Consider the following 115343-nt stretch of genomic DNA (forward strand, 5'->3'; position numbering starts at 1 on the left):
TCGCATCCCAGGCCCTGGTTGCGGGCGTTCTTGATGGCGCCGATGGCCTGAGTCGCCGCCTTGGCAAGGCGGCCGGCAAGCGCATAGGTCTCCGCCTCCAGCTGGTCATCCGGCACGATCTTCGTCAGGAGACCGAGCCGGTCGGCCTGGGGCGCATCGATCATCTCGCCGAGCAGCAGAAGCTCGGTCGCCTTGCCGAAGCCGACATAGCGCGGCAGCAGGTAGGAGCAGCCCCCGCCGAGCCCCCGCTTCACGAAGATCGCCGCCATCTTCAGGTCGGGCGCCGCGATGCGGAAGTCGCAGGCCAGCGCGATGTCGAAGCCCGCGCCGACGGCGTAGCCACGCAGCATCGCGATCACCGGCTTGCGCATCTGAAGAATGTCGTTGACGAGGCGCGGGTAGCCCATCTTGAGCCGGGTATGCATGTCCGGCGGGCCGTATTTGAAGCGGTCCTCCGGGTTCAGGTCGTCGCCGGCGCAGAAGGCCCGCCCCTCCCCGCGCAGCACCACGCAGCGCACCGCGTTGTCGCGCCGCGCCCGCTCCAGAAGGTCGCTGAACTCAAGGATCATGTCCGGCAGAAGCGCGTTCAGCTTGCCCGGACGGTTGATCGTGATCGTCGCGATCCCGCCTTCAGTCGAGTAGAGAAAACGATCGTCCATCTTCGCCCTCACGCGGCTTCTGCGAGATGCCGGGCAACCGTCTCGCCGACGGCCGTGACCACCGGCACGACGATGGCGCCGGCATCGGCGAGCGCCTTCATCTTGGCCATCGCCGTGGTGTCTCCGGCACCGCTCACGGCGCCGGCATGGCCCATGCGCTTCTCGGCCGGTGCGTACTGGCCGGTGATGTAGGCGAAGACCGGCTTGCCCAGCGTGCGAACGATCTCGGCGGCGCGATACTCCATGCTGCCGCCCGGCTCGCCGACCAGTACGATGGCGTCCGTGTCCGGATCGGCGTCGTAGAGCGGCAGGATGTCGGCATAGGTGGTGCCGACCACCGGGTCGCCGCCGAGGCAGGCGACGCTGCTCTCGCCGAATCCGAAGGCGTGCAGGCTGTCCATTACCTCATAGGTGAGCGTGCCGCTCTTCGAGACGATGCCGATGCGGCCAGGCCGGGTGCGGCTGTCGGTGATGTCCGCAAGGTTGGCCTTGCCGGGCGAGATGATGCCTGCCGAATTCGGGCCCATCAGGAAGCAGCCCTTCGCGCGGGCATAGGCCACCATCTTCATCGCGTCGTGCACCGGCACGTTCTCGGTATAGAGCACGATGAGCCTTGCCCCCGCCTCGACGACTTCACAGACGGCGTCGAGGGCGGCGGAATTGCGCACCGAACTGAGCACGCAGTCCGCGCCGGTCGCCGCGACGGCGGCGGCAGCGGTGTCGAACACCGGCACGCCGGCCACCGTCTGGCCGGCCTTTCCGGGTGTGATGCCGCCGACGAGCGGTGTGCCGTTGGCGATCATCCGCTCGGCATAGGCGCGGCCGGTGGCCCCGGTGATGCCCTGGATGAGGATGCGGGACTTCTCGGAGAGCAGGATGGACATGCTCAGTTTTCCTTCGCGGCCTTGCTGAGCGCGATCGCCTTCTCGCAGGCGGTCGCGAAATCATCGGTGACGAAGCAGTCCACCTTTTCGAGGATCGCGCGGGCTTCGGGTTCGCGCACGCCGCGCATGCGCACCACCACGGGCGGCATGTCGCCACCGGCCTGCCCGATCGCGAGCGCGATGCCCTCGGCGATCGTGTCGAGGCTGCGGAACTGGAAATAGACGTTGAACAGCAGAACCCTGGGCTTCAGCGTTCGCATGAGGTCGATGACCTTGGCGATGTGCTCCGCACCACGCCACATCACGCCGTGGAGCTCGACAAGGCCGCGCACCGAGCCGCCCATGGCGGTGATCTGGTCGAGCGTCGCCATGGTCATGCCGGCGCCGTTCATCATCGCGGCGATGTCGCCGTCGAGCTCGATGCCGATGACCTCCAACTCGCGCGCCTGCATCTCGAACGGCGTGCCGTCCGGCACCGCCTTGCGATCCCGATGGCGGAAGGCCGCGTCCTCGTCGAGGATCACCTTCGCGTCCGCCGCGACCACATTGCCCGCACCGTCGACGATCAGCGGGTTGATCTCGACGAGCTCGGCATCCTCGGCCACCAGCGTCGCATAGAGCCGGCGCACGGCGGCCGCGAGCGCGGGAGCGAGAGATGCGTCCGCGCCCAGTCCACGCACGACCGCGTTCACCGTGTAGTCGCGCAGGCCCACCAGCGGATCGACGGTGCATTCGACTATCTTGTCGCGAGGCACGGATTCGATGTCCATGCCTCCCTCGGCACAGGCGAGGATCACCGGCCTGCCGCGATCGCGGTCGACCATCGCCGCGAGATAGAACTCCCGCTGCACCTCGACGCGCTGCTCGACATAGATCTCCTGCACGCGAAGACCATTGATGGTGAGCCCGGCGATCGCCGCCGCATGGGCCTCGATCTGGTCCGGCGTATCGGCGAAGCGGATGCCGCCGGCCTTGCCGCGTCCGCCGGTAAGCACCTGCGCCTTGACCACCCACGGCCCGGCGCCCACCGGCGCACCGACGCCATGGAGCGCGCCGGGCGGGACGGCGAAGCCGTTCTTCTTCAGCAGTTCCTTGCCTTCAAACTCGAGCAGACGGATCATCGGGCTTCACTTGTAGTTCGGGTCGAAGGCGTCGTATTGCAGGTCGATCCACTCGCCGGTGAAGTTCGGCTCGCGGCGCTCGACATAGGCGCGCGGCCCCTCGCGGGCGTCGAGGTGGAACATCAGGTCGACATTGCAGAGGATCTGCCATTCGAGACCCTTGACGGGGTCGCATCCCAGGCCCTGGTTGCGGGCGTTCTTGATGGCGCCGATGGCCTGAGTCGCCGCCTTGGCAAGGCGGCCGGCAAGCGCATAGGTCTCCGCCTCCAGCTGGTCATCCGGCACGATCTTCGTCAGGAGACCGAGCCGGTCGGCCTGGGGCGCATCGATCATCTCGCCGAGCAGCAGAAGCTCGGTCGCCTTGCCGAAGCCGACATAGCGCGGCAGCAGGTAGGAGCAGCCCCCGCCGAGCCCGCGCTTCACGAAGATCGCCGCCATCTTCAGGTCGGGCGCCGCGATGCGGAAGTCGCAGGCCAGCGCGATGTCGAAGCCCGCGCCGACGGCGTAGCCGCGCAGCATCGCGATCACCGGCTTGCGCATCTGAAGAATGTCGTTGACGAGGCGCGGGTAGCCCATCTTGAGCCGGGTGTGCATGTCCGGCGGGCCGTATTTGAAGCGGTCCTCCGGGTTCAGGTCATCGCCGGCGCAGAAGGCCCGCCCCTCCCCGCGCAGCACCACGCAGCGCACCGCGTTGTCGCGCCGCGCCCGCTCCAGAAGATCGCTGAACTCCAGGATCATGTCCGGCAGAAGCGCGTTCAGCTTGCCCGGACGATTGATCGTGATCGTCGCGATCCCGCCTTCAGTCGAATAGAGAAAACGATCGTCGGTGAGCGGTGCATCGACATTCGCCCCCGAATTTCCCTTGATCGCCTCGGTCGATGTCATTCTCGTTCACGTCCTTTACGCGCCGGTACGCCCGGCCTTGCTGAGAAAGCGTTCCATGACCTTCTGCGGCTCGCCCGCCTCGAAGGCCTGTCGATGAAGCTGGCGCGCCGCCTCGAAGGTCTCGTCGAACACGACCTGCGTGGCGGCGCAGATGCGCTGCTTGTTGAGCCGGAAGGCGGTGCGCGGCTTGGCCGCCAGCTCCTCGGCGACGGCGAGCGCGCGGGGCAGCACCTCTTCGCGCGGCACGAGCTGGTGGATGAGGCCGATATCGGCGCATTCGCGTGCTTCCATCATACGCCCGGTGAGAACGAGCTCGGTGGCGCGAGATAGGCCGAGCATCTCGCGGATGATCCAGAAGCCCGTGGCGCTGACGAGCCCGGAATTGATCTCCGGCTGACCCATCTTCACCGCGTCATGGCCGATGCGGATGTCGCCGAGCAGCGCGAGCTGGAACGCGGAACCGGCGGCCAGACCGTTGAGCGCGATGACGAAGGGTTTCTCGAAGCGGCGGATGGCGTTGTAGAGGTGGCGCCATTCCTCGATCCACATTTCCGAGCGGGCGCCATCGAAGGTCTTGCCTTCATTGAGGTCCTGCCCGGCGCAGAAGGCGCGCTCGCCCGTGCCGGTGAGCACGATGGCGCTGGTCGTCTCGTCCGTGCCGGCCGAGAGGATCAGCGACAGCAGCCGGGCACGCATCGGCGCGTTCCACGCATTCAGGCGCTCCGGCTTGTCGAGCCGGATGACCAGCACCGTACCCTTGCGTTCAGCTACCACGCTGGCAGCGACATCTTCGGTTTCCATCGGGAAACTCCGTTATTGAGATTGGCCGGCCTGGGCCTTGAGCGAGGCCTCGCCTCGCCGCCGCAGCCATTCGAGCAGGGCCAGGACCACCAGCATGAAAACGATGATCAGGGTGGAGACCGCCGCGAGGACCGGGCTGACCTGCAACGTCGCGTCCTCCCACATCTGCTTGGGCAGGGTGGTACTGAGGCCGCCGGTGATGAAGAGCGAGACCGTGAGGTCGTCGAAGGAGGTGATGAAGGCGAGCAGGAAAGCCGACAGCACGCCGAAACGGATCAGCGGCAGTGTGATCCGCACGAAGGTCTGCGTCTTTCCGGCACCGAGGATCTGCGCCGCCTGGTCGAGCCGCTCGTCATAATTGCGCAGCACCGTCATCACGCCCATCAGGGCATAGGGAATCGACAGCACGGCGTGCCCGAGCACGAGCCCGACGGTGGTGCCTACGAGGCCGATGCCGGAATAGACATAGAACAGTGCGATGGCGATGATGATGCGCGGCACGACCATCGGCGACAGCAGCAGTGCCATGATGGCGCTGCGGCCGACCACGGTCTGGCGGATGAGCACGAAAGCCGCCGGCACCGCCAGCGCCATGGTCAGCAGAGAAGCGGCGAAGGCCACGGTGAAGGAGGTTACCGTCGCCGAGATCCACTGCGGCGACTGGAGGTACATCCTGTACCATTCGAAGGTGAAGCCGGACGGTGGCCACTCCATCACCGCCTTCTGGGTGAAGGACACCGGGATCATGATGAAGATCGGGGCGCAGGCGAAGAACAGCACGCTGCCTGCGGCGACCTTCCACGCGAGCGAGGCGCTGCGTCCTCCGGTTCGGCTGTCTTCCAGCGGACGGCTGTCGGCGCCCGCCAGCGCGAGCAGGCGGTCCGTGATGCGCCCCAGCACACCCAGCAGGGCTATGCTCAACCGGGCGAACACGCGTGACAGACGGGACGGCTCCGCCGCCACCCGCGCCTGCGCCGCCGCCCCCAGCGCCGAGAAGCCAGCGAGACGGTCATAGAGCCAGAAGATCACCAGCGCGCAGCCGAGCAGCAGCACGGAAACCGCGCCGCCGAACGGCCAGTTCAGCATCTCCTGGATCTCGGTGATGATCAGTTGGCTGATCACCACCTCCCGTCGGCCGCCGAGCAGCGTCGGCGTGATGAAGAAGCCGAGCGCGCTGAGGAAGACGAGAAGCGCCGCCGAGGTGACGCCAGGCAGGGAGAGCGGGAAGAACACCCGCCAGAACGCGGTGCCGCGTCCCCCGCCCATGGTCATCGCCGCCTTGGACAGATTCTGGTCGATGTTCTCCATCACCGAGACGATGATGATGATTGCCATCGGCAGCAGGGCGTGGGTGGTGCCGATGAGGACGCCGGCGAAATTGTAGATCAGCGACATCGGCGCGTCGGTGAGCCCGAGCGCCTGTGCCCAGCTGTTGATCGTGCCATTGCGCCCGAGCAGAACCATCCAGGCCAGGGCGCGCACGAGGAAGCTCGTCCAGAACGGGATCAGCACCAGGAAATAGAGCCAGGCGCGCACCTTGTTCTCGCTGTTGGCGATGACGAAGGCGACCGGATAAGCGACGATTACCGCAACGACGGTGGTGAAGAAGGCGAGCCTCACCGTAATCCAGAGCACCTCGACATAGATGCGGCTGGAGAAGAGCTGGCTGTAGTGCCCCCAGGTGAGCTGGCCCTGGTCGTTGAAGAAGCTGAGGCCGAGCAGCTGCGCGACCGGCCAGACCATGAGCAGCGCCAGGAAGATGAGCACCGGCAGAAGCGGCGCCCTTCGCGCAAACGCCGCCAGGGCCCGGGCCCAGCCGCCGCCGGATGACGGATGATCGGGCGGGGCCACGACGCTCATGCCGCGGCTCCCTCCCGCGCGAGCACATAGGTGCGCTCGCGCGGCCATGAAATATAGACGTCGTCGCCCACATTGATCGCGCGGTCTCCCGGGCGGGTGAGCTGGGAGGCCGCGAGAGGCGTGCCGCTGCCGGTCGAGACGAAGTAGCGCGTCACCTCGCCGGTGAAGATGATGTCGGCAACCTTTCCCCGCACGCTGTTGAACGCTTCCTGCGGGGGGGCCACCGTCACGCTCAGCCATTCCGGCCGAAGCATGATCTTGGCAGCGTCGGCCGGCGCGACGGTGCTGTGAGGCGCCGACATCCGCACATGGCCGTCAAGGGGCAGCGTGAAGGAAATGCCGCCGTCCGACGCCGTCACATCGGCAATCGGAAGAATGTTGCTCTCGCCGAGAAAGGCGGCGCCGAACTCCGTCTTCGGCGTGAAATAGAGGTCGGTCGGCGTGCCCACCTGCTCGATGCGTCCATGATTCATCAGGCAGATGCGATCCGACATGGTCAGCGTTTCCTGCTGGTCATGCGTCACGTAGAGAATCGTGGTGCCGAGCGACTTGTGCAGGTTCTTGATCTCGATCTGCAGCTGGTCGCGCAGCCGCTTGTCGAGCGCGCCCAGCGGCTCGTCCATCAGAATGATGCTCGGCGCATAGACGATGCAGCGGGCGAGGGCGATCCGCTGCTGCTGACCGCCCGAAAGCGCGCGCGGGACCCGCTCTGCGACATGCGGGAGCTCGACCATCTCGAGCACCCGCATCACGTCCTTGCGGATCTGTGCTTCCGGCACGCGACGCATGCGCAGGGGGAAGGCGATATTCTCGAAGACGGTCAGGTGGGGGAAAAGGGCATAGTTCTGGAACACCATGCCGATGTCGCGCTTCGAGGGCGGCACGGAGGTGGCTACGCGCCCGTCGATGCGGATTTCGCCGCCCGAGGGCACGACCAGCCCCGCCACCATCATGAGCAGCGTCGTCTTGCCCGACCCCGAGGGGCCGAGCAGCGTCAGGAACTCTCCCTGATGCACGTCGAGACTCGACGGGGAAAGCGCCGTGAACTCGCCGTAGTGCTTGGCCAGCTTCTCTACCTGAAGCTTGACAGCCCGTCCGGTCAGGTTCCGTGCCGCGTCCACCGTCTGACGTCCCGCCGTCTCCTGGATCGGGTTCACTGGATGAACCAGGCGTTGAAGCGCTTTTGCGCCTCGGGGCCGAACTCCGACCAGTACTTGACGTTCTGATGTATGCCGCGCGGGAAGTTTGCAGGCGAGGTCGTGAGCAGGGCCGCGCGCTCGGTCGAGATGAACTTGTAGGCGTCGAGATTCACCGGGCCGGCCGGGATGAACTTGGTCATCTCCGCCTGCGGCTTGACGGTGCAGCTGAACTGCATGAACTCGCGCATCAGGTCGGCCTTGGGTGCCCCCTTGGGGATGGCCCAGGCGTCCACCTGCCAGAGGAAGTTGTCCCACACCACGGTAATCGGCGTTCCGGCATCGGCGGCAGCGAGTGCGCGGGCGACGAAGGCGCCCATCATGTCCACCTCGCCGCTACTGAGAAACTGCACGACCTGCGCGCCTCCGGTCCACCACACGTCGATCTTCGACTTGATCTTGTCGAGGCTCTTGAACGCGCGGTCGAGATCGAGCGGATAGAGCTTCTTCGGGTCGACGCCGTCGGCCAGCAGCGCCTGCTCGAGCGTGTAGCGTGCGTATTTGAACAGCGAGCGGCGCCCGGGGAACTGCTCGGGATTCCAGAAATCGGCCCAGCTCTTGGGACCCTTGTCGCCAAGCACATCGGTGCGATAGACGACCGAGGTGGCCGAGACGTTTGAGCCGACCGTGTAGGGGGTCACGAACTCGGCCGGCAGCTTGCCGACATTGCCCTTCCCCTCCAGCCCGTGCTCCTCGAGGTAACCCTTTTCCCCGAGCGTCGCGGCTGCGGCCTCACCGAGGATCATGCCATCCCAGATGTAGTTCTTGGTATCGACGATGCTCTTGACCTGAGCCATCGGGTCGATGCTGGCGACCACGCCGACGACCTTGATGCCGGTGGCCTGCTCGAACGGCTTGTACAGGGTCTCGGAAAAGGCCTTCGAATAGGGGTTGCCGGGGTCGCGCACGACGATCTGCCTGTCCTGCGCCCGCGCACTCGACCAGACGGCCGGTACGGCGAGCGCGGCGCCACCGAGAAGCTTGACGAAGCTCCTGCGCTCAAGCGTCTTCACATCGAATTTGGAAGTCATGCCGGTTCCCCTTGTCCTGTCTTGCTGTTGCTGGAAGGCCTTGTTTTTCATGGGTGAATATGCCGGTCGGGAACCGACCAGCAGTCGTCCACTGAGCGGTCGAGCTGGTGCTTCATGATCCGCTCGCTGGCGGTACGCGGAAACACGTCCAGGAAGGCGATGTAGCGGGGCATCTGAAAGCTCGCGAGCCGCGGCGCGAGCCACTGCCAGAGCACGCCGGGCTCGAGAGTCCCCGGCTGGCGGAGCTGGACGAACAGCTTGATGTCGGCCTCGCCGACATCGGAGGCCACGCCGATCACGGCGCAGTCCTCGACTTCGGGATGGGCGCTGACGACGCGCTCGACCTCCCAGGCCGAGACGTTCTCGCCCTTCACCCGCACGCTGTCGGTCTGCCGGCCGAGGAAACGCAGATGGCCGCCCGGCAGCCACTGGCCGGCATCGCCGGTATGGAGCGCGCCGTCGCGCAGCGTCCGGGCGGTCGCTTCCGGCTCGTCTATGTAGCCGGCAAAGATCGCCTCGCGCCGCTTCGGCCGGATGACGATCTCCCCGCGTTCGGCCGGCGCACCGGTCTGGGGATCGTGCAGTTCGACCTCGAACCAGGGAAGTGCCCGGCCGATCGAGCCGACCACCCGTTCGGCATTCACGGTCGCGATGCTCGAGGTCTCGGTCATGCCGTAGCATTCGCGGATCACGACGCCGTAGCGTTCTTCGAAGGCGCGCCAAATGTCCGCCGGGCACCCTCCGCCCCAGGCGATACGCACGCCGTGCTCGCGATCTTTCGCCGAGGGCGGCTGCTTGAGCAGGATCTGCAGAACGCCGCCCAGATAGTGAATATGGGTCGCGCCGGCCGTGCGCGCCGCCTCCCAGAAACCTCGCGCGCTGAACCGCGGCAGCATGGCGAGGTGAACCCGGCGCAGCAGCGGGACGACGAGGAGCTGAGCGCCGCCGATGTGGTGCAGCGGCTCCCACATCAGCAGCACGTCGTCATCGGCGAGATCGGCGACCCGCAGCGCACCCTCGGCGGCGAAGCGCAGCATGGCATGCGTCACCGGCACGCCTTTCGGGCGCCCGGTCGTGCCGGAGGTGTAGCAGATCGCGAACAGGTCCGAGGCCGCGACATCGGCATTCTCGATCGGGCCGTCGATCGGCCCCGCCAGCACGGTGTCGAGGCTTTCCCCCATCTCCGCAGTGGAGACGAGGCGCGCGAGGTCGGGTGGCGCGACCTCGTCGACGCATGTGACCAGCGAAGGATCGAGCACCATAAGGTCGACGTGCGCGCTTTCGAGCACGAAGCGCAGCCCCTCGCCCCGCTGGCGCGTGTTCACCGGCACCCATACGGCGCCGATCCGCGCGATGCCGAGCAGCAAGGCGAAGTAGCGCGGATGGGTGTCCATCATCGCGGCGATGCGGCTGCCCTCGCCAAATCCATGTCGGCGGCACCAGGCGGCGAAGGCGGCGGATTGCCGCTCAAGGTCCCCGAAACGCGTCTCGCGCCCCTCGAAGACGGCGAAACGCCGGTCTGGATCGGCCTCGGCGAGGCGCAGGAAGTCGCCAAGAAAGCTGTCGACGTCGCCGGGCAGATCGGTACCGGCTGGGTCTGGCGCTGCGGCTAACTCGAAGTGCACGGGCCACTTTCCTGCTTTATGTGAACTCAGAGTATTGCAATACAATACATCATGTCGTATATTGTTACTAAGCAATCGTGACAAGTCAATAAGGGGATGGGCATGGCGACGAAGAAGCGCGACGAAGGGAAGGCGAGCGGCGTCGAAGATCCGTTGATGGTCCGATCCGTCGAGAAGGCTTTCCGCGTTCTCTCCGCCTTCGATTCCGGCCATGGCGCGCTCAGCCTGTCGCAGATCGCAGGAGCGACCGGGCTCGACAAGAGCGCCGCGCAGCGGTTCACCCACACGCTGCTGACGCTCGGCTACCTCTCGAAGGATCCGGTCACCAAGCAATACGAGCTGACGCCGAAGACGCTTGACCTCGGCTATCACTACACACGCTCCAGCGCCCTGGTGGAGCGCTCGCTGCCCTACCTGATCCATCTGAGCCAGGTGACCGCCGAGACGGTGAGTCTCACGGTGCTCGACGGTTGCGATGTCGTCTTCATCGCCCGTTTCCTCAGCCCGCACATGCTCAATACCGGCGTCATCGTCGGCAGCCGTCGCCCGGCCTACTGCACCGCCCCGGGCATTGCCATGCTCGCGGCCCTCCCGCCCGAGGAAGCGATCGACATCCTGGAGCGTTCGGACCGGCGCCCCTACACGCCCAACACGGTGTGGGAGATGGAGGCACTCAAGGAGAAGCTCCGGCACACTCGCGAGCGGGCATTCTCCCTCGCCAATGAGGAGATCCACATCGGCGACATCTCGCTCGCCGCGGCGATCCTTTCGGGCACCGGCCGCGTCGCCGGAGCGGTCAGCATCGGCGTTTCCCGCATCCGCTATGACAAGGACGAGGCCGTCGACAAATTCGCGCCGCTGGTGGTCGCGACGGCGCAATCCGTGTCACGGGCCGGCCCAGTGCCGCAATTGCGCTGATCGGTAGATCATTATCACAATGCAATATCTCATATTAAAATATGGGAATTATATCTTGAACTGATCCGAACTGCATCCGATAGTGCCTCCACGGCCGAAGAGCAGCCGAGGCGAGCCGGGACGGACGGCAGGGAACAGGGATCGATGGGCGAAGCGGAAATACTGATATTCGGCACCGGCTCCTTCGCGGCCCGGATTCTTTTCGACCTTGTCGCCGTCGCCACCGAGCCGACCCGCATCGTGATCGCCGGCCGCAACGCCGATCGCCTCGCCTGGCTCGCCGCTGCCGCAAATGCCCGCGCAGGCATCTTCGGGACACCCGCCACCGTTCTGGCCGAGCGCGCCGACCTGCTCGAGGGAGATGCGGGCGCGACGGTCATCGCCCGCCACCGTCCGAAGGTCATCGTTCAGGCCGCATCGCCGCAGGCATCGAGCGTCATCGCCGCCACCGGCAATCGCTGGGCCTCGCTGATCGCACAGGCCGGGCTTAGCCTGACGACGGTCTTCCAGGCCTTCCTTTCCGCGAAGGTGGCCTCGGCGACGGCAGAGGCATCCCCGGGCTCCCACTTCATCAATTGCTGCTATCCGGACGTCGCGAACGGCGTGCTCAAGGCGCTGGGCCTGCCCGTGACGTCGGGGGTCGGCAATGTATCGATCCTGTCCTCTCTGTTCGCGACCAGCCCCGCCGCGACCGGTCGAGAGGTCAAGGTGCTGGCGCACTACCAGACGATAACGCCGTGGCGCCAGTCGCCCCCGGAACGGCGCGGGCCCGCGCCGCGCGTGTGGATCGACGACGTCGAGGTCGAGGACGTCTTCGCGACCTTCCGCGACGTGCAGCTCACCCGCGAACCGGTGATCGACGTGTCGGGTGCCGCCGGCGTACCCATGATGCTCGCCATGGCCCATGGTCATGACTGGCGCGGCCATGTTCCCGGGCCCAACGGACTGCCGGGCGGTTATCCCGCGGCAATGCGGGGCGGCGTGCTGGCCATTGATCCCCCCTCGGGAATCGACGCGGAGGCGGCCATTTCCTGGAACGCGGCCTTCGAGCACCGCAGCGGCGCGTTCATCGACGAGCGCAACTGGCTGCGCTACGCCGGCACCGTGCGCGACTGCCTCGCCAGCGTGAGCCCCACGCTTGCCGAGGGCTTTCCGGTGAGCGCCCTGTACGAGGTCCACAAGGAGATGACCGCGCTGCGGCGTCGCCTCGAGGCGCAGGCGGCGTGAGTCTGGACAGGATGACCGCCATGGACGAAGGGGCGCAGTTTCACCGGGTCTTTCCGCTCACCGGCGCCGACTGCGACGTGTGGGTCGACGGACGTCGTCTCAAGGCGCGCCGCGGGCAGAGCCTGCTCAGCCTCCTGCTGGAGCATGGCGGCCGGGTCCGCACGCATGAACGCACCGGCGAACCCCGCGCCGGCTTCTGCCTGATGGGGGCGTGCCAGGACTGCTGGGTCTGGCTCAGCCCTACCCAACGCGGACGCGCCTGCACCACTCCGGTCGAACCGGGAATGCGATGCTTCACCCGCTCTCCCGAGGCCGAGGTCCTGCCGTGAAGCGCGTGGCGATCGTCGGCGCCGGCCCTGCGGGCATCGCGGCCGCCGACCTGCTGGTCGGCCGCGCCGGCATAAGCGTGACCCTGATCGACGAAGGACAGCAGCCGGGCGGACAGATCTTTCGCCAGCCGCATCCAGGTCTCGCCACCGACATGAAGCGGCTGCTCGGTGCCGGCCATGCGCGGCTCGAACGCTTCCGGGCGCTCTGCAGCAATGTGCTGCCACAGCTCGATTACCGGCCGCGCACGCTGGTGTGGAACGTCTTCGGCGGCGAACTGATGACCCTCGGCGAGAGGGGGGTCGACAGCCTTTCCTATGACGCGCTGCTGATCGCCACGGGAGCGACAGACCGTGTCCTGCCGGTCGAGGGCTGGACGATGCCGGGCGTCTATACCCTTGGGGGTGCGCAGATCCTGCTGAAGGAGCAGGGATGCCTGATCGGGCGGCAGGTCGTTTTCTGCGGCGCCTCGCCATTGCTCTATCTGGCGGCGCTGCAATATCACCGGGCCGGCGGGGCGGTCGCCGCGGTGCTCGACACCACGCCGATCGCGGCCAAGGTGAAGGCGATCCCTCGCCTGCTCGCCCTGCCGGGCGTCCTCAAGGACGGCCTCTCCTATATGGCGGCGCTCCGCCTTGCCGGCGTACCCATCGTCGGCGGCGTGACGCTCGACGCATTTGTCGGCGAGGGGCGTGCCGCCGAGGTCCGCTACCGCGCCGGCGGACAGGCGCATGCCGTCGCCTGCGACGCAGTTGCCTATGGCTTCGGGCTGCGGCCCGAAATGCAGCTCGCGGAGCTGGCGGACTGCGCGCTGCGCTACGACTCGTTCCGTCGTCAATGGTATCCAGACCATGACGGAGACGGTCGCTGCGGCCATGGCGTCTATGTCGCCGGCGACGTCGCGCAGATGGGCGGCGCCGAGGCGGCCGGCCACTCGGGACGCCTCGCTGCGCTGTCGATCCTCGCCGATTTCGGCCTCGAAGCGCCGGCCTCCCCCGAGCCGGACCGGGCCGCGCTGGCACGTCAACTCACCTTCCAGGACGGACTTGGCCATGCCTTCGCCTGGCCTGCCGCCCATGTCGCCGGCTTGGCGGACGAGGTGATGTTGTGCCGCTGCGAGGGCGTGAGCGTCGGTGAGGTGCGTCGCGGGCTGCGCAGCGACGGCGGGCCGCAGGAGGCGAATCGCGCCAAGGCGGCGACCCGCTGCGGCATGGGGCGCTGCCAGGGCCGCTTCTGCGGCTCGGCACTGGCGGAACTCGTCGCCGCCGAGACCGGTGCGGACGGGGTGGCTCGGCCGCTCGACCGCCTCCGCGCCCAGCCTCCGATCAAGCCGCTGCCGATCAGCGCGGTGGCCGGGGAGCCACTCGCATGAGCCAGATGCATACGGATGTCGTCATCATCGGCGCCGGCTCGATCGGCACTCTGACCGCCCTGTATCTGGTCCGTCAGGGTCTCTCGGTGGTGCTGCTCGATCGCGGCTTCGCGGGCGGCCAGTCGACCGGCGTGAGCCCAGGCAGCCTGCGGCTCCAGGGCCGTAACCCGACCGAGATGCCGCTCTCCATGCGCGCGCAGGAGATGTGGGAGGCGTTCGAGGACGATATTGGCGAGAGTGTCGAGTTCGAGCAGAAGGGTCATCTGTTCCTGGCCCTGACACCGGCGCACCTCGACAAGATAGACGCCCTGATGCCGATCGAAGCGGCGCACGGGAATTTCTGCGAGAAACTTTCCCGGGACGAGGTCCTCAGCCGCTGGCCGTGCCTGACGCCGGAGAACCTTGGCGGCATGTTCAATCCGCGCTCGGCCGTGGTGAATTCGCGCATGGTCGCGCCGGCCGTCGCTCGGGCGGCGTCGCGCGCAGGCGCGCTTTTGTTCGAGCAGGAAGAGGTGCTCTCCGTGGAGCGGAAGGGGGAAACCTTCCTCACCCGCACCGACCGCGACCGCCGCATCGAATCGCCGATCGTGGTGAACGCAGCCGGCATGTGGGCGCGCCCGTTCGCGAACGGCTTCGGCGAAGACGCGCCGATGTTCTCCGCCGGCCCTATCCAGATGGTCACGGAGCCCGTTCCGCAGTTCCTCGACCCGGTCGTGCATTCGGTGGATGGTCACATCATCTTCCGCCAGACCCTTGCCGGCAACATCGTCGTCGCCGGACATCCGCGTGTGCCGGTCGACGACGTCGCGCGGCGCTCGCGCGTGCCGCCCGACAAGACGCTGCGCAACATGCGGCGCCTGCTCAATGCCGCGCCGGGCCTGCTGCCGCAGAGCATCATCCGCATCTGGACTGGCATCGAGGGCTATCTGCCCGACATGCTTCCGGTGCTCGGCCCGAGCGCCACCACCCCCGGGCTCTTCCATGCCTTTGGATGGAGCGGACACGGTCTGCAGTGCGCGCCCGCCGCCGCCGAGTCACTTACTCAGCTGATTGTCGGCGGCGCAAGCCGGATCGATCTCTCACCCTTCGCCATCGCCCGCTTCACCGGCGCGGTACGGCCGGACGAACAGAAGCTGAGGGACGAATTCGAGGACAATGTCGTCCGTCCACGCTCCGGCGCCGCCGCTTCCTGATCGCCGCCGACAACCAGTGCTGGGTGCGCTATCCTTGATGATCGGCGCCTTCATCGCCTGCGCCGCAGCCGCGCTCGGCGGCAGGCAGCGAGATGATGCGGAAACTATCTACCTTGATGCGCGCGGCTGAGCACGTGTGCGGACCTTCATCGACCTACCCGGTCAGGCAGGCACGATCCTGCCACCGGGCGGAATCGGAAGCGGCATTAATAGGTCCGCGTTAAGCTATTGTTGGCACAGCACTCTGTGCAATGCTTCGGTCTCATCATGGCCTGCGCTGCGCTTCTTCCGCCGGCTGTTCGGGCGGGGCTGACGGGCCGCGCGGGTGGCTCAGCTCGCCTGCGCGATGCCGGGGTCGGCGTGAAACTGGGCGCTGATCATGCGCGCATAGATGCCGTCGGCGCCGATCAGTTCCTCGTGCGCGCCCTGCTCGGCCACTCCGTCGCGGGTGACGACGACGATGCGGTCGGCATTGCGCACGGTCGACAGCCGGTGGGCGATGACCAGCGTGGTCCGCCCGACCGACAGCGCCGCGAGCGATTCCTGGATCTGCCGCTCGGTCTCGCTGTCGAGCGCCGAGGTCGCCTCGTCGAGGATGAGGATCGGTGGGTCCTTCAGGAACATGCGGGCGATGGCGAGCCGCTGCTTCTGCCCGCCCGACAGCTTGACCCCGCGCTCGCCGATCACCGTGTCGAGCCCGGCGGGAAGGCCGGCGATCACCTGGTCGAGCTGCGCCCGGCGCGCGGCGCGCACGATGTCCGGCTCGCTGGCGTCGAGCCGTCCATAGGCGATGTTCTCGCGGATGGTGCCGGCGAACAGGAACACATCCTGCTGCACGATGCCGATGCTCCGGCGCAGCGAGGCCAGCGTCACGTCGCGCACGTCGTGCCCGTCGACGGTGATGCGCCCGCCCGTCACCTCGTAGAAGCGCGGCAGCAGCGAGCAGATGGTGGTCTTGCCGGCGCCCGAAGGCCCGACGAAGGCCACCGTCTCGCCGGCGCGGATGTCGAGCGTTATTTCGTTCAGCACCGGCCGCCCGCTCGCATAGGCGAAGCTCACCCCCTCATAGCGCACATCGCCCCGCACCCCGGCGAGTTCGATTGCGCCGGCGCGGTCGGCGATGTCCGGGCGTGTGGCGAGGAAGTCGAGATAGGAGCGGAAGCCCGCCAGCCCCTTCGGGTAGACCTCGATCACCGCGGCGATCTTCTCCAGCGGGCGGAAGAACACCCCGACCAGCAGCAGGAAGCTGACGAAGCCGCCATTGGTCAGCTCGCCGCGGATGACGAGCCAGGTGCCGGCGAGCATCACCACCACCTGCGTCAGGCGCATGCCGAGATAGTTGAGCGACGCGTTCGCCGCCATCAGCCGGTAGGCCTCCAGCTTGGTGTCGCGGTAGCGCTCATTGTCGGCGGCGAACAGTTCGCGCTCATGCGCCTCGTTGGCGAAGGCCTGCACGACGCGGATGCCGCCGACATTCTCCTCGATCCGGGCGTTGAACGCGCCCACGCGGCTGAACAGAGCCCGAAAATTGCGCGTCATGCGCCGGCCATGATGTGTCGTCACCCACGCCACCGCCGGCACGATGAAGCCTGTCAGCAGCGCCAGCGGCACGTTGACCGACAGCATCAGCGCGAAGGCGCCGACGAAGGTCATCACCGCGACGAACACGTCCTCCGGCCCGTGATGGGCGACCTCGCCCACCTCCTCGAGGTCCTTGGTCAGGCGGGCGACCAGATGGCCGGTCTTCTGGTTGTCGAAGAAGGAGAAGGAGAGCTTCTGCACATGGTCGAAGGCGCGCCGGCGCATGTCGGTCTCGATGTTGATCCCGAGCCGGTGCCCCCAATAGGTGACGACGGCCATGAGGCCGGTGTTGAGCAGGTACACCGCCAGCAGGCCCGCCGCCGCGAACATGATCAGCCGCCAGTCCTGCTGCGGCAGCAGCCGGTCGACGAACAGCTTCACCGCCAGCGGGAAGCCGAGCTCCAGCAGGCCGGACAGCACCGCGCAGGAGAAGTCGACGACGAACAGCCCCCGATAGGGCGCGTAATAGGTCAGGAACTGCCGGAGGATGCTCATTAATCGCCACCGCGCCGTGTCACTCGCCGACGTCGACGCCCTCATGGCCCAGCCGCCAATAGGCCGCGATCGCGCAACGGCTCTTCCTAATGCCCAACGCGCCCGTCGCATAGGCCCGCAGCGCCCGCGCCGCGCGCTGCTCGCATCCCGCCCAGACATGGCAGGCCTCGGGATCGACCGGGGGACGCCCGACCCGCCGCACCGCTTCCTCGAGCAGCGCCGTGGTGCCCGGCGCCGCGCCGTCGCGATGGAGCCATTCGACATCGAGCCGCGCCGGGGAAGGCAGCGGCTGGCGCTCTACCTCCCCCGCCACCTCGATCCGCACCACCGCCTGCGCTTCGGCCGGCAGGGCGGCGACCATGCGGGCGATGGCGGGAAGCGCGGTCTCGTCGCCGGCGATGAGATGCCAGGAGGAAGGCGGCAGGCCGGCCCCGCCCGGGCCAAGCAGACCCACGAGGTCGCCGGGCCGCACGCCGCGCGCCCAGTCCGCACCGGGCGTGGAAGTGCCTTCATGCAGCACCACGTCGATGGCGACCTCGGCGCGCGCCTGATCCACCTCGCGTACCGTATAGACGCGCGCCACCAGCGCATCCTCGCCGGACGGCCACACCGTGCGCCCGTCCGGCGCCGCATGGGGCCAGACCGGCGCCCGGCCGGGACGGGGCATCAGCACCCGCACATGCAGCCCCGGCCCCGCGAAATGCGCGGCGTCGCCGGCGAGCACCACCCGGCGCATCAGCGGCGTCACCTGGAAGGCGCGCGCGACCCGCATCTCGCGGAAATAGGGCAGCGCCGTGCTGCCGGCCCCGTGCCCCTCCCAGACGAAGGAGGGCGCATCCTCGCCGGCGACGGCGTGGATGCGCTCGGCGACGAACATGCGCAGCACCGACAGCGTGTCCTCGCCCGGGCTGACACCGCGCACGAGCAGCGCGCCAGAAGCGTCGACGCTCAGCTCGACCCGACCGAACCAGCCCTCGACCGTGGCGCGATCGGCGCTGCGCTCGAGCCGCATCCGCTCGTCGAGGCCGGCACACAGCCGCTCCAGCAGCCGGCCGGAGGAGGCATGGACGATCCGCGTCCGGGCGGTGAAGGGGTGGACGGTGCGTGCGTTCATGGGTTCACCCGTTTTCGCCGCCGCCGCGCTGCAGCAGCCAGATCAGGTAGGGACCGCCGATCAGCGCCGCCATGAGCCCAGTGGGAAGCTGGTAGGGAAAGGCGAGCGAGCGCGCCAGCCAGTCCGCCACCAGCAGCACCGCCGCGCCGATCAGCGCCGAGGCGAGGACGAAGGCGCGGCCGGGCGCGAAGCCGGCCAGCCGCGCCACATGCGGGCCGATGAGGCCGACGAGGCTCAGCGGCCCGACGAAGAAGGCGGAGAGCGCCGTCATCAGCGCCGCCAGCAGCGACAGGGCGAGCCGCCCCACGGTGACCGGCATGCCGAGCGAGGTGCCGACCGCCGCGCCGAGCGGCAATATGTCGAGCCAGCGCACCAGCAGCGGCACCGGGGCCAGCAGCACCAGCGCCGCGACCGCCATCAGCCGGGCCTCGTCCACGCCCACCTTGTCGGTCGAGCCCGACATCCAGGCGAGCAGGCGGAAGCTGCCCGGCCCGCCGGTCGCGAACACCGCCGAGAGGATGGCGAGCCCCATGCAGCCCAGCGCGATGCCCGCGAGCAGCAGCCGCTCCGGGCCGAAACCGGTCAGGGCGGCGACGACCAGCACGATGACGAGGGCACCGAGCGCGCCTGCCGCGCTGGCACCGACCAGCAGCGCCGTCCCTGCCCCCGGATCGAGCGTCAGCGCCGCCGCCAGCCCGACACCGGCGCCGGCCCCGACGCCCAGCACTTCCGGCCCCGCCAGCGGGTTGCCGGTGAGGCGCTGCATGATCGCGCCCGCCGCGCCGAGCAGCCCGCCCGCCGCAACCGCGGCGACGATGCGCGGCAGGCGGAACACGGCGAGCTCGGCCAGCACCGGGCCGCTGGCGAGCGCCCAGCCGTCGAGGTCGCGCCCCATCACGAGCGCCGCGACGCCGGCCACCCCTGTGGCCGCGAGCAGGACGAGCAGCGCCCGTCCGGGCCGCCGCAGCCTTCGCCGCGTACCCGCCGCCGCCTGCATCGGCGGGGCGTGATGCGGCAGGCGCGGCAGCAGCCACAGCAGCAGCGGCCCGCCGATCAGCCCGACCGCCGCGCCGGTCGGAATAACGTCGCCATCGCCGGCCGAGGCAAGCTGGACGGCACCGTCGGCGATCCACAGCAGCAGCGCCCCGATCAGCGGCGCCGCAAGCAGGACCTCGCCCGGCCGTCGCGCGCCGCTCACGCGGGCGAAGGCGGGCGCGGCGAGGCCGACGAAGCCGATCACCCCGACCTGCGACACCACGCTCGCCGCCAGCCACACCGCCACCGCGATGACGAGGCAGCGCATGCCCCCGACCGCGACGCCGAGGCTGCGCGCGCCGGCATCGTTCAGCGCCAGCACGTTCAGCGGGCGCAGCAGCAGCACCGCCGCGAGAACGCCGAGCGCGAGCCGGGTGCCGATGACCAGCGCCGGCTGCCAGTTCTGCTGGTGCAGCGAGCCCGCGCCCCAGATGAAGAGCGAGAACACGTAGTCCCCGCGCGCCAGGATCAGCGCGGCGGAGGCCGCGCCCGCCATGAGCGAGAGCGTCATGCCGGCGACCACCACCGTCACCGGCTCGAAGTCGCGCCGCCAGCTCAGCGCCATCACCAGCCCGACCGCCGCGACGCCACCGGCGAAGGCGGTGCCCTCGCGTGAGAAGGCGACGAGCGCCGGCGCGAAGGCGAGCGCCAGCACCAGCGCGAGCTGGGCGCCCGCCGCGATGCCGAGCGTCGAGGGGTCGGCGATCGGGTTGCGCAGCACGCGCTGCAGCAGCGCGCCCGACAGGCCGAGCGCCGCGCCCGCCAGCAGCGCCGTCGCCGCCCGCGGCACCAGGCTGTGCCACAGCAGCACGTCCCCGAGGCGCCGCACGGTCGCCGGATCGCCCGCGAGCTCCGGGCGACGGACAAGGACCAGCGCGAACAGCACAAGGCCGAGAAGGAACAGGGCGCCCCAGGCCATGCCCCGACGGACGGCAAAGGGGCGGACAAGCGCCAGATCAGCCAAAGACGCCTCCCGCGCCGATCCGCCCGCGCTCCAGCGCCCCGGCCAGCAGCCGCGCGAAGCGGCGTGCGGTCGGCAGCCCGCCGAACGGGTCGACGCTGTCCAGCACGGCGACGCGCCCCTCGCGCACATTCGGCAGCGCGTTCCACAGCGCGCTTTCCGGCAGGATGCGGCGCGCATCGGGCGGCACCGGCCGCAGGATGACGACGAACGCCTCGGGAAAGCGCGCCAGCGCCTCGAGCCCGATCGGCGCCGAGGCGGAATAGGAGGTCCTGGCCTGCCAGGCATTGGCGAAGCCGAGGCGCGCCAGCACCTCGCCGAACATGCTGTCGCGGCCGAACACGCGGAAATGGCGCGCGTCGCCGAGATTGATGACCAGCAGCGGCCGACCGGCCCGCTGCGCCAGCCGGTCCTTCAGCGCGCCGAGCTCGGCGTCGACCCCGGCGATCAGGGCCCGCGCGGCCGTCTCCTCGCCCGTCGCCGCACCGAGGCGCAGCGCCGCCTCGCAGGCGGCGGCGAAGGGCCGCCCGCCGGAACGATAGACCGAGATCGTCTCGACCGGGGCGATCAGGGAGAGCTTGGGCTCGGCCTCGGCATAGTAGAGCGAGTTGAAGATCAGCTCGGGCCGGGCCAGCCTCAGCGCCTCGAAATTCGGCGCGCCGCGCAGGCCGAGGTCGATCACCGAGGCCGGCACGGGCGGCTCGACCGCCACCTCGCGGAACAGCACCAGCTCGGCTGCCGCCACCGGCACCACGCCGATGGCGAGCAGCGTCTCCAGCAGCGCCCAGTCGAGCGTCGCCACGCGCGGGGCGCGGGTGTCCGCGCGGGCGGGCACGCTCACGATGCCCGCCGCGAGCGTTGCCAGCAGGGTGCGCCGGGTCAGCACCGTCGACCGCGGGAGTTCCGCCCGCATCGTCACAGCACGTAGCTCAGCGGCTTGCCGCTCACCGGGTGCGCGATCACGCCCATCGGCAGGCCGTAGATCGCGGCGAGCCGCTCGGGCTGCATCATCTCCTGCGCCGGGCCGTGGGCGACGAGGCGCCCGCCGCGCAGCGCGATCAGTTCGTCGCAGGTGCGCGCCGCGAGATTGATGTCGTGCAGGATCACGATCACCGACATGCGCTCGCCCTCGTGCCCCGCGCACAATTCGCGGATGATGGTGAGCACCTCCATCTGGTGGGCGATGTCGAGCGCCGAGGTCGGCTCGTCGAGCAGCAGGCAGCCCGCGCCCTGCGCCAGCATCAGCGCCAGCCAGGCCCGCTGCCGTTCGCCGCCGGACAGGCTGTCGACGGCGCGGTCCTCGAAATGGGCGAGGCCGGTGCGGCGGATGGCGGATTCGACCATGCGCCGGTCCTCGGCGCCGAAGCGGCCGAGCGCGCCGTGCCAGGGATAGCGGCCGAGCGCCACCAGCTCGCGCACGCTCATCCCGTCCGAGGGTGGCATGAACTGGGGCATATAGGCGACACGGCGGGCGAAGGCGCGCCCGCGCCACTCCTTGAGCGACTGCCCCTCGAAGCGGACCTCGCCGGTGCCGGGCGCGAGCTGGCGGGCGAGGATCTTCAGCAGCGTGCTCTTGCCCGAGCCGTTCGGGCCGATGAGGCCGTAGACCCGCCCCGCCGACAGCTCGAGCGAGAGCGGCGCCAGAATCTCGCGGCCGGCGACGTGGAATCCCACCTGCTGCATCGACCAGAGCGGCGCCTTTGCCGAGGCCGCCGAAGCGTCGGGATTCAAGGCGCCGGAAGCGGGGAAGGTCTCCCTCCCCGCTTCCATGTCCGGCCGGCCGGCGATGTGTCGGGCGTGGTCTACCATCGGTAGGAGAGCGTCCCGATGATGGTGCGGCCGTCGCCATAGTAGCAGCCGAAATAGCCGCAGCCCGACACATAGGTCTCGTCGGTCAGGTTGTTGACGTTGAGCTGCGCCTTGAACGGGCCCTTCTCGTAATGGATCGCCGCGTCCAGCAGGGTGTTGGAGCCAAGCAGGATGCTGTTGTCGTCCAGCGCGTAGCGCTCGCCCACATAGCGCACGCCGCCGCCGATGCCGAAGCCGGCGAACTGGCCGGTCTTGACCGTGTAGTCGAGCCAGACATTGGCCATGTTCTCGGGCACGTTGGCCGGCCGGTTGCCGGCGTTCTCGCCCTGGGTGATCTCCGCGTTCATGTAGGTGTAGTTGGCGATCAGGTTCAGCCCGTCGGCGAGGCCCGCCACCGCCGTCAGCTCGATGCCCTTGACGTTGATCTCGCCGATCTGGGTGTCGTAGCTGACCCCGTCGATGAGCTGCGAGGACAGCACGTTGGACTGGGTGAGGTCATAGGCGGCGGCGGTGAAGAAGCCGTTCCACCCGGCCGGCTGGTACTTCACGCCGAGCTCGTACTGCTCGCCCTCGGAGGGCTGGAACGGCGCGCCGCCGAGCACCGTCGGCATGTTGCCGATCACCGGCTCGAACGAGGTCGAGTAGCTGAAATAGGGGGCGAGCCCGTTGTCGAACAGGTAGGTGAGGCCGACGCGCCCGGTGAGGGCGCTGTCGTCCTGGTCCTGCTCGGTGGTGCCGTAATTGGTTACCTGGGTCGAATCGGTGCTGACCCAATCCTGCCGCAGGCCGACCGTGAGCAGCCACTTCTCGAAGCGGATCTGGTCCTGCGCGTAGATGCCGGTCTGGCTGATCGTGCCGTCGGTGTGCGAGGTGTACCACGGCGTCGAATCGATCGGCTGGTTGTACACCGGGTACAGCACGTTGATGGACGGCGCGTTGCCGAAGGCGGTGGTGTTGTTCTCGTCGTAATGGCGGTAGTCGATGCCGAGCAGCAGCGTGTGGCCGAAGGCGCCGGTCTGGAAGTCGCCCTCGAGCTGGGTGTCGACGTTAAAGGTCTGCTGGCTCTCGTCATTGTCCGAGGTGCCGCGCTGAGCGACCAGCGGGTCGCTCGTGCTCAGCGCGCTGTAGTAGAGGCTGTTGTAGTCCCAGTCGAGCACGGCGTAGCGCGCGTTCTGGCGGAACTCCCAGGTGTCGTTGAAGCGATGCTTGAACTCGTAGCCGACGCTGCCGAAGGTCCGGTTCGAATCGTCGTAGTCCGGGTCGCCGAGGAACAGGCTGCGCGGCAGCCGCAGGCCGCCATCCGCGTCCACCGTGTACTCGACCGGCAGGCCCACCGGCGTGCCGGACTGGTCGTACTGGATGTTGGCGAGCACGGTCAGCGAAGTGTCCTTGGACGGCTGCCACGTCACCGCCGGTGCGAAGAACAGGCGGTCGTCGTCCACATAGTCGGTCTGGGTGCCGCCATCGCGCGCGACGCCGGTGAGGCGGTAGGCGAAGTCGGAATCGGGCGCCAGCGCGCCTCCGACGTCGAAGCGGGCGGTATAGCGGTCGAAGCTGCCCGCCTCCGCCTGCGCCTCGGCGAAGTTCTCGAAGGTCGGCCGCTTGGAGATCATATCGACCAGGCCGCCGGGATTGCCCTGCCCGTAGAGCACGGAGGCCGGGCCGCGCAGCACGTCGACGCGCTGCAACCCGTAGGGCTCGATGGCCGGCGCGCCGGCCTCGCGCATCAGCTTCAGCCCGTTGAGATACATGCTGTTCTCGGCGGAGAAGCCGCGGATGATCGGCGCGTCGAAGCGCGGGTCGGTGCCGTAGGGCTGGGAGACGACGCCGGCCGAATAGTCGAGCGCCTGGCCGACGCTCTGCACCGCGCGCGCATCCATCTGATCGCGGGTGATCACCGAGATCGACTGCGGAACCTCGATCAGCGGAGTGCTGGTCTTGGAGCCGGCGGTGGAGCGGCGGGCGACATAGCCGTCGACGTCGTCCTCCGGCGTTCCCGTACCCTGGACGTCGATCTGTTCGAGCTCGATCGCGGCAGACGCGTCCTGCGCCCTCGCCGTTCCAGGCCATTGGAGGGCCGCCACGCCGCCCAGCAGCAGTGACGCCATCGCCGCGCCGCACCGTCCACGCATCCCGATCCCCATCCCGTCAATAGCAGTTAAGATGAATTACAAAGTTTAAACCGCAGGCTGGCGCGGCTTCGCCGCTTCATAGCAATGGAAATCATTACGCTCTTGTCCGATCCTCTTGCGTTTTGACCATTCATGCTCTGTATTGGCTATGAGACGATAGATCTAGGCACAACAATGGCGCCGGGCGCTACTTATAGTAATTCAAATCTATCGTTGCCCGTTGCCTATCTTTCCGGACACCGAGACGATGACCTTCCAGCCTCGCATGACCTCCACCGTCGAAGGCATCACCCTTCTCGAGGACCTGCGCTGGCGGCGCTGGAACGGGGTCATCGCCGATGTGTGGAACGTGGAATGCGCGGCGGGGGCGAGCGGCCACTACGTCTCGCGCGACGCGCGGCTGTTCGTCGTGCTGGAGCGCGAGGGCTCGCCCTCCGACGTCCAGCTATCGGCCGACGGCACGACGCGGATGGTCCGGCGCACGCCGCACCGCATGAGCTTCGTGCCGGCCGACATGCCGCTGTGGTCGCGGGTCGAGGAGCCGGTGCGCGTACGCCATCTCGACCTTCATTTTCATGCGCCGACGCTGAGCGAGCGGCTCGGCGAGGACCTCGACCCGGCCCGCCTCTCGGCCCCGCGCCTCGACTTCCTCGACGAGCGCATCTTCGCCCTGTCGCGCATGATCGCGCATGAATGCATGGAGCCGGACCGCCATCACGACCTCTATGGCGACGGGCTGACGCTGGCGCTGTTCATCGACCTGCTGGAGCTCGGCCGCCGGCCGACCGCCGGCGAGGCGGCGCGGCGCGCCCTGCTCTCCGCAAGGCAGCTGCGGCGCGTCACCGATTTCATCGAGGCCAATTGTGCGCGGAACATACGGCTGCAGGAGCTGGCCGATCTCACGGGCCTGTCGCAGTCCTATTTCAGCCATGCCTTCAAGGCGGCGACGGGAGTGCCGCCCTATCAGTGGCATATGAAGGCGCGGCTGCGGAAGGTGCAGGCGTTGCTTGCCGACCACGACCTGCCGCTGACCGAGATCGCCGCCTCGACCGGGTTCGCCGACCAGGCGCATCTCACCCGCGCCTTCCGCCGCCTCACCGGCTCGACGCCGGCGGCCTGGCGGCGCGCTTATCGAAAGTGAGTCGGTTTAAGCGCTTCGGTGCTCGCAATAACGTCGACGAAATCCTGCGACCGGGAGAAAATCGTTGCTGTCATGCATGTAATCGACCTGGATATTTGCTCATATGCGCTGCTTTGCGACGGATAACGATTTGCCTTGGTAGGGCGCGATGTTGGATCCAGAATTTATCGGCAGCAATCTGAACGCTTCGCCGACGTACCATGTCTCCCGCCAGATGTAAGCCAGTCCAGCATCAGGGGCAGGCTCAATCAATGATCGAAGGGCGGAACTTATCCGTGGCAGGAAGTCAGGGGAGGACGTCACATCACGTCGCATCGCTGATCGAGTTCAAGCTTGAGGCGGTGAAGCTGGTGAAGAATCGAGGCGTTGCGGTGGCGTAAGCAGCCCGCGACCTCGACGTCCACGAGAATGTGCTGCGCAAATGGGTGCGCGAGCTATCGACGGATCCGCAGCATGCGTTTCCCGGCCATGGTCAGCTGAAGCCGGAGCAGCAGGAGATTGACCGGCTGCGCAAGGAAGTGGCGAAGCTGAAAGCGGAGCGCGACATCCTAAAAAAGACCGCAGCCTACTTCGCGAGGGAAGCGATATGAGGTTCGCTTTCATCGCGAGGCACCGGAACATCTGGCCGGTGGCATGGCTGTGCGACGCGCTGGATGTCTCCCGCTCGGGCTTCCACGCCTGGCTCAACCGCAGCCCCAGCGCTCGCTCGCGGCACGACGAGGTGCTGGTGACGGCGATCGATCGCAGCTTCAAGAGTAGCGACCGAACCTATGGTGCTCACCGCGTCTGGCATGACGTGCTGGCCGAGTGCCTGTCCTGCGGTTTGCATCGCGTCGAGCGGCTCATGCGTCAGAACGGGCTGCGTGCCCGGCCTCGGCGTCGTGGGCTGCCTAAAGACACGGGCAAGCGAGCGGTGGTGTCGGACAACATCCTCGACCGCGCTTTCGAAGCCTCGGCCCGGAACCAGAAGTGGATCGCGGACTTCACCTACATCTGGACCGCCGAAGGTTGGCTCTACGTTGCCGCCGTCGTCGACCTGTTCTCCAGGCGCGTCGTCGGCTGGGCGATGAAGGCCGAGATGACGGCACAGCTCGTCACCGACGCTCTCATCATGGCGATCTGGAGGAGAGGCAAGCCCGACAGCCTGTTGCACCACGGCGACCAGGGCAGTCAGTATACGAGCGAACAGTTCCAGCGCCTGATGGCCGATCACGGCATCACCTGCTCGATGAGCCGGTCAGGCAATGTCTGGGATAATGCCGCGATGGAGAGCTTCTTCTCGTCACTAAAAACCGAGCGGACAGCCCGCAAGGTCTACAGGACGAGGGATGACGCCAGGGCCGATGTGTTCGATTACATCGAGCGCTTCTACAATCCCCGGCGACGGCACTCGACACTGGGCTATATGAGCCCCGTCGAGTTCGAGGAGAAAGCTATGTTAGCTTAACCCCGTGTCCGAAAAACCGGCAGCAGGCCATCCGAAATGCCGCAAACCGTAAGCCGCCGTTGGCGATGATCGGCGAAATGCTGCTGCGGCAATGAACGTACCTCCCTGCCGCTCTTCGCTCGGCTCGCTCGGAGGCGCCCTTCGATAGGCGTTTTTAGCCATGTGACGAAACCTCATTCACGAGTCCGTCGACGACGCTGCTTTCCTTGCCTACCTCAGGGACGGTCAATTTCGCGGCCGGCGGAAAAGAGCCCGTCGGCGCAGCCTGTTGTGCCGTGGCCAGCCGGCGCCCCCCCGATATCCACCGACCGCACCCGAACAAGGCTTGTCGGCCGGCGCGGAGCGGGTAAACGATTGTCGATTGGAGACATGAGTGGCCCTTAAAGCACTTCATGCAACGTGGTGATCGAGAATTGCCGGCAGGGCGCAGCGAAGATACCCGGAGAACCCGGCCATCGGCGAACAAGCCCACCATGTCGCGGCGGGTGCCGTTCGCGCATCAGGTGGCGAACGATCTGCGCGACCGGATCATTCGCGGAGACTTGCCGCCGGGAGGTCGGATCGTGGAGCGCGCCCTGTGTGAGATGCTCGCAGTCTCCCGCACGCCGCTGCGCGAGGCTCTGAAGCTGCTCGAGGTCGAAGGCCTGGTCGAATTGTCTCAGAACAAGGGCGCTCGGATCATGTCCTTCACGCCCGAGGAAGCCTCGAATCTGTTCGAGGTCATCGCGGGGCTCGAAAGTCTCGCCGCCGAGATCGCCGCGACACGTATCGAGGCTGCCGACCTCGACCGGCTCGACGACATGCATGCGCGCATGCTGGTGCACTACCGGCTGCAGGAAAAGGATCCCTATTTCGAGCTCAACAGCACCATTCACGACACGATCGTCAGGCTCTCCGGCAATCCGATCCTCATCGCCACCCATTCCAACCTGATGCTGCGGGCACGGCGCGGGCGCTACATGGCGATCATCGACCCGCTGCGCTGGGAAGAATCGGTGAACGAGCATGAGGCCCTCATGGCCGCGCTGCACGCTCGCGACGCCGAGGCCGCGCGTCGGGTCTGGAAGCGCCATCTTCTGCGCACCGGAGAAACGGTCTGCGTGGTCCTGATGGAGGCCGGCGGTTCGCAGGTCGCCGCCGCGGACGACATGGCCACCTGACGCGCGACGGCCCCCCACCGACCTCCGGCATGCTGAAATAGTTGGCAGGGTTCGCGGCCCTTCTCACGGCCGGCCTTCGCCCGCCCGAACCGGGCATGCGCGGCCAACGCGGCGAAACCACACTCAAAATCTCCCGCCACGGACATCGGGAGACCTCGCCATCATCAGGCTAGAGCCGGGAAACGTGCCTCGAGAGCAGGCATCGCTGCACAATCATTTGGCGGGTTCTGACTGGCGATTTCAATTTAAGTTATTGTATAAACTTAGATAAATCAGATGGCATTCAATCTGATGCTCGCCCAGCCCGCCACCGAAAGCCTTGAGACATAGAGAGATTTTCATGTCATTCCGCCTTTCCGCAGCTGGCGCTTCCCGACGCCGCTTGCTCCAGATTTCGGGTCTGTTCCTCGCCATTGCGACGGCCCTGCCCGTCGGTCTCGCCGCCGTTGCGAACCCGGCAAGCGCCGAGCCGCTTACTCTCGACGCCATCAAGAAAGCGGGCGTCGTGCGGGTGGGGGTCGAGGCCTCCTACCGGCCGTTCACCTTCCGCGACGACGCCGGCAAGATCGTCGGCTACGATCTCGATCTCGCCGAACAGATCTTCAAGCCGCTCGGCGTGAAGGTGGAATTCGTCGACACCGCCTGGGCCGGCGTCATTCCCGCGCTCTATGCCGGCAACTTCGATGTCATCATGACCTCGCTCACCTACACCAAGGAGCGCGTCGCCAAGGTCGGCTATTCCATTCCCTATACCGAGGCGACGCAGGAGATGCTGATCCGCGCCTCCGACGCCGACACCATCAAGAATCTCGACGGCATGGCCGGCAAGATTCTCGGCGTGAAGCTCGGCTCGGCCGGCGACACGATGAAGACCAAGCTCGAAGAGAAGCTCAAGGCCGATACCGGCAAGGGCTTCGCCGAGGTGAAGACCTATGACGATCATCCCTCGGCCTATCTCGCTTTGTCGCAGGGCTCGGTCGACGGCGTCATCAACTCGCTCGCCACGCTGACCCAGGTGGTGAAGGACGCCCCGGGCAAATACGCGATCGTGCGCGATATCGGCCCGCGCAACTGGGCGGGCATCGGTACCCGCAAGGAAGACACGCAGCTGATCGACTTCCTGAACGAGCGCATCGAGGCACTCAAGGCGAATGGCGAGATCTACAAGCTTCAGGAAAAGTGGTTCGGCACCAAGATGAAGCTTTCCGACAAGATCCCCGACTTCTCCTGAACGCCTGTGCGGGGCGGGTGAAGCGCCCGCCCCGCCAGTTCGGCCGGGTCCCTCCGGCCCCTCGATCGCGGATACGAGGCAATGACGATAGACTGGGCCATCGTCGAGATGGCCATTCCTCTTCTCGCCGTCGGCACGGTGATGACGCTGAAGATCGCGTCGGTCGCCGCGCTGCTCGGCCTCACGGGTGGCATTGCCCTCGGCCTCGTCTCGCTGGGCGGATGGGCCTGGATGCGCTGGCTGGTGCGCGGCTATGTCGACTTCATTCGCGGCACGCCGCTGCTGATCCAGATCTTCATCGTCTTCTTCGGGCTGCCCCTGATGGGCTTCCGGCTCGGCGAATTCTGGGCGGGCGTGATCGCGCTCTCGCTCAACAGCGCCGCCTATATCGCCGAGATCGTGCGCGGCTCGGTCGGCTCGGTCGAGAAGGGGCAGACGGAGGCGGCAAAATCGATCGGCATGACCCAGGGCAAGATCCTGCTCTACATCCTGCTGCCGCAGTCGATCCGGCCGATGCTCCCGGCGCTGACGAACGACATCATCACCCTCCTGAAGAACACCTCGCTGCTCTCGGTCATATCTGTCTACGAGCTGACACGCTCCGGCCAGGCGATCGTCGCCTCGCATTTCGCGCCGCTCGAGATCTTCGCCCTCCTCGCCATCTATTACTACGCCATCATATCCGTGGTTTCGTGGATCTCGCGGGTGATCGAACGGCGCCTGCCGGCCTGGTGATCACGATGACAACTGACACGCATCCCGCCGCCGAACACCGGACGCGCGAAAAGCCGCTTCTGTCGGTGCAGGGTCTCCGAAAGAGCTTCGGCGAACGCGAGATCCTCAAGGGTATCTCCTTCGACGTCATGTCCGGGCAGACACTGGTGCTGATCGGCCCCTCGGGGTCCGGCAAGACCACCGTTCTGCGCTGCCTGAACTATCTGGAAACGCCAACCGCTGGTGCCATCGAGCTCGCGGGCGAGCCCGTCGGCGGCGCCTATGTCGGCGAAGCGGCGAAGTGGGCTCCCTTGCCGGAGCACCGCCTCGCCCTCCAGCGCAGCAAGTTCGGCTTCGTCTTCCAGCGCTTCAACCTGTTCCCGCACCTGACCGCCCTGCAGAACGTCGCCATCGGTCCGCGCAAGGTGCTCGGTCTTTCCCGCGCGCAGGCTGAGGAACGCGCGGCCGAGCAACTCGCCCGCGTCAGCCTCGCCGAGCATATGGACAAGCGCCCCTCCCAGCTTTCGGGAGGGCAGCAGCAGCGCGTGGCGATCGCGCGGGCGCTGGCGATGGAGCCGCGCCTCATCCTGTTCGACGAGCCCACCTCCGCGCTCGATCCCGAGCTCGTGCATGAGGTGCTCGACGTCATGGGCGACCTCGCGCGCGAAGGCATGACGATGATCGTCGTCACCCACGAAATGGGCTTCGCCCGCCGCGCCGCGGACAAGGTCATCTTCATGGCCGACGGGCACATCGTCGAGGAAGGCCCGCCCGAAGAAGTTTTCACGGCGCCCCGCGAGGAGAAGACGCGCCGTTTCCTCACTCACGTTCTCAACCGGTAGACCCATGTCCAACCCGTCTTCCGACCAGCTCTACGACCTGGTCATCACCGGCGCCACCGTGCTGACAGGGGCGCCGGCCGGCCACGTCATCGACGACGCCGTCATCGCGGTCTCGAACGGCCGCTTCGCCCGTATCGAGCCCGCCGGCGCTATCGGCGCTCCGCTTCGGGCGCGGCGTACGGTGCATCTGCCGGGCCGCGTGATCACGCCCGGCCTCGTCAATGTCCACACCCACGCCAATCTCTCCATGGTGCGCGGCGTCGCCGAGGATCTCGGCTTCGCGCCGGCCTATACGCCCGGCATCCCCCAGGGCCACATGGTGACGCCCGAGGAAGCGTATGCGATCGCCCGGCTCGGGGCGCTGGAGGCGCTGCTCTTCGGCTCGACGCTGATCAACGACACCTTCGTGCACGCGGACATCGTGACACCCGCCATGGCCGAAATCGGCCTGCGCGTATGGTCCTGCGGGCGCATCCACGATGTCGACTTCTCCGGCGTATCCGTGGGGCGCTGGGACTATGTCGACGCCATCGGCGAGAAGACGCTGCAGGACGCCATCGACCTTGCCGAGCGCTTCGAGGGCAAGAGCGGGGGACGCATCGGCGTCCAGCTCGCAGCCCACGCACCGGACACCTGTTCGACGCCGTTCCTGCGCCGTATCGCCCGGGCGGCGGAGGAGACCGGGCTTCGCGTCACCACTCATCTGTCCCAGAGCAAGGTCGAGCTCGCGCGCATTCGCGAGCGCGACGACAAGAGCCCGCCCGAACTACTCGACGAGATCGGCCTTCTGAACGAACGGCTGACGGCGGCGCACTGCATTCACGTCAGCGACAGCGACATCGCCCGCATCGGCAAGGCCGGCATCCATGTCGCACACATCGCCAAGGGCAACGCCACCGGCGCCACCATCGCGCCGACCCACAAGCTGCGCGCGGCGGGGGCGAAGCTTGCCCTCGGCACCGACAACATGCACGCCGACATGGTCGAGGTGATGCGCTGGGCGCTCGCGGTCGGGCGCATCCAGCTCGGCGCGGTGACGCCGGACTGGCAACCCGCCACCGTGTTCGAGATGGCGACCATGGCCGGTGCGCGCGCCATGGGGCTGGAGGAGGAGATCGGCAGCATAGAGGTCGGCAAGCAGGCGGATTTCGTCGCCTTCGATTTCCGCCAGCCGCATCTGACGCCGGCGACCAACCCGCTCGGCAATCTCGTCCATGTCGCCCAGGGCCGCGACGTCGAGCTGGTGGCGGTCGGGGGCGAGGTCATGGTGGAGGGCGGCCGGCCGACCCGCGTCGACGCGGAAGCGATCCGCCGCGATGCCGCCGCCGCCATCGCGGCACTGTGGAAGCGGGCGCGCGAGGGCTGAGCGATGCGTATCCTCCTGATCAATCCCAATACGTCGGTCGCCATGACCGAGCGCATGGTGGCGAGCGCGCACGCGAACCTCGCCCCCGACGTCGAGCTCGTTCCCATCACGGCGGAAGAAGGCGTGCCCTATATCGCCAGCCGCGCCGAAGCGCAGGTCGCCGGCACCACCACGCTGGAGCTGATCGCCCGGCACCAGCAGGGCATGGACGCGGTCGTCATCGCCGCCTTCGGCGATCCCGGCCTGATCCCCGCGCGCGAACTGTTCGACCTGCCTATCACCGCCATGGCGGAGGCGGCCATGTTCACCGCCTGCATGCTCGGACCGCGCTTTTCGATCATCACCTTCTCCCACGCCCTGACCGCCTGGTACGAGGACGCCGTCGCGCTCAGCGGCCTTCAGCCGCGCTGCGCCAGCGTCCGCGTGCCGCGCGCCACGTTCCGCTCCGTCCACGACGTGCAGGACGAACTCGAGGGTGATCTCGTCGCGCTCGCCTGCCGCACGGTGGAGGAAGACAAGGCCGATGTCGTCCTGCTGGCCGGCGCGCCGCTGACGGGCCTGGCCGCGCGGATCGCCGACCGCGTGCCGGTGCCGCTGGTCGACCCTCTGGACGCAGCGATCGGGCAGGCTACGCTGCTCGCACGGCTGCGCACCCGCCCGGCATCGGCCGGACGCTTCGCGCGCCCGGGCCCCAAGCCGGCCGTTGGTCTCACGCCGGCGCTGGCGGCCTGGATCGAGCACCGGAGCGAGGCGGCGGACCGGTCGGTGCCGCCGGCACGGCAGGAGGCGAGCTGAGCCATGTTCGACACCATCATCCGGGGTGGACGGATCTCGACCGCATCCGACACCTTCTTCTGCGATGTCGGCATCACGGACGGGCGCATCGCCGCACTCGGTGCGGATCTCGGCACCGCCGCCGAGATCATCGACGCCAGCGGCAAATGGGTGCTGCCGGGCGGCATCGACAGCCATGTCCACATCTCCCAGCCTTCCGGCGAGGGGATCGTGATGGCCGACGATTTCGAGAGCGCCACCCGTTCCGCGGTGATCGGCGGCAACACCACCGTCCTGCCCTTCTGCATGCAGGAGCGCGACGTGCCCCTGCGCGAGGCGGTGAACGCCTATCACGCCAGGGCGGACGGCGAATGCTACACGGACGTCTCCTTCCACCTCATCATCTGCGACCCGACGCCCGCCGTCCTCGGCCAGGAGCTGCCCGCGCTGGTGCGCGACGGCTACACCTCCTTCAAGGTGTTCATGACCTATGACGGACTGGCGCTCACGGATCGGCAGATGCTCGAGGTCATGGCCGTGGCGCGCGAGACCCGCGCGCTGGTCATGGTCCACGCCGAGAACTACGACATCATCCGCTACCTGACCGACCAGCTCGAGGCGGGCGGACACACGGCTCCGCGCTTTCATGCCACCTCGCGTCCGGTCATTGCCGAGCGCGAGGCGACCTATCGCGCCATTTCGCTCGCCGAGCTTTCCGACGTACCGCTGATGGTGGTCCACGTCTCCAACCGCGAGGCAATGGACGAGATCCGCCGCGCCCGCCGGCGCGGTCTGAAGATCTTCGGCGAGACCTGCCCGCAATATCTCGTCCTGACCGAGAACGACCTCGATGGCCTCAACATGGAGGGCGCCAAATACGTATGCTCGCCCCCGCCCCGCGACGCGGCGAGCCAGAAGGCATGCTGGGAAGGGATCGAGCAGGAAATCTTCTCGGTATTCTCGTCCGATCACTGTCCGTTCCGCTACGACGACCCTCAGGGCAAGCTCGCACCCAGGGGCCGCACCAGCTTCCGCTGGGTACCCAACGGGATACCGGGCGTCGGGGCGCGGCTGCCCATCCTGTTCTCGGAGGGAGTGATGAAGGGGCGGATCGACATCAATCGCTTCGTCGCGCTCACCGCCACCAACCACGCCAAGACCTACGGCCTCTATCCACGCAAGGGCACGATCGCGGTGGGCGCGGATGCGGACATCGCCATCTGGGACCCCGACCGCCGGCAGAAGCTGACCCATGCGATGCTCGCCGATGGCTGCGACTACACCCCCTATGAAGGCATCGAGATCACCGGCTGGCCGGTGACGACGCTGGTACGCGGCAAGACGATGGTGCGCGATGGCGATCTGATCGGCCGGAAAGGCCACGGAACCCATCTGACGCGCGCCATCAGCGCCTACGCCTGAGCATCCCGAAGGCGTCACTTCAACCCGGCAGACGAGCGCCGGTCGTCGCGATGCGCCATGGCGGCACACCTCTCGACGCCGGCAATCAGCAGGATATCGCCCGGCGAGCGTCCCTTGCCGCGCTCAGCGTGGCCGTGACCAACTCATCCCTGCCCGGCCTCCGCGCCATCAGGCAGCCCATGGCCCGAGGCTTTCAGCCACCTCGGCGACACGCTGCGGGCCGCCGCGTCCCATCCAGACAGCCGCGGCACAGGCGGCGAAGAGCTTCTGCACGCGCATATCGGTCTCGTCGTAGATGTAGCGGGCCTGCGAGGCCGTGTTGAACATGCCGATCACGTCGCCATTCCACATTACCGGCACATAGATCGAGCACCCCACGCGCCCGGACTTGATGATCTGGCGAAAGATCTTGTCCTCATCGGTATTGCGCACCACGGCCGCCTGTTTGGTCTGCACCGCATGACCCGGCCGGCTGTCCGTCACCGAGATGCGCGCGCGGCCAAGCCCGAAATTATCGGCAAAGACGATCATGTGGTCGCGGCTCGGGGCAATGAAGAAGCAGGCCGAGACGATGAACTGGGTTTCGCCCGGCTTCAGGGCGCCAGGCAGATTCACCGCATCGGGATCACCCAGCAGGCCGCGCGTGGCATTGGTGAAGTGGCGCACCCCCTCCTCGGGATCGGTCTCGCGCCACGCCGCCTCATTGGCATCGTGAAGCACATCGAGGGCGCGGGCGTGGAAATCGGCAGAACGTGTCATCGCAAATCTCTTAGGTGCCAATGTTCAGTGACTGAAGCGCGCGGGATAGGTGTCGGCCGCGATGTCCATGCACTGGCAGCGGCGGTAAATGCGCTCGTAATGGGGAGAAATGCGCTCCACATCCGCTTCCGACGCGGCTAGCTGCGGCTGGATGCGTCGATGAGCTTCGCGGATTTCCTCGATGATGGCCGCCTCATCGATGCGCGTCAGCTTGCCGTCCTGCTCGATCACCTCGCCGTCGACCATCACGAGGTCGACCTCGGCTCGGCTCGCCGAATAGACGAGCTGGTTCAGCGCGTTGTTCAAAGGGGCGAATGGGATGCGGTCCAGCCGATAGCCGACGACGTCGGCGATACGCCCGGCCTCCACCGCGCCCAGCTCCTTTTCGCGGCCAAGCGCACGGGCGCCGCCCATCGTCGCGGCGTAGAACGCCTCCTCGGCGCCAACCCACTCGGTGTGATCGCCGCGCAGCTTCTGCAGAAGCGCGGTGAGATAAAGCGCGTTCTGCATGTCGGTGCCTTCGATCGAGCCGCAGCCATCCGTGCCCATGCTCACATTCACGCCGGCCTTGAGCAGCGCCCGCACCGGCGCGAGGCCGGAGCCGACCTTCAGATTGGAAGGGGGGTTGTGCTGAATGGAAACGCCGGTCCGGGCGAGGATCTCGATCTCGCGCGGATTCAGCCAGATGCCGTGAATGAACGCCGTCTTCGGCTTCATGAAGCCGATGCGATCGAGATATTCGATCATGGTCGACCCGTAGAACAGCTGGCCGGTGACCACCTGCATGCGCGTTTCCTGCACGTGGATCATCAGCGGCAGGTCGAACTCATCGGCCATTCGGCGCACGTCGAGCAGGAAGGCCTCGGTGCAGCGCTGCGGCGCCGACGGCGCGGCCATGTAGGCGACGCGGTTCGTCGAAGGATGCCGCTCGCGCGCCAGCCCCTTCACGAAGTCGAGCAGCTCGGCACCGCTATACATGCGGGTGCCGTCGAGCTCGGCCAGCAGTTCCTTGGGAAACTCCTCGTCGACGAAGGGGACGGCGCGGAAGAAGGGTCGATCGAACAGGGTGATGCCGACATTGGCCCGGATGCCGATATCCTCATATGCCTGGAAGACCTGCTCCACATGGTCCGGGCGGATACGCGGGCTCTGGTTGGTGTCGTCGCATATGGTCGTCGTGCCGCTGCGCACCGCCTCGATCGCGCCGATCATGGTGCGCAGATAGATGTCGCGGGGCGTGAGCTCGATCGGCTTCAACGGGCGGACATAGTTCATCCAGAGCTCGAGCGGGAGATTGTCCTTCCGCCCCTTGTAAAAGCCCTCATGGCTGTGATGATGGCCATTGATGAGCCCCGCGGCGACGAGCAGGTCCCGCCCGTCGATCACCGTGCCGGCGGGCTCGCGCGCGCCGTGCGGGCGTATCTCGGAGATGACCCGGCCATCGATCTCGATGTCGACGGGCTCCGGCGCGGGCGTCGCATTCTCGCCCATCAGGGCATGGCAGTTGACGATGGTCGTCTTCACGCGGCGTCTCCGGTTCGTGCTGGCCGTTGATCGTTCTCCCGCGTCGGGGACGGCAGGCGTCCTTCCTCGACGGCGTGACAGGACACCCACGCTGCGCCGACGCGGATCGGCTGCGGGGGCTCGCGCGAGCACCGCTCATTGGCCAGCGGACAGCGAGGGTGGAAAGCGCAGCCGGACGGCGGCGCCAGCGGGCTCGGCACCTCGCCCGAAAGTCGGGCACGGGAACGGTTCGGCGCGCGTGGATCCGGCACCGTGTCGAGAAGCAGCCGCGTATAGGGATGAAGCGGCCTCTCGAGGATCTGGCCGGCGTCTCCCTGCTCGACAAGACGGCCGAGATACATCACGCCCATCCGGTCGGCCATGTGCGCGACCACGGCGAGATTGTGCGAGATCAGCAGATAGGTGAGGCCGAGCTCCCTCTGCAGCTTCTTCATCAGGTTGAGGATCTGGGCCTGCACCGAAACGTCGAGCGCGGAGGTCGGCTCGTCACAGACGATGAAGGCGGGGTTCGATGCCAGCGCGCGGGCGATGGAAATGCGCTGACGCTGCCCCCCGGAGAACTGGTGGGGAAATTTCCGCGCATCCGCCGGCGACAACCCGACGACCGACAGAAGCTCGGCGATACGCTCCGTCAATGCGGCGCCGGACGTCATCAGCTTGTGGGTGAGGATCGGCTCGGCAACGATGCGCCCCACCCTCCAGCGCGGATTGAGGCTGGCGTAAGGGTCCTGAAAGATCATCTGCAGATTGCGCCGATACGGCAGCGCCGCATGACGGGTACGAAAGCCGGAAATGTCGACGCCCATGAACGACACCGCACCGGTCGTCGGCGGCTGGATGCCGGCGATGGTGCGCGCGATGGTCGACTTGCCGCAGCCGGATTCGCCGACCAGCGCGAAGGTCGAACCGCGCCCGATCTCGAAATCGACCTCCTCGACCGCATGGACCGCGCGGCGCCCGGCACCCGTCAACAGGCGTTGCAGCAGGGGCGGCGAGGCATCGAAGCGGACCGTCAGCCGGTCCACCGACAGAATTGTGTCCTGCATGCTCATCGAGCCACGCTCCGCGACGTGTCCCCCGCGAACCAGCAGGCGACACGCGACGGCCCGATGACGACGTCGTCGGGGCGCTCCACCGAGCAGCGCGCTTCGGCGATGGAGCAGCGCGGATGGAAGGCGCAGCCGGAGACCGGGGCATCGGGTCGAGGCATCGAGCCGGGTATCTGCGTCAGTTCCACCTCACGCCGGCGCATGTCGGGGATCGAGGCCATCAGCCCGCGCGTATAGGGGTGGGATGCTCCCACAAGAAGCGTCGCCGTCGGGCCGATTTCCACGATGCGCCCCGCATACATGACCGCGACGCGGTCGGTCGCCTCGGCGATGACGCCCATGTCATGCGTCACCAGCATCACCGCCGTGCCGCGCTCGCGGCACATACGGCGCAGCAGGTCGAGGATCTGCGCCTGAATGGACACGTCAAGCGCCGTGGTCGGCTCATCGGCGATGATCAGCCTCGGCTCGCAGCAGAAGGCAAGCGCGAGCACCACGCGCTGGCGCATGCCGCCGGACAGCTCGTGCGGATAGCTCCGCAGCCGCTCGCGCGGGGCCGGGATGCCGACTTCCGCCAGAAGCTGTCCGGCACGCTCCAGAGCCTCTCCCGCCTTCAGCGGCAGGTGCGTCTGGATGGTTTCGACGAGTTGATCGCCGATGGTCATCAGAGGATCGAGGCTGGTCAGCGGATCCTGAAAGACCGCCGCGATCTCCTTGCCCCGCAGGGTGCGCAAGGCGTCCTCGCCCAGCGTGTCGATACGCTGCCCGCCAAACAGAATACGCCCGCCGGCCTGATAGGCGGGCTTCTCCAGCAATCCGAGCACCGCCGTACCGGTGACGGATTTGCCGGCACCGGATTCGCCGACCACGCCGAGGATCTCCCCCTCGGAAATCTCGAACGACACCTCGTCGATTGCGGTCAGGATGCGGGTGCGGGCGGCAATCTCGACCCGCAGGCTTTCGACCTTGAGGAGTGCGCTCATGTGGCAAGCTTCGGGTTCAGCGCGTCGCGCAGCCAGTCGCCGAAGATGTTGACCGACAGCGACAGCATCACGAGCAGCAGGCCCGGCAGCGCGCTGATCCACCAGTCGCCGGAGAACACGAATTCATTGCCGATGCGCACCAGCGATCCCAATGACGGCTGGGTCGGCGGCAGCCCCACGCCAAGGAAGGACAGGGTCGATTCCGTCAGGATGGCCAGCGCCAGATTGATGGTCGCGATGACGAGCACCGGACCCATCGTATTCGGCAGGATGTGCGAGAGCAGGATCCGCGCCGTGCTCACGCCCGTCACGCGCGCCGCCAGCACATATTCGCGTCCACGCTCCACCAGCACGAGGCCACGTACCGTTCGCGCATACTGGACCCAGAAGGATGCCGCGATCGCGGCGACGAGGATCGGGACCGCGAGTTCCTGATGCAGTTCCGCGGGCAGAACGGTGCGCGTCACGCCATCGATCAGCAGCGCGATCAGAATGGCCGGAAAGCTGAGCTGCACATCGGCGGCGCGCATGATGATCGCATCGAGAATGCCGCCGAAATAGCCGGCCACCAGACCGAGAAGCACGCCCGCCACGCCCGCGGCCATGACGCTCGCAAGGCCGACGAGCAACGAGGTCCTGAGGCCGAAGAGCATGGCGGAAAGCATGTCCCGGCCCTGGGGATCGGTTCCCAGAAGATAATAGTCGCCGAACAGTCCCTCGGAGCCCGGCGGCAGGCGCGCATCGGCGGCATTGGCCGCGGCGGGATCAAAGGCGTCATAGGGTGCGAGGGCGTCGGCGCCCAACGCTGCGGCGAGCAAGGCCAGCCCCACCAACGCCGCGAGTATCGCGATCGGCGAGCGGCGGAACCGGTAGGCAATGTCGCTCTGCCACCATTCGGCGGCTGTATGGCGCACGCCGGTCAGGCTCATGCCGCCCTCCCGACCAGGCCGGCGGCCTTAACCCGGGGGTCGATCGCGACGTAGAGCAGATCCACCGCGAGGTTGATGAGCGCGAAACAGAGCGCGATGAGCACCAGATAGGCCGCCAGCAGCGGCACGTCCGCAAACTGGATGGCCTGTATGACAAGCAGGCCAAGTCCCGGCCACTGAAACACCGTCTCGACGATGATGGAGAAGGCGAAGACGTTGCCGAACTGCAGGCCGATCATCGTGACGACGGGAACCAGCGTGTTGCGCAATGCGTGACGATATTCGATCGCACGCGGTCGAAGCCCCCGCGCGCGGGCAAACCGAATGAAGTCGGCGCGCATGACTTCCAGCATTTCCGCCCGCGCCAGCCGCATGATCAGCGCCAGCTGGAAAACGCCGAGCGTGACGCTTGGCAGAACCAGCGCCCGGATGCCGCTCCAGCTCAGGAGGCCCGTGCTCCACCAGCCGAATGACACGACCTGCCCCCGCCCGAAGGAAGGTAGCCATCCCAACCAGACCGAGAAGGTCAGGATGAGCGCGATGCCGATGAGAAAGGTCGGCAGGGCAACACCGATCAGCGACGCTGCGAGCAGCAGCTGGGACAGCCAGTGCCCGCGATGCAGCGCGGTCCAGACCCCGAGCGGCACACCGAGGCCGGTCGCGATCAGCATCGAGATGAGCGCCAGTTCGAGGGTGGCGGGAAAGCGCTCCGCGATCAGCGCCGAGACCGGCTGGCCATAGCGGTAGGAGATGCCGAAGTCCCCCTGCAGCGCATGACCCACGAAACGGAAGAACTGGATGACGAAGGGGTCATCCAGTCCGAGCGCCGCCCGCATCGCCTCACGGTCGGCAAGGCTCGCCGTCTGCCCGACCATGTTGTTCACCGGGTCGCCGACATAACGGAACAGGGAGAAGCTGACGAAGGCCGCGACCAGCAGGACGAGCACCGTCTGCCCGAGCCGTCCAAGAACGAAACCCATGTCGCGGCCTCCAGCCTACCCTCAGTCGAGGGTGACCCACTTCAGTTCAAGACTGTCGTCGGAACGCAGCACCACGTGAACGCCCTTGCGCACGCCCCAGGCAATGCCCGCCTGGTGCACGGGGATGTGGCCGTAATCCTCCTTGTCGAGGGTCATCGCCTCGAAAATCATGGCGTTGCGCTTTGCCGGGTCGACTTCGACCTCGATCTTCTGAGTGAGCGCATCGACCTTCGGGTTGGAATAGTTGCCGATATTGTAGGTGCCGACCTTGCCTTCCGGCGTGTTCATCGTGTCCTGCAGGGTCGAGTGCGCGTCGTAGCTCAGCGGCTGCCAGCCGATCATGGCGAAGGACGTGTCGCGCGCCAGCACCTTCTCGAAGAACTTGGTGCGGGTCTGGGCGTTCAGCGTGACCTTGAGGCCGACACGGGCGAGCATGCCGACGATCGCCTGGCAGATGCGCTCGTCATTCACGTAGCGGTCGTTCGAGCAGTCCATGGTGAAGGAGAAGCCGTCGGGGTAGCCGGCCTCGGCCAGCAGCTTCTTGGACGCTTCGGGATCATAGGGCGCGGCGCGGGTGTCGAGCTTGGGATCGTAGCCGTTGATGCCCGGCGCGATCATGGTACCCGCGATGTGCGAGGTGCCGCCCATGATGCGGTCCTTGATCGCGTTCATGTCGATCGCCTGATAGATCGCCTGGCGAACGCGCTTGTCCTTCAGCGGGTTCTTGCCCTTGACGTCGGAGTTCTGCAGCTCGTCGCGGTGCTGGTCCATGGCGAGCATCATGGTGCGCAGCTCGGAACCCTTGAGCACCTGGGTCGCCTCGTTGCTTTCAATGCGCGCCACGTCCTGCTGCGGCACCGGGTAGACCATGTCCACCTCGCCCGAGAGAAGCGCCGCGACGCGGGTGGCATCCGACTGGATGGGGGTGAAGACGACCTTCGAGACGTTGCTCTCCTTCTCGCCCCACCAGTTCGGGTTCGGCACGAGCACGGTCTTCACGCCGGCCTGCCGGCTCTCGATCATGAACGGGCCGGTGCCGTTGGCGTTGGTGGTGGCGAAGTTCTCGACCTTGGCCTTCACGCTGGAGGGAGCGGTCGCCTCGTGCTTCTCCGCCCAGTCCTTGCTCATGATGTAGGTCGAGGTGATCTGCACCGGCAGGATCGGATTGGGCTTGGCCATGATCAGATCGACCGTGTGATCGTCGACCTTCTTCATGTCGGTCACCGAGGCCACGGTGTAGGCCATGTCGGAGCCGTCCTTCTTGACCCGCTGCAGCGAGAAGATGACGTCATCGGCGGTGAACGGCGTTCCGTCGGCGAACTTCACGCCCTCGCGCAGGTGAAAGCGCCACACCGTGGGCTCCGGCTGCTCCCAGCTTGTGGCGAGCGCGGGCACAAGTTCCAGATTCTTGCCGCGCCCGACGAGAGGCTCGTAGATCTGACCAAGCCAGGAGAGCGTGAAGGTCTCAGCCAGCGCATGGGGATCCAGCGACGCCGGATCGACGCGGTAGGCATAGCGGAACTCCTTGCCGCCATCGGCCGCAGCCGCCGGCAGAATGGCAGGCGAGGCGGCGACGAACAGCGCCGTCAACGCGGTGGTCAGCAGAACCGGAAATCGCATGGCAGGTGCTCCTGGAAGGGATTTTTGAATTCATTTTTCGAACCCGAGTGTGCTCCAATCAAGTGTTCACTTAAATATCAAATAGTAGGCAGCGCATCCTCATGAGATGCCGGCCGCTGCCGAGCCACGCGCCATGGCTTGCTACATATCTGAGCAAAACCGCACAGATGTGGGATTTCTTCCGCATTGACGAAAACCGTCCCACAGGGCAAGAGCTATATGGAGCGGAACGGCCCCGTCGCGTTGGACGTGCCCGCAAAGCACGGCGACTGCCATCAGGTCGGGTATTTTTGAATGCAAAATGATCGCCCCTTCTCAAGACGTCTGATCGGCATGCTGACGCCGTCGTCCAACACGGTGCTGGAGCCCTACACCTCGCTCCTGCTGGAGCCGATGTTTCCCGAGGTGACGGCGCATTTCGGTCGCTTCCGGGTCACCCGCATCGCCCTTGACGAAGGTGCATCGGAGCAGTTCCGTCAGGAGCCAATTCTCGCGGCAGCCGAGTTGCTTGCCGACGCCCGCGTCGATGTGCTCGCCTGGAATGGCACCTCGGCGAGCTGGCTGGGATTCGACACGGATGAGCGCCTCTGCGAGGCCCTCCATGCACGGACCGGCATTCGGGCGACCAGCGCCATTCTCGGCCTCAACGGGCTGATCGAGGAGCGGAGCGTGAAGCGACTTGCGCTCGTCACCCCCTACACACCCGATGTCGGCGAGCGCATCGCCGCGAATTACGCGTCCATCGGCGTGTCGGTTGTTGCCGGCATCCATTGCGGCCTGTCCGACAATTTTTCCTTCGCTGAGATTTCCGAAGCGCAGATCGCGGCCATGTGCGAGGACGTTGCAGCCGCCAAACCGGACGCGATCGCCATCGTGTGCACCAACATGCGCGGGGCCGTGGTCGGGGCCGAAATGGAGCGGCGAATCGGAATTCCGGTCTATGATTCCGTCAGCACCACCCTGTGGGGGTGCCTCAGGGCGCTCGACGTCGCGACCGATCCTCTGGTCCGCTTCGGTTCGATGTTCGCCACTCCGCGCGCTTCCGAGATGGCCCTACCCGCGGAGTGAACATCATGTCGCTGGCTCGTCAGGACGAGGAACCGGAAGCCGTCTCGCTGCACGAGCAGACCGTCAACAAGTTGAGGACGGTTCTTCTGAACGGGGAGTTGAGCGACGGCAGCCGTATCCCGGAGGCCCAGCTATGCCTGCGCTTCGGTGTTTCGCGGACGCCGCTGCGCGAGGCACTCAAGGTCCTTGCGGCGGAGGGCTTCATCGAGCTTCGCCCCAATCGCGGCTCGATTGTCGCCCCGATCGATCCGGTCGACGTTGCCCATGTGTTCGAGCTGAAGGGCGCCATCGAGAACCAGATCGGCCTGCTCGCTGCCCTGCGCGCGACGCCGCAGGATCATGACCGCATCGAGCAGGTGCACAGGGAACTCGCCACTCATCCCGATCCGACGTCCTATACTGAGCTGAATCAGGAGTTTCACCGGGCGCTCGCTACTGCCACGCACAACCCGGTGCTGGTCCAGACCTACGACAATCTGCAGAAGCGCGTCCTGCGGCTTCGTTTCGTGGTCAACGAGAATCCCGTCCGGGTCGCCCAGTCCTTCGACGAGCACGAGGCGATCATGGTCGCGTTTCGTGCCCGCGCGCGTCTCGATCTCGCCGAGCGCCTCGCCGAGCACAACCGCCTCACCGGGGAGGCGGTGCTGCGCACCCTGCGCGGCGAGGATCTGGCTCCCTGACGAGGGGCCGAATGCGTCCGGTGAATTTCTGGGCATTCGCGTCGCGCGCACGCCCAATCCGCACCCGCCGCATATTTTTTCTCGGTTTTTCAGCGAATTAGGCCGACGTGCACTGGCCAATGAAACGGCTTTACCCCCGCCTTCAATCTTCTCAAACTAAGTAAATACTTGATTGGTTCGTCGGTTCCGTTCCGCTGCTTCTCTTTCCCCGGAGACCCGCCATGTCGATCACACGCCGTGCCTTCAATCGCGCCGCACTGGCTGGCGCGGGCCTTGCCGCCGCCGGCCCCTTTGCTGGCGGCCTCATCCGACCCGCCAGTGCGGCCGAGCGTCTGCTCGTCGTGCAATGGGGCGCGCAATGGATCGAGGTCTCCAAGCAGATTGCGGCTGACTTCAACAAGACCAATGACACGCAGATCGCCTGGGAGTTGCATTCGGGTGGTTCGGCGGCGGTGATCGCCAAGATCAAGGCCGTGTGGCCGAACACGCAGTACAATGTCCTCTCGGTCTGGGACCCGGTCTTCCGCACCCTGATCAAGGAAGACTGGCTGGTGCCGATCGACGAGAGCATCGTCACCAATCTCGCCACCATCCCGGACCAGTTTATCCAGAAGAACGACAAGGGTCAGAAGATGACCGTGCCGCTTTCGACGGCCGGCGCCTTCTGGGGCTATCGGGACGACCTGCTTCCGGGCGGCTTCGACTCCATCGAGGATCTGCTGCGTCCCGAGTTCAAGGGCAAGCTCTGCGTGCCCTACCCGATCAACCTCACCGGGCTGTTCATCGTGAGCTGCGCCATCCAGCGCGGCGGCGACGAGAAGAACGCCGAACCCGGCTGGGATTTCGTCAAGGAACTGGCCTCCAAGGGGCAGATCGGCGAAATCTGCACGAGCAATTCCGAGTACATCAACGCCATGGCGACGGGGCAGTATTCCGTCGGCTTCTGGAACAATGGCGGATGGTTCGCCACCGCCAAGAACTTCCCGGTCAAGCTGAAGAACCGCATGCCGGACAACAAGGGCTTCCTCTACAATGAGGGCTTCTGTGTGCTGAAGGGGTGTCCGGAGAAGGCCGCCTTCGAGTTCGCCAACTTCTTCGCCGAACCGAAGATGAACGAGCTTTACAACATGAACCTCGGCTCGGGCCCGACGCAGCCCTCGGCCAAGACCAACCCCATGCTGGTCGACTGGTACTACAAGCCCGACGAGCTGGCGAAGTACGCCTATTTTGCCGACTTCGCTTATCTCAGTTCGGTGATGAACGAGTGGAACGCGCGCTGGGAGCGCGAGATCGTTCCGCTGGTCCGGCGCGGCTGAGCGGCGGCACCAGGATGGGCAGCGGCGCGATGAAACGTCCAGGACTGACGGCGGCCATGCTCTGGCCGGCGCTCGTCATCATGGCGCCGCTGCTGCTCGGGCCGCTCCTTGCCCTCCTTCACGAGAGCCTGAAGCCCTATGTCGGCGGGCGCATCGGTGGCGACGATGCCGGTGCGCTCACGCTCGCGAACTATGCCGAGATCGCGGCGCCGGAATATGTGCGCTACTTCCTGGATACGTTTCGGGTCGGCCTCATCAGTTCCGGCCTTGCACTGGTGCTGGGCTTTCCGATGGCGCATTTCATCGTTCGCCGGGCCAGCCCGCCGGTGAGGCGCCTTCTTATCGGAGGACTGGTGGGGACGTTGTTCCTCAGCCTCATCGTTCGCGTCTACGCGATTTCGATGACCTTCGGCCCGCTCGGTCCGCTGTCGGGCTTCAGCCGGCTGCTCGGCATCGCGTCGAACAGCCCCGACGGGGCGGAGCTGATGGTCGTGCTCGGGCTCATGAACACGACGCTGCCGCTCGTCGCCCTCACGCTCATCGGCACGCTGCAGAACATCAATCCGCGTCTCGAGGAAGCGGCGATGTCCCTCGGCGCGCCGCGCTGGAAGACGTTTTTCCTCGTAACGGTGATGATGTGCCTGCCGGGGATCCTCTCCGCCGGAATCACTGCCTACGCGTTCTGCATCAGCAATCTGGTGGTTCCGATGCTGGTGGGGCGGGGCTTCATCCTGTTCGTGTCGAACCTCATCTACGCCCGGTTCTCGGAGGTCGCGAACTTCCCCGGCGGCGCCGCCCTTTCCATCGCCATGATGGTGATCTCGGTGGGGCTGTTCTACGGGCTGCTGCACCTGGTGCGCAGTACCTGGCAGGAGGCGGGCAAGTGAGCAAGCGGATCGCCGATGCGCTGTTCGAGGCGGCGTATCTCTCGCTGATCACACTGTTCATCGCCTTTTCGGTGATCCCCGTGCTGGTCGCGCTGGTCCTCTCCTTCGACGCGCGCGGCTTCATGGGGCCGTTCCCCCCGACCCAGTTTTCGCTGCGCTGGTACGAGCGCTTCCTGGCCGACGACTACTATCACGCAGGCCTCGCAACGAGCCTGATCGTCGCCACCGTCGCGACGCTGATCGCGACGCTCGCGGGCACGCTCGCGGCGATCGCGTTGAGCCGGGCGACCTTCCGGGGCCGGGCCGCGCTGCAAGCGGCGCTGCTTTCGCCGCTGGTGGTGCCGAACGTCGTGCTCGGCTTCGGCATGCTCGTCTTTGCCGCGCGGCTGGGCATCGTCGACGGCATGACGCGGCTCATCATGGGGCACGTACTGATCACGTTTCCCTATGTCATGCGAACCACCGCCGCCTCTCTGGTCGGCATCCGGGCGAGCTATTACGAGGCGGCGCTGAGCCTCGGGGCGCAGCCGTGGAAGGCTCTCGTGCAGGTGACGCTGCCGCTGGCACGCACGGGCATCCTCGCCGGCGCGACGTTCGGTTTCGTCACCTCCTTCGACGATGTGGGCGTCAGCCTGTTTCTCACCGATGCCTTCACTTACACGCTTCCGGTGGCCATCCTCGCCCAGATGCGCGCCAATCTTGATCTGACGATCGCAGCCCTGTCGGTCATCTTCGTCGTCGCGACCGTCCTCCTGATCGTGCTGCTCGATCGTCTTGCGGGGCTCGACGCGATCGTCGGGCGTGGAGTTTACGGGCGTTGAGCATGGCTGTCCTCGAACTGCAGAACATCACGAAGCGCTTCGGCTCCGCGGCAGCGGTCGACGACGTTTCCTTCGAGGTCCAGCGCGGCGAGATCCTTGCCCTGCTCGGTCCCAGCGGCTGCGGCAAGACCACCACGCTGCGGATGATCGCGGGATTCGAATGGCCCGATGAGGGACGAATCTTCATCGGCGGCGACGATATGGAGTTGCGCCAACCCTATGAGCGGAACGTCGGCCTCGTCTTCCAGGACTACGCCCTCTTCCCGCATATGAGCGTTGCGCAGAACATCGCCTTCGGCATGAAGAACCGCGGCGTGAAGCGCGCGGAAATCGGCCGACGCGTCGCGGAAGCGCTGGAGCAGGTCCAGCTTCCCGGCATGGAGAGCCGGCGCCCAAGCGCCCTCAGCGGCGGCCAGCAGCAGCGCGTCGCCCTCGCCCGTGCGCTCGTCACGCGTCCGGATATCATGCTGCTGGACGAACCGTTGTCGAATCTCGATGCCAAGCTGCGCCTCCAGCTGCGCCGCGAGATCCGGACCATTCTGGGCACGTTCGGCTGCACCTCGATCATCGTCACCCATGATCAGGAAGAAGCCATGGGTCTCGCCGACCGCATCGTGCTGATGAACAAGGGGCGGATCGAGCAGATCGATACGCCGCACGCGCTCTACCAGACACCCCGCACGCTGTTCGCCGCCGACTTCATCGGTCATGCCAACTGGATCGGCGGAATGCTGTCCCGGCGCGGCGGCGAGGCTGGCGTCGTTAAGACGGCGCTGGGCGAGATACCGGTCATGTCGGGCGACCTCGGCGACGGACCGGCCACGCTCTGCATCCGCCCGGAACGGTTGTCCCTTCTCGACGCCGCCGCCCGCCCGGACACCGCGCTCGACGCGGTGGTCGAGCGGCATGACCTGACGGGGGCGGATCTGCGCATCTGGTCGCGCCTTGCGGACGGAACGCTCGTCCAGTCGCTCGAAAAGAACGTCGGCCGGCACCTTCCCGAGCCGGGCACGGCTGTAAGGCTCGGCTTTCGGATGGCGGACTGTGTCGTCCTTCCCGGCAGGAGACCGCAAGCATGACGGCGCGCCCACTGGCAATCCGTGGCGGGCTCGTCGCCTTTCCTTCGCAAGGCGAGGTCCGCCCCGCCGACCTCCTTGTCGCGGACGGGCGCATCGCTGCCGTTCTGCCGCCGGGAGCCTCCATGCCGGAGGACGCCGAACGTCTCGATGCGTCGGATCGGCTGGTTATGCCGGGCCTCGTGAATGCCCATACGCACAGCCATCTCGCCATCGCCAAGGGCATATCGCGCTCCTGGACGCTTGAGCTTCACCTGCATAACGGCCCCTGGACCGGCGGTGGGCAGAGCCTCGCGGACCGCTATCTGTTGGCACAGGCTTCAGCGGCGGAGATGCTGCTGAAGGGCTGCACGGCCTGTTACGACCTGGTGCTGGAACTGCCCAGCCCTTCGCCCGAGGGCATGTTCGCCACCGCATCGGGCTATCTCGACGCGGGCATGCGAGCCGTCGTCGCGCCGATGCTTGCGGACCGGACCTTCTGGCAGGCGATCCCCGGCCTGCGAGAGGCCTTGCCGGCAGACGCGCAGGCTCAGGTCGACGCCATCCGCCTCGGCGGACACGATATTGCGCTCGAGGCCTGCCAACGCATTCTCGCCGAATGGCCCCATGACCGCACGCGCGTACGCCCCGGTCTTGCACCCACCATTCCGCTGCACTGCTCCGACGACTTCTGGGCCGGATGCCGCGCTCTTGCCGATCGATACGGCGCTCCGATGCACACGCATCTGGCGGAATCCAAGATCCAGGCCCTTGCCGGCCAGGCTCGTTACGGCATGAGCCTCACGGCTCATCTCGACCGGCTCGGCATTCTGGCCCCCGATGTGACCGCCGCCCACGGCATCTGGCTCGATGCGGCCGATCTGGAGATCCTGGCGAAGCGCGGCTGTTCGGTCGCGCATAACCCGTCGAGCAATTTCCGGCTGGGCAGCGGCGTCGCTGATGTCCCGACCATGGTGAGCGCCGGGATTCGGGTCGGGCTCGGCAGCGATGCGTGCAGTTGCTCGGATCACCAGAACCTGTTCGAGGTGATGCGCCTCGCCTGCTACCTGCCGCGCACCGCCTCATTCGATCCCGAGGATTGGCTGACCCCGCGCGATATCTTCGAGATGGCGACCTGCGGCAGCGCGCGGGCGCTCGGCCTGCAGGACGTGACCGGCGACATCCGTCGGGGCCTCGCCGCCGATCTCGTCTTCCTCGATCTTGGCACGGTGAACTTCACCCCGCTCAACGACGCGATCCATCAGCTGGTCCTTGCCGAGGAAGGTCGCAGCATCACGCGCGTCATGGTCGGTGGGCGTACCGTGGTGCAGGACGGGCGCCTTCTCGCGATCGACTACCCGGCGCTCAGGGCGCGGCTGAACGAGCGGGCACGCGAGATCTTTGCCGCCAACGCCCCGCGCAAGGCGTCCCTTTCCGCCATCGAACCCTTCGTCAGCCATTTCTGCGTCGGCCTCGCGCAGGGACGCATCGAACTCGCCGGGAGCCTCCCCTCATGAGCACGACGACCGATGTCGCCGGCCTGAACGCCGCCCTCACGCCCCTTCTGACACAGCTGATGGCGCTCACGGGCGCCATGCGGTGTACGGTGCGCATGGATTACCCCGCGCTTGGCCTCAGCGTGAACGTGCCCTGCGCCGAGGTGCTTGCCCCCTCGGCCCCAAGCATGATGGGCAACAGCGCCGTCGATCATCGCCGGGCGCGAACCGTGCGGTGGATCGAGAAAAACCGTCGGACACTCGTTCAGGGCGATGTCTTCGCGGACGCTTCTCTCGCCCCTCCTCAAGCGCTGGTGCAGATCTTCGGTACCCGCTCGCAGATCGTCGCGCCACTGATCGGTCGCGACGACTACCTCTTCGGCTGGGTCTCGGCACATTTCGCCCAGGGCCCGCGCGAATTCGAGCCCGCCATTATCGCCGCGATGGAGGAGGCGCGCGTCGCTGCGCTGGCTGTTCCCGGCATGCCGCTGGAGATCTGAATGGACTCCACCCCCGCCGCGCCCTTCGACCTTCTCATCGAGAATGTGCTCGTCATCACGGGCGAGCCGGGTGCCGCGCCGATCCATGGCGGACGGATCGCCGTGCGGGGTGATCGCCTCGCCCTGGTCGACACCGCCGACGGCGCGCCTCCCCTGGCGCGTGAGATCGTGGACGGGCGAGGGCTGCTGGCCATCCCCGGGCTGATCAACATCCACACCCATTCGGTGCTCTCGCTGATGCGCGGCGTGGCCGAAGACATGGGCTTCGCGCCGGCCTATACGCCCGGCGTGCCTCAGGGCCACGCCATCGCTGCCGGGGATGCCGTGGCACTCGCCCGCCTCGGAGCGCTGGAATCCTTGAAATTCGGCACGACGCTCATCAACGACATGTATGTCCATGTCGAGGAGACGCTTCCTGCCATGGCGGATCTCGGCCTGCGGGTAAGCGCGAGCGATCGGCTGCACGATGTGGACTTCACCCGCGTGCAGCAGGGACAGTGGGAATACGATCCGAACATCGGCCGGCGATCGCTCGATGCCGCACTGGCCCTGGCTGAACGTTTCCATGGCAGCCATGACGGCCGCGTCTCGGTCGCCCTTGGCCCGCACGCACCGGACACCTGCTCACGCGATTTTCTCACCGAGATCCGCGCCGCGCGCGACGCCACCGGCCTGGTGGTTTCGACCCACCTCTCCCAGAGCCGGCTCGAGGTCGAATTGATCGCCCGCCGGGATGGCATGACGCCGACGGAGCTGCTCGACGATGTCGGCCTTCTCGACGACCGGCTGATCGCCGCCCACTGCATCATGATGAACGACACCGACATCGCCCGGGCCGGCGCAGCCGGCATCACGGTCGCACACGTGCCCAAGGGCAATGCCGGCGGTGGCATGATGGCCCCGACCCGGCGCCTCAGGGAGGCCGGTGCCAATCTCGCCCTCGCGACCGACAATCTGCTTGGCGACATGATCGAGGCCATGCGCTGGGCGCTGTGCATCGGCCGGCTGCAGGCCGGCGGCGTGGCCCCCGACTGGCAGCCCGAGGACGTCTTCGCGATGGCGACACTGAACGGCGCCCGCGCCCTCCGGCTCGATGAGGACATCGGGTCGCTGGTTCCGGGCAAGAAGGCCGATATCGTGCTCGTCGACATTGATCGACCGAGCTTCGTACCTCTGCTGGACCCGTTGGGAAATCTGGTTCATTGCGGCCAGGGAAGCCACGTCCGGCACGTATTCATCGACGGCATCGCCCGTGTGCGCGACGGACGCGCAGTGGGCATCGATGAGGAAAGCATCTGCCGGCAGGCCCAGCGGGCCGCCGAGACGATTTGGCAACAGGCGGCGGCTTGAGCCGGCGCGAGGGAGCATTGTCGATGGATCTGATCATACGGAACGCCCGTCTTCCCGATGCCCCGGAGCATCTGACCGACATCGGAATTTCAGCGGGCCGCATCGCGGTGATCGAGCCGAACCTCAGCGCCGAGGGAGAGGAACTGGACGTCGGCGGTCGTCTTGTCGCGCCGGGTTTCGTCGAAACCCATATCCATCTCGACAAGTCCTGCATTCTGGACCGTTGCCAGTCGCAGAAAGGCGATCTCGCCGAAGCCATTGGTGAGGTCGCCAAGGCCAAGGCCGGCTTCACCCCGGAAGACGTCTACCAGCGCGGCAAGCGCACGCTGGAAAAGTGCCTGATGCAGGGCACGACCCATATGCGCACCCAGCTCGAGGTCGATCCCGGTATCGGCCTGCGCGGCCTTGAGGGTGTGCTGCCGCTGATCGAGGAATATCGCTGGGCGATCGACATCGAGATCTGCGTCTTCCCGCAGGAAGGCCTGCTCAACAATCCCGGTACGGACGAGCTGATGGTCGAGGCTCTGAAGAAGGGCGCGCGGGTCGTCGGCGCCGCGCCCTATACGGATTCGGACCCGCACGGCCAGATCGACCGGGTCTTCGAGATGGCGCGCGAGTTCGACGCCGATATCGACATGCATCTCGACTTCGGCCCGACGGCCGAGAACCTCGATCTCGACTATGTCTGCGCCATGGCGGACCGCTACCGTTGGGGCGGACGCACGGCCATCGGCCACGTCACGAAGCTTTCCGCCGCAAGCGCCACGCGCTTCGACGCCGCGGCGCAACGCATGCGCGACGCCGGCGTCGCGCTTACCGTCCTGCCCTCGACCGATCTCTTCCTCATGGGACGCGATTGCGAGTGCAACCAGCCGCGTGGCGTCACCCACGCCCACAAGCTCGTCCACCACGGCGTGAATTGCTCGCTCTCGACCAACAACGTGTTGAACCCGTTCACGCCTTTCGGTGACTGTTCCCTGATCCGCATGGCGAACCTCAACGCAAACATCTGCCATATCGGCGCGACCGAAGACATTCGCGAGTGTTTCAACATGATCACCGAGCGTTCCGCGCGCCTCATCAATGCCCGCGACTATGGCCTAGCCCCCGGCAAGTCGGCGGACTTCGTCGTGCTCGACTGCCAGACCCGGGAAGCGGCCGTGGCCGAACTTGCCCCGGTGCTGTTCGCCTACAAGCGCGGACGACGCACCATGACCCGTCCGGCAGCGACGCTGCATCTCCCGAACTGAAACGAGTGCCTTCCAATGCCGCCTGCCAATACCTGTGATCATCCGCCGGCCGAACGTTTCGGGGCTTTCTGCCACGACAACCATGTCGGCGCGCCGGGAGCGGACGCCGGCCCGCTCTCGGGTCTTTCCTTCGCGATCAAGGACGTGTTCGATGTCGCGGGCAGCCGGACGGGTTTCGGTCACCCCGCCTGGCTCGCCTCCCACGAGCCGGCCGATGCCACGGCGGCGACCGTCATCCGGCTGCTCGACGCCGGCGCGGACCTCATCGGTCGCACGCTCAGCGACGAACTCTGCTATTCGCTTTCCGGCGAGAACTTCCATTATAGGATGCCGGTCAACCCGGCCGCCCGCGATCGCCTGCCGGGCGGATCCTCCAGCGGTTCGGCGGTTGCCGTGGCGGGAAAGATCGTGGACTTCGCTCTCGGCACCGATTGCGGCGGCTCGGTGCGTGTCCCGGCAGCCTATTGCGGCCTGTTCGGGATAAGGCCAACCCACGGACGCATTCCGCTCACGGGCATCTGTCGCTTTGCTCCGCGCTTCGACACGGTCGGCTGGTTCGCGCGCGACCCGGCACTGCTGAAGCGCGTCGGCGAAGTGCTTCTCGGCGAAACGTCGACCTCAGGTTTCAACCGCCTGGTCATCGCGACGGACGCGTTCGAGCGCTGCGACGCCCACGTTCGTGCGGTGCTCGATGCCGGCGTTCAGCGCCTCTCGAACCTCTTTCCCGACCACGTCTCACAGCCGCTGAGTCCCGAGGGGCTGGGCACCTGGCTCGACGTCTTCCGCACCCTGCAGGCGAGTGAAATCTGGCAGTCTCTCGGGCCGTGGATCGAGCGCATCCACCCGACCTTCGGCGATGGTGTCGGCCAGCGTCTGGCTGCCGCCGCCCTCGTGGATTGCACCGAGGCCGCCTCCGCCCGCCAGCGCGCCGACGCGATCGCGTCCGAGCTGTCGGCCAAGATCGGCGAGCAGGACCTCGTCTGCCTGCCCACCACGCCGGGCGCCGCACCGCCGCGCGACAGTTCGACGGCCCAGGTGGAGAACGATTATCGACGCCAGGCCATGGAATTGCTGTGTCCCGCCGGTCTCGGAGGACTGCCGCAGGTCACCATTCCGATCGGCGTCGTGGACGGCGCCCCCGTGGGATTGTCGATCATGGCACGACGCGGCAAGGATATGGACCTGCTCACTCTGGCCGCGCAGTGCTTTTCCGATGCGCCATTTCAACCGGAGAACGGATGACGACCGCCACGCCAAAGCCTGCCGAAGATCGCCAGGAAGATTCGTCGTCCCCGGAGCCATCCGACACCGTTTCGGCGGAGACGCGCCCGCGTAGACGTTCGCCGGCTAAACGCAATGCCGCCGTTACCCGCCAGCGCATTCTTGAAGTGGCAATGGCGGAATTCGCCGAGCACGGCTTCAGCGGGGGCCGCATCGACCGCATTTCCGCCGCGGCCGACGTCAACGTCAGCATGATCTACCACTATTTCAGCAACAAGGACGATCTCTACCTCGCGGCTCTCGAGGCATCCTACAAGATCATCCGCGACCGTGAGAAGACGCTCGATGTCGCCGATGCCAATCCGCGACAGGCGCTGAAAGCGTTGGTCGAGCTCACCTTCGACTTTCTCAGCACCGACTCTTATTTCGTGCGGCTGATCATGAACGAAAACCTGATGATGGGCCGCATGGTGCAGCAATCCGCGACCATTCCCCATATGACGCGCCCATTGCTGGATTCACTGCGAACCATTCTGAAATCCGGCCAGAAGGCAAACGTGTTCCGCAAGAACATCGACGCCGAGAACCTTTACGTGTCGATCCTCGGCCTGTGCTTCATCCACGTGTCGAACCGCTACACGTTGAGCAGCATGTTCCAGCACGACTTCTCGGAACCGGAATGGCTTGCGAAGCGCCGCCTCGTCGTCGTGGACGTCGTGACGAGCTACGTGGCCAACGTCAAAGCCAAGTGATGCTCTGCGCTAGCTGACATCACGCCCAATAACTTGGTCACACCCACACCGTGGCCGGGTGCCGGGTGCCGTCGAAGAAGCGCCCATGGCGAAACGGCGTCGGGTCGACGATCGGGACGTCGCCCGTCACGAGATCGGCGGCCAGTCGTCCGCCGGCGGGTCCAAGCCCGAAGCCGTGCCCGCTGAATCCGGTCGCGACATAGCAGCCCGGCGCCTTGTCGATCGCCGAGATGACCGGCACGGCATCCGGCATGGAATCGATGAGCCCGCCCCAGGTCTCGGCGATCCCCACGCCCTTCATGGCGGGAAAGGCGGCCTGGAACTGCCCCATGGTCTTCGCGATGAGCTTCCTGTCCGGCACGGGGTCGAGCACGCGCGTGACCTCGAACGGCGAAATGCCATCCGTGCGCCACTTACTGAGCGATTCCGGCCCCTCGAAAAAGGAACGCCCGAGCCTGATGCTGAGCCCGCGCCCCCGCTTGATGAGCAGCGGCAGGAAGTCGGCGGCGTAGCGGATGCCCTGCGGTGTGATGTCGACCCGGCCGGTGCCGCGCATGGCGACCGAATAGCCCCCGTCGAGGCGCCGACGGAAGGAGAAGCCCGGACTGCCGACGCCGCCCGTTCCTTCGCTCACCTGCGGAGCCGCCTGCGTACGCAGCACCGAAGCGAAGACGCCGGCCTGCGGCAGGCTGATCCCCTGGTGCCGCAGGAGCATCGAGGTCCAGGCGCCTCCGGCACAAAGCACGGCGTCGGTCCTGATGGTGCCCCGCTCGGTGACCACCGCGGAAACGGCACCCGCCGAGGTCTCCCATCCGCGCACCGCGCAGTTCTGGACGATGACCGCCCCGAGCCTCCGGGCGCCCCGGGCGATGGCGGGAGCGGCCTTGGACGGCTCGGCGACGCCGTCGATCGGAGAGTACAGGCCCGCGACCCACTGGTCCGTCGTGCCCGGCAGCATAGTGCGGAGCTCGGCCGCGTTCAGGATGCGCCCCTGCGTCTGGAAGGCGCGCTTCTGCTCCAGCATGTCCTCCCAATTGGCGACCTCCGCCGGATCGCGCGTCACGACCAACATGCCGGTGCGGCGAAATCCCGTCTCCTCGCCCAGCTCGCCGTCGAGTTTGCCCCACAGATCCGTGCTCGCCATGGCGAGCGGCATTTCCGGCAGGGCGCGCCCCTGCTGGCGTACCCAGCCCCAGTTCCGGCTGGACTGCTCGCCGGCGATGCGGCCCTTCTCCACGACCACGACCGAATGGCCCTTGCGCGCAAGGTAATAGGCCGCGCTGACGCCGATGATGCCGCCGCCCACGATCACCACGTCGGCGCGTTCGGGAAGTCGCTCATCGCTGGGTACGCTGTCGACGGGAGGAGACATGGCCTCGTTCCTTGCTGGTCTGACGAACCTTCATTCGGCCGGGATGGAGGCCAGTTCGGCCTCCTCGGCCCTCGCCGCCTCGGCGCGCCGCGCCCGGCCCCTCTGGTCCTCGCGTCGCTTGATCAGCTCATAGGCGAGCGCGGCGCACAGGGTGACTGCGACGATGATGGTCGCCAGTGCCGAAATGGTCGGTGTGGAGCCCTGCCGCACCCGGCCGGCCAGGACCGTGGTCAGCGTCTTGTCCGAGAGAATGGCAAAGGTCGTCGTGTTGTAGTTCTCGAACGACGACAGGAAGGCCAGCACGGCCGCGGAAAAAAGGGCGGGCTTCAGGAACGGCAGCAGGATGTGGCGGAACACCTGCGGATAGGAGGCGCCGAGGTCGAGCGCGGCCTCCTCCTGCGAGCGGTCGAAACGCTGCAGCCGGGCCAGGATGATCAGCATGCAATAGGCCGAGATGAAGCTCGCATGGCCCAAAACGGTGAGGATGACGCCGTCATAGAAGAATTTGGTGCTGGTGACGGTCGTCAGCTCACGCCAGAACACCACGGTCGAGATGCCGATGATGATGCCCGGGGTCAGCACCGGCGAGACCACGACCAGATAGTAGAAGGAGCGCGCGAGCGGCGCGATCTGGGTCATGACGATGGCGCCGGCCAGTCCGATCGGCACCGAGATGCAGACCACCAGAAAGCCGATCAACAGGCTGGTGCGGAAGCCCTCCATCATGTCCCGGTCGGCGAACAGCTTGCCGAACCATCCGGTCGTGAAACCTTCGATCGGCCAGACCTGCGGGTATTCCGGCGTGTTGAAGGCGGAGACCGCCATGACGACCAGCGGACCTAGCAGGTAGACGAAGAAGATCGCGATGTAGAGCGCGAACATGACGCGTTGGAAGGGACCAGCCGTCACCGGGTGATCTCCCCGAGCTTCAGGCCCGTGATCCGCAGGACCGTCAGCACGAAGACGATGCAGGCGACGAGCAGGAGGAAGGCGTAGGCGGCGCCCTGCGGCCAGTTGAACAGTTGGTAGAAGCGGTCATAGACGATCGGCGTGAACCACATGGTTCGCGGTCCGCCGAGCACCATGGGCGTGGCGACCGCGCCGGTGCACAGCATGAACACGAGCGTGCATCCCGAGGCGATGCCGGGCTTGGCGTGCGGCATGACGATGAAGGCGTGGATGTGCCACCACGGCGCCCCGAGATCTCGCGCCGCCTCGATCTGATTCCTGTCGAGGCTTTCGATCGCGTTGTAGAGCGGGAAGATCATCAGCAGCAGATAGGCGTAGCTCAACCCCATATAGAGACCGACATCGGCCGCGAGGAAGTCGAACGGCTCGCTCGTCAATCCGAGGCCCATCAGCGCCTGATTGACGATGCCTCCGGACGAAAGGAGCACGCGGAACGCGAAGGCGCGCAGGATGTCGTTCACCCAGTAGGGAACGATGAGCAGCAGCAGCAGGACCCTCAGCCTCTCCGCCGTGGCGGACTGCGCCATGTGGTAGGCGAGCGGGTAGCAGATGGCGAAATTCAGCAGCGTTATCAGTATGCTGGCGAAGATGGTCGTGAAGAAGGCGTTGATGTGGATCCAGTTCCAGTGAGCCGTCGACGTCAGGGATCCAAAGAGGAAGTAGCGGTAGTTCTGCAGCGTGTAGACGTCCTTCGGCCCGCCCATCTGCGACAGCGGAAGCTTCGGCCGGAACGACAGGTCCACCATGTAGATCATCGGCAGGACGATGATGAACAGCGCCCAGAAGCCGACCGCGATGATGAGGTAGAGCCCGATCGGCCACCCGTTGCGCTGGAAGAAGCCGGGCCGGCTGGCGGACGTCCCCGTGCCTTCGACGCGTGCGATCAGCCAGAAGGCGATCACCACGACCAGCGGCAGCAGGAGAATGACGTAGATGCTCCTCATGGCCGCCCCCTCAGTGGCTTGCCGGCAGGGCGAGCAACAGCCCGTCCTTCGGCTCGAAGCCCACGCGGAGGTTCTCATTGCTGGAGGGCGCGCCGGCGCCACCGCCTATGGTGGCGGTGATCTTCTGGCCGGTACGCACCCGCAGGGTCACATGGGTGACGCTGCCTTCATAGGCGACATCGAGGGTTTCGCCCTCGAAGCCGACCGTCGAGCCGTTCGCCCTCAGCGCCAGCGACTCCGGGCGCACGAACAGCAGCGCCTCGGCGCCCGGCGTCAGACCGACGGGATTCCGGCCCTTTAGGATGCCGAGCGGCGTCTCCAGCGTCGCGAATCCATCCTCCACCGATGCCACCCGGCCCCGTATCCGGTTGTTCTCGCCGACGAAGGAGGCAACGAAGGGCGTGCGCGGCTCGGCATAGACGGCACGTCCGTCGCCGACCTGCTCGATCACCCCGGCATTCATCACGGCGATGCGGTCCGACATGGTCAGCGCCTCGCCCTGGTCGTGGGTTATGTAGATGAAGGTGATGCCCACACGCTTCTGGATGGCGCGCAGCTCCGCCCGCATATGCTGGCGCAGCTTGAGGTCGAGCGCCGAGAGCGGCTCGTCGAGCAGCAGCACCGAGGGCTCGACCGCCAGCGCGCGGGCGATGGCGACGCGCTGCTTCTGCCCGCCCGAGAGCTCGGAGACCTTCTTGTGGCCATGCTCGGTCAGCGCGACCTGAATGAGCAGGTTCTTCACCTTCTCGTCGCGCTCGTGGCGTGGCACCCCGCGAACGCGCAGGCCATAGCCGATGTTCTCGGCCACGCTCATCATCGGGAACAAGGCGAGGTTCTGGAAGATGAGGGCGGTCGGCCGCTTGTTCGGTCCGAAGCCCTTCATGTCCTCCCCGCCGATGCGCACGCTGCCGCGGGTCGGCTCGATGAAACCGGAAATGGTGCGCAGGAGCGTGGTCTTGCCGCAGCCGGAGGGGCCGAGAAACGAGAAGAACTCGCCCGGCTCAATGGTGAGGTTGGCGTCCCGGACGGCGACGAACTCGCCAAACGTCACATTGACGCCTTCAAGCTCCACGGCTGCGGCCATACGGTTTTTCCACGCACAGAGATAGCGATCGGCCACGGGCGGGCCGGGATAGCGAAAGCGAGACGCGCGGCCTTGCAGGAAGGCGGGTCGGCCAGCCGGCCGCCCGCCCTCCATGGCGCGCCGCGTGCTCAGGCCGCCTTGAACTTTTCGGCGTATTCGTTGCGAAGCTGCGTGTACCAGGACGTATCCGGGGGCCGCAGCCAGAGCTTGTCCAGCGCATCGCCGGGATAGGCCTCGGCGAAGTTCTTCTTGGACGCCTCGGAGAGGAAGGCGTCCGCGCCCTTCACCACCGGATTGTAGCCCGAGCCGTCGGCCACCATGGCGGCCACTTCCGGCGTGTGGACGAAGTTGAGGAACTCGTAGGCCTGATCGATGTTCGTCGCGCCCTTGGTCATGGCCCAGCCGTCGATCCAGGTGATCGCGCCCTCCTGTGGGGCCATGAAGCCCACGGGCTTGCCCTGCTTCTTGAGCGAAAGGATCGGCCCGTCCCAGGTCTGGCCGATCACGCAGCCATTTTCGAGAAAACCGGACTTGGTATTGTCGGCGCTGTCCCAGAACTGCTTGATCTGGGCCTTGTTCTCCACCGCGAACTTGGTGATCGGGTCGTAGATCTTGCGAGCCGTCTCCTCGTCCTTGTAGCTGTCGCGCATCCGGTCGGTGGGGAGCTTGCCGCTGGCGTCCCACCACAGGCCGATGCCGAGCAGCAGCGAATGCGGGCGGCCCTGGAGCTTGCCCTTGTACTCGGGCGCCCAAAGCGTTCCGAAGCTGAGGCTGTCATACTTCAGGTCGGTCAGGTCGGTGCGCCAGGAAATGGCCTCCGTGCCCCAGCAATGGGGCACGTGATAGAGCTTGCCGTCCCAGGTCCACAGGCTGGTCGACCCCGCCAGCATGGTCGGGATGATGGCATCGAGCTTCAGCTTGTTGGTGTCGAACGGAGCGAACACTTCCAGCTCGCGGAATTCGGGCGCCCGGCTGAAGGACGGCATGCACAGGTCGAAGCCTTCGCCGTCGGTCGCCTGCAGCTTATTGATCTGCTCCTCATTCTGCGAGAATGGGGTGGTGCGAACCTTGATGCCGGTCTTCTTGGTGAACTCAGGAATTACCGGGTTGGGGACTTCGTCGCTCCACGTCAGCAGGCTGAGTTCACCCGATGACGCGAACGCGTTGCGCACGATGTAAGGGGCGCCGATTGCCGCGGTGCCGGCACCGAGAGCGCCCTTCAGGAAGGTGCGGCGATTGAACGCCCGCGCGGCCCTCAGGGTTTTCATGGCGGAGGAACCGTTATTCTTCGGGGAGTGGAGCATGACGGCATGTCCTTCGGATGAACGGATGGGAAGTCGGCCGCGGTTCAGGCGGCGAAGCGAAGGCAGTCGCTTACGGCAAGGGCATCCCACAGCAACGCGGCCATACGGCACCCCTTTCATTCCAATAGATAGAATGGTATGTCGCTAGATAGAATGAAAATCTGCCGAGAGAGTGTCAAGTGCGTTTGTGGGCACGAATTAATCCTGCATGATATTTGCGCAAATTCGGGTGCCGATGGGGAAAACGGCGGCACGCGGTTCGGGGGCTGATCGCCGGCCGCCGCGTTCTTGGGCAGCGAGGAGGAAATGCACGTGGCAGAAACGGCACTCAAGACCAAGGGAGTCGAAGCCGTCGACAAGGCGCTCCACATATTGTCGCTGTTCACGGCGGACACGCCGAAGCTCTCGCTGGGCGAGATCAGCCAGCGCAGCGGCTATGTAAAGAGCACGGCGATGCGCCTGCTCATCTCCCTGCAGCAGGCCGGCCTCGTCGTCATGCAGCCGGACAAGAGCTACATGGTCGGCCCGCAGACCTTCCGGCTTGGGCATCTCTACCAGCGCAGCCTGCGGCTCGAGCCCGTCGTGCGGCCCGTATTGCGCGCCCTGGTACTGCGCACGGGCGAAAGCGGTTCGTTCTTCAAGCGCGAGGGCAATATGCGGGTGTGCCTGTTCCGCGAGGATTCCTCGCAGGTGCTGCGCGAGCATGTGCCTGAAGGCGAGGCCGTGGGGCTGGACAAGGGCGCGCCGGGTCACGTCCTCTCCGAGTTCTCGGACGTGGACGGAACCCGCCCGGCGTCCGATGCGCAGCTTGCGCGCCTTCCCATCGTCTCGCTCGGCCAGCGCGGTCCCGACATCGCCGGCATCGCCGCACCGGTCTTCGGAGCCGCGCAGGGTCTCGTCGGGGCCGTGACATTGTCGGGTCCGCGGACGCGCTTCACGCCCGAGGTCATCGAGGACATGAGGCCGCTGGTGCTCGAGGCGGCCCGCGAGCTCACGCGCGCGCTGGCCGGCTCCTTCTATGACGACCTGTCAGTACGCGTGCCCCGGCTCGATCACGTCGGCTAGCGGGGCGCCGGCGAGGTAGCGGTCCAGATTGGACGCTATCTTGTCGGAGAGACGGCGCAGGAAGGCGGGATCCGACCAGGAGATGTGCGGGGTGATGCGCACCGAGGGATGCGTGTAGAGACGGTGCCCCGCCGGGAGCGGCTCGGGATCCGTCACGTCCAGGGTCGCGAAGCCGACGCGGCCGGAATCCAGTGCATCAAGCAAGGCATCCTGATCGACGAGATCGCCGCGCCCGACATTGACGAGGTGCAAGCCGGGCTTCGCCATGGCCAGCAGCTCGCTGGAGACGATATGGCGCGTTTCCGCCGTCGACGGCACGGCGACGACGAGATGATCGGCCTGCGCAACCATGGCCGACAGGGCGCACGGCTCGACACCCGGCTCCCGGCCAGACCAGACGCCACGTCGCGTCGCCAGGATCCGCATGTCGAAGGCGGCGGCCCTCCGCGCGATCGCCTGGCCTATGGCGCCGTAACCGACGAGACCCAGCGTCGCCCCTTCCAGCCGCCCGAGGGCGACTTCGCCCCAGCCTTCGGGCCCGCGTACCGTGACCTGCTCGATGCGCTTCTCCCGTGCCAGCAGGGCGGCCAGCACATATTCAGCGATCGGCACGGCGGCAATGCCGCGCCCGGAACTCACGATCGTGCCCGACCACATCCAGGCTGGATAGGCATCCATGCCGGCGGACATGGTCTGCACCCATCGCAGGCGATGCGGCCAGCCTTCGGGGGGTGATGCCGGGGCGCTTCGCCACGCCGGAAAGGCGCGGGTGAGCAGGATATCCGCCGCCGAATCCACCTCCCAGGGACGGCTGGAGCCATCATGCTCGATGATGACGGGCCGCGACGGATGGTCGGCCAGACGCGCGCCGATCTCCGGCCCGAGCTGATTGACGATCACCGCCGGCATCGGCCGCTCCAGCACCTAGAGATCGAAGGGGGACACATATTTGCCCGACAGGTTCACCAGCACGCTCTTGGTCTGGAGGTATTCGTGTATCATGTCCGCACCTCCCTCGCGCCCGAGCCCGGACATCTTGTATCCGCCGAAGGGCGTGATGTTGGAGCTCGCGCGGTAGGTATTCACCCAGACCGTGCCGGCCTGAAGCTTCGCCGCCACGCGGTGGACCCGGTTGACGTCCTGCGTCCAGAGGCCGGCACCGAGGCCGAAGCGGATGTCGTTGGCGATCCGCAGCGCATCGGCCTCGTCCTCGAAGGGAATGACGCAAAGCGCCGGCCCGAAGATCTCCTCCTGCGCGATGCGCATGCCGTTTTCCACGCCGGTGAAGATCGTCGGCTCGATGAACAGCCCCTTTCCAAGCCCGGGGCGCGTGGCGGGCCCGCCGCCACAGGCGACCACCGCACCTTCGCCCCTGCCCATCTCGATGCGCTGGAGAATGCGATCGAACTGCGGCCTGTTGGCAACCGGCCCGATGTGGGTCGCCGGGTCCATCGGATCACCGAGCCGGATCCGGCCCGCGAGATCGACCACCCGCGGGACGAAGGTGTCATAGATCGAGCGCTGCACCAGCAGTCGGGAGCCGGCGATGCAGCTCTGACCACCCGACGCGAAGATGCCCGCGACCGCGCCCTGCGCGGCATTGTCGAGATTGGCATCCTCGAACACGATGTTGGGCGACTTGCCGCCCAGTTCGAGGATGACCGGCTTCAGCCGCTTGGCCGCGCCCGCATAGACGGCGAGCCCGCCATCGACCCCGCCCGTGAAGGCCAGCTTCACGACGTCCGGATGATCCACCAGCGCCTTGCCGGCCTCGCCGCCGAGACCTGTGACGACATTGACGACACCGTCGGGGAATCCTGCCTCTCCCACCAGCGCAGCGAAGCGCAATGCCGAGGCAGAGGTGAACTCCGAAGGCTTGATGACCGCCGTGTTGCCTGTCGCCAGGGCCGGCGCCAGCTTCCAGGCCAGCAGATTCAGAGGCGAATTCCAGGGCGTGATCATGCCGATCACGCCCAACGGCTCGCGGCGAGTATAGCTCAGATGTTCCGGGCGATCGGTCGGCAGCACCTCGCCCGTGATCTTGTCGGCAAGGCCCGCATAGAAGTAGTACCACTCGGGGATACGGCCGACCTGCGCCTTCATCTCGCGATAGGTCTTGCCGTTGTCGCGCACCTCGATGGCGGCGAGCTCGTCGACATGCGCCGCGACGAGATCCCCGAGCCGCCGCATCAGCGCCGCCCGCGCGGGCTGGGTCATCGTGCTCCAGGGCCCTTCCCGGAAGGCACGCGAGGCGGCCGCCACCGCAGCCTCCACATCCTCGGGCGAGGAGCGGGGCACCCGGCCCCAGACCTCGCCGGTGAAGGGATTGTCGCAGTCGAGATAGGCACCGGATCGCGGCGGGACATAGGCGCCATTGATGTAGTTGTTCCAGATTTCCATTGCGCGCTCTCCCACTTCAAGCCCGGACGCTCGGCTTCGGCTTGACGACGTTAGCCGAAGCCTTCATTCTATTCAATGAATTTTCATTCTATTGTATGGAATGAACGTTTGCCATGAAACTTTCACCTCGCCGGTTGCGCTGCTCTCACACCTCGGGAACCACGATGAAGCACTTCGAGGCCAACAGTCCCTATGCCCGCGACATCGGCGCGGTCGTGCATCCTCACACCAATCTGCGCGTTCATCTGGAGAAGGGCCCGGAAATCTTCACCCGGGGCCGCGGGCTGTTCGTCTATGACGAGGAAGGGCGCGAATTCTTCGACGCCGCCGCCGGCCTGTGGTGCGCCTCGCTCGGCTTCGGCAATGAGCGCCTCGCCCGCGTCGCCTACGACGCGATGAAGAACCTCGGCTACTACCAGATCTTCCGCGGCGCCTCGAACGGGGCCGCGATCGAGCTCTCCGAGCGGCTGCTGGCGCTGGCGCCCTGCCCGATGTCGAAAGTCCTGCTGCAGTGTTCCGGCTCGGAAGCCAACGACACGGCCGTCAAGCTGGTCTGGTACTTCTGGAACGCCCTCGACAAGCCGGAGAAGCGCAAGATCATCTCGCGCAAGGGCTCCTATCACGGCTCGACCACCATCGACGTCTGCCTCACCGGCAAGCCGGAATTCCATGCCGGCTTCGGACTGCCGTTCCCCGGCTTCCTCCATACGGACATGCCCTATTATTACCGCCACCATGTCGACGGAGAGAGCGAGGAAGAGTTCTCCCAGCGCCTCGCCGACAATCTGGAGCGGCTGATCCTCGAGGAAGGCCCCGAGACGATCGCCGCCTTCTGGGCCGATCCGGTGGTCGGCGGCGCCGGCGCGGTGCTTCCGCCGAAGGGCTATTTCGAGAAGGTGCAGGCCGTCCTTCGCAAGTACGACATCCTGTTCGTCGCCGACGAGGTGATCTGCGGCTTTGGCCGCACAGGCAATATGTGGGGCTCGCAGACCTTCTCCATCACGCCCGACATCATCACCTGCGCCAAGGCTCTTTCCGCTGCCATGCAGCCGATCTCGGCGGTCCTGATCAACGAGCGCATCTTCGAGGGGATGAAGATCCAGAGCGATCGGAACGGCCGCTTCGTGCACGGCTACACCTATGCGGGCCACCCGGTCGCCGCAGCGGTCGCGCTGGAGACGCTCAAGATCTACGACGAGACGGACATGATCGGCCATGTGAAGGCCATGGAGCCGATCTTCCTCGGCGGCCTTGCCGCATTGAACGATCATCCGCTGGTGGGCGATGTCGCCGGTTGCGGCCTGATCGCCGGCATCGAGGTGGTCGCTGACAAGAAGACGCGCGAGATGTTCCCCGCAAGCGTCGGCCTTCCGGCCAAACTGGAGGCCAACGCCCTCAAGCACGACCTGATCCTGCGACATGTAGGCAACCGCCTGGCCTTCTCCCCGGCGCTGATCATCACGGAAGCCGAGATTCACGATCTCGTCGGACGCGTGAAGGCATCGCTCGACGACACGCTCGCCGAACTCGGCTGATCCACGGCTAGACGATTTTCAGGCGGCGCGGGCGCTGCGGTGCCCGCGCGCGGGAGATGTGCGTGACCCATTCTCTTGGCGAGGATTCTCTTGGCGAGGATATCGTCGCTTCTCCCGGCGATGACCGACGCAAGCAGATGATCGCGAACGGCGCGCGCGGCGCACTCACGCTCGCGGTTGGCGGCTTCGGGGGCTATCTCGCCAGTCTCATTCATCTGCCGCTGCCCTGGATGATCGGCGCCATGATCTCCTGCGCCGTGCAGGTATGGATCACGCCCGGATTCCTCTGGCCCGGCGCACGTCCCCTCGCGCTCATCGTCCTGGGGCTCGGCCTCGGGCAGAGCTTCACCTCCACCATCCTCTCGGCCGTCGCCTCGGCCCTGCCCATCGTGGTCCTCGCCGGAGTCTCGACGATCTGCGTCGGGGTGGTCTTTAGCCGGCTCTTCGCCAAGCTGGCCGGCACCGACACCAAGACCGGCTATTACTGCGCCGTGCCGGGCGGCGTCATCGTGATGGCGATTCAGGCGGAGCGCATCGGCGCCGATGTCGCCACCGTCACCTTCACCCAGTCGATCCGGCTCGTCGTGGTGGTGCTTACCATTCCGCCGCTCCTCGCCTTGTCGGGCATCTCCCACCACGGCGACTTTCCGATGAACTCGGCCGCTCCACCTGTCCATGCTCTCGCGCTTGCAGGCATGCTGGTGGCCGGCTTCTTCTGCGCACGGATCGGCAATCGCCTGCACCTCACCAATCCGTGGATGATCATGCCATGCTTCATGGCCGTGACCCTCTGCTCGTTCGACGCGCTGCCCTCGGGCGTGCCGGTGCCCATGATCGACGCGGCCCAGGCGGTCCTCGGGACCGCGCTCGGCATACGGCTCACCCGCGAATTCCTGCTACGTTCGTGGCATCTCCTCGTCGCCTCCGTCATATCGACACTGGCACTCGCCGCGACCCTTGCCACGCTCGCGGTCGTCCTCGCCTGGCTTTCCGGATTGCCGACGGCGGCGGTCATCCTTGGCATGGCGCCGGGCGGCATGCCGGAAATGTCGCTGACCGCCCGGGCTCTCGACGCTCCGGTGGCACTGGTGCTCGGCTTCCATTTGGTGCGGGTGGTGCTTTCCAACCTGCTCATCGAGCCGATCTGGAGCCTTGCGTCCCGCCTGGGTATGGCGCGGTGAGATCGGACCCACGGATGCCGGCGAGTGCGGCAGGTGAGGGACGTTCGATCTGGGAACGGGCTCGGCATTCGCAGGTCACGATATCGTAAGCCCGGTTCGTGGAGGCTTCGGCGACCTCCCCTCGCGCTTCAAACCACCACGCAGTCCATTCGAACAAATTGTTGACAGTTGGCAAAAAGGGGATAGAGAGGTTTCACTGCATTGGTAGGGAGGAAAAAGCCCATGTCGACTCTGGAGGCCGTGCCCGAGCTCGCCCCGTCCACCCGGTTGATGGAAGGGTTCACCCGCCAGCGGATCAAGACGCGCGGCGCCGAGATCAACGTGGCCATTGCCGGCGAAGGCCCTCCCCTGCTGCTGATCCACGGCAACCCGCTGACGCTGGTGAGCTGGCACAAGGTCGCCCCGTCGCTGGCGCGGGATTTCACCGTGGTCGCCATCGACATGCGTGGCTATGGCGACAGCTCGAAGCCCTATGGCGGCGAGGATCATTCCGGCTATTCGTTCCGCGCCATCGGTGAGGACGCCTTCGATGTCATGGACGCGCTGGGCCACACGCGCTTCGCTGTCGCTGGCCATGACCGCGGCGCCCGGGTCGGCTTCCGGATGGCTCTCGACCAGCCCGAGCGCATCACCCGCTACGCGGCGCTCGACATCGTTCCCACGCACCATGTGCTGAACAACATCACGCTCGGCTGGGCGCGCGAAAGCTATCACTGGTTCTTCATGGCGCAGAAGGCGCCGTTTCCTGAGAAACTTCTCGGCGCCGATCTCGACTATTACATGCGCTACAAGCTGAACAAGAAGGGCGTCGGCCTGGAAATCTTCACGCCCGAGGCGATGGAAGAGTATGTCCGCTGTGCCACGCCCGAACAGATCCATGCCGTGTGCGAGGACTATCGGGCGACCGTCACCGTCGACCTGGAGATGGACACGGCCGATTTCGGCAAGCGCCGCATCACCTGCCCGACCCTGGTGATCTGGGGCGACAACAGCCATTGCGGGCGGCACTTCAAGCCGGTCGAGGCCTGGTCGGACTGGGCCGACGATCTCGTCGGCTTCTCGGTCCCCACCGGCCATTACCCGGCCGAGCACAGGCCCGACCTCATCTACGCGGCGTTCTATCGCTTCTTCCGCGGCGAGAACGTCGGATGACGGTGGCGTCCGTCACGGCGGAGGTGGCCAAAAGCCGCCTCCATGCCGGCGCGGAGATTGCGTTCCTCGATGTTCGAGAAGCTGCAGCCTTTGGCGACGGCCATCCGCTGTTCGCGGTTCCCTGCCCGTTCAGCCAACTGGAAGTGTCGGCAACTTCGCTCATTCCGCGCCTTGATTGTCCGATACTTCTGATCGACGACGGCGACGGGCTGGCCGAGCGGGCGGGCGAGTTGCTCGCCGCCTGCGGCTATCGCGACGTGGCGCTCGTGGCCGGCGGCCTGCCCGCGTGGAAGGCCGCCGGTTTCGGAGTGTTCGCGGGCGTCAACGTGCCCAGCAAGACGCTCGGCGAACTGCTCGAGCACAGCCACCATCCGCGCATGATCGACGCCGACACGCTCGATCGCTGGCAGCGCGAGGCGCACCCGCATCTGTTCTTCGATTCCCGCCCGCCGGCGGAATACGCCAAGATGAGGATCGCCGGAGCGCGCTGCGTTCCCAACGGCGAACTGGCGCATCGGCTGGGCGTGCTGCTGCCGGACGACGCCACCCCCATCGTCCTCACCTGTGCCGGCCGTACCCGCGGGATCGTGGGAGCGCTCGGCCTCATGGCCCTGAACGTCGCGAACCCGGTCTATGCGCTCGAGAACGGCACGCAGGGCTGGGCCCTGACCGGCCGCCCGCTCGACCGGGGCGCCGAGCCGGATCCGCTGCCGCCGCTGAGCGAGGAGGCGCGTAGCGCCGCCCGGGTGCGCGCGGCGCGGCTGATTGCCGATGCCGGCCTGCCGCGCATCACGATCGCCGAGGCCGAGACCCTTCTCGCCGATGAGCGGCGCAGCACCTTCCTGTTCGATCTGCGCAGCGCCCCGGAACGCGCCGGACGGCCGGTGCGGGCCGCCGTCCCGGTGCTCACAGGCCAGCTCGTGCAGGCGACGGACCAGTATGTCGGCGTCCGCCACGCACGGCTGATCCTGATGGACGATGCCGGGCTGCGCGGCGCGCTCGCTGCCCTGTTCCTGCAGGCGCTGGGCTTCGAGGTTCACATCCTGGCGCTGGACGACGAGCCTGCCCGGCCGGGCCCCGTCTTCGCGCGCGTCCCGCCGCGTGTCCCGCCCCCGCTTGAGCCATGTTCGCCCGGGGACGCGGCGCGGCTCGTCGAGCAGGGCGCGTCGCTGCTCGATTTGCGGAGTTCCCAGTCCTGGGAAAAGGGGCGGCTGAGCGGAGCGCGCTGGACGATGCGCACCGACTTGCGCGCCGACTTGCGCGCCGCGCTGCCGCCCGGCACCGGCCATGCCGTGCTCTATGGCGATGGCGCCACCGTCGCGGCGGCCGCGCTGGAGCTTTCCGGGCGGGGAATCGCGGCGCATTGGCTTGGCGCCGATCTCGATGAATGCGCGGCCGCCGGCTGGTCAATCGACGAGACGCCGCGACCGATGAGCCGAGTGCAGGCGCTGGACCGGATCTGGTTCGTCCATGACAGGCATGACGGCAATGCCGAGGCATCGCGCCGCTATCTCGCCTGGGAGATGGGGCTGATCGATCAGCTCGATGCGGCCGAGCGCGCCTCCTTCGGCAGCGTGCCGATCACCGCCTCCGCCTGAAGGCGGCAAAAGCCGCCCTCGCTTTTGGCCCTCTCCCGTCTCGTACGGGAGGGGGCTTTTTCGTATTGGGCCGCCCCCCGGGCGCCTCGAAAAAAGGGGACGGGCTGCGCACCCGTCCCCTCTCCAGTGACTGCCACGACAGGTGGAACTGCCGGCAGGTTGCCTCAGCCCTTAATGGCGCTGGCGCGCGGCGGAGCGGGCACCTTGTCCTGCTCGAGCTGGCGCAGCAGGGCGGCCTCCTCGGCGGCTTCGGCCCGGCGCTGCTTGCGCTTGCTCCAGGCGGTCATGCCCAGCGATGCCACCATCACCCCGACGATCGCCACCGCCCCCGGGCGCTGGAACAGGTAGAGAGGGTCGCCGCCGCTGATCTGATAGGAGCGGAGGAACTCGGTCTCCAGCATGCGCCCGAGCAGGATGCCCACCACGACGGCCGGGATCGGGTACTCGTAGCGGCTGAGCGCGAAGCCGAGCAGCGCGAAGATGAACAGCGTGATCGGCCCCGCGATCTCGCCCGTGACGGCATAGGTGCCCAGCGTCGCGACCACCAGCACCGACGGCAGCACGTAGCGGGTGCGCACCTTCACGACATTGGCGGCGACGTAGATGAAGGCGACGCCCACGGCCAGCAGCACGGTCGCCTGGACCATGTTGTTGAGGATGATCGCGTAGACCATCGGCTTCTGCGACTGGATGAGGCCGGGCCCGGGCACGATGTTGTGCATCATGAACGCGGCGATGAGGATCGCCGTGGCGCCGCCGCCGGGAATGCCGAGGGCCAGCATGGTCGCCATCGACCCGCCCTCGCCGCTCGCGACCGCGGATTCGGCGGCGATCACCCCCTTGGGATTGCCGGTGCCGAAGGTCGCGCTGTCCTTGGCGGTGCGCTTGGTCTCGGCATAGGCGATCAGGTTGCCGATCGAGGATCCGACGCCCGGCACCGCGCCGATGACGACGCCGATGATGGAGCCGCGTAGCAGCACGCCGGGATATTTCAGCGTGCCCCAGCAGCCGGCGAGAATGCGGCGGATGCTGACCTCGCGCGCCCCGTCGGCGTCGATGATGTAGTCGCGCCCCGCAAGGCCGAGCAGCTGGCCGGCGGCCAGCAGGCCGATCATCGCCGGGATCGGCGAGATGCCGTCGAGCAGGACGGGGATGCCCAGCGTGCCGCGGGTGAAGCCCGCGGTGTTCATGCCGACCGTGCCGAGCAGCACGCCGAAGGCGGCGGCGAGCAGGCCGCGGCTGATATAGGTCGACCCCAGCGAGCCGAGCAGCAGCATGCCCCAGATCGCCACCGCGAACATCTCCAGCGGGCCGATGCGCAGCACGATGTCGGCCAGCGGCTCGATGAGCAGGAGCAGCAGCACATAGCCGAAGATGCCGCAGATGGTGGAGGCGAAGAGCGCGTGCCCCAGCGCCTCGTTGTGCAGCCCCTTCTGCGACATGGCGAAGCCGTCGAACGTGGTCGCGAACGAGGATGGCGTGCCCGGTATGTTCATCAGGATGGCGGGCACCGACCCGCCGAATCCGGCTCCGGTATAGACTGAGGTCAGGAAGACGATGGCCGGGAAGAAGTCCATGTAGAGCGACATGGGCAGCACGATCGCCATCGCCATGGTGATCGAGATGCCCGGGATCGCACTGAAGATCAGGCCGATGATGAGGCCGGGAACGATCCAGCCCCAGGACCCGGCCGATGCGAACATGATGCCGAGCGCATCATGAAAGGCGGAAACGTCGATCATGATCGTGGCTCACAGAAGAGTGGTGGGCATCGGGTAGGGGATCATGGCGCGGAAGCCGTAGATCGCCACTGCCGTGACCGCGAGCGAGAACACCAGCACGCGCAGGGGGCGGCGCTCGCCGCACACCACCATCGCCGCGGCGGAGAACAGGAAGACCGCGATGTCGAAGCCGATCGTCTCGAGCAGGAAGACCATCAACCCGAGCGCCACGCTCAGCGCGCCCATCTTGATCAGGTCGGAATAGTCCGGCGCGGCGGTAGGCGACAGCGGGTCCTGGTCGGAAGCGATCGCGGCCGCTTCCGCCTCGTCGACCCTGTGGAAGCACTGGGGCACGATGAATGCGTAGAGAGCCAGCGTGAAGAGCGAGACCGGCTCCACCAGCAGAAGATTGTTGACACTCAGCGAGACGCTGCGCGCATCAAGCAGATACCAGAAGACCAGTCCGGCGATCAGCGTGATGAGGGCGAGGTGTCCGTACTCGATGACGTAGGTATGCCGTCCGATACGCATCACCATCTCCATTCCATGAGGGATGAGCAGAAGAGGCCGGCGCACCAGGCGCCGGCCTCGTCGCGGATGCCGGCTACTTCATGAGGTCGATGTACTTGGCCATCTTGTCGGCATTGGCGAGATAGGCCTTCTCGGAGGCCTCCGGGCCGTACCAGGTGGTCGCGAGCTGCTGCAGCTTGAGGGCCTCGATCGCCTTCGGGTTCTTGCTGGCCCGCTCGAGCGCGCCGCTGAGAAACTTGAAGATCTCCGGCTGCTCCTTCTTCAGCTTGGTGGTGACCACCCATCCGCGCTGCGAGCCTTCGACGAAGTCGACCTTGAGGCCGCTCGCGCCGATGAGGGGCGCGTCGGGATACCAGTCCACCGTCTCCTCGGCGAAGATCGCCAGCGGCCGGATCTTGGAGACCAGCGGCAGGAAGCCCTCGCCGCCGACGAAGCCGACATCGACCTGGGCGCCGGCGGTCGCGTTGCGGGCCGGCCCGCCGCCGTCATAGGTCACGATGCGAAGCTTGGACGGGTCGATCTTGGCGGCCTGGAAGGCGAGAACCATGTTGGCGTAGTCCGCCGAGGCGGGCTGGACGCCGATGCTGAGGCTGCCGGGATCGGCCTGCAGCTTTTCGATGACTTCCGCGAAGGTCTTGATCGGGCTGTCCGACGACGTCGCCGCGAGCGTGTAGTCGCGCGACGGCAGGTTCAGCATCGAGAAGTCCTCGACTTTGTAGGGCGCGTTCTGCAGGAGCACGGTCAGCGGGATATAGGGCGCCGCCGAGGTACACAGGATGCTGTAGCCATCCGCCGGCTGGTTGAGCGCGTAGGAGTTGCCGAGCTGGGTGCCGGCGCCCGGCTTGTTGACGATGACCAGCGGCTGGCCGAGCTCCTTTTCCAGATAGGGAGCGAAGGCGCGCGAGAGGCGGTCATTGTAGCCGCCGGTGGCGAAGGGCACGATCACGTTGATCGGACGCGTGGGGTAATCCGCAGCGCGCAGGATCGAAGGCATCGCGACCAAGCCGCTGGCGACGCCGACGCTTCCGGCCACGAGTCGGAATGCTTCTCTGCGTGTAAAATCGGTCATGTTTTCCTCCCGCCGTTCCATCTGGATTGCAACCGGGTGTTCGCCCCCGGCCGTGTGGACTAGGCTGAGCCAGACTGTTCCTCGATCCGTCAACTGTCAACAGATTTGCCGACAGAATTGTTGGGCGAGGCAGAAGCGGCACTCTTTGCCACGGTCGGGCGTGCCAATATGTCTTCGCACACGGCGGGGAAGACGCCCGGAATAGGCCAATATCCCCGTTGGCAGGCCCATATCGCCCCATTTTGTTGACAGTTGTCAATAACTCTGGCTCTATCCGGGCTCGGTTTCGCCGGCCCTACCGTAACGTGCGGCCGCTGCCCTGGAGGTCGCCATGTCCTGCCTTTCGTCCCGACCCCTCCCCCGTCCGGCGACGGATGCGGTCGGCGCGGGGAAGGCGGGACGGTACGACGGGGCTATCGCGTGATGGCCGACATCCCGAGGAACCCGGATACGGTGGCGCGTTCGGGGCTCCAGTCCGTTCGCTGGTGGCTGCGCATCGTCGGAACCTATTCGGTCGCCGCCATCGCCGGCTATCTCGCCTCCCTCGCCCATATGCCACTGCCCTGGATGCTCGGGCCGCTCTTTGCCTGCGGGGCGCTGATGATCGCGGGCGTGCCGCTGCAGGCCGGGCCGCACCTGCGCGAGATCGGCCAGGTCATCGTCGGCCTCGCCATCGGCATGCGCTTCACGCCGCACCTGCTGCTGGTGTCGCTGGGCCTGCTGCCGGCGATGATCGCCTCGACGCTCTACATCATCCTGGCGACCTTTCTCGGCGCGCTGCTGATGCGCCCGCTCGCGCGCATCGATCCCACCACCGCCTTCTTCGCGACCGCGGCCGGCGGCATGGCCGACATGGCGGTGGTCGCGGCGGCGCGCGGCGGCGACACCAACACGGTGTCCGTGGTCCACGCGCTGCGCGTCACCACCGTGGTCAGCGTCGTGCCTTTCCTCGTCTTCGCCTATGGCGAACCGGGGACGGCGGCGACGGTGGAGACGGTTATGTCGCACGAGATCCCTTCGCTGCTGCTGGCGCTGCTGGTGGCCTATCTCGGCGCGCACCTGTTGCGGCCGACCGCGATTCCCAATCCGTGGCTTCTCGGCTCGCTGCTGCCGAGCGCGGCGCTGGGGGCGTCCGGCCTTCTGCACGTGGCGGTTCCCGGCGTGATGGTCATCATCGCCCAGATCATGATCGGCGTGTGGCTCGCCATGCGGTTCCGGCGCGACCTGTTCGTGCGCCTGCCGCGCGTCGCCGCGGGCGGATTGCTGGTCGCGCTCATGCTGATCGGCGCGGCAGCGCTTGGCGCCAAGGTGCTGTCCTTCGCCACCGGCCTGCCGCTGACGACGAGCTTCCTGTCACTGGCCCCCGCCGCGATCACCGAGATGGTGCTGACAGCCAAGGCCATGCACGCCGACGCCGAGCTGGTGACGGCGTTCCACATCGTCCGCATCGCGATGATCGCCTCGACGATTCTCCTCGTCTTCCGCGTCTACCGCTTCGTCTTGAGAGGGCATTATGGATCTGGGATTTGACGGCCGTCGCGCCGTCATCGTCGGCGGCAGCTACGGCATCGGCGAGGCGACCGCCCGCATCCTGCTGAGCGAGGGCGCCGACGTCATCATCGCCTCGCGCAACCGCGACAACCTCGAAGCCGCGGCGGCGCGGCTGAGCGAAGCGACCGGGCGCGCGCCGCACCTCGTCGTGGCGGACGTGGTGAAGGACGCCGAATCCGCCGCGAGGCTGGCGGACGAGGTACGCGCGCGCTGGAGCGCGCTCGACATTCTCGTCAGCGCCGTCGGCGGCAGCGTCCGCGCCGATTTCGGCGACCTCTCCGACGAGGACTGGCTCGCCAGCTACACGTTCAACGTCCTGTCCACCGTGCGCGTCATCCGCGCCGGCGCGCCACTGCTGGCGCAGGGACGCGATCCCGCCGTGGTGACGCTCGGGGCGGCGGCGGCCAAGATGCCCTATGCGCACCAGGTCATGACCAATGTTCACAAGGCCGGCCTGCTCGGCCTCGTGAAGACGCTCGCGCTGGAGCTGGGCGAACAGGGCATCCGCATCAACAGCGTCGGCCCGGGCCGCACCAAGACCCCGCTATGGATCAACCGGGCCGACCGGATGGCGACCGAGCGCGGCGTCCCGGTGGACGCGATCTTCGAGGAATTCTCGCACGAGATTCCCCTGAAGAGGTTCGCCGAGCCGGCCGAAGTCGCGGTGATGGTCGCCTGGCTCGCCAGCCCGCTCGCCAGCTACGTCACCGGCCAGGCCATCAATGTCGACGGCGGTATCGCGCGCGGCCTCGTCTAAGGGAGAGAGAAATGTCCGAGACAGATATCACAAGGAAGCTCGCCGCCTGGGTCGTGAATTTCCCGGCCGACGGGATACCCCAGTCCGTGCGCGAGGAAGGCGTGCGGACGCTCTTCAACTGGATGGGCTGCGCCGTCGGCGGCGCGCGCCACGAGACCGTCGATTGCGCGCTCGCCGGCATCATGCCCTTCGCCGGCCGCTCCCAGGCCACGGTGCTCGGGCGCGGCGAAAGGCTCGACGTCCTCAACACGGCCCTCGTCAACGGCATCAGCTCGCATGTCCTCGACTATGACGACACGCATCTGAAGACCATCATCCACCCGGCCGGGCCGGTCGCCTCGGCGCTTCTGGCCGCGGCCGAGTACCAGCCGGTCTCCGGGCAGGACTTCCTGACCGCGCTGCTCATCGGCGTCGAGGTCGAGTGCCGCATCGGCAACAGCGTCTACCCGGAGCACTATGACCGAGGCTGGCACATCACCGGCACGGCCGGCGTGTTCGGCGCGGCGGCGGCGCTCGGGCGCATGCTCGGGCTCGACGAGCAGCGGATGACCTGGGCGCTCGGCATCGCCGCCACCCAGGCCTCGGGCCTGCGCGAAATGTTCGGCACCATGTGCAAGAGCTTCCATCCGGGCAATGCCGCGAAGAACGGCGCCATGGCCGCCTATCTGGCCCAGGCCGGCTTCGACAGCTCCCTGCAGGCGATCGAGGCGCCGCGCGGCTTCGCCAACGTGCTCTCGACCCGGCACGACTACAACGAGATCCTCGGCGGGCTCGGCGAGGTCTGGGAGGCGGCGCTCAACTCCTACAAGCCCTTCGCCTGCGGCGTCGTCATCCATCCGACCATCGACGGCTGCCAGCAGCTGCGCGAGGAACTCGGGAGCGAGGTGGAGCGGATCGCCGCCGTGCGCCTGCGCGCTCACCCGCTGGTGCTCGAGCTCACCGGCAAGCGCGAGCCGCAGACCGGGCTCGAGACCAAGTTCAGCATCTATCACGCAGCCGCCTGCGCCCTGCTGCGCGGGGACGGATCGCCCACCGCCTTCACCGACGAGGCGGCGAACGCGCCGGAGCTGGTCGCCCTGCGCCGCAAGGTGAGCGCGACGTCGGACACCTCGATCCACGAGGCGTCGGTGGTGATCGAGGTCGAGTTCGAGGACGGGCGGCGGATCGAGCGCGTGATCGAGCGCGCCATCGGCAGCCGCGAGCGTCCGCTCAGCAACCAGCAGCTCGAAGCCAAGTTCGCCCATCAGGCGGGGCTGGTCGTCGGAGCCGAGACGACGCAGTCACTGATGGAGATGTGCTGGCGCCTGCCCGAGCTTGCCGATGTCGGCGCGCTTGCCCGCGCCTCGGTGCCCGACGGCCGGCGCGACGCGGCCGAATAGGAGACGGCGATGAGTGCATCCACCCTGCGCATCGGCCTGCTGAACGGGGACGATATCGGGCACGAGATCGTCCCGGCGTCGCACCGCATCGCCGAGGCGGCGGCCCGCGCGAGCGGCCTTTCCATCGACTGGCATCCGATCCCGATCGGGCGCAAGGCCCTCGACGAGCTCGGCCATACGATGCCGGCCGGCACGCTGGAACGGCTGGGCGAGCTCGACGGCTTCATCCTCGGGCCCATCGGCCATCAGGCCTATCCCAAGGTGCCCGAGGCCATCAACCCGCACCCGATCCTGCGCAAGAGCTTCGACCTGTTCGCCAATGTCCGCCCGACGCGCTCCTATCCGGGGCTGGGCTGTCTTTACGACGACATCGACCTGGTGATCGTGCGCGAGAACAATGAGGGCTTCCAGCCGGACCGCAACGTGGTCGCCGGCTCGGGCGAGTTCCGGCCGACGCACGACATGACGATTTCGGTGCGCGTGATCACCCGCGAGGGCAGCCGCAAGGTGGCCCAGGCGGCGCTCGAGATCGCCCGCGCGCGCAGCAAGCGGCTGACCGTCGTGCACAAGGACACGGTGTTCAAGCTCGGCTGCGGCATGTTCGTCGAGGAGTGTCACAAGGCCGGCGAAGCGTTCCCGGACGTGACCATCGACGAGGTCATCGTCGACACCTTCGCGATGAAGCTGGTGCGCGAGCCTCAGCGCTTCGACACCGTCGTCACCACCAACATGTTCGGCGACATCCTCACCGACGAGGCGGCCGGGCTCGTCGGCGGCCTCGGCATGGCACCGGGCCTGTGCATCGGGCGCGGCGACATCGCGATGGCGCAGGCCACCCACGGCTCGGCGCCGGACATCGCCGGCAAGGGAATCGCCAACCCCTACGCCATGATCGAATCCACCCGGATGCTGATCGAGTGGCTCGGCCGCCGGCACGGCCTTCCCGCGGCCGGCCGCGCCGCCGCGCTGATGACGACCGGCATCGAGGCCGCGCTGGCGGACCCCGCAACGCGCACACCCGACATTCGCGGATCCGGTACCCAGGCCGACATGGTCGACGGAATCCTCGCAGCTATGGAGAGACACAGCCATGCGGCAGCATAAGATCGCCCTCATCCCCGGAGACGGCATTGGCTCCGACGTCATCCACGCCGGCCGGCGCGTGCTCGACACGCTGGCCGCGAATGACGGGGGCTTCGGGTTCAGCTTCGAGACTTTCGACTGGGGATCCGACCGCTATCGCCGCGTCGGCCGCATGATGCCGGAGGACGGCGTCGACACGCTGCGCGCCTTCGACGCGATCTATTTCGGCGCGGTCGGCGATCCCCAGATTCCCGACCACATCACGCTGTGGGAGCTGCGCCTCGCGATCTGCCAGGGGCTCGACCAGTACGCCAATGTCCGCCCCTCCCGGCTGCTGCCGAACATCACCGGCCCGCTCCGTCCCGAGCTCGGCCGCGAAATCGACTGGGTGATCGTGCGCGAGAACAGCGAGGGCGAATATGCCGGCGCCGGCGGGCGGGCCCATCGCGGGCTGCCGATCGAGGTCGGGCTCGACGTGTCGGTGTTCACGCGCACCGGCGTCGAGCGGATCGCGCGCTTCGCCTGCGAGCTCGCCATGTCGCGTCCGCGCCGCAAGCTGACCATCGTCACCAAGTCCAACGCCCAGCGCCACGGCATGGTGCTGTGGGACGAGGTGTGCCGCTCGGTGATCAAGGACTTCCCCGAGCTCGACGTCGACTGGATGCTCGTCGACGCGATGACGATGCGGCTGGTGCTGCGGCCGGGCACCGTCGACACTGTGCTCGCGACCAATCTCCACGCCGACGTGCTGTCCGACCTCGCTTCCGCACTCAGCGGCAGCCTCGGCATCGGCGCCACCGGAAATCTGGCGCCGGACCGCTCCACCCCGTCCATGTTCGAGCCGATCCACGGGTCGGGTTTCGACCTCATCGGCAAGGGAATCGCCAATCCGATCGGCGCGTTCTGGAGCGCCGCGCTGATGCTGGAGCATCTCGGCGAGGCAACGGCCGCGAACCGGCTGATGCGTGCCATCGAGCGAGTGACGGAGCTCGGGACGGCGTTGACGCCCGATCTCGGCGGAAGCGCGACCACCGAGGACGTGACGAATGCCGTGATCGGCCTCATTGAAGGACAAAACGAAGCGGGAAAGCGCGACTCGCGTAGCGTCGCGTAGAAACTAGAAGCTATTCACCACGTGATTGTCTACAATCGACCGATGACCATGAACACTGACACCGGCCCGCTGAACGACCTCTCCGTGGTGAAGAGCGTTTCCCTCACGAGCGCGCTCGAAAAGGAACTCGAGCGGCTCATCCTGACGGGCGAGCTGGAGCCCGGAGCGCGGATCAACGAGATCCACCTCTCCAACCGCTTCGGCACCAGCCGCGGCCCGATCCGCGAGGCGACGCGAAGCCTCGAGGCGAAGGGCCTGGTCGAAGTCGTCCGCAACAGGGGCGTCTTCGTCCGTCGGCTGACGGTCGAGGACGCCATCGAGATCTACGACGTGCGCGCCGCCCTGTTCGGGCAGGCGGGGCGTTTGCTGGCGGAGCGGATGACGGATGAGCTGCTGGTCGAGCTGACCCGCCTCGTCGACCGGATGGACATGGTCGCCGACCAGGGCAGCTTCGACGAATATTATCCGCTGAACCTGGCCTTCCATAATCTGATCGTCACCTCCTGCGGCAATCGCACGCTGGCGGCGGAGTATCATCGCTTCGTCAACAAGCTCCATCTGTTCCGCGCCCGCGCGCTGGTGCAGGGCGGCGGCCTCGCGGTGTCGAACCGCGAGCACCGCGCCATGCTCGAGGCGCTGGCCTCGGGCGATGGCGACCGGGCGCAGATGACGCACTGGCGCCACGTGGCGTTGGCCAAGCGGCGCCTGATCGCCGCGGGAAGCGGCGGCGCCTCCCGCAACGACTGATCCGCCCGCGATTTCCGTCATCGCTGGACGTGCCGGCAGGCCCGGCACGTCGCCGCTGTCGCGCGCTTGCCGTCAGGCCGCCGCGCGCGCTTCCATCTGGCGCGTGGCCACGCGTGCCGCCAGCCGGATCGCCGACTTGAAGGCGCCGATATCGGCGACGCCCTTGCCGACGATGTCGAACGCCGTGCCGTGGGCGGGGGTCGTGAACACCACCTCGAGACCGGCGGTGATCGTCACGCCCTTGTTGAAGCCCTTGAGCTTCGTCGCGATCTGCCCCTGGTCGTGATACATCGCCATCACGCCGTCATAGGCGCCCGAGAACGCCTTCAGATAGACCGTGTCGGCCGGGAAGGGCCCACTGCAGTCGATGCCCTGGGCGGCCATCTCCTCGACCGCGGGACGAATGATATCGATCTCCTCGGTGCCGAACAGCCCGCCCTCGCCCGCGTGCGGATTGAGCGCGGCGACGGCGATGCGCGGGCGCTCGATGCCGGCCTTGCGCATGGTGTCGTCGGCGAGCTTGAGCGCGCGGCAGATGGATTCGAACGTCACCTGATCGAGCGCGGTCCGCAGGGAGACGTGCGAGGTGACCCGCGTCATCCACTGGTTCTCAAGCACGTTCATCTCGCTGAACGGGCCCTCATGGGCGAGAAGGTGGGCGAACATCTTGTGCTCGTCGGGAAAGCGCCAGCCGCCCTTGAACATCGCCTGCTTGTTCAGCGGCGCGAAGGACACCCCGTCCACCTCGCCGGCCTTGGCGAAGTCGATGGCGCGCGCCAGCGTGTCGCCGGTCAGCCGGCCGGAATCGGGCGAGGCGACGCCGAGCTCGAAGGCAGAGGGGTCGATATTGCCGAGATCGACCAGCGGCACCTCCGTCCGGCTCCAGTCGACCGCCGCCGGTGACTCGTAGCGCCGGTAGGTCAGGGGCACGCCGGCCTGCCGGGCGCCCATGTCGAGCACGCGCGCATCGCCGACGACGACGAGCCGCGCGACCTTGTCCATTTCGCCTTCGTGGAGCAGCCGCGCCGTCTGCTCGGGCCCGATTCCGGTGCAGTCACCGGGAACCAGAGCCAGTACGGGAAGAGTGTCGCGCATCATCGAATTACCTGTGTTGAACCGGGATCTGTCATGAATCGGCCGGCACGCGCTTCAGCGAGGGAGCCGGCCGCGCGTCTATGGCGGCGCTGCAGCCGAGCGTGCGCAGGAAGCGCGCCTTGCCGGCGAGGATGTGCCGTTCCAGCAGGCGCGCGGCGGTGGTGGAATCGCCGTTGCTCAGCGCTTCGACGATGGCCTTGTGCTCGTCATTGGAGACGCGCATCGAGCCCGGCAGCACGAGGCCGCGGCGCCGGAACAGGTGAAGTTCGGCCTCCAGCAGCGGGTACATCTCGATCAGCTTGGCGTTGTCCGAGGCGACCACCACCTGGCGGTGGATCTCGTTGTTGAGCGTGTAGAAGGTCGCGAGATCCGATGCCTCGATCGCCTCGTCCATCCGGCGGATCAGGTCTTTCATCTCCCGCAACTGGGCGGTGGTGATGATCGCGGCAGCAAGGCGCCCGGCGGTGCCGAACAGCCCCGCGCGGATGTCGTACAGGTCGAGGGCTTCCTTGGTGCCGATCTCGCGCACGAAGAAGCCCCGGTTGAGCTCGCTGCGCAGCAGCCCGATCTGCTCCAGCGCGCGACAGGCCTCGCGCACCGGACCGCGGCTGATGCCGAGCCGCAGGGCCAGTGCGCTCTCGTTGATGCGGGTCCCGCCGACCAGCTCGCCGGCCCCGATCATGCGCTCGATCTCGCGCTGGATCGGCGGCACGAAGGAGGCGGTGCGCGGGATGCGGGTGGGAGGGATGTCGTCGCGACGGGACATGTCGAAGTCTGGCGCCCCGGATCGCAGATTGTCAACATTTATGCCGCGTTATTCTCTTACGCAGGTCAATTCGCGATTCCCGACACACCCGATTCCGCCCGACCCGCACCGCTGCGCATCGCCGATTGTTCGCCAATAAATTACGTATAATCAATCAATTAACGAATAGATGGCGATCGCCGCCCCGACCGACCCCAATCTCGCGTCATCGAAAATTGTTGACACTTTGGCGCGAGGCGAACAACGTGCGGACCGTAAGGCCGGCCGTTGCCGCGGGCAGAGATGCAGGAGTTTCCATGACGACATATTCGATAGCGGTCATCCCCGGCGACGGGATCGGCAACGAGGTGGTGCCCGAGGCGCAGCGCGTGCTGGAGGCGGCGGCCCGCGCCGGCGGCTTCGAGCTGGACTGGACCCATTATGACTGGAGCTGCGAGCGTTTCGCCAAGACCGGCTCCATGATGCCCGCCGACGGGCTCGACCGAATCCGCGACAAGGACGCGATCTTCCTCGGCGCGGTCGGCTTTCCGGGCGTGCCGGACCATGTGTCGCTGTGGGGACTGCTGATCCCCATCCGCCGCGGCTTCCATCAATATGTGAACCTGCGCCCCGTGAAGCTGATGAAGGGCGTGGAAAGCCCGCTCAAGGGCCGCGAGCCGGGCGACATCGACTTCTACGTCGTGCGCGAGAACAACGAGGGCGAATATTCCTCGATCGGCGGGCGGCTCTATGAGGGGCAGCCGGACGAGCTGGTGATGCAGCAGTCCGTCTTCACCCGGCGCGGCTGCGACCGGGTGATGCGCTACGCGTTCGATCTCGCCGCCGGGCGGAAGAAGCACGTCACCTCGGCGACCAAGTCGAACGGCATCAGCCACACCATGCCCTATTGGGACGAGCGCTTCGCCGCCGTCGCGAAGGACTATCCGGGCTTCACCACCGACCAGTTCCATATCGACATCCTGACCGCGCATTTCGTGCGCAACCCGGACTGGTTCGACGTCGTGGTGGCCTCGAACCTGTTCGGCGACATCCTGTCCGATCTCGGCCCGGCCGTGGTCGGCTCGATCGGCATCGCGCCGGGCGCCAACATCAACCCCGAGAAGGACTATCCCTCCATGTTCGAGCCGGTGCACGGCTCGGCGCCGGACATCGCCGGCAAGGGCATCGCCAACCCCATCGGCCAGGTCTGGTCGGGCGCGATGATGCTGCGCCATCTCGGCGAGGAGGCGGCCGCGCGCGCCATCGAGGACGCCATCGAGGACGTGCTCGCCCGCCGTGACAGCCTCACGCGCGACCTCGGCGGCACCGCCGGCACCCGCGAACTGACCGACGCCATCATCGGCGCGCTGCCCGCGAGCCGCGTGCACTCGCCGGCCGCCTGAGCGCCATTGCCTGAACCAGACAACAGCGGGAAACGCCACATGACACAGCATCAGACGAACCCGGCTCAGGGGCGGCCGATCATCGAGGGCCTCACCCATCAGGTGGCCGAATTCGTCATCGACACCGACTATGCCGACGTGCCCGAGGAGGTGATCGAGCTCGGCAAGAAGTCGATCCTCGACGGGATCGGGCTCGCCCTCTCGGGATCGGTGGCGAAGAGCGGCGAATATATCCAGGCCTATCTCGCCGGCCTCGGCATCCAGCAAGGCCCCGCGACGGTGATCGGCACCTCGCTGAAGGTGCCGCCGCGCTTCGCCGCCTTCGCCAACGGCGTCGGCATCCATGCCGACGACTATGACGACACCCAGCTCGCCGTCGCCAAGGATCGCGTCTACGGGCTGCTCACGCACCCCACCGCCCCGGCGCTGCCGGCTGCGCTCGCCATAGCGGAAGCGGGCGGCCGCTCGGGCGCCGACATGATGCTCGCCTACCATCTCGGCGTGGAGGTGGAGTGCAAGATCGCCGAGGCGATCAACCCGCGCCATTACCAGCACGGGTTCCACGCCACCGCGACCTGCGGCACCTATGCGGCGGCGGCGGCGGCCTCCAAGCTGAAGGGGCTCTCCGCCGAGCAGGTCGTGCGGGCGCTGGGATGCGCGGGCAGCCAGTCGGCCGGCCTTCGCGAGAATTTCGGCACCATGATGAAGCCGTTCCACGCCGGGCGCTCGTCCGAAAGCGGCGTGGTGGCGGCGGACTTCGCCGAGCTGGGGTGGACCACCACCGACAAGATCCTGGAAGCCCCGCGCGGCTTCTTCCAGGCGGCGGGCGGCGGCTACGATCCCGACGCGATCGTCGGAAAGCTCGCGCGGCCGTGGACGTTCGCCTTCCCGGGCGTCTCCATCAAGCCGCATCCCTCGGGCTCGCTCACCCATCCGGGCATGACCGAGATGCTGCGCCTCATCCACGAGCACGCCATCAAGGCGGAGGATGTCGAACGGGTCGATGTCGGCACCAACCAGAACATGCCGAACGCGCTGATCCATCATCGTCCGAAGAACGAGCTTCAGGCCAAGTTCTCCATGGAATTCTGCATGGCGATCCTGCTGCTCGACGGGCGCGGCAGCCTGCCCGAATTCACCGACGAGACGGTCGAGCGCCCGGATGTGAAGGCGATGATCGAGCGGGTCAACTTCCACGTCCATCCGGAGGCGGAAGCGGCCGGCTACGACAAGATGACGACCATCATCGACATCCACATGAAGGACGGGCGCACCTTCTCGGGCCGCGCCGACTTCGGCAAGGGAAGCCCGGCGAACCCGATGAGCTATGACGAATGCGCCGACAAGTTCCGCGGCTGCGCGGAGTTCGCGCGCTGGGACGGCGCCAAGACCGAGGCGATCGTCGAGATGGTGCGCCGTCTCGACGACGTGGCGGATATCCGCGAGCTCACCCGGCTCTGCGCCTGACATCGGGCTCGATAAGACGGAACGGGCGCCCTCGCGGCGCCCGTTTCATTTGGCGGGGCCGTGTGCCGTTATCAGGCATGTGTGCCGATCCGAACTTGGCTTGAGGCGACGTCACCGAGGCTCCCGGCGGCCGATGGCCGTCGACACCACTTCGCCGTTGCCGATCCGCCCGACGCCATCCAACCCAATTTCATCCCTAGTTTCGGGCGCACCGCTCTCTCCGATGGCGGCCGCAACGTCGGCGGCGGGGCGCGCCATCGCCTCCCGTGCGCGCCGCGGCGCGGTCTCTCCATGAGACAGAACCGCCGCCGAACGCATCATGATTTCATATAGTTAAAATATTTCGCTCGCATTATTAGGCATTGCGCTCAAATATTGTTCACGGCGACAATTCATTTTGACATGAAATCGCTCAGATATAGGCTTTTCGCCAACGATCTTCCCTGCGACCCGTTATTTTACAATATTAAATCAGGAGGCATGATGCAGTTCGCTCCTCCCCGCTCAACCCGCCGCCAGTTCGCTGCCCTTTGCGGGGCCGCGATGATCGCCGCTTCGACGCTTGCCATGGTTCAGAACGCCTCCGCCGACCCTGCCCTCTCGCTTCGGCTCAACTGGAAGATGAAGGGCGAGTTCGCGCCCTTCATCGTCGCGGCCGAGAAGGGGTTCTTCAAGGATGAGGGACTCGACCTCGACGTGAAGGAGGGCAGCGGCGCCACGCTCGCCATACAGTCGGTGGCGACCGGCAAGGACGCCTTCGCCTATGTGCCCTCGGTCCAGCTCATCCAGGCGGTGAACAAGGGCGTGCCGATCAAGGCCGTCGCCACCGTGTCCAAGGTGGATTCCATGGGCTTCGTGGCCCGGCCGGGCGTGACGCTGGCGACGCCGAAGGACCTTGAGGGCAAGAAGGTGGAGATCGCCGCCTCCTCGACCTTCCACAACATCTGGGACGCCTTCGCCAGGAAGAACGGCATCGATGCGAGCAAGGTGGACGTGGTGAGCGTCAATCCGGGCGCGCGCTTCGGCCTGCTGCTCTCCGGCAAGGTCGACATCCTCGCCGACATCTTCATCACCAACGAGTTGCCGGTGCTCGCCTCCCAGACGCCCGAGAAGCTCCAGAGCCTCGCGGTCGGCGATTTCGGCTTCCCGATCATCGGCTACACGCTCATCACCACGAACGAGATGATCGAGAAGCATCCCGACGAGGTGAAGAAGTTCGTCGCCGCCGCGCGCAAAGGCTTCGAGTTCACCCGGGAGCATCCCGAGGAGGCCGCCAAGATCGCCTCCGCGGCCTATCCCGCCCAGCTTCCGGACGGCCCCACGCGCGGCCAGGTGGACGCGCTCGACAGCTTCCTCTCCCAGGGCAGCCCGAAGGCGCTGTTCGTGGGCAGCGACGAAGGCTGGCAGAACACCCTCGACATCCTCGCGGCGGCCGGCGTCATCGACGAGAAGAAGGCCCCGTCCGACTACTACACCAACGCGTTCGTCTCCGAAAAATGACCGACATACTGAGATCCTTCGAGGTCGCCGGTGTCCCGCCGGCGACCGGGCCCTGGGCACGGGCGGTGGAGTGGAACGGCCTGATCTTCCTTTCCGGCCTGCGCGGGCTGGAGCTCGAGACCGGCGCGCCCGCCGCCACGCTGGAGCGCCGCCTCGAGCTCATCCACACCCACCTCGCCCTGACCTTGGAGCAGCACGGCAGCGACCTCGCCTCCGTCATCGCCTCGCGCGCCTATGTCACCGACATGGCCGGGCTGCGTCCGGCGGTGAACGGTTTCTATGAGCGCGCCTTCGGGCCGAACCTGCCCACCCGCACCATCCTCGAGGTCTCCGGCCTGAACCAGGACGACGACGTCGAGATCGAATTCGTGGCGGTGCGCCGCCGGCCGGCCGCCCCATGAAGGCGGCCACGCTCGGCACCGTCCTGCCGCCCCTCGCCGCCCTGCTGGTGCTGGTCGCGCTGTGGCAGGCGAGCACGGACGTGTTCGCGATTCCGGACTACATCCTGCCGTCCCCACTCGCCATCGCCGAGGCGGTGGTCGCCAACTGGCCGCTGCTGCTGAAGCAGAGCTGGGCGACCTTCGTGGAATCGATGCTGGGCTTCGGCCTCGGCATCGTCGTCGGCATCCCGCTCGCGGTGCTCATCGCCTGCTCGCCGGCCGCCGAGAAGACCTTCTATCCGCTGCTGGTGGCGAGCCAGTCGGTGCCCAAGGTGGCGCTCGCGCCGATCTTCGTGGTGTGGTTCGGCTTCGGCCTGCTGCCCAAGGTGCTCATCGCCTTCTCCATCGCCTTCTTCCCGGTGGTGGTGAACACGGTGGTGGGGCTCCAGCGCACCCCGCCGGACATGATCCGGCTGATGCGCGCGCTCGGCAGCTCGCCGCTCGAGACCTTCTGGCGGGTGCGCATTCCCATGGCCTCGCCCTTCATCTTCGCCGGCATCAAGATCTCGTCCGCTTTCGCCGTGGTGGGCGCCATCGTCGGCGAGTTCATCGCCGCGGAGCAGGGGCTCGGCTATCTGCAACTGGTCGCCAACAACAACCTGCAGATCCCGCTGCTCTTCGCCTGCCTGCTCATGCTCTCCGTGCTCGGGGCGGTGATCTACTATCTCGTCGTGCTGGTCGAGCGGCTCATCCTGCCCGCGCCGCTGCGCGCCCTGCAGAACGGGGAGCCCGGTCAATGACACACGCGAAGGAAGCCAGCACGACACCCCGCGGCACGGCGATCTCCATCCGCGACGTCGGCATGGAGTTCTCGCGACGGGGACAGAGCGTCACCGCGCTCGACGGCGTCTCGCTCGACATCGCCGCCGGCACCTTCTGCTCGGTGCTGGGGCCGAGCGGCTGCGGCAAGAGCACCCTTCTTTCCCTCATCTCCGGCCTCGCCAGGCCCACGCGCGGCGAGGTGCGGGTGGGCGGGCGCCCGCTCGCCGGGCCCTATCACGACGTCGGCATCGTCTTCCAGAGCGACGTACTCCTGCCGTGGATGACCATCCTCGACAACATCCTGCTGCCGGCCAGGGTCAAGAAGCAGGACATGGGCGCGGCCCGCGCGCGGGGGCTCAGGCTGCTGGAGAATGTCGGGCTCATCGACTTCCGCGACCACTATCCCAGCGAGCTGTCCGGCGGGATGCGCCAGCGCGCCTCAATCTGCCGGGCGCTGCTGACGGAGCCTTCGGTGCTGCTGATGGACGAGCCGTTCGGCGCGCTCGACGCGCTGACGCGCGAGAAGATGCAGCTCGACCTCAACCGGATCTGGGCCGAGGACGCCAAGACCGTGATGTTCATTACCCACGACATAGAGGAAGCCGTCGCGCTGGCCGACCAGGTGATCGTCATGGGGCCGCGCCCCGGCAAGGTCATCCGGCGATACGAGATCGACTTCGCCCAGCCGCGGACCCTCGGCATACGCCGCGAGCCCCGCTTTCAGGATATCGTCGACGACATCCGAAACGTCTTCCATTCCGCCGGCGTGCTCTGATAGCCCATCCCTCCGCACCGTCGGCACCCGCCAGAACGCCGCCACCGGGCGCCGCTACACGATGCGCCGCCCCACACCCGGACCCCCGTCATGGATGACCAGCCGTCCGCCGTTCCCGCACGCACCATCTGGCTGATGGCGGCGACGGCCGGCATCGTCGTCGCCAACAACTATTACAACCAGCCCCTGCTCAACGACCTCGCCGGGACCTTCGCGGTCACCGACGACGCCGCTTCGTGGATCTCCAGCCTGACGCAGACGGGCTATGCGCTCGGTCTGCTCTTCATCCTGCCGCTGGGCGACCAGGTGGACCGGCGCAAGCTGATCTCGGTCATGCTGGTGCTCTCGGCCGCCATGCTGCTGCTGTTCAGCCAGGCGCGTAATTTCCCGCTTCTGCTCGCCGCCGGGTTCTCGATCGGCCTGACCAGCATCGTGCCGCAGATCCTGCCGCCCATCGTCAGCCAGATCGTGCCGCCCTCCTCCGCGCCGCAGGCGGTGGGGCACGTCATGGGCGGGCTGCTGCTCGGCATCGTGCTGTCGCGCTTCGTGGGCGGATGGCTCGGCGCGCTGATCGGCTGGCGGCTGGTCTTCGCGCTGGCGGCGCTGGTGATGCTCGCCCTCATGGTAGTGCTGCGCCGGGCGCTGCCCGCCCTCAAGCCGGCCCATGGCGGTTCCTATCTGAACCTGCTCTCGAGCCTGCCGAAGCTGCTGCACCGCTACGCGCGGCTGCGCTTGCTGTCGCTGGCCGCGGCGCTCCAGTTCGGCGCCTTCAGCCTGTTCTGGTCCACCCTCACCTTCCACCTCGCCGACATGCCGGGCCACTATTCGTCGAAGATGGCGGGCTCCTTCGCCCTGGTCGGGGCGATCGGCGTGATCGGCGCCATGTCGGCGGCGCGCATCACCAAGCGCTTCTCGCTGCGGACGGTGCTGGTGCTGAGCGGCGCCCTGATGGCGGCTGCCTTCCCGCTGTTCGCTGCCGCGCACGAATCCCTGTTCTGGATGGTCCCCGCGGTGGTCATCCTCGATCTCGGCATGCAGATGAGCCACGTCTCCAGCATGGCGAACATACTGGTCCTCGACCGCGGTGCGGCGAGCCGGCTCAACACGGTCTACATGGTGACCCGCTTCGCCGGCGGCGCGCTGGGGACGGTGATCGGCGGCCTCGCCTGGGCCCATGGCGGATGGCTCGCGGTGTGTGCGGCGGGCGGGCTGCTGTGCCTAGTCGCCCTCGTCGTCAACGGGCGCACCGGCGTTGCACCGGCGGGTGGGTGAAACTAGAGACGTGACACGGCGAATGTGACACGGCGGACGTGTCACGGGCAGACGTGGCACGTGCCACCGTCGCGAGCTGGAGAGATCGTGCCCATGCCGAGCCGGCCTTCCTCTCATGCCGCCCGGGAGCCACGCATCGAGCCGTCCGACGTGACGAGCGAGATGGCGCAGGTAGTCGTGCAGGACAGCGTGCCCGCCCACGGGCCGGCCTCGCCCCCCGGCGCGCCCCGCGAGAAGGAGGATGCGAGCGTCACCATCCAGTCGGTGGACCGGGCGCTCTCCATCCTCGAATACATCGCCTCCGCGCGCGAGCCGCGCCGGCTGCAGGATGTGGCGGCCGCCGTCGGACTGAAGACGCCGACCTGCTACCACCTGCTCAACTCGCTGGTGAAGCGCGACTTCGTCCGGCGCAACGCCCACCCGAAATTCTACTATCTCGGCCCCAAGCTCGCCGAGCTCGCCCATCGCGAGAGCGCTGCCTTCGACATCCGGCGCGGCGTGCGCAGCGTGCTCAAGGACCTTGCGCGCGACAGCCAAGCGAGCGCGGCCATGGCGAGCCTCACGCGTACCCATCTCGAGCTGTCGGTGGAGGTGGAGGCGCCCGGCGGCCTGTCCTTCGACGGCTATCGCGACGACATCCGGCGCGCCTGCCACGCGACCGCGCTCGGCAAGGCGATCCTCGCCTGGCTGCCCGAGGCGGAAATCGCCCGCGTGGTGGCCGAACACGGGCTGCCGGTCTTCACCGAGCGGACCATCGATTCCCTCGGCGAGCTGATCGAGAGCCTGCGGCTGGTGCGGCGGCACGGATTTGCGGTCGAGGACGGCGAATACCGGCCGGGGGTGAGCGCGCTGGCGCTCGCGATCCGCGACCCGTGGGGCGCCGTGGTCGGCTCCATCGGCTGCCTCATTCCGCGCGACTCGGACGAGATGGCGAGGCTGCGCGACCTGCACCGGCAGGTCGACGCTGCCGCCAGATCCGTCTCGGCCATGTTCTAGGATCGTGACGCGGCCTCACCGGCCAGAGCCGCATCAGTCGATCTTGGCGCCAAGTTCTCTCGCGTAATTCTCCAGTATGGGAACCGCCCGGGTGCGGATTTCCTCGGTGAAGCGCGCGTTGAGCCCGGAGATTGTCAGCGCCCCCCTAAAGTGCCCCGACGCCGAGAAGACCGGCGTCGAGATCGAGGCGATGTTGGGGTTGCGCGTCGCGTCCAGGCTGACCGTGCCGTGCGCGTTGAAGACGGACAGGTCCGGCAGTTCCTCGCCGGTGTTCCGGCGCAGCACGAGACCCGACGCCCCGGTTCCCAACCGCAGGCGCACGCCCTCCTCCACCCCGTATTTCTCGAGGCTCGGGCTGTTCTCGCGGAACAGGCAGACACGGTCGTTTCCCGCCCGCACGAAATAGGAGGCGGTCTCGCCCGTGGCGTCGACGAGGCGGCGCAGGACGGGGCGGATCAGCTCGGCGGAATCGAACTCCTGCCGGAAGATAAGGCCGAGATGCCAGACACTTGCGCCGATCGAGAAGCGGCCTTCGGCGTCGCGGTCGATGAAGCCGTAGATCGCCATCGACCGGGTGAGGCGAAGGATCGTGCTCTTGTGCAGGCCGGTCTCCGCGGCCAGCTCGGCGAGCGACATCTTCGGCCTGCGGATTCCGAACGCCGACAGGATGGACAGGGCCCTCTCCACCGACTCGGTGCGCAGCGCTCCCATGCGTTCTCCCAGGTGAAACGGGCCTGTTCTGCGATTGCCACGAACTTGGCCGTTTGTCTAGAAAACAGGCGAACATCATCAAGAATTCTAATCTTACTCCTGGGAGGAGACAGAATGACTTTGTTCACGTCCAAGTTCCTTGCGCCGATTGCCGTGACTTGCCTGCTGGCATTGCCGGCGCACGCCGCAACCGTCAATTTCACGCTGGGCACCGAGAACAACAGCTCGGATTTCAGCGTCCAGGCGATGCAGCACTGGAAGAAGCTGCTGGCCGACCGGTCGAACGGCGAGCTGCAGATGACCATCGTCGACGGCGGCGCGCTCGGCTCGGGCGTCGAGGTGCTTCAGCAGCTCTCCAACGACGAGATCCAGGTCAGCATCTCGGGGCCGACCCTCGTCCATTCCATGGCCAAGCCCTACCAGTGCATGGAGGCGGAGTTCGTCTATGACGACGCCGACCATGGCTACCGCGTGTGGACCGGCAAGCTCGGCAAGGAGCTGTCGGACTACATGACCAAGAACTACGACATCACCATCAGCGGTGTCGGCTATCGCGGCGCGCGCGTGGTGACGGCGAACAAGCCGATCCGCGAGCCCTCGGACCTGCAGGGCCTGAAGATCCGCGTGACCAACCCGCTGCGCAGCAAGGTGTTCGCCGCGTTCGGCGCGCTGCCCGGCCCGCTGCCCTATTCTGAGCTCTACGGCGCGCTGCGCCAGGGCGTGTTCGACTCGCAGGAGAACCCGATCTCCGCGATCTTCGCCCAGAAGTTCTACGAAGTGCAGAAGACGGTCGACCTGACCGACCACGTCCAGAGCTACTACATCGTCACCACCAACACCGAGTTCCTGGACGGCCTGAGCAACGAGCAGCGCAAGATCTTCAACGAGACCGCGGCCGAGACGATGACCTGGCTGAACGCGCTCGTGAAGAAGCAGGAAGGCGAGCTGCTCGACGAGATCAAGAAGTCGGGCGTCGAGGTCGTGAAATCCGACGTCCCGGCCTTCAAGAAGATCGCCGAGCCGATCGTGCGGGATTTCGCGGCCAAGAACTGCCGTCCCGGCATTCTCGACGACATCGCTGCCGCCAAGTGATGTCGGGGACGCGCGCCGGGAAGGCGCGCGTCGCCCCAGGGAGACACCCATGAAACTTCTCAACGCCGTGGATCGCCTGGTCCAGGTGGTCGCCTTCGCCATGTTCGCCGGCATGTTCGTGCTGACGCTGGCGCAGGTGCTGTTCCGCTATTTCCTGCAGATCCCGGTTCCCTGGACCGAGGAAGCCGCGCGCGCCCTGTTCGCCCTGTCGGTGCTGAGCGGCATCACGCTCGCCTACCGCCAGCGCGAGCACGTCATGGTCGACTTCCTGTTCGCGCAGTTCAGCCCGGCGGTGAAGCGCGGCTTCTCGATCGCCTTCGCCCTGTCGATCCTGTTCTTCCTCGCGCTGTGGGCGAGCGGCGCGGTCCACATGGCCGAGCGCAACTGGTCGATCACGCTGATCACGATCGGCTGGTTCCGCATCAGCTATTACTACCTGTGGGAGCTGGCGATGATCACGCTGCTGGCCGTCTACGTGCTCATCGACCTCAAGAACCTCGTCACGGGCCAGACCGTCAGCCTCCAGGACGGCGAGCAGGAGATCGACCTGTGATCCTGTTCACCCTCGTCGTCGTCCTCTTCCTCGTCCTGCTGATGATCGGCTACCCGGTCGGCTTCGCCGCCGGCCTGTCCTCCTTCATCGGCGCCGGCCTCGTCTTCGGCGGGCTGTTCGACATCCGCGCCAGCGCGATGATCGCGCGCCTCGCGCTCAGCAGCATGGACAGCTTCCTGCTGCTCGCCATTCCCTTCTTCATCCTCGCCGGGCGGCTGATGAACTTCGGCGGCATCACCGAACGCATGTTCGCGTTCGTGGCGCTGCTGGTCCGTCCGATCCGCGGCGGCCTCGGCCATGCCAACGTGATGGCGAGCGTGATCTTCGCCGGCATGTCCGGCTCGGCGACGGCCGATGCGGTCGGCCTCGGCCAGATCGAGATGAAGGCGATGCTGAGCCAGGGCTACCAGCGCGAGTTCAGCGCCGGCGTCACGGCCGCCTCGTCCCTGATCGGCCCGATCCTGCCACCCTCGATCGCGCTCGTCGCCTATTCGGTGCAGGCGGAAGTCTCGGTCGCGCGCATGTTCTTCGCCGCGATCGTGCCGGCGCTGATGATGGCGGTGGTCTATATGGGCTATGTCGCCTGGCGCGCCCGCAAGGACGGGATGCCGATCGGCACCCGCGCCACGATGGCCGAGATCTGGCCGGCGTTCCGCGTCGCGATCCTGCCGATCCTGACGCCGTTCATCATCATGGGCGGCATCTACACCGGCATCTTCACCCCGACCGAAGCCGCCGCCGTCGCCGCGCTCTACGCCCTGTGCCTCGGCCTGTTCGTCTACCGCGCCTACGGCCCCACACGGCTGGCACGCGAGCTGATGGGCACGCTGATCGACACCGCGGTCATCATGGTCATCATCATCTTCACCTCGGCCTTCGGGGTGGTGATGATCCGGGCCGGCATTCCCGGCGCGCTGGCCGAGTTCTTCGCCAGCCTGACCAGCAACGCGACCGTGCTGCTGTTCCTGATGGTCGTCCTGTGGATGGTCGTCGGCTGCTTCATGGCGCAGACCCCGGCGATCCTGATCCTGACGCCGATCCTGATGCCGATCATCAAGAGCTACGGCATCGACCCGATCCAGTTCGGCATCCTGATGACGCTGACCCTGACGCTCGGGCTGCTGACGCCGCCCGTGGGCATGGTGCTCTACGCCCTGACCCGCGTCACCGGGCTCAGCTTCCGCGAGCTGGTCAGGGTGTCTGTCCCCTATGTCTGGCTGACGCTCGGCGTGATCGTGATCCTGATCCTGCTGCCGGGCCTCATCACCTTCCTGCCGGATCTGCTGCTATGACCGCCCTGTCCCTCCCTCCCGGGACATGGGACACCCATGTCCACGTCTTCGAGCCCGACCGCTTCCCCTATGCGGCGGTGCGCAGCTACACGCCGGGCACCGCCTCGCTGGAGACGTTGCAGCAGCGCCACCGGCAATGGGGCGTCGCCCATGCCGTGCTGGTCCAGCCGAGCGTCTACGGCGCCGACAATGCCTGCCTCATCGACGCGCTGCGGCGGCTCGGGCCGTCGGCCCGGGGCGTGGCGGTCGCCGATGTCGCGACGCTCGACGACAACCGGCTGGCCGAGTTCGCCGGCGCCGGGATCCGCGGCTTCCGCGTCAACCTGATGGCGGGAAGCGCGCTCGATGCGGACGAGGCGTTCTTCGGCATGGCCGGGCGCCTGCGTGGGACCGGCCTGTTCCTGCAGCTCTACGCGCCGCTCGCGACCATCCTCGCACGCGCCTCGACCCTCGAGAAGGCCGGCATCCCGGTGGTGCTGGACCATTTCGCCGGGGCCGGCGCGGAGGACGACGCGCAGAGCATGGAGCAGCTCGCCGCGCTCGCCGGTTCCGCGCCGATCTGGATCAAGCTTTCCGCCGACTACCGCATCGGCCAGTCCTCGGAGGCACCGGAGACACGCGCGCTCGACCTGATCCGCCGGTTCGAGGCGATGGTACCTGACCGGCTGATCTGGGGCTCGGACTGGCCCCACACCGGCGGCGGCGCGGCGCGCAAGGCGCGGGGGCCCGACGAGGTCGAGCCCTTCCGCAAGGTCTACGCGCTCTCGGTGCCCCAGCTCATGGCCGATGCCGGGCTCGACGCGGAGGCCCGCCACCGGATCCTCGTCGACAACCCCACCACGCTCTTCGGGGCGGCTCCCCATTCTCCCTCTCTCGCGCAGCATGCGGCTTCTGTCTCCGGGACAGGCCAAAGGAACTGATGGCATGAAGATCGCCCTTCTTCCCGGCGACGGGATCGGCCCCGAAATCACCGCCGCCACCCGTCTGGTCATGGAGGCCGCGGACCGGCAGCACCGGATCGGCTTCGACTTCGAGGAAATCGACATCGGCTTCGCGGCGCTGAAGGCGCACGGCTCGACCCTGCCCGACAGCGCCTTCGAGGCGGCGCGGGCGGCGGACGGGCTGATCCTCGGGCCGGTCTCCCATCTCGACTATCCCCCGCGCGACAGGGGCGGGCTGAACCCCTCCGGCGAGCTGCGCAAGCGGCTCGACCTGTTCGCCAACATCCGCCCCGCCGTCACCCGGCCCGAGCTGCCCTCGGCGACGGGCGCCAGCTTCGACATGGTGATCTATCGCGAGAACACGGAAGGCTTCTACGCCGACCGCTGCATGTATGCCGGCCCGGGCGAGCTCCAGGTCACGGCCGACGTGACCCTGTCGATGCGGCGCATCACGCGGCAGGCCTCGCTGCGGATCGCCGAGGCGGCGTTCGAGGGCGCCCGCGCGCGCCGCAAGCACGTCACCGCCGTGCACAAGCAGAACGTCCTCAAGATCACCGACGGCCTGTTCCTCGGCTGCTGCCGCGAAGTCGCCGCGCGCTATCCCGACATCGCCTATGACGAGCTGATCATCGATGCGGCCTGCGCCCATCTCGTGCGCCGGCCCGAAGCCTTCGACGTGATCGTCACCACCAACATGTTCGGCGACATCCTGTCCGACCTCGCCTCCGAATTGTCGGGCAGCCTCGGCCTCGCGGCGTCGGTCAATGCCGGCGAGACCATTGCGATGGCGCAGGCGCAGCACGGCTCGGCCCCGGACATCGCCGGGCAGGGCATCGCCAACCCGTCCTCACTGATCGGCTCGGCCGGGATGCTGCTCGAATGGCTCGGCCTGCACCGCCAGCGCCCCGAGCTCTCGGCGGCGGGCCGCTCGATCCTGACCGCGCTGGACATGGCGCTGAAAGATCCCTCGACCCGGACCCGCGACCTCGGCGGGCAGCTCGGAACGCAGGCCTTCGCGCAGGCGGTAGCCGACCGGGTCGGCTCCACCGTCCCCAGCCACTGAGTGGCGACCTTACGGAATCTTCTGGAGACCACCGATGATCAAGTCGATCAATCCGGCGACCGGCGACGTTATTGACAGCTTCGAGGCGCACAGCGCGGGCGAGGTCGATGCGATCCTCGCGGCGGCCGATCGTGCGCAGCGCTCCTGGCGCCGGGTGCCGATCGAGAAGCGGGTCCTGCTGCTGACCGCGATGGCCAAGGTGCTGCGCGCGAACAAGGAGGACTACGCCCGCCTCATCACCGAGGAGATCGGCAAGCCAATCACCGAGTCGCGCGGCGAGATCGAGAAGTGCGCCGTCACCTGCGATTTCTACGCCTCCCACGCGCAGGGCTTCCTCGCCGACGAGACGATCGAGTCCAACGCGAGGGAATCGGGCGTGGTGTTCGACCCGCTCGGCGTGGTGCTCGCCATCATGCCGTGGAACTACCCGTTCTGGCAGTTCGTGCGCTTCGCCGCCCCGGCCCTCGCCGCCGGCAACGGGGCGATCCTGAAGCACGCCAACAACGTGCCGCGCAGCGCGCTCGCGATCGAGGCGATGATGCGCGAGGCGGGCTGCCCCGACGGGCTGATGCGCACGCTGCTGGTCGAGGCCTCGGAGGTCGCGGGCATCATCGCCGACGACCGGATCGCGGCGGTGACGCTGACCGGCTCCACCGAGGTCGGCGCCATCGTCGCCTCGCAGGCGGGCAAGGCGCTGAAGAAGCAGGTGCTCGAGCTGGGCGGGTCCGACCCGTTCATCGTGCTGCCCGACGCCGACATCGCGACGGCGGCCGCCACCGCGGTGAAGGCGCGCTTCGTCAATGTCGGCCAGTCCTGCGTCAACGCCAAGCGCTTCATCGTCCATGAGGACGTCGCGGACGCGTTCAACGAGGCCTTCATCGCCGGCATCCGTGCGCTCAAGATCGGCGATCCGATGGACGAGGCCACCCAGATCGGCCCGATGGCGCGCGCCAATCTGCGCGACGGCCTCCACGACCAGGTGACGCGCTCCATCGCCGACGGGGCGGTGCTGGTGCTCGGCGGCGAGCCGATCGAGGGGCCCGGCTGCTACTACGCGCCGACGCTGCTCGACCGGGTGACGCCCGACCACACCTCCTTCAAGGAGGAGCTCTTCGGCCCGGTCGCCTCGGTCATCCGCTTCAGCTCGACCGAGGAGGCGATCGCGCTCGCCAACGACACCGAGTTCGGCCTTGGCGCCGCGGTGTGGACCGCCGACCTCGACCTTGCCCGCCGCATGGCGCGCGAGATCGACGCCGGCGCGGTGTTCATCAACGGCATGGTGGCCTCGGACGCGCGCCTGCCCTTCGGCGGCATCAAGAGGTCGGGCTACGGGCGCGAGCTCGGCAGCTACGGCATCCGCGAGTTCACCAACATCAAGACCGTCTGGATCGGCCCGGCCAGGTGAGCCCGGCGAACTGAACCCCGCGACGTGAAGGAGACTTCCATGTCCGACAAGAGCGCCGCCATCCTGCGGCCCGACCAGCTTCCGGTGAACGACCGCGGCAATGGCGCCCGGACCATCCCGCTGGTGACCCGCACCTGCGGCTCGACCAGCCTGATCAACGGCATCACCGCCTTCGATCCGGGCGCGAAGATCGGCCTGCACTTCCACAATTGCGAGGAGAGCGTGATGATCCTCGAGGGCGAGGCGATCGCCGAGATCGACGGCGAGCGCATCCCGCTCAAGACCGGCGACACGACCTGGATCCCGGCCAACGTGCCCCACCGCTTCCTCAACGAGAGCGATGGGCCGATGCGCATCTTCTGGACCTACGCCACGGTGGACGCCACACGCACCATGGTCGAGAGCGGCGTCGAGCAGTCGATCGACGAGGAGCACGAGAAGGCGAAGCGGGCACGCGCGGCGACGTAGCGCGCGGAGGCGAGACCTCCGCGCTTGCGTCAGCAAGGATTCGTCTGGCCGGGCGGCGTTCCCGCCCGGCTAGAACAGCCGTCCCGGCAGCCACAGCACCAGGCCGGGAAAGACCGCCAGCAGGGCACCGACCAGGCAGGTGATGACGAAGAAGGGAAAGGCAGCGGCGGAGAGCCGCGACAGCCCGATGCCCGTCATCCCCTGCAGCACGAACAGGTTGAAGCCGATGGGCGGGGTGAGCTGGCCGAGCTCGGCCATCACCACCAGGAACACCCCGAACCAGATCGGATCGTAGCCGGCCGCGACCACCAGCGGCAGCACGATCGGCACGCTCATCACCATCATCGACACGCCGTCCAGCGCGCAGCCGAGCGCGACATAGACGAGGCCGAGCACCAGGATCAGCGCGAACGGGTGCAGGTGCAGGCTCGAAATGGCGGTCGAGACGTCCTGCGGCACGTGCATGTAGCCCATGGCCGCCGACATGAAGCTTGCAGCTGCCATCAGCGAGAGCAGCATGGACGAGGTCTTGACCGTGTTCATCAGCGCGGTCGCGAAGATGCACAGCGTGAGCTGCCGGCTTGCGAGCGTCATCACCACGGTGGCGAGGAGGCCCATCACCGCCGATTCCGACGGCGTGGCGACGCCCGTATAGATGCTGCCGAGCACCACGACGATCAGCAGCACGATGGGGCCGAGGTCGCGTAGCGCGGCGAAGCGGTCCCTCCAGTCCGCGCGCTGCGCTCCCGGCGCGAGCGACGGGTTCAGAAGGCAGCGCAGCATGATGTAGCCGCTGTAGGAGAGCGCGAGGATCGCTCCGGGAATGACGCCGGCGGCGAACATCTTGGCGATCGAGACCTCGGCCAGCACGCCGTAGATGATCATGTTGATCGACGGCGGGATCATCAGGCCGAAGGTGCCCGCCCCGGCGAGCGAGCCGAGCGCGAGGTTCTGGTCGTAGCCGCGCTGGCGCAGCTCGCCGACCGTGATCTTGGCGATCGTCGCCGTGGTCGCGACGCTCGAGCCGCAGATGGCCGCGAACAGGGTGCAGCCGCCGATATTGGCGTGGATCAGCCGGCCGGGAATGCGGTCGACCCAGGGCGACAGGCCCCGGAACAGCCGGCTGGCCATGTCGGTATGGAAGATGATGTCCCCCATCAGGATGAACAGGGGAATGGCCGAGAGCTCCCAGGCCGACGCGCTGCGCCACATGACCTGGGACATGATGGCGCCGACGCGGCCGAGATCCATGCCCACGGTCACGATGAGTCCGACCACGCTGAGCAGCAGGAAGCTCGCGAACAGCCACAGGCCCGCCCCGAGCAGGAAGAACAGCAGCAGGAAGACCGTCAGCGCGCTGGCATAGATGTCCATGGGATTCTCTTGGATTGACGGCGGCTGGCCAACGGCCTCACCCCACCGCCGTCTCGTCCTGCTCCTCGGCGAGGACGGGCTCGCGCCCGCTCGCCACGCCGAGGCCGTAGGCGAACACCTGGAACCAGAAGATCGCCAGACCGGCCAGCATGGTGCCGGTCGGGATCCATTGCGGGATGCCCGACATGGTGCCGCTGGTGTAGCCGCGGCTGTACTGGCGGGAGACATTGCCCCAGAAGTGCCAGATCAGCAGGCCGAGCACCGCGAGCGTGGCCGCCACGCAGACGAGCTCGACGAGCACCCGCAGGCGGGGTGTCCGGTCGAGCCTCCCCAGCAGCAGGTTGACGCGCAGGATGCCGCCTTCGGCGAAGGTGTAGCCGAGCGGCAGGAAGCCGGTCGCCGCCACGAGGTAGCCTACCAGTTCGTCGCTCATGAAGGTCGAGGTCGCGAAGAAGGTGCGCAGCACGATCTCCAGCAGGATGACTGCGGCGATCAGCACGATGCCGATCGCCGCCGCCACGCCGCCGGCGATCGAGAGAGCGCGGGCGAGCCGGCGCAGGACGTCGATCAGCCACATCGGGTCGGGTTCCGTGCGCGGCGCGGTCAGTTCGCCTTCATGGCCGCGGTGGCGAAGTCGAACACCATGTCCGCCTGCGGCCCGAAGCGCTTCTTCCAGGCGTCGATGGCCGGGGCCGCCGATTCCTTGAGGTACGCCTTGAACTCCGGCGTGATCTCGCCGACCGTCACGCCCAGCTCCTTCATCTTCTGGAGGTTGTCGGCGACGGTCTTGCGCGACAGCGCCCAGCCGTATTTCTCCGCCTCGCCGGCCGCTACCAGCAGCACGGTCTGCATCTCCGGCGGCAGGTCGTCGAACGCCTTCTGGTTCACGTGAACCATCTCGACGCCGACGGTGAAGCCCACCGGGGTGAAGGCCGTCAGCCCCGCTTCCGGGAACTTGGCCGAGAGCCCGCCATCGTCGGAAGTCAGCACGCCGTTGATGGCGCCGGTCGAGATCGCGGGAAGCGTGTCGGCCCAGGAGAGCTGGATGGCGTCGGCCCCGGCCTTCTTCATCGTCTGCACCGCGGCGAGGTCGACCACGCGCACCCGGAAGCCTTCGAGATCGGCCTTGGAAACGATCGGCTTCTTGGCCCAGAAGCCCTGCGGCGTCCACGGCATGGTGAACAGCAGGAACTGTCCGTTGGCCTGCATGGCGTGGTTGTAGAGCGGCCGCAGCGCGCTATCGAGATTCTCCGCCTCGTCGAGCGTGGTCTGCAGGAAGGGCAGCGACTGAAGCTCGAAGATCGGATAGATGCCGTTCATACGGTTGAAGGGCGTGCTGGCGATCATCAGCGCGCCGTCCTCCACCGCCGTGTAGTGGTCCGCGGCCTTGAAGCCCAGCGCGCCGCCATAATGGATGGTGATGTCGAACTCCCCCTTGGAGAGCTCCTTCACCTTGTCGGCGAAATAGGCGTTGACCCGGCCCGGCAGCGAAGCGGGGGCGTACTCCGTCGACAGGTCCCATTTGACTGGAGCGGCCCACGCCGCCGAAGCGAACATCGACGCCGAGACCGCCATTCCCAGGACGGCACCACGAATTGCACGCATGAAAGTCCTCCGCTGACCGATAGCGTGGCCAGCGTAGGCGGTGTTTCCTATTCGCGCAAATATTTCTTTTGAGCGAAAATTATTCGCGATGCTGGAAAAAGCGGCATCACTCCGCCCGGACCACCGTAAGGCGGCCGGAAGAGAAGAACTCGCTGACGTCCTGCTGCTGATGGGCGCGGGGATCGTAGCACACCGACACCATCTTCGCCGGCTCCTCGCTCGACGAGCAGCACATATGACCCATGCTGCTGTCGAAATAGACGCTATCGCCGCGCTTCAGCTTCACCGGAGCATAGAACTCGCTGTAGAAATCGATCTCGCCGTCGAGAACGAGGATGAATTCCTCGCCGTCATGCCGGTTCCAGTCCTCGAAATCATCCGGCGTGCGCGCGAGCACCGTCATGATGAGGGGGATCATCTCCTTGCGGGAGAGCTCGGTCGAGTGGGTCTCGTAGACATACTGGCTGCAGCGGAAAACAGTGCCTTCATTGGCGCGCGTGACGGCCCGGCGGCCTGGCGCGAAGGTCTTGTGATCCGGGTTGATGATCTCCTCGATCGGGATGTCGAGGCCGTCGCAGATCCGCTTCAGCGTATAGTACGAGACCGATACGAGCTCGTTCTCGATCTTGGACAGGGTCGAGCTGGCGACGCCGGTGCGGGCGCTGACGGCCGCGAGCGTCATCCCCTTCTCGCTGCGCCACTCGCGCAGCCGGGCGCCGATGGCGTTGTCGGATGACTGTCTTTTTGATTGCGACATGCTTCCCCTCCCCGCAGGCACGCTGTTCGATCCCGCCCGCGTTGATGTAGTCGGCCGGCGTCCAATGCCAATACGCGCCTTTCAGATTGACGGGGATCATCTACTATTTTAGCGAAATGGCCAGTTTTTGTCGCATAGGAAACAACCGCGTTGCGCGACTTCCACCGCCCCGGTCGAAGCGAGGTCATGGCGACGTCCGCCATGGCGGCCACCTCCATGCCCGCGGCGAGCCTGGTCGCGATCGAGACCCTGAAGGCGGGAGGCAACGCCGCCGACGCGGCGGTGGCTGCGGCCGCCGTGCTCGCAGTGATCGAGCCGCAGTCGACCGGCATCGGCGGGGACTGCTTCTGCCTCTACGCGCCGGCGGGCGGCGAGGTGGTCGCCCTGAACGGGGCGGGCCGCGCGCCCGGTGCCGCGACGATCGACTATTTCGAGGCGCACGGCATCGACCGCCTCGACGAGGAATCCGCCCATGCCGTGACCGTGCCCGGCGCGGTCTCCGCCTGGGAAAAGCTGCTCGAGGCTCAAGGCACCATGGGCTTCGACGAGGTGCTCGCCCCGGCAATCCGCATGGCCGAGGACGGCTTTCCCGTCCACGCCCGGGTGGCCAGCGACTGGGCCGAGATGGCGGAGAAGCTGGCGCGCAATGGAGCACACGCCCTGCTTCCCGGCGGCACCTCTCCCGCCACTGGCGATATCGTGCGCCATCCGGCGCTGGCGGCGACCCTGCGGGCGATCGCGAAGGGAGGCGCAGCCGCCTTCTACGAGGGGGCTATCGCCGACGACATGGCCGCGACGCTGCGCGCCCGGGGCGGCCTGCACACGGCAGAGGACTTCCATGACGGCCGGCACGCGGCGGCGTTCGTCGCGCCGATCTCGCTCGGCTGGAACGGCTACCGGGCCTGGGAATGCCCGCCGCCCGGCGTCGGCCTCACCGCCCTGACCATGCTCGGAATCCTGGAGCGCCGGGGCGTGGCGAAAGGCGGCCCGCTGGACCCGCTTCGTCTCCATCGCGTCGCCGAGGCGGCCAAGCTCGCCTTCCGGAACCGCGACGCCCTGATAGGCGACGATCCCGCGCAGCCCGTCCCGGTCGCAGAGCTTACAAGCGACGCGCATCTCGATGCGCTGGCGGCGATGATGGACGACGCCTCGGTGTTGCCGCTCCCGCCTTTCGAGGCGGAACTGCCGCTGCACCGCGACACCGCCTACCTCGCCGTCACCGACCGCGACGGCAACTGGTGCAGCTTCATCAACTCGCTGTTCGACGATTTCGGCGGGGGCCTCTATGCGGAACGCTCGGGTGTCGTGTTCCACAATCGCGGCGCGGGTTTCCGGGTCGAGCGCGGGCATCCGAACTGCATCGGCCCGCGCAAGCGGCCCATGCACACCATCATTCCCGGGCTGCTCACCGAAGGCGGCGTGCCGATGATGGCGTTCGGCGTGACGGGCGGGCATTTCCAGCCCACCGGCCAGAGCCTGCTGCTAGGCAATGTGTTCGACTACGGGCTCGACCTTCAGGCCGCGCTCGATCTGCCCCGCGTCTTCGCCCATGAGGGCCTGCTCAAGCTCGAGCAGGGCATTCCCGACGAGGCCGCGCGGGCGCTCGCCGCCAAGGGGCATCGGCTGTCCTACCCGGCGCGCCCGCATGGCGGCGGCCAGGCGATCCGGCTCGACCGGGCGCGCGGCGTGCTGATCGGCGCCTCGGATCCGCGCCGCGACGGCGCGGCCATAGGATATTAGAAACAAAATTTCTTTTAAGAAATTTATTCCCATCAGGAAATCTCGGTGCTAAGCAATGGAGCCCATCAAGGATGCTCCATGCCACCCGCGCCCACCGAATTGTCGTTCTTCCCCAATCCCCGGCGCGCGAGCGGCTATCCCGAGCACCTCGAACGGTTCGTGAGCTGGGCGCTGGCCGAGGAAGCCCACGCCGAGATCAGCGCATGGCTGGGCTATGCGCCCACCCCTCTGGTGGCGCTGGACGGCATGGCCCGTCACCTCGGCCTGCGCTCGATCTTCTGCAAATATGAAGGCGGCCGGTTCGGCATCGGCAGCTTCAAGGCGCTTGGCGGCGCCTATGCGGTCCGGCTAGCGGCCCGCGAGGCGGCGTCGATGCCCGTCTTCGCGACCGCGTCGGACGGCAATCACGGCCTCTCGGTCGCCTGGGGCGCGCGCGAAGTCGGAGCCCGCTGCGTCGTCTTCCTGCACCGGCATGTGAGCGAGGGCCGCGAACGGCTGATCCGCGACATGGGCGCGGAGGTGGTACGGGTCGACGGCACCTATGACGATTCGGTGCACATGGCGCTCGCCGAGGCAGCCGCGAAGGGCTGGCGGCTGGTGCCCGACACGGCGTCTTCCTACGACCCGCAGCCGGTCCGGGTCATGGCCGGCTACGGCACCATGGTGCGCGAGATGTACGACGCCTTCGCGCCGGGCGAGGAACCGACCCACTACTTCGTCCAGGGCGGCTGCGGCGGCCTCGCCGCGGCGGTGTGCGGCCTGCTGCGCCAGCACCCGCCCGGCGGCGCGCCCTTCCGCTTCGTCGTGGTCGAGCCGGACAAGGCCGACTGCCTCTACGCCTCGGCCCGCGCTGGCCACCCGGTCGCCATCGGCGGTGATCTCGACACGGTGATGAGCGGCCTGTCGGTCGGAGAGGTGTCCGCCCTCGCCTGGCCGGTGCTCGATCGTGGCACCGATGCCTTCATGACCGTCGACGACGCGGATGCGGTTGCGATGATGCGCCAGCTCGCGGCCGGCGCTCATGGCGACGCGCCGATCGAGGTCGGCGACAGCGGCGTCGCCGGGCTTGCCGGCCTCGCGGCCGCCTGCGCCGACGAGGGAGTGCGGCAGGCGATCGGGCTCGAGCCGTCGAGCCGCGTCGCCGTCATTGCCACGGAGGGTCCGGTCGACCGGGCGAGCTACGACCGCCTGGTCGGGAGAGCGGCGGCATGAGCGCGGCCCTGTCCTGGTCCGTCGGCGTGGATGTCGGCGGCACCTTCACCGACCTCGTCGCCCGCGAGGAAACCAGCGGACGCTTCGTGCGCCACAAGCGCCCCTCGACGCCGCACGATCCGGCGGAGGCGATCCTTTCCGGCCTGTCCGAGTTGTGCGCACTCGCCGACATCAATCCGCGCACCATCGCGTCGCTGTCCCACGGCACCACGGTCGCCACCAACGCGCTGATCGAGAAGCGGGGCGGCACGGTCGCCCTGATCGTTACCGAGGGCTTCCGCGACCTGCTCGAGATCGGCCGCCAGACGCGCCCGAAGATCTACGATTTCCAGACCGACCACCCCGAGCCGCTGGTGCCGCGCCATCTGCGCTTCGAGGCGCGCGAGCGGATCACCGTCGGCGGGCGGATCATCACGCCGCTCGATGACGGGGAAATCGCGCGGCTGGTCGCGGCCGTGCAGGCCGCGCGAGCGGATTCCTGCGCCATCTGCCTGCTGTTCTCCTTCGCCGAGCCGGACCACGAGCGCCGCATCGCCGACGCGTTGCGCGCCGTGATGCCGGATCTGCACCTGTCGCTGTCGAGCGAGGTTCAGCCTGAGTTCCGCGAGTATGAGCGACTCTCCACCACGGTGCTCAACGCCTATCTCCAGCCCGTGATGACCTCCTACCTCGCCCGTCTCGAACGCGAGGCGGAGCGCCTCTCGCCCGGCGTCCGGCTCGGCATCAACCAGTCGAGCGGCGGCCTCATCTCCGGCGGGCGGGCGCGCATGTTTCCCATCCGCACCGCGCTGTCGGGTCCGGCGGCCGGGGTGGCGGGGACGATCGACATCGCCTCGCACCTCGCCCGGCGCGACCTCATCACGCTCGACATCGGCGGCACCAGCTCCGACATCGCGCTGATCCGCGGTGCCCGTGCGGCGATGATCCACGAGCGGTGGATCGAGGGCTATCCCGCCCGCCTCGCCAGCGTCGACATCAACGCCGTCGGCGCGGGCGGCGGGTCCATCGCCTGGATCGATGCCGACGGCCTGCTCAAGGTCGGGCCACGCAGCGCAGGGGCCTATCCCGGCCCGGCCTGCTACGGCCGCGGCGGCGACCAGCCCACGGTGAGCGACGCCAACATGGTGCTCGGCCGCCTGTCCGACCGGGGTCTTCTGGGCGGAGCGATGCCGCTCGACCGCGCAGCGGCGGAACGTGTCGTCGGGCGGCTGGCCGACGAGCTCGGCCTGCCGATCGAGCGCACCGCGCTCGGCATCATCGACGTGGCGGTCGCCAACATGGCCCGCGGCATACGATCGGTATCGATCGAGCGCGGCCACAACCCGGCGGAGTTCAGCCTGTTCGCCTTTGGCGGCGCCGGGCCGCTGCATGCGAGCGCGGTCGCCCGCCAGCTCGGCATTTCGCACATCGTCGTTCCGCCGGAGCCGGGCCTGCTCTGCGCCCAGGGGCTGATCGTCGCCGACCGGCGGGAGGACTTCGTGCGCACCGCTCCGGTCGCGCTGGCCAGGGGCGACCTCGCCCGCCTCGGCCAGGCGGCGGCCGAGCTGCGCGAACTCGCCCGCGACTGGTTCGCCGCGGAGCAGGTGGCGCCGGAGGACCAGGCGACCGAGATGCGCCTCGACATGCGCTATGTCGGGCAGAACTTCGAACTCGGCGTCGCCGTCGCCGACGACCCGGCCACGATCGGCCGGGACGAACTGGCCGAGCGATTCCACGAAGCCCATGCCCTCGCCTACGGCTTCATGAACCCGCAGGCGCCGGTGGAGGTGGTCAGCGTGCGGCTGGCGGCGGTCGGGCGACGCCCGCGCAGCCGGGTCGCACGCGCCCGCGAGCAGGGGCGGGACCACGAGCCGGCGCGTCTCCGCCCGGTCTGGTACGCGGCCGACGCGCCCGCCGAGGCGCTCCTCCACGACCGCGCCCATCTCGTGCCCGGCGACGTCGTCGCCGGCCCGGCGATCATCGAGCAGCTCGATACGACGACGGTGCTGTTTCCTGGCGACCAGGCGCTGGTCGACGACGGCTTCAACCTCCTGATCACGGTGCAGGCATGACAGCGCCCGGCCCCATGCTCGACCCGATCACGCTCGAGCTCGTCCTCAACGCGCTGAGGTCGGTCACCGACGAGACCTATATCGCACTGATGCGCAGCGCCTATTCGACCAACATCAAGGAGCGCAACGACCATTCCACCGCGCTCATCGATCCGCGCGGGCGGATGATCGCGCTGTGCGAGCGCTCGCAGCCCATCCATCTGAGCTCCATGCTCGGGCTGACCAACGCGCTGCTCGCCAAGTACCGGATCGAGGACATCGCGCCCGGCGACATCTTCGCCGCCAACGACCCCTACGCCGCCGGCGGCTCGCACCTGCCGGACGTGAACCTCTCGATGCCGGTCTTCGCCGACGGGAGGCTCATCTGCTTCGTCTGCAACATCGCCCATCACGCGGATATCGGCGGCATGTCGCCGGGCAGCATGTCTGGGGGGACCGAGATCTACCAGGAGGGTCTGCGAATCCCTCCCGTCCGCCTGTTCTCGCGGGGCGAGCTCAATACCGACATGCTCGACCTGTTCCTGCTCAATGCGCGCGTGCCCGACGAGCGGCGCGGCGACTATGTCGCCCAGATCGCCGCCTGCCGGCTCGGCGAGCGGCGCATGCTCGACCTCGTCGCGACCTATGGCGCGCCGCAGCTCACCCTCGCCTTCGACGCGCTGATCGAGCGGACCTATGAGCGCAGCAAGCGCGCCATCGCCCGCATCCCGGCCGGCCGCTACACGTTCGAGGACGTGATGGACGACGATGGCTGGGGGGCGGTCGACATTCCGATCCGCCTCGCCATCACCGTCGGCGATCCCGCGACCGAGGGGCGCATACGCTGCGACTTCACCGGCAGCGCGCCGGCCGTGCGCGGCAACATCAACGTTCCGTTCCGCGCCACCCAGTCCTCGGTGGTCTATGCGCTGCGGGCGATGCTCGACCCCGACGTGCCGAGCAACCAGGGCATGCTCGACGCGATCGAGATCGTCGCGCCGGAAGGCTCGCTGCTGAACGCGGCCTTTCCGGCGGCTGTCGCCGGCCGGGCCAATACCTGCCAGCGCATCATCGACGTCGTCATCGGCGCCCTCGCCCCGGCACTCCCCACGGAGGCGGTCGGCGCCGCGAACGGCGCCAACACCGCCGTCATCTTCTCGGGCACCGACCCCCGCACGGGCGGCGGCTATGTCTATCTCGAGACCGTGGGCGGCGGCTTCGGCGGGCGCGCCCTCAAGGACGGCACGGACGGGGTGCAGGTGCACCTGATCAACACCTCGAACCTGCCGGTCGAGGCGATCGAGAGCGAGTACCCGCTGCTCGTGGAGAGCTACGGCTTCGTCGCCGATTCCGGCGGCGCCGGGAGGCGGCGCGGAGGGCTCGGGCTACGCCGCGTCATCCGCCCGGTCGACCACGTCACGACCTTCACCGGACAGGGCGAGCGTTTCATCAACCCACCCTGGGGCGTGTTCGGCGGCGAGCCCGGTGGTACCGGCGGCTTTCGCATGCGCGAGGCGGACGGTGCCGAACGCGCGCTGCCCACCAAGCCGGGCGCCACCGAGGTCCGCCCCGACCAGGCACTGGTCGTCGAGACCGCCGGCGCGGGCGGCTACGGGCCGCCGGCCGAACGCACGGGAAACGACCTCGCGCGCGACCTCGTCTCCGGCAAGTTCACCCCAGACTTCCTTCGGTCCCACTACCCGCAGGCCGACCGACCGCCTGACAACGACAAGGTCTGAGACCATGCAAGCGACTCATTCGAACGCCGACGCTGCGGTGCCGGCGAAGAGCGGCGTGCGCCGCGTGATCGTCGTCGGCGCCGGCATCGCCGGGCTTTCGATCGCCTGGTCGCTGGCGCGGCGCGGCATCGAGGTCGACCTGTTCGAGCAGGGCTCGATCCCCAATCCGAAGAGCTCATCCTTCGACGAGCACCGCATCAACCGCCACGCCTATGGCCGCCTGCAGGGCTATGCGCGGCTAATGCCGGAATCCTTCCGCCTGTGGGACGCGATGTGGAGCGATCTCGGCGTGCGCCACTATGAGAGCACGGGCGGCATCTATGTCCTGCGCACGGATGACGACTGGTACGAGACGACGGCCGCCTCGCTCGACGAGGTCGGCGTCGACTATCACGACATCCCGCTCGACCAGCTCGAGCGTCTCGTCCCGATGATCGAGTCCGAGGGCGTGCTGCGCGCGGTCCATGTGGGCGGATCGGGCTTGCTCTACCCGAACCGGATCCTCACTGACCTCGTCGTCCACCTCGCGGCGCGCGGCGTCCGGTTCCACGCCATGTCTGCGGTCACCGAGGTCGACCCGGAGCGGGGAGAGGTGACGGCGGGCGGCAAGGTCCACGCGGCCGACATGGTCGTGGTCGCCGCGGGGGCCTGGATCGACCGGCTGGTGCCGAGCTTCAGGGGACAGGCCGTTCCCTCCCGTCAGGCGGTGCTTTTCCTCGCGCCTCCGCCGGACCTCGCGGCGCTGTGGGCCTCGGCGCCGGTCATCGTGGTCAAGGACGACGAGGCGGGCCTCTACACGCTGCCGCCGCGCAACGGCACGCGGCTGAAGATCGGCGACCATCGCTTCTCGCGCATCGGCGACGCCGACGAGGACCGGCTCGCCACCGAGGCCGACGTCGAAAGCCTGTGGCACGGCCTCCGGAAATGCTACCGCGACATCGATCGCTACGGCGTGCTGGAGCAGAAGGCCTGCTACTACACCGTCACCGAGGACGAGAATTTCCTGGTACGCGCGATCGGGCCGCAGGGCTGGGCGGTGAGCGCCTGCTCGGGGCACGGCTTCAAGCTGGCGCCGCTGGTCGCCGATTCCGTGGCCAGGGCGATCGCCGGCGAGGCGGGCGCCGCCGAGATCGAGCGCAAGCTGGAAGGCCGCTAGCCGCGGGCGCCCCCTGCAATTCGGTGCGACGGCCCGGGCGTCACCGCCGAGCCGTCGCTTCCGGTCGTACCGCCTAGAACAGCGCGGCGCCCTTGGCGATCGCGATCCAGACGCCGATGAGGAACGGCACGCCGACGCCAAGCCAGGCCAGCGCGCCGCCGATGCCGAACGAGCCGCGCGCGGCGCCCGCCGCGTCGGCCTTGGAGAGCGTCTCCCGTTGCAGGGCCCGCTCACTCGCCAGTTCCTCGTCCGACATCAGGTGATGGTCCGCGATGGGACGGACGAGGAAGTTGCAGATCAGGCCGACAAACAGCAGCCCGGCCATGATGTAGAGCGTGCGGTTGTAGACCAGCGCCTGCGCGACGCCATGGTCGAGCTGGTACTGACGCATATAGGCGATCAGCGACGGCCCGATCACGCCGGCCGCCGACCAGGCGGTGATCAGGCGGCCATGGATCGCCCCCACCATCTGGGTGCCGAAGATGTCGGCCAGATAGGCCGGCACGGTGGCGAAGCCGCCGCCATACATCGACAGGATCACGCAGATCGACAGCACGAACAGGCCGGGGATCACCAATTGGCCCCAGGTCGGCAGCAGGACGTAGAGCACGATGCCGAGCACGAAGAAGCAGTAATAGGTGTTCTTGCGACCGATCCTGTCGGACAGCGAGGCCCAGAAGATGCGCCCCAGGCTGTTGAACAGGCTGATGAGGCCGACGAGGCCGGCCGCCGCGGCGACGATGGCCGCCTTCTGCGCCCCCGGGTCCATGCCGGCGCCGTCACCCGAGAGCAGATGCGTGCCGAACATGTCCTGCAGCATCGGGCTCGCCATCGAGATGACGCTGATGCCGGCCGTCACGTTCAGGAACAGCACCATCCAGATCAGCCAGAACTGCGGGGTCTTGAGCACGCGGTCGAGATGGACGTGACCGGTGGTGATCATCGCCTTGCCGTCGTCGACGGGCGGCGTCCAGCCGGTGGGCTTCCAGCCCGTGGGCGCGACCCGGAACCCGAAGGCGCCGACCGACATGACGACGAAGTAGACCACGCCGAGGATGATGAGCGCCATGGCGGCGTTCTGCATGCCGTCGGTCGCGAAGCGGGCCATCAGCCAGACCGCGAGCGGGGCGCCGATCATCGCGCCGCCGCCATAGCCCATGATCGCGAGGCCGGTCGCCAGCCCGCGCCGGTCGGGGAACCACTTGATCAGGGTGGAGACCGGCGTGATGTAGCCCAGCCCCTGGCCGACGCCGCAGATGACGGCGATGACGTAGAGCAGCCAGAGCTGGTGGACCATGACGGCGACACCCGCCAGCACCAGCCCGCCGCCCCAGCACAGGGCGGCGATGAAGCCGGCCTTGCGCGGCCCCGCATGCTCCAGCCAGCCGCCCCAGATGGCGGCGGAAATGCCGAGCACGGCGATGAAGATCTCGAAGATCGGCGTGACGCTCGGCACGGTCCAATTGCAGCTCGTGGTGAAGAGCGCCGCGACGAAGCCCTGCTGCGCGCAGGAGGCATCCGGGTTGGCGACCAGCTTGGTCATCGGCAGCCAGAACACCGAGAAGCCGTAGGCCATGCCGATGCACAGATGGATGCACAGCGCCGCGGGCGGCACGAACCAGCGATTGAAATTCGGACCGGCAATGGTGCGGTCGCGGTCGAGCAGTCTGGCGCCGGTGGGCGCTTCGGCGTAGGTCGAAACCATCACATCGCCTCCCGACCGCTGAAGAAGAGCCCGTCGTGGACGGCGCGAGGCGTCCTGCACGCAAGGGTCGTTTGCTGTCTCATGTCCGATATTCCTCCCGGTTGATCTTTCGTTGAACGCGGCAGCAAAGATGTCGCGAGGAAGAACCGGCCCCTTCCCGAAGCGCCGGTGCGGCGCCGTCCTTCGCGCGCGACGGTCCGGGCGGTAATCAAGTGGCGTGCCACTCGAACAAACCGTTCAAAATCAAACAGTTAAATGAGGTGAGCCAAGGCGGGCCGGACAAAATGTCCAGGTCAAGTCGCGCCTTCCCGGACAAAATGTCTGTGCGGAAGGAGGATCAGCCTTGGACGGGCCCGAGGGCACCCGCGCGAGCGGGTCAGGAGGCCTCGGGCAGCCAGACCAGGAAGGTGGTGCCGCGGCCGGGGACGCTGTTCGCGGTCAGCGTGCCGCCCTGGCGCGAGATCAGCGTCTGCGAGATGGACAGGCCGAGCCCGGTGCCGGCGTCGCGCTTGGTGGTGAAGAACGGATCGAAGATCTTGCGCAGCACGTCCTCCGGCATGCCGATCCCGGTATCGCTCACCTCGATGACGACGCCCGAGCGGCCGCGCACATCCTCGTCGCGGCTCGCGAGCGTCAGCACCCCGCCCTCGGGCATGGCGTGGATCGCATTGACGATGAGGTTGACCAGCACCTGCTGCAGCTCGGTCTTGTTCATCGACACGAAGCGGGTCGCGTGGTCGTCCCGGCGCACCTCGATATGGGACTTGCCGAGCAGGTGCTCGACCAGCGGCAGGCAGTCGGAAATCACGTCGCCGGGCGTATGAAGCTCCACATAGCCGGCATATTCCTCCGGCTTGGCGAACTGGAGCAGGCGGGCGACGATCTGGGTGATCCGGTGGATCTGCTCGTCGAGCAGGCGGAACTCGGTCTGCGCCTCCGCCGCCCGCTCGCCCATGATGCTGCGGACGACTTCGAGGTTTCCCTGCATCACGGCGACCGGGTTGTTGATCTCGTGCGCCACGCCGGCCGTGATCTCGCCGATCGCCGCCAGCTTCTCGGCGACGATGAGCTGGCGCGTGGTGGCTTCGAGCTGGCGGTTGGCGCCTTCGAGCTCGCGCGTGCGCTCGGCGACGCGCCGGTTCAGCTCCTCGTTCCAGCTCCGCAGCTCCCGGTCGCGCTGCTGAAGCTGGTCGAGAAGCCCGTCGAGATGGTCGGCGACCCGGCCGATCTCGTCGCCCGTGGCGGTCGGCCCGGTGCGCGCGCCGAGATCGCCGCTCTCGACCCGCGCGATGGTGCCGGTCATGCGCTCCAGCGGCTCGAAGATGCCGCGTGCCCAGCGCAGGAACACCGGCACGCTGATCGCCGCGACGGCGAGGAAGGCGACGATGATGGTGATGAGGGTGTTGTATTTCGCCTGGGTGAAGGGCGCGAGCAGGAAGCCGACATAGAGCATGCCCACCCTCTTGCCGAAGGAATCGACGATCGGCTCATAGGCGGACATGTACCAGTCGTTGACGACGAAGGCGCTGTCGAGCCAGGTGCGCCCCTGGTCGAGCACCGCCGAGCGGACCGCGCCCGACACCCGCGTCCCGAGCGCACGCGTGTCCTGGAACAGACGGACATTGGTGCTGATCCGCACGTCCTCCAGAAACAGCGTCGCGGTGCCCTCGCTGCCCTCCGGCAGGCTGGCCTTGCGATAGACGAGGTCGTTGATCGCGTCGATGAAGGCGAGGTTGCGGTTGAGCAGGATGCCGCCGACCAGCGCGCCGTGGCCGCCGGAGGCGAGCGTGACCGGGCAGGCGGCGTGGACGACCATGCCGGGCGTCTCGACGGTGCGGGTGGTCGGCACGGCGGCGGGGGTGGGAATGAGCTCGAGCTCGGCCTTGCGGGCGAGCGCGGGCGAGATGGCGCTCAATTGGCGCCCGGAGAAGACGTCGATCGCCGTCGCCGGTGCGCCGGACAAGGCCGCGCGCACCACCGGCCAGTGCGTCGCCGCGGGAACGCCCGACAGCGCGGGCGCCGCGGCAACGACGTGCCCGTCGGCGTCGACGATCATCAGGAAGTCCAGCTTGAGCGCGACGCGGTTCTTCTCCAGCAGCGCCGAGAGGTCGGCACCCTCTCCCGCGTCGATGGCGTCGCGGAAGCGCGCCGAGGCGCGCAATGCCTGAAGATGCTCGCCCGTATTGTCGACCAGCCGCGAGAAGTACTGGTGCGCGATCGTCAGGTCGCTGTTGACCTTGGTGGCCAGCAGCGAATTGAACTTGTCGTTCCAGCGGATGATGGTGATGCCGAGGAACAGCGGCAGGATCACCAGCGTCGGGAACAGCGCGATCGCCAGCAGCCGGAAGCGGATCGAGCGCCCTTGCCGCGGCGCGCCGGCTCCCCTCGCCGCCCTCAGATATTCCAGGACGCGCATTTGCGGTCGATGGTCTTGCGCGAGATGCCGAGGCGCCGGGCCGCTTCCTCGCGGTTGTCGTGCACCTCGCGGAGCACTGACAGGATATGCCGGCGCTCCACCTCGGCGAGGCTGTCGCTCGCCTCGCTGGCATCGACATGCGCGTCTTCCCTGAACTCGTCCGGGAACTGGCCGAGGATCAGCGTCCGTTCGATCAGGTTGCGCAGCTCGCGGATATTGCCCGGCCAGTCGTAGCGCAGCAGGCTGGCGCGCACCGCGTCGTCGATCGGCACCGGGGACATGCCGAGCTGCTGCGAGAGCTTGCGCATGTAGAGCGCGGCGAGGTCCAGCACGTCGTTGCCGCGGTCCTTCAGCGGGGGCAGGTGGATCTGCATCACGTTGATGCGGAAGAACAGGTCGGAGCGGAACAGGCCCTTCCTCACGCTCTCGCGCAGATCGGCATTGGTGGCGAAAACGAAGCGCAGGTCGACCGGGATCTCGCGCTCCGAGCCGACCGGGCGCACGCGAAGATCCTCCAGCACGCGCAGCAGCTTGCTTTGCAGGGACAGCGGCAGCTCGCCGATCTCGTCGAGGAACAGGGTTCCGCCCTGCGCGTGCATGAACAGGCCCTCGCGGGCCCGGTCGGCCCCGGTGAACGCGCCCTTGAGGTGGCCGAACAGCTCGCTCTCGATGATCTCCGGCGGGATGGCGCTACAATTGACCGGCACGAACGGCTTGTCGGCGCGGTCCGAGAGCAGGTGCAGCGAGCGCGAGGCCACCTCCTTGCCGGTCCCCGACTGGCCGGTGAACAGCACCGGCGTCGGCAGCCGGGCGACGCGCGAGATGGTCTCGCGCACCTGCCGGATCGCGTCCGAGTCGCCGACCAGCTTGTCGCGCAGGAGGATGTGGTTGGAGGAGGAGCGGAGCTCGTGGCGCAGCACGAGGTTCTCGCGCTGCAGCCGCACCCGGTCGAGGCAGCGCGCCACCGCGTTGAGAAGCTGGTTGGAGCGGAAGGGCTTCAGCAGGAAATCGACCGCCCCGGCTCGCAGGGCCTGGATCGCGGTCTCGAGGTCGGCATAGGCCGTCATCAGGATGGCGTCGGCGAAGAAGCCGAGCGCGAGCTGCTCGGTCAGCCAGTCGACCCCGTTCTTGCCGGGCATGATGTTGTCGAGGATGACGATGTCGAAATGCTGCTCGTCGAGCAGCCGCGAGGCCTCGTCGGCATTCGCCGCCTCCTCCAGCCGCTTGCAGCGCGGGCCGAGCGTGCGCGACAGGAAGTTGCGCATGCCCGGTTCGTCGTCGACCACGAGGATCGAGGCCTGCGCCAGCCACGGTCCGAATTCCGGATCGGCCACGCGCGCTCTTCTGGCAACCTCCGTGCGCATCTCGATCCTCCCGGTACGCTCGCTCGAAGCGTACCGCGCTCATGGACAACCCGGGAGCCTGACCCATGATTAACCCACGGCCGGGCCTTCCGCCACCACCCCTTACCGCGGAGGAAGCGGGACCCGCAGGATCATGGCGCGGGCCGCGGGCGCGGCGGCCCGGATGCGGATCGCTGCTCTACTGGTCGACCACGCCGCCGTCGAGGTGCCGGCGCATCGACACCTTGCGGCTGATCGGCGGGCGCAGGACCTCGGCGTCGTCGCGCAGGCGCACGCCCAGCCCCGGCGCCTCGGAGCGCAGCAGGAAGCCCTTCTCCACCGTAAGGTCGCCGTCGACCACGTTGCGGCCCAGCAGTTGCGGCGTGCTCTCCAGCACGTAGCCGTCATAGCCGGTGGGGTATTCCTGGATCGCGACGCAGGAGCGCGAGAAGCCGAGCGCGGCGCAGGCGGCGACGCCGATCGGCGAGATCGGGTTGTGCGGGGCGACCTGCACGTCGTTCGCCTCGGCGATGGCGGCGATCTTGAGCGCCGCGGTCAGTCCGCCGCAGATGCCGACCGAGACGCGGGCGAAGGAGAGCGCGCGGCGCTCGATCGCCATCTTGAACTGGTAGATGCTGTGGTAGCGCTCGCCGGTGGCTATCGGCACCGGCGACTTGCTGGCGACTTCCGCCATGGCGTCGATGTTTTCCGGGCGGATCGGGTCTTCAAGCCAGCCGGGATGATACTCCGCCGCCGCCTGCGCGAAGCTGATCGCCTCCGCGGGGGTCAGGCGGCGATGCAGTTCCAGCAGCAGGTCGACATCCGGCCCGACCGCCTCGCGCACCCGCGCCACGGTGTTGATGCCCATGCGCACGAGGCCGGCATGGCCGAGGAAGTAGGGCTGATCCTCGGGCTCGTCGAGGAACGGGTTGAAATGGCCGATCGCGGTGTAGCCCTCGCGCGCCTTGTCGGTGGCGAAGCTCACCACCTCGTCGACGGTCTTGGAATAGACGTGGGCATAGAGGCGAAGCTTGTCGCGCACCGAGCCGCCGAACAGCTCGTAGAGCGGCACGCCGTAGGACTGGGCCTTGATGTCCCAGAGCGCGATGTCCACCGCCGAGATGGCGCCGCCCACCGCCGTGCCGTTGAAATGCGCGAAGCGGTGCA

99 protein-coding genes and 1 pseudogene (1 of these 100 running past the window's edge) are annotated in these 115343 nt (G+C 67.3%); 57 read left to right on the plus strand and 43 right to left on the minus strand.

Annotated features, from left to right (window positions below; genetic code table 11):
- The 9 genes from NVS89_RS05380 to NVS89_RS05420 form a co-directional block, all read right to left on the minus strand.
- Positions 1-659: enoyl-CoA hydratase/isomerase family protein (locus NVS89_RS05380; protein ID WP_258731538.1), on the minus strand; the 659-nt coding region annotated here is incomplete at its 3' end.
- Positions 660-667: 8 nt separating this feature from the next.
- Positions 668-1543 carry a succinate--CoA ligase subunit alpha gene (locus NVS89_RS05385; protein ID WP_258731539.1) on the minus strand — a complete coding sequence of 292 codons (876 nt, stop codon included), beginning with the start codon at positions 1541-1543 and terminating at the stop codon, positions 668-670.
- 2 nt (positions 1544-1545) lie between these two features.
- Positions 1546-2664 (minus strand): ATP-grasp domain-containing protein, encoded by a 1119-nt coding sequence (locus NVS89_RS05390; protein ID WP_258731540.1) that lies wholly within the window; start codon positions 2662-2664, stop codon positions 1546-1548.
- A gap of 6 nt (positions 2665-2670) precedes the next feature.
- Positions 2671-3549 carry an enoyl-CoA hydratase/isomerase family protein gene (locus NVS89_RS05395; protein ID WP_258731541.1) on the minus strand — a complete coding sequence of 293 codons (879 nt, stop codon included), beginning with the start codon at positions 3547-3549 and terminating at the stop codon, positions 2671-2673.
- A gap of 15 nt (positions 3550-3564) precedes the next feature.
- The gene (locus tag NVS89_RS05400; protein ID WP_258731542.1) at positions 3565-4350 is read right to left on the minus strand and encodes an enoyl-CoA hydratase/isomerase family protein; all 786 of its coding nucleotides are present in this window, start codon (positions 4348-4350) and stop codon (positions 3565-3567) included.
- Between the two features lie 12 nt (positions 4351-4362).
- Entirely contained in the window at positions 4363-6210 is a 1848-nt protein-coding gene (locus NVS89_RS05405) for an ABC transporter permease subunit (RefSeq protein ID WP_258731543.1), read from the minus strand.
- Positions 6207-7331, minus strand: coding sequence for an ABC transporter ATP-binding protein (locus tag NVS89_RS05410; protein WP_258731544.1), 1125 nt, complete (start codon positions 7329-7331; stop codon positions 6207-6209). Before NVS89_RS05410 ends, NVS89_RS05405 begins: the two co-directional genes overlap by 4 nt.
- Positions 7332-7363: 32 nt before the next feature.
- Positions 7364-8437 (minus strand): ABC transporter substrate-binding protein, encoded by a 1074-nt coding sequence (locus NVS89_RS05415; RefSeq protein ID WP_258731545.1) that lies wholly within the window; start codon positions 8435-8437, stop codon positions 7364-7366.
- A 47-nt stretch (positions 8438-8484) separates the two neighbouring features.
- A complete protein-coding gene (locus NVS89_RS05420; RefSeq protein WP_258731546.1) occupies positions 8485-10275 on the minus strand; it encodes an AMP-binding protein in 1791 nt (596 codons plus the stop codon).
- Between NVS89_RS05420 and NVS89_RS05425 the strand changes: the two genes are divergently transcribed.
- From NVS89_RS05425 to NVS89_RS05445, 5 genes are all read left to right on the plus strand, one after another.
- A complete protein-coding gene (locus NVS89_RS05425) occupies positions 10219-10980 on the plus strand; it encodes an IclR family transcriptional regulator (RefSeq protein ID WP_258731548.1) in 762 nt (253 codons plus the stop codon). The two genes, NVS89_RS05420 and NVS89_RS05425, sit on opposite strands and share 57 nt — an antisense overlap.
- A gap of 144 nt (positions 10981-11124) precedes the next feature.
- A complete protein-coding gene (locus NVS89_RS05430) occupies positions 11125-12207 on the plus strand; it encodes a hypothetical protein (protein WP_258731549.1) in 1083 nt (360 codons plus the stop codon).
- Between the two features lie 20 nt (positions 12208-12227).
- On the plus strand, positions 12228-12536 hold the full coding sequence (locus NVS89_RS05435) for a (2Fe-2S)-binding protein (protein ID WP_258731550.1): 309 nt from the start codon (positions 12228-12230) through the stop codon (positions 12534-12536).
- The gene (locus NVS89_RS05440) at positions 12533-13906 is read left to right on the plus strand and encodes an FAD/NAD(P)-dependent oxidoreductase (protein WP_258731551.1); all 1374 of its coding nucleotides are present in this window, start codon (positions 12533-12535) and stop codon (positions 13904-13906) included. The genes NVS89_RS05435 and NVS89_RS05440 overlap by 4 nt, the downstream gene beginning before the upstream one ends.
- Entirely contained in the window at positions 13903-15099 is a 1197-nt protein-coding gene (locus NVS89_RS05445; RefSeq protein WP_258731553.1) for an NAD(P)/FAD-dependent oxidoreductase, read from the plus strand. The genes NVS89_RS05440 and NVS89_RS05445 overlap by 4 nt, the downstream gene beginning before the upstream one ends.
- 330 nt (positions 15100-15429) lie before the next feature.
- Here NVS89_RS05445 and NVS89_RS05450 read toward each other — a convergent pair whose 3' ends face one another.
- The 6 genes from NVS89_RS05450 to NVS89_RS05475 all read right to left on the minus strand — a co-directional run bounded on the left by NVS89_RS05450 (position 15430) and on the right by NVS89_RS05475 (position 24202).
- The gene (locus NVS89_RS05450) at positions 15430-17175 is read right to left on the minus strand and encodes an ABC transporter ATP-binding protein (protein WP_258731554.1); all 1746 of its coding nucleotides are present in this window, start codon (positions 17173-17175) and stop codon (positions 15430-15432) included.
- A gap of 19 nt (positions 17176-17194) precedes the next feature.
- Positions 17195-18289 (minus strand): siderophore-interacting protein, encoded by a 1095-nt coding sequence (locus NVS89_RS05455; protein ID WP_258731556.1) that lies wholly within the window; start codon positions 18287-18289, stop codon positions 17195-17197.
- Between the two features lie 4 nt (positions 18290-18293).
- Entirely contained in the window at positions 18294-20288 is a 1995-nt protein-coding gene (gene fhuB, locus NVS89_RS05460) for a Fe(3+)-hydroxamate ABC transporter permease FhuB (protein WP_258731557.1), read from the minus strand.
- Positions 20281-21198: an ABC transporter substrate-binding protein gene (locus NVS89_RS05465; protein ID WP_258731559.1), complete on the minus strand. Its 918-nt coding sequence runs from the start codon at positions 21196-21198 to the stop codon at positions 20281-20283. The genes fhuB and NVS89_RS05465 overlap by 8 nt, the downstream gene beginning before the upstream one ends.
- Before the next feature lie 2 nt (positions 21199-21200).
- Positions 21201-21968, minus strand: a complete 768-nt coding sequence (locus tag NVS89_RS05470; protein WP_258732345.1) for an ABC transporter ATP-binding protein — start codon at positions 21966-21968, stop codon at positions 21201-21203.
- Positions 21969-22087: 119 nt separating this feature from the next.
- Positions 22088-24202: a TonB-dependent siderophore receptor gene (locus NVS89_RS05475; protein ID WP_258731560.1), complete on the minus strand. Its 2115-nt coding sequence runs from the start codon at positions 24200-24202 to the stop codon at positions 22088-22090.
- Between the two features lie 271 nt (positions 24203-24473).
- On the opposite strand from NVS89_RS05475, the gene NVS89_RS05480 reads away from it, so the two are divergent.
- The 9 genes and pseudogenes from NVS89_RS05480 to hydA all read left to right on the plus strand — a co-directional run bounded on the left by NVS89_RS05480 (position 24474) and on the right by hydA (position 34323).
- Positions 24474-25367 carry a helix-turn-helix domain-containing protein gene (locus NVS89_RS05480; RefSeq protein ID WP_258731561.1) on the plus strand — a complete coding sequence of 298 codons (894 nt, stop codon included), beginning with the start codon at positions 24474-24476 and terminating at the stop codon, positions 25365-25367.
- A gap of 317 nt (positions 25368-25684) precedes the next feature.
- A pseudogene (locus NVS89_RS05485) lies at positions 25685-26814 on the plus strand (IS3 family transposase).
- Positions 26815-27206: 392 nt separating this feature from the next.
- Entirely contained in the window at positions 27207-27974 is a 768-nt protein-coding gene (locus tag NVS89_RS05490; RefSeq protein WP_258731562.1) for a GntR family transcriptional regulator, read from the plus strand.
- 382 nt (positions 27975-28356) lie between these two features.
- Positions 28357-29205 carry a transporter substrate-binding domain-containing protein gene (locus tag NVS89_RS05495; protein ID WP_258731563.1) on the plus strand — a complete coding sequence of 283 codons (849 nt, stop codon included), beginning with the start codon at positions 28357-28359 and terminating at the stop codon, positions 29203-29205.
- An 81-nt stretch (positions 29206-29286) separates the two neighbouring features.
- Positions 29287-29940, plus strand: a complete 654-nt coding sequence (locus tag NVS89_RS05500) for an amino acid ABC transporter permease (RefSeq protein WP_258731564.1) — start codon at positions 29287-29289, stop codon at positions 29938-29940.
- Between the two features lie 5 nt (positions 29941-29945).
- On the plus strand, positions 29946-30761 hold the full coding sequence (locus NVS89_RS05505) for an amino acid ABC transporter ATP-binding protein (RefSeq protein WP_258731566.1): 816 nt from the start codon (positions 29946-29948) through the stop codon (positions 30759-30761).
- Positions 30762-30765: 4 nt separating this feature from the next.
- Complete coding sequence (locus NVS89_RS05510; protein WP_258731567.1) at positions 30766-32127, plus strand: amidohydrolase family protein; 1362 nt, start codon at positions 30766-30768, stop codon at positions 32125-32127.
- 3 nt (positions 32128-32130) lie between these two features.
- Complete coding sequence (locus tag NVS89_RS05515; protein WP_258731568.1) at positions 32131-32922, plus strand: aspartate/glutamate racemase family protein; 792 nt, start codon at positions 32131-32133, stop codon at positions 32920-32922.
- Positions 32923-32925: 3 nt separating this feature from the next.
- Complete coding sequence (hydA, locus tag NVS89_RS05520) at positions 32926-34323, plus strand: dihydropyrimidinase (protein WP_258731569.1); 1398 nt, start codon at positions 32926-32928, stop codon at positions 34321-34323.
- Positions 34324-34491: 168 nt separating this feature from the next.
- Here hydA and NVS89_RS05525 read toward each other — a convergent pair whose 3' ends face one another.
- From NVS89_RS05525 to NVS89_RS05555, 7 genes are read right to left on the minus strand one after another with little or no spacing between them, the layout of a single operon-like run.
- Positions 34492-35082, minus strand: a complete 591-nt coding sequence (locus tag NVS89_RS05525; protein ID WP_258731570.1) for a GAF domain-containing protein — start codon at positions 35080-35082, stop codon at positions 34492-34494.
- A 24-nt stretch (positions 35083-35106) separates the two neighbouring features.
- On the minus strand, positions 35107-36606 hold the full coding sequence (locus tag NVS89_RS05530; protein ID WP_258731571.1) for an amidohydrolase family protein: 1500 nt from the start codon (positions 36604-36606) through the stop codon (positions 35107-35109).
- Entirely contained in the window at positions 36603-37658 is a 1056-nt protein-coding gene (locus NVS89_RS05535; RefSeq protein ID WP_374114528.1) for an ABC transporter ATP-binding protein, read from the minus strand. Before NVS89_RS05535 ends, NVS89_RS05530 begins: the two co-directional genes overlap by 4 nt.
- Positions 37655-38638 (minus strand): ABC transporter ATP-binding protein, encoded by a 984-nt coding sequence (locus NVS89_RS05540; RefSeq protein WP_258731572.1) that lies wholly within the window; start codon positions 38636-38638, stop codon positions 37655-37657. The genes NVS89_RS05535 and NVS89_RS05540 overlap by 4 nt, the downstream gene beginning before the upstream one ends.
- Positions 38635-39567, minus strand: coding sequence for an ABC transporter permease (locus tag NVS89_RS05545; protein WP_258731573.1), 933 nt, complete (start codon positions 39565-39567; stop codon positions 38635-38637). The genes NVS89_RS05540 and NVS89_RS05545 overlap by 4 nt, the downstream gene beginning before the upstream one ends.
- Entirely contained in the window at positions 39564-40547 is a 984-nt protein-coding gene (locus NVS89_RS05550) for an ABC transporter permease (protein ID WP_258731574.1), read from the minus strand. The genes NVS89_RS05545 and NVS89_RS05550 overlap by 4 nt, the downstream gene beginning before the upstream one ends.
- 21 nt (positions 40548-40568) lie before the next feature.
- The gene (locus tag NVS89_RS05555; protein ID WP_258731575.1) at positions 40569-42167 is read right to left on the minus strand and encodes an ABC transporter substrate-binding protein; all 1599 of its coding nucleotides are present in this window, start codon (positions 42165-42167) and stop codon (positions 40569-40571) included.
- A gap of 294 nt (positions 42168-42461) precedes the next feature.
- Between NVS89_RS05555 and NVS89_RS05560 the strand changes: the two genes are divergently transcribed.
- From NVS89_RS05560 to NVS89_RS05615, 12 genes are all read left to right on the plus strand, one after another.
- Positions 42462-43235, plus strand: coding sequence for a maleate cis-trans isomerase family protein (locus tag NVS89_RS05560; RefSeq protein WP_258731576.1), 774 nt, complete (start codon positions 42462-42464; stop codon positions 43233-43235).
- 5 nt (positions 43236-43240) lie between these two features.
- Positions 43241-43915, plus strand: a complete 675-nt coding sequence (locus tag NVS89_RS05565; RefSeq protein ID WP_258731577.1) for a GntR family transcriptional regulator — start codon at positions 43241-43243, stop codon at positions 43913-43915.
- A gap of 221 nt (positions 43916-44136) precedes the next feature.
- Positions 44137-45231 carry an extracellular solute-binding protein gene (locus NVS89_RS05570; RefSeq protein ID WP_258731578.1) on the plus strand — a complete coding sequence of 365 codons (1095 nt, stop codon included), beginning with the start codon at positions 44137-44139 and terminating at the stop codon, positions 45229-45231.
- Complete coding sequence (locus tag NVS89_RS05575) at positions 45180-46118, plus strand: ABC transporter permease (protein WP_258731579.1); 939 nt, start codon at positions 45180-45182, stop codon at positions 46116-46118. The genes NVS89_RS05570 and NVS89_RS05575 overlap by 52 nt, the downstream gene beginning before the upstream one ends.
- The gene (locus NVS89_RS05580) at positions 46115-46939 is read left to right on the plus strand and encodes an ABC transporter permease (RefSeq protein WP_258731580.1); all 825 of its coding nucleotides are present in this window, start codon (positions 46115-46117) and stop codon (positions 46937-46939) included. The genes NVS89_RS05575 and NVS89_RS05580 overlap by 4 nt, the downstream gene beginning before the upstream one ends.
- Positions 46940-46941: 2 nt before the next feature.
- On the plus strand, positions 46942-48018 hold the full coding sequence (locus NVS89_RS05585) for an ABC transporter ATP-binding protein (RefSeq protein ID WP_258731581.1): 1077 nt from the start codon (positions 46942-46944) through the stop codon (positions 48016-48018).
- A complete protein-coding gene (locus NVS89_RS05590; RefSeq protein WP_258731582.1) occupies positions 48015-49511 on the plus strand; it encodes an amidohydrolase family protein in 1497 nt (498 codons plus the stop codon). The genes NVS89_RS05585 and NVS89_RS05590 overlap by 4 nt, the downstream gene beginning before the upstream one ends.
- Positions 49508-49990 (plus strand): GAF domain-containing protein, encoded by a 483-nt coding sequence (locus NVS89_RS05595; RefSeq protein ID WP_258731583.1) that lies wholly within the window; start codon positions 49508-49510, stop codon positions 49988-49990. Before NVS89_RS05590 ends, NVS89_RS05595 begins: the two co-directional genes overlap by 4 nt.
- On the plus strand, positions 49991-51340 hold the full coding sequence (locus NVS89_RS05600) for an amidohydrolase family protein (protein WP_258731584.1): 1350 nt from the start codon (positions 49991-49993) through the stop codon (positions 51338-51340).
- A 23-nt stretch (positions 51341-51363) separates the two neighbouring features.
- Positions 51364-52590, plus strand: coding sequence for an amidohydrolase family protein (locus NVS89_RS05605; protein WP_258732347.1), 1227 nt, complete (start codon positions 51364-51366; stop codon positions 52588-52590).
- A 15-nt stretch (positions 52591-52605) separates the two neighbouring features.
- The gene (locus tag NVS89_RS05610; protein ID WP_258731585.1) at positions 52606-53832 is read left to right on the plus strand and encodes an amidase; all 1227 of its coding nucleotides are present in this window, start codon (positions 52606-52608) and stop codon (positions 53830-53832) included.
- On the plus strand, positions 53829-54563 hold the full coding sequence (locus NVS89_RS05615; protein WP_258731586.1) for a TetR/AcrR family transcriptional regulator: 735 nt from the start codon (positions 53829-53831) through the stop codon (positions 54561-54563). The genes NVS89_RS05610 and NVS89_RS05615 overlap by 4 nt, the downstream gene beginning before the upstream one ends.
- Before the next feature lie 37 nt (positions 54564-54600).
- On the opposite strand, the gene NVS89_RS05620 is transcribed toward NVS89_RS05615, so the two are convergent.
- From NVS89_RS05620 to NVS89_RS05640, 5 genes are all read right to left on the minus strand, one after another.
- Entirely contained in the window at positions 54601-55935 is a 1335-nt protein-coding gene (locus NVS89_RS05620; protein ID WP_258731587.1) for an NAD(P)/FAD-dependent oxidoreductase, read from the minus strand.
- 30 nt (positions 55936-55965) lie between these two features.
- Complete coding sequence (locus NVS89_RS05625) at positions 55966-56844, minus strand: ABC transporter permease (RefSeq protein ID WP_258731588.1); 879 nt, start codon at positions 56842-56844, stop codon at positions 55966-55968.
- Complete coding sequence (locus NVS89_RS05630) at positions 56841-57848, minus strand: ABC transporter permease (RefSeq protein ID WP_258731589.1); 1008 nt, start codon at positions 57846-57848, stop codon at positions 56841-56843. Before NVS89_RS05630 ends, NVS89_RS05625 begins: the two co-directional genes overlap by 4 nt.
- Positions 57849-57858: 10 nt before the next feature.
- Positions 57859-58932, minus strand: a complete 1074-nt coding sequence (locus NVS89_RS05635; protein WP_258731590.1) for an ABC transporter ATP-binding protein — start codon at positions 58930-58932, stop codon at positions 57859-57861.
- Between the two features lie 128 nt (positions 58933-59060).
- Positions 59061-60200, minus strand: coding sequence for an extracellular solute-binding protein (locus NVS89_RS05640; RefSeq protein WP_258731591.1), 1140 nt, complete (start codon positions 60198-60200; stop codon positions 59061-59063).
- 348 nt (positions 60201-60548) lie between these two features.
- Here NVS89_RS05640 and NVS89_RS05645 point away from each other — a divergent pair, with 348 nt between their 5' ends.
- Positions 60549-61301: an IclR family transcriptional regulator gene (locus tag NVS89_RS05645; RefSeq protein ID WP_258731592.1), complete on the plus strand. Its 753-nt coding sequence runs from the start codon at positions 60549-60551 to the stop codon at positions 61299-61301.
- Here NVS89_RS05645 and NVS89_RS05650 read toward each other — a convergent pair.
- Positions 61266-62210, minus strand: a complete 945-nt coding sequence (locus NVS89_RS05650; protein ID WP_258731593.1) for an NAD(P)-dependent oxidoreductase — start codon at positions 62208-62210, stop codon at positions 61266-61268. The two genes, NVS89_RS05645 and NVS89_RS05650, sit on opposite strands and share 36 nt — an antisense overlap.
- A 15-nt stretch (positions 62211-62225) precedes the next feature.
- The gene (locus NVS89_RS05655) at positions 62226-63701 is read right to left on the minus strand and encodes an aldehyde dehydrogenase (RefSeq protein ID WP_258731594.1); all 1476 of its coding nucleotides are present in this window, start codon (positions 63699-63701) and stop codon (positions 62226-62228) included.
- 164 nt (positions 63702-63865) lie between these two features.
- Here NVS89_RS05655 and NVS89_RS05660 point away from each other — a divergent pair, with 164 nt between their 5' ends.
- The 4 genes from NVS89_RS05660 (at position 63866) to NVS89_RS05675 (ending at position 69167) form a co-directional block, all read left to right on the plus strand.
- Positions 63866-65236, plus strand: coding sequence for an aminotransferase (locus NVS89_RS05660; RefSeq protein WP_258731595.1), 1371 nt, complete (start codon positions 63866-63868; stop codon positions 65234-65236).
- Between the two features lie 62 nt (positions 65237-65298).
- Positions 65299-66417, plus strand: a complete 1119-nt coding sequence (locus NVS89_RS05665) for an AbrB family transcriptional regulator (RefSeq protein WP_258731596.1) — start codon at positions 65299-65301, stop codon at positions 66415-66417.
- A 222-nt stretch (positions 66418-66639) separates the two neighbouring features.
- Positions 66640-67569: an alpha/beta fold hydrolase gene (locus NVS89_RS05670; protein WP_258731597.1), complete on the plus strand. Its 930-nt coding sequence runs from the start codon at positions 66640-66642 to the stop codon at positions 67567-67569.
- Positions 67566-69167 (plus strand): rhodanese-like domain-containing protein, encoded by a 1602-nt coding sequence (locus NVS89_RS05675; RefSeq protein WP_258731598.1) that lies wholly within the window; start codon positions 67566-67568, stop codon positions 69165-69167. Before NVS89_RS05670 ends, NVS89_RS05675 begins: the two co-directional genes overlap by 4 nt.
- Before the next feature lie 164 nt (positions 69168-69331).
- Here the strand turns inward: NVS89_RS05675 and NVS89_RS05680 are convergent, their stop codons facing one another.
- The 3 genes from NVS89_RS05680 to NVS89_RS05690 all read right to left on the minus strand — a co-directional run bounded on the left by NVS89_RS05680 (position 69332) and on the right by NVS89_RS05690 (position 72452).
- Positions 69332-70909, minus strand: a complete 1578-nt coding sequence (locus NVS89_RS05680; RefSeq protein ID WP_258731599.1) for a tripartite tricarboxylate transporter permease — start codon at positions 70907-70909, stop codon at positions 69332-69334.
- 9 nt (positions 70910-70918) lie between these two features.
- Positions 70919-71419, minus strand: a complete 501-nt coding sequence (locus NVS89_RS05685; protein WP_258731600.1) for a tripartite tricarboxylate transporter TctB family protein — start codon at positions 71417-71419, stop codon at positions 70919-70921.
- Positions 71420-71492: 73 nt separating this feature from the next.
- Positions 71493-72452, minus strand: coding sequence for a tripartite tricarboxylate transporter substrate binding protein (locus NVS89_RS05690; protein WP_258731601.1), 960 nt, complete (start codon positions 72450-72452; stop codon positions 71493-71495).
- Positions 72453-72911: 459 nt separating this feature from the next.
- Between NVS89_RS05690 and NVS89_RS05695 the strand changes: the two genes are divergently transcribed.
- Genes NVS89_RS05695 through NVS89_RS05720 form a run of 6 tightly spaced genes read left to right on the plus strand, consistent with a single transcriptional unit; the run spans position 72912 to position 79119 of the window.
- The gene (locus NVS89_RS05695) at positions 72912-74018 is read left to right on the plus strand and encodes an AbrB family transcriptional regulator (protein WP_258731602.1); all 1107 of its coding nucleotides are present in this window, start codon (positions 72912-72914) and stop codon (positions 74016-74018) included.
- Positions 74002-74796, plus strand: coding sequence for an SDR family NAD(P)-dependent oxidoreductase (locus NVS89_RS05700; protein ID WP_258731603.1), 795 nt, complete (start codon positions 74002-74004; stop codon positions 74794-74796). The genes NVS89_RS05695 and NVS89_RS05700 overlap by 17 nt, the downstream gene beginning before the upstream one ends.
- An 11-nt stretch (positions 74797-74807) precedes the next feature.
- Positions 74808-76175, plus strand: a complete 1368-nt coding sequence (locus NVS89_RS05705; protein ID WP_258731604.1) for an MmgE/PrpD family protein — start codon at positions 74808-74810, stop codon at positions 76173-76175.
- A 9-nt stretch (positions 76176-76184) separates the two neighbouring features.
- Positions 76185-77279, plus strand: a complete 1095-nt coding sequence (locus NVS89_RS05710) for an isocitrate/isopropylmalate dehydrogenase family protein (RefSeq protein WP_258731605.1) — start codon at positions 76185-76187, stop codon at positions 77277-77279.
- Positions 77266-78372: a tartrate dehydrogenase gene (locus NVS89_RS05715; RefSeq protein ID WP_258731606.1), complete on the plus strand. Its 1107-nt coding sequence runs from the start codon at positions 77266-77268 to the stop codon at positions 78370-78372. The genes NVS89_RS05710 and NVS89_RS05715 overlap by 14 nt, the downstream gene beginning before the upstream one ends.
- Before the next feature lie 48 nt (positions 78373-78420).
- Positions 78421-79119 (plus strand): FCD domain-containing protein, encoded by a 699-nt coding sequence (locus NVS89_RS05720; RefSeq protein ID WP_258731607.1) that lies wholly within the window; start codon positions 78421-78423, stop codon positions 79117-79119.
- A 72-nt stretch (positions 79120-79191) separates the two neighbouring features.
- Here NVS89_RS05720 and NVS89_RS05725 read toward each other — a convergent pair whose 3' ends face one another.
- Together NVS89_RS05725 and NVS89_RS05730 are read right to left on the minus strand one after the other, a co-directional pair.
- Complete coding sequence (locus tag NVS89_RS05725; RefSeq protein WP_258731608.1) at positions 79192-80217, minus strand: PdxA family dehydrogenase; 1026 nt, start codon at positions 80215-80217, stop codon at positions 79192-79194.
- Between the two features lie 28 nt (positions 80218-80245).
- On the minus strand, positions 80246-80980 hold the full coding sequence (locus NVS89_RS05730; protein ID WP_258731609.1) for an FCD domain-containing protein: 735 nt from the start codon (positions 80978-80980) through the stop codon (positions 80246-80248).
- Positions 80981-81276: 296 nt separating this feature from the next.
- Between NVS89_RS05730 and NVS89_RS05735 the strand changes: the two genes are divergently transcribed.
- The 8 genes from NVS89_RS05735 to NVS89_RS05770 all read left to right on the plus strand — a co-directional run bounded on the left by NVS89_RS05735 (position 81277) and on the right by NVS89_RS05770 (position 89574).
- Positions 81277-82362 carry a tartrate dehydrogenase gene (locus NVS89_RS05735; RefSeq protein ID WP_258731610.1) on the plus strand — a complete coding sequence of 362 codons (1086 nt, stop codon included), beginning with the start codon at positions 81277-81279 and terminating at the stop codon, positions 82360-82362.
- 39 nt (positions 82363-82401) lie between these two features.
- Positions 82402-83829 (plus strand): MmgE/PrpD family protein, encoded by a 1428-nt coding sequence (locus NVS89_RS05740; RefSeq protein ID WP_258731612.1) that lies wholly within the window; start codon positions 82402-82404, stop codon positions 83827-83829.
- 543 nt (positions 83830-84372) lie between these two features.
- Positions 84373-85329, plus strand: coding sequence for an ABC transporter substrate-binding protein (locus NVS89_RS05745; protein WP_258731613.1), 957 nt, complete (start codon positions 84373-84375; stop codon positions 85327-85329).
- The gene (locus tag NVS89_RS05750; protein WP_258731614.1) at positions 85326-85730 is read left to right on the plus strand and encodes a RidA family protein; all 405 of its coding nucleotides are present in this window, start codon (positions 85326-85328) and stop codon (positions 85728-85730) included. Before NVS89_RS05745 ends, NVS89_RS05750 begins: the two co-directional genes overlap by 4 nt.
- Positions 85727-86509, plus strand: a complete 783-nt coding sequence (locus NVS89_RS05755; protein ID WP_258731615.1) for an ABC transporter permease — start codon at positions 85727-85729, stop codon at positions 86507-86509. Before NVS89_RS05750 ends, NVS89_RS05755 begins: the two co-directional genes overlap by 4 nt.
- The gene (locus tag NVS89_RS05760; RefSeq protein WP_258731616.1) at positions 86506-87306 is read left to right on the plus strand and encodes an ABC transporter ATP-binding protein; all 801 of its coding nucleotides are present in this window, start codon (positions 86506-86508) and stop codon (positions 87304-87306) included. The genes NVS89_RS05755 and NVS89_RS05760 overlap by 4 nt, the downstream gene beginning before the upstream one ends.
- Before the next feature lie 90 nt (positions 87307-87396).
- A complete protein-coding gene (locus NVS89_RS05765; RefSeq protein ID WP_258731617.1) occupies positions 87397-88578 on the plus strand; it encodes an MFS transporter in 1182 nt (393 codons plus the stop codon).
- 150 nt (positions 88579-88728) lie between these two features.
- On the plus strand, positions 88729-89574 hold the full coding sequence (locus tag NVS89_RS05770; RefSeq protein ID WP_258731618.1) for an IclR family transcriptional regulator: 846 nt from the start codon (positions 88729-88731) through the stop codon (positions 89572-89574).
- Positions 89575-89607: 33 nt separating this feature from the next.
- Here the strand turns inward: NVS89_RS05770 and NVS89_RS05775 are convergent, their stop codons facing one another.
- A complete protein-coding gene (locus NVS89_RS05775) occupies positions 89608-90285 on the minus strand; it encodes an IclR family transcriptional regulator (protein ID WP_258731619.1) in 678 nt (225 codons plus the stop codon).
- Between the two features lie 114 nt (positions 90286-90399).
- Here NVS89_RS05775 and NVS89_RS05780 point away from each other — a divergent pair, with 114 nt between their 5' ends.
- From NVS89_RS05780 to NVS89_RS05810, 7 genes are read left to right on the plus strand one after another with little or no spacing between them, the layout of a single operon-like run.
- Complete coding sequence (locus NVS89_RS05780) at positions 90400-91377, plus strand: TRAP transporter substrate-binding protein (protein ID WP_258731621.1); 978 nt, start codon at positions 90400-90402, stop codon at positions 91375-91377.
- 49 nt (positions 91378-91426) lie between these two features.
- Entirely contained in the window at positions 91427-91930 is a 504-nt protein-coding gene (locus NVS89_RS05785) for a TRAP transporter small permease (RefSeq protein ID WP_258731622.1), read from the plus strand.
- The gene (locus tag NVS89_RS05790; protein ID WP_258731624.1) at positions 91927-93222 is read left to right on the plus strand and encodes a TRAP transporter large permease; all 1296 of its coding nucleotides are present in this window, start codon (positions 91927-91929) and stop codon (positions 93220-93222) included. Before NVS89_RS05785 ends, NVS89_RS05790 begins: the two co-directional genes overlap by 4 nt.
- Positions 93219-94142 (plus strand): amidohydrolase family protein, encoded by a 924-nt coding sequence (locus NVS89_RS05795; RefSeq protein WP_258731625.1) that lies wholly within the window; start codon positions 93219-93221, stop codon positions 94140-94142. The genes NVS89_RS05790 and NVS89_RS05795 overlap by 4 nt, the downstream gene beginning before the upstream one ends.
- 4 nt (positions 94143-94146) lie before the next feature.
- Positions 94147-95226: an isocitrate/isopropylmalate dehydrogenase family protein gene (locus tag NVS89_RS05800; protein WP_258731626.1), complete on the plus strand. Its 1080-nt coding sequence runs from the start codon at positions 94147-94149 to the stop codon at positions 95224-95226.
- A 34-nt stretch (positions 95227-95260) separates the two neighbouring features.
- Positions 95261-96631 (plus strand): NAD-dependent succinate-semialdehyde dehydrogenase, encoded by a 1371-nt coding sequence (locus NVS89_RS05805; protein WP_258731627.1) that lies wholly within the window; start codon positions 95261-95263, stop codon positions 96629-96631.
- Between the two features lie 39 nt (positions 96632-96670).
- A complete protein-coding gene (locus NVS89_RS05810) occupies positions 96671-97099 on the plus strand; it encodes a cupin domain-containing protein (RefSeq protein ID WP_258731628.1) in 429 nt (142 codons plus the stop codon).
- 69 nt (positions 97100-97168) lie between these two features.
- Here NVS89_RS05810 and NVS89_RS05815 read toward each other — a convergent pair whose 3' ends face one another.
- From NVS89_RS05815 to NVS89_RS05830, 4 genes are all read right to left on the minus strand, one after another.
- Positions 97169-98473: a TRAP transporter large permease gene (locus NVS89_RS05815; RefSeq protein ID WP_258731629.1), complete on the minus strand. Its 1305-nt coding sequence runs from the start codon at positions 98471-98473 to the stop codon at positions 97169-97171.
- Positions 98474-98510: 37 nt separating this feature from the next.
- A complete protein-coding gene (locus tag NVS89_RS05820; protein WP_258731630.1) occupies positions 98511-99050 on the minus strand; it encodes a TRAP transporter small permease subunit in 540 nt (179 codons plus the stop codon).
- Between the two features lie 26 nt (positions 99051-99076).
- The gene (locus NVS89_RS05825; RefSeq protein WP_258731631.1) at positions 99077-100078 is read right to left on the minus strand and encodes a TRAP transporter substrate-binding protein; all 1002 of its coding nucleotides are present in this window, start codon (positions 100076-100078) and stop codon (positions 99077-99079) included.
- Positions 100079-100184: 106 nt separating this feature from the next.
- Entirely contained in the window at positions 100185-100835 is a 651-nt protein-coding gene (locus NVS89_RS05830) for a helix-turn-helix domain-containing protein (RefSeq protein ID WP_258731634.1), read from the minus strand.
- A gap of 186 nt (positions 100836-101021) precedes the next feature.
- On the opposite strand from NVS89_RS05830, the gene NVS89_RS05835 reads away from it, so the two are divergent.
- The 5 genes from NVS89_RS05835 to NVS89_RS05855 all read left to right on the plus strand — a co-directional run bounded on the left by NVS89_RS05835 (position 101022) and on the right by NVS89_RS05855 (position 108712).
- Positions 101022-102575: a gamma-glutamyltransferase family protein gene (locus tag NVS89_RS05835; protein ID WP_374114529.1), complete on the plus strand. Its 1554-nt coding sequence runs from the start codon at positions 101022-101024 to the stop codon at positions 102573-102575.
- 78 nt (positions 102576-102653) lie between these two features.
- Entirely contained in the window at positions 102654-103787 is a 1134-nt protein-coding gene (locus NVS89_RS05840; protein ID WP_258731636.1) for a diaminopropionate ammonia-lyase, read from the plus strand.
- Complete coding sequence (locus NVS89_RS05845; RefSeq protein WP_258731638.1) at positions 103784-105838, plus strand: hydantoinase/oxoprolinase family protein; 2055 nt, start codon at positions 103784-103786, stop codon at positions 105836-105838. Before NVS89_RS05840 ends, NVS89_RS05845 begins: the two co-directional genes overlap by 4 nt.
- The gene (locus NVS89_RS05850) at positions 105835-107556 is read left to right on the plus strand and encodes a hydantoinase B/oxoprolinase family protein (protein WP_258731639.1); all 1722 of its coding nucleotides are present in this window, start codon (positions 105835-105837) and stop codon (positions 107554-107556) included. Before NVS89_RS05845 ends, NVS89_RS05850 begins: the two co-directional genes overlap by 4 nt.
- A gap of 4 nt (positions 107557-107560) precedes the next feature.
- Complete coding sequence (locus NVS89_RS05855) at positions 107561-108712, plus strand: NAD(P)/FAD-dependent oxidoreductase (RefSeq protein WP_258731640.1); 1152 nt, start codon at positions 107561-107563, stop codon at positions 108710-108712.
- A 73-nt stretch (positions 108713-108785) separates the two neighbouring features.
- Here the strand turns inward: NVS89_RS05855 and NVS89_RS05860 are convergent, their stop codons facing one another.
- The 4 genes from NVS89_RS05860 to NVS89_RS05875 form a co-directional block, all read right to left on the minus strand.
- Positions 108786-110417, minus strand: coding sequence for an OFA family MFS transporter (locus tag NVS89_RS05860; protein ID WP_258731641.1), 1632 nt, complete (start codon positions 110415-110417; stop codon positions 108786-108788).
- A 376-nt stretch (positions 110418-110793) separates the two neighbouring features.
- On the minus strand, positions 110794-112833 hold the full coding sequence (locus NVS89_RS05865; RefSeq protein ID WP_258731642.1) for a sensor histidine kinase: 2040 nt from the start codon (positions 112831-112833) through the stop codon (positions 110794-110796).
- A complete protein-coding gene (locus NVS89_RS05870) occupies positions 112812-114197 on the minus strand; it encodes a sigma-54-dependent transcriptional regulator (protein ID WP_374114530.1) in 1386 nt (461 codons plus the stop codon). The genes NVS89_RS05865 and NVS89_RS05870 overlap by 22 nt, the downstream gene beginning before the upstream one ends.
- Before the next feature lie 178 nt (positions 114198-114375).
- Positions 114376-115343 carry the 3' portion of a mandelate racemase/muconate lactonizing enzyme family protein gene (locus NVS89_RS05875; RefSeq protein WP_258731644.1) on the minus strand. It continues 196 nt past the right edge of the window, so 968 of the gene's 1164 nt are visible here — the last part of the coding sequence; the start codon falls outside the window, past its right edge; it ends in the stop codon at positions 114376-114378.

The sequence above is a fragment of the Ancylobacter mangrovi genome (assembly GCF_024752355.1).
Lineage (GTDB): Bacteria > Pseudomonadota > Alphaproteobacteria > Rhizobiales > Xanthobacteraceae > Ancylobacter > Ancylobacter mangrovi.

What these genes read in the sequence shown, in the direction of transcription:
- NVS89_RS05590 (WP_258731582.1), top strand. Translation starts at nt 48,015, where the DNA reads ATGACGGCGCGCCCACTGGCAATCCGTGGCGGGCTCGTCGCCTTTCCT.
- NVS89_RS05415 (WP_258731545.1), bottom strand. Translation starts at nt 8,437, where the DNA reads ATGACTTCCAAATTCGATGTGAAGACGCTTGAGCGCAGGAGCTTCGTC.
- NVS89_RS05600 (WP_258731584.1), top strand. Translation starts at nt 49,991, where the DNA reads ATGGACTCCACCCCCGCCGCGCCCTTCGACCTTCTCATCGAGAATGTG.
- NVS89_RS05450 (WP_258731554.1), bottom strand. Translation starts at nt 17,175, where the DNA reads ATGAGCATCCTCCGGCAGTTCCTGACCTATTACGCGCCCTATCGGGGG.
- NVS89_RS05810 (WP_258731628.1), top strand. Translation starts at nt 96,671, where the DNA reads ATGTCCGACAAGAGCGCCGCCATCCTGCGGCCCGACCAGCTTCCGGTG.
- NVS89_RS05720 (WP_258731607.1), top strand. Translation starts at nt 78,421, where the DNA reads ATGAACACTGACACCGGCCCGCTGAACGACCTCTCCGTGGTGAAGAGC.
- NVS89_RS05435 (WP_258731550.1), top strand. Translation starts at nt 12,228, where the DNA reads ATGGACGAAGGGGCGCAGTTTCACCGGGTCTTTCCGCTCACCGGCGCC.
- NVS89_RS05455 (WP_258731556.1), bottom strand. Translation starts at nt 18,289, where the DNA reads ATGAACGCACGCACCGTCCACCCCTTCACCGCCCGGACGCGGATCGTC.
- NVS89_RS05725 (WP_258731608.1), bottom strand. Translation starts at nt 80,217, where the DNA reads ATGATGCGCGACACTCTTCCCGTACTGGCTCTGGTTCCCGGTGACTGC.
- NVS89_RS05565 (WP_258731577.1), top strand. Translation starts at nt 43,241, where the DNA reads ATGTCGCTGGCTCGTCAGGACGAGGAACCGGAAGCCGTCTCGCTGCAC.
- NVS89_RS05715 (WP_258731606.1), top strand. Translation starts at nt 77,266, where the DNA reads ATGCGGCAGCATAAGATCGCCCTCATCCCCGGAGACGGCATTGGCTCC.
- NVS89_RS05550 (WP_258731574.1), bottom strand. Translation starts at nt 40,547, where the DNA reads ATGGGTTTCGTTCTTGGACGGCTCGGGCAGACGGTGCTCGTCCTGCTG.
- NVS89_RS05570 (WP_258731578.1), top strand. Translation starts at nt 44,137, where the DNA reads ATGTCGATCACACGCCGTGCCTTCAATCGCGCCGCACTGGCTGGCGCG.
- NVS89_RS05630 (WP_258731589.1), bottom strand. Translation starts at nt 57,848, where the DNA reads ATGAGGAGCATCTACGTCATTCTCCTGCTGCCGCTGGTCGTGGTGATC.
- NVS89_RS05700 (WP_258731603.1), top strand. Translation starts at nt 74,002, where the DNA reads ATGGATCTGGGATTTGACGGCCGTCGCGCCGTCATCGTCGGCGGCAGC.
- NVS89_RS05750 (WP_258731614.1), top strand. Translation starts at nt 85,326, where the DNA reads ATGACCGACATACTGAGATCCTTCGAGGTCGCCGGTGTCCCGCCGGCG.
- NVS89_RS05585 (WP_258731581.1), top strand. Translation starts at nt 46,942, where the DNA reads ATGGCTGTCCTCGAACTGCAGAACATCACGAAGCGCTTCGGCTCCGCG.
- NVS89_RS05635 (WP_258731590.1), bottom strand. Translation starts at nt 58,932, where the DNA reads ATGGCCGCAGCCGTGGAGCTTGAAGGCGTCAATGTGACGTTTGGCGAG.
- NVS89_RS05860 (WP_258731641.1), bottom strand. Translation starts at nt 110,417, where the DNA reads ATGGTTTCGACCTACGCCGAAGCGCCCACCGGCGCCAGACTGCTCGAC.
- NVS89_RS05640 (WP_258731591.1), bottom strand. Translation starts at nt 60,200, where the DNA reads ATGAAAACCCTGAGGGCCGCGCGGGCGTTCAATCGCCGCACCTTCCTG.
- NVS89_RS05560 (WP_258731576.1), top strand. Translation starts at nt 42,462, where the DNA reads ATGCAAAATGATCGCCCCTTCTCAAGACGTCTGATCGGCATGCTGACG.
- NVS89_RS05765 (WP_258731617.1), top strand. Translation starts at nt 87,397, where the DNA reads ATGGATGACCAGCCGTCCGCCGTTCCCGCACGCACCATCTGGCTGATG.
- NVS89_RS05815 (WP_258731629.1), bottom strand. Translation starts at nt 98,473, where the DNA reads ATGGACATCTATGCCAGCGCGCTGACGGTCTTCCTGCTGCTGTTCTTC.
- NVS89_RS05835 (WP_374114529.1), top strand. Translation starts at nt 101,022, where the DNA reads ATGGCGACGTCCGCCATGGCGGCCACCTCCATGCCCGCGGCGAGCCTG.
- NVS89_RS05855 (WP_258731640.1), top strand. Translation starts at nt 107,561, where the DNA reads ATGCAAGCGACTCATTCGAACGCCGACGCTGCGGTGCCGGCGAAGAGC.
- NVS89_RS05465 (WP_258731559.1), bottom strand. Translation starts at nt 21,198, where the DNA reads ATGCGGGCGGAACTCCCGCGGTCGACGGTGCTGACCCGGCGCACCCTG.
- NVS89_RS05390 (WP_258731540.1), bottom strand. Translation starts at nt 2,664, where the DNA reads ATGATCCGTCTGCTCGAGTTTGAAGGCAAGGAACTGCTGAAGAAGAAC.
- NVS89_RS05760 (WP_258731616.1), top strand. Translation starts at nt 86,506, where the DNA reads ATGACACACGCGAAGGAAGCCAGCACGACACCCCGCGGCACGGCGATC.
- hydA (WP_258731569.1), top strand. Translation starts at nt 32,926, where the DNA reads ATGTTCGACACCATCATCCGGGGTGGACGGATCTCGACCGCATCCGAC.
- NVS89_RS05845 (WP_258731638.1), top strand. Translation starts at nt 103,784, where the DNA reads ATGAGCGCGGCCCTGTCCTGGTCCGTCGGCGTGGATGTCGGCGGCACC.
- NVS89_RS05730 (WP_258731609.1), bottom strand. Translation starts at nt 80,980, where the DNA reads ATGTCCCGTCGCGACGACATCCCTCCCACCCGCATCCCGCGCACCGCC.
- NVS89_RS05820 (WP_258731630.1), bottom strand. Translation starts at nt 99,050, where the DNA reads ATGTGGCTGATCGACGTCCTGCGCCGGCTCGCCCGCGCTCTCTCGATC.
- NVS89_RS05735 (WP_258731610.1), top strand. Translation starts at nt 81,277, where the DNA reads ATGACGACATATTCGATAGCGGTCATCCCCGGCGACGGGATCGGCAAC.
- NVS89_RS05825 (WP_258731631.1), bottom strand. Translation starts at nt 100,078, where the DNA reads ATGCGTGCAATTCGTGGTGCCGTCCTGGGAATGGCGGTCTCGGCGTCG.
- NVS89_RS05745 (WP_258731613.1), top strand. Translation starts at nt 84,373, where the DNA reads ATGATCGCCGCTTCGACGCTTGCCATGGTTCAGAACGCCTCCGCCGAC.
- NVS89_RS05785 (WP_258731622.1), top strand. Translation starts at nt 91,427, where the DNA reads ATGAAACTTCTCAACGCCGTGGATCGCCTGGTCCAGGTGGTCGCCTTC.
- NVS89_RS05610 (WP_258731585.1), top strand. Translation starts at nt 52,606, where the DNA reads ATGCCGCCTGCCAATACCTGTGATCATCCGCCGGCCGAACGTTTCGGG.
- NVS89_RS05870 (WP_374114530.1), bottom strand. Translation starts at nt 114,197, where the DNA reads ATGCGCACGGAGGTTGCCAGAAGAGCGCGCGTGGCCGATCCGGAATTC.
- NVS89_RS05710 (WP_258731605.1), top strand. Translation starts at nt 76,185, where the DNA reads ATGAGTGCATCCACCCTGCGCATCGGCCTGCTGAACGGGGACGATATC.
- NVS89_RS05525 (WP_258731570.1), bottom strand. Translation starts at nt 35,082, where the DNA reads ATGACACGTTCTGCCGATTTCCACGCCCGCGCCCTCGATGTGCTTCAC.
- NVS89_RS05475 (WP_258731560.1), bottom strand. Translation starts at nt 24,202, where the DNA reads ATGGCGTCACTGCTGCTGGGCGGCGTGGCGGCCCTCCAATGGCCTGGA.
- NVS89_RS05605 (WP_258732347.1), top strand. Translation starts at nt 51,364, where the DNA reads ATGGATCTGATCATACGGAACGCCCGTCTTCCCGATGCCCCGGAGCAT.
- NVS89_RS05400 (WP_258731542.1), bottom strand. Translation starts at nt 4,350, where the DNA reads ATGGAAACCGAAGATGTCGCTGCCAGCGTGGTAGCTGAACGCAAGGGT.
- NVS89_RS05740 (WP_258731612.1), top strand. Translation starts at nt 82,402, where the DNA reads ATGACACAGCATCAGACGAACCCGGCTCAGGGGCGGCCGATCATCGAG.
- NVS89_RS05675 (WP_258731598.1), top strand. Translation starts at nt 67,566, where the DNA reads ATGACGGTGGCGTCCGTCACGGCGGAGGTGGCCAAAAGCCGCCTCCAT.
- NVS89_RS05510 (WP_258731567.1), top strand. Translation starts at nt 30,766, where the DNA reads ATGTCCAACCCGTCTTCCGACCAGCTCTACGACCTGGTCATCACCGGC.
- NVS89_RS05620 (WP_258731587.1), bottom strand. Translation starts at nt 55,935, where the DNA reads ATGTCTCCTCCCGTCGACAGCGTACCCAGCGATGAGCGACTTCCCGAA.
- NVS89_RS05830 (WP_258731634.1), bottom strand. Translation starts at nt 100,835, where the DNA reads ATGTCGCAATCAAAAAGACAGTCATCCGACAACGCCATCGGCGCCCGG.
- NVS89_RS05615 (WP_258731586.1), top strand. Translation starts at nt 53,829, where the DNA reads ATGACGACCGCCACGCCAAAGCCTGCCGAAGATCGCCAGGAAGATTCG.
- NVS89_RS05445 (WP_258731553.1), top strand. Translation starts at nt 13,903, where the DNA reads ATGAGCCAGATGCATACGGATGTCGTCATCATCGGCGCCGGCTCGATC.
- NVS89_RS05805 (WP_258731627.1), top strand. Translation starts at nt 95,261, where the DNA reads ATGATCAAGTCGATCAATCCGGCGACCGGCGACGTTATTGACAGCTTC.
- NVS89_RS05865 (WP_258731642.1), bottom strand. Translation starts at nt 112,833, where the DNA reads ATGCGCGTCCTGGAATATCTGAGGGCGGCGAGGGGAGCCGGCGCGCCG.
- NVS89_RS05500 (WP_258731564.1), top strand. Translation starts at nt 29,287, where the DNA reads ATGACGATAGACTGGGCCATCGTCGAGATGGCCATTCCTCTTCTCGCC.
- NVS89_RS05555 (WP_258731575.1), bottom strand. Translation starts at nt 42,167, where the DNA reads ATGCGATTTCCGGTTCTGCTGACCACCGCGTTGACGGCGCTGTTCGTC.
- NVS89_RS05795 (WP_258731625.1), top strand. Translation starts at nt 93,219, where the DNA reads ATGACCGCCCTGTCCCTCCCTCCCGGGACATGGGACACCCATGTCCAC.
- NVS89_RS05850 (WP_258731639.1), top strand. Translation starts at nt 105,835, where the DNA reads ATGACAGCGCCCGGCCCCATGCTCGACCCGATCACGCTCGAGCTCGTC.
- NVS89_RS05425 (WP_258731548.1), top strand. Translation starts at nt 10,219, where the DNA reads ATGGTCCGATCCGTCGAGAAGGCTTTCCGCGTTCTCTCCGCCTTCGAT.
- NVS89_RS05480 (WP_258731561.1), top strand. Translation starts at nt 24,474, where the DNA reads ATGACCTTCCAGCCTCGCATGACCTCCACCGTCGAAGGCATCACCCTT.
- NVS89_RS05595 (WP_258731583.1), top strand. Translation starts at nt 49,508, where the DNA reads ATGAGCACGACGACCGATGTCGCCGGCCTGAACGCCGCCCTCACGCCC.
- NVS89_RS05430 (WP_258731549.1), top strand. Translation starts at nt 11,125, where the DNA reads ATGGGCGAAGCGGAAATACTGATATTCGGCACCGGCTCCTTCGCGGCC.
- NVS89_RS05680 (WP_258731599.1), bottom strand. Translation starts at nt 70,909, where the DNA reads ATGATCGACGTTTCCGCCTTTCATGATGCGCTCGGCATCATGTTCGCA.
- NVS89_RS05490 (WP_258731562.1), top strand. Translation starts at nt 27,207, where the DNA reads ATGCAACGTGGTGATCGAGAATTGCCGGCAGGGCGCAGCGAAGATACC.
- NVS89_RS05705 (WP_258731604.1), top strand. Translation starts at nt 74,808, where the DNA reads ATGTCCGAGACAGATATCACAAGGAAGCTCGCCGCCTGGGTCGTGAAT.
- NVS89_RS05840 (WP_258731636.1), top strand. Translation starts at nt 102,654, where the DNA reads ATGCCACCCGCGCCCACCGAATTGTCGTTCTTCCCCAATCCCCGGCGC.
- NVS89_RS05660 (WP_258731595.1), top strand. Translation starts at nt 63,866, where the DNA reads ATGAAGCACTTCGAGGCCAACAGTCCCTATGCCCGCGACATCGGCGCG.
- NVS89_RS05505 (WP_258731566.1), top strand. Translation starts at nt 29,946, where the DNA reads ATGACAACTGACACGCATCCCGCCGCCGAACACCGGACGCGCGAAAAG.
- NVS89_RS05470 (WP_258732345.1), bottom strand. Translation starts at nt 21,968, where the DNA reads ATGCAGCAGGTGGGATTCCACGTCGCCGGCCGCGAGATTCTGGCGCCG.
- NVS89_RS05395 (WP_258731541.1), bottom strand. Translation starts at nt 3,549, where the DNA reads ATGACATCGACCGAGGCGATCAAGGGAAATTCGGGGGCGAATGTCGAT.
- NVS89_RS05670 (WP_258731597.1), top strand. Translation starts at nt 66,640, where the DNA reads ATGTCGACTCTGGAGGCCGTGCCCGAGCTCGCCCCGTCCACCCGGTTG.
- NVS89_RS05780 (WP_258731621.1), top strand. Translation starts at nt 90,400, where the DNA reads ATGACTTTGTTCACGTCCAAGTTCCTTGCGCCGATTGCCGTGACTTGC.
- NVS89_RS05420 (WP_258731546.1), bottom strand. Translation starts at nt 10,275, where the DNA reads ATGGCCGGAATCGAAGGCGGAGAGAACGCGGAAAGCCTTCTCGACGGA.
- NVS89_RS05540 (WP_258731572.1), bottom strand. Translation starts at nt 38,638, where the DNA reads ATGAGCGCACTCCTCAAGGTCGAAAGCCTGCGGGTCGAGATTGCCGCC.
- NVS89_RS05695 (WP_258731602.1), top strand. Translation starts at nt 72,912, where the DNA reads ATGGCCGACATCCCGAGGAACCCGGATACGGTGGCGCGTTCGGGGCTC.
- NVS89_RS05650 (WP_258731593.1), bottom strand. Translation starts at nt 62,210, where the DNA reads ATGCCGGCGGTGATCGTCAATCAGCTCGGGCCGGAGATCGGCGCGCGT.
- NVS89_RS05685 (WP_258731600.1), bottom strand. Translation starts at nt 71,419, where the DNA reads ATGCGTATCGGACGGCATACCTACGTCATCGAGTACGGACACCTCGCC.
- NVS89_RS05515 (WP_258731568.1), top strand. Translation starts at nt 32,131, where the DNA reads ATGCGTATCCTCCTGATCAATCCCAATACGTCGGTCGCCATGACCGAG.
- NVS89_RS05775 (WP_258731619.1), bottom strand. Translation starts at nt 90,285, where the DNA reads ATGGGAGCGCTGCGCACCGAGTCGGTGGAGAGGGCCCTGTCCATCCTG.
- NVS89_RS05800 (WP_258731626.1), top strand. Translation starts at nt 94,147, where the DNA reads ATGAAGATCGCCCTTCTTCCCGGCGACGGGATCGGCCCCGAAATCACC.
- NVS89_RS05755 (WP_258731615.1), top strand. Translation starts at nt 85,727, where the DNA reads ATGAAGGCGGCCACGCTCGGCACCGTCCTGCCGCCCCTCGCCGCCCTG.
- NVS89_RS05385 (WP_258731539.1), bottom strand. Translation starts at nt 1,543, where the DNA reads ATGTCCATCCTGCTCTCCGAGAAGTCCCGCATCCTCATCCAGGGCATC.
- NVS89_RS05545 (WP_258731573.1), bottom strand. Translation starts at nt 39,567, where the DNA reads ATGAGCCTGACCGGCGTGCGCCATACAGCCGCCGAATGGTGGCAGAGC.
- NVS89_RS05405 (WP_258731543.1), bottom strand. Translation starts at nt 6,210, where the DNA reads ATGAGCGTCGTGGCCCCGCCCGATCATCCGTCATCCGGCGGCGGCTGG.
- NVS89_RS05535 (WP_374114528.1), bottom strand. Translation starts at nt 37,658, where the DNA reads ATGAGCATGCAGGACACAATTCTGTCGGTGGACCGGCTGACGGTCCGC.
- NVS89_RS05655 (WP_258731594.1), bottom strand. Translation starts at nt 63,701, where the DNA reads ATGGAAATCTGGAACAACTACATCAATGGCGCCTATGTCCCGCCGCGA.